Raw genomic sequence first — 115,343 nt, 5'->3', positions numbered from 1 at the left:
GACGGACAGCGAAACGTGACCGGTACCCGCATCACCCTTGACGGTCCAGGAACCGTAGATGTCGCCCTTCAGCGACGGCTGGCCCACCTCGGCATTGTGGCCGTCACGGGCGAAATCGCCCTGCAGGTCGACCGAGGTGACCTGCAGCGGGGCGCCGGTGTTGATCGACGACGTCTGGTTCAGCTCCGGATCGGCCAGGCCGCGCTTCTGCGGCTGTTCCTGCACACCCTTGAACGGCACGCCCACGGCCGGCACGTCCGAGCGACGGTACAGCACGAAGTGCGTATCGATGTTGTGCTCGATCATGTAGTTGTTGGCGGCAGCCGCGTTGGCGCGGAAGTTCCGGATCTCGATGTAGTGCTGTGCGATCCAGGGCGACCCCTTGCACTCATGTTCGCGCAGGGCGACGTACTCAGGCAGGAAATCGCCCAGCAGGGTGCACAGGCCGGCGGCGCGGTGTTCCTTGGTGTAGGCAACCACATCGGGATTGATCAGCCCCGGGTAGTCCACGATCACGTGGCGCGAGTAATAGGAGCTGTAGCCCAGCGGCTCCATGCCGACCTTGTCGGTGGGACGCATCACAGCGCCCAGGTAGCGGCCCATGGCCTCGCGGGCCGGTGCTTCGATGTTGGCCTGGATATCGTGCTCGGCCTTGAAGGTGGTCGGCAGCACCGTGACCATGGCCGCGATGTACGCCACCGCCACCGTGATGGCCGCCTTGCGATTGCGGATCAGGCGGGCCAGGCCGTAGCCGGCGACCAGGCTGGTGGCGGCCGAGACGGGCACCACGTACCAGCCGAACACGCCGTTCACCGCAAACACGTAGTACGCCCAGTAGACCAGCACGAAGGCGACCGGAACGTACAGGGCCTTGGTGCGGTGGCGGACGACGCTGTACGCGCTGAACGCGAACAGCAGGATGACGGCGATGGAAATGGCACCGTGGTCCCACAGGCGCCAGTAGCCGGTGCCGTTACCCGCGAACGACGGGCCCATCGGGACCCAGAAGTCCAGCAGCTTCTGTCCCAGCGAGACCTTCTGCGGCGCGTAGCCGTAAGCCTTGGCCAGGATGGTGTTGGGCAGCGGCGAGCCGTAGTAGAGCGTGGTGAAGATCAGCCAGGGCGCGTAGAGCGCGGCACCGATCAGCACGGACTTCACCGCTTGGCCCTTGCCCACGACGAAGTAGGTGAAGACAACGATGATGATGTTGAGGAAGGCGAAGTCCGGGCGCGCGTACAGCGCCAGCGCCAGGGCCAGGCCGATCAGCTTGGGGTTGCCGGTGGTCGCGGCATAGAACGCGAACAGGATGGTCGCCACGACCATCTGCGTTTCCATGCCGGCCATGCCCCAGAGGATCTGGTGGTGTTCGAAGGCCAGGTAGGCCAGCGTGAATACCATCCACGCGGTCTGGTTCGGCTCCTTGGCGCGGACGATCACCCGGTAGCCGAGCAGCACGGTCAGCGCGCCGGTCAGCGCGGAAATGAACTGGATGAACGGCAGGGCGTAGGTTCCCTTCCAGTCCAGTGCGCCACCAATGATCGGCACCAGCACGCTGATCGGGCTGGTGAAGCCGTGCACGACCTTGTCATCCACCCGGAAGTGGGAAAGCTTGCCGACCTGGAACAGGTTCTCCGCGTGCAGCACCGTGATCAGCGCGTCTTCCCACACACGATCGGTGTAGGCCCAGAACGCCAGACGAATGACGACGGCAGCCACCATGAGCAGCAGGACGGCCAAGGGAAGGTTCTTCCAGGAGGAATCCTGGTTGGGCGGCAGCGAAGAGGTTTTCAGCATGATTGACCGGTGGTTGGCAAGTTGAAGGTTGTCGGCTCAGCGCTGCAGCACGATGTGTGAATACTTGGGGTCGGTGTAGCTTTCGCGGATGGCATCCTCGAACGGCGTCTGCTTCACCCCGAACACCGCTTCGGTGTCGATGCCCTTGAAGTCGTCGCCGGCGCTGAGTGCCTTCAACTGGTCCGCGGTGAACGGCGGCTTGCTGCTGAACAGGCTGTAGACCTTCAGCAGGAACGCAAAGAAGCCGATCGGAATGTGCACGATGACGGTGTGCAGCTTCTTCACCCGCTTGATGGTGCGGATGATGTCCACGTAGTCCACGCGGGTATCGCCGACGATGTCGAAGACCTCGCCATTGGGTTCGGTTTCGATGCACTTGGCGATGCAGCGGCAGAAATCGCGTTCGTACAGCGGCTGGCGCATGAACCTGCCATCGCCCGGAATCGGGAACACCGGGGTGCGCGCCATGAAGCGCGACAGCCAGCCCAGGTGCTTGGGGTCGAACCAGCCGAACATCAGGGTGGGGCGCAGCACGCAGTGGCGCTGGCCGCTGGCCACCACCATTTCTTCCTGCTCGCGCTTGGTGTTGGTGTAGTCATCCTTGGCCACCGAGTTCACCACCGACGAGCTGATGTGCACCATGTACGGCACGGCAGCGTCCTGGGTGGCCTTCAGCACGTGGCCGGTGGCGGTGATGTTGTTGCGCACGAACAGATCGGTCGTCTTGCCGGTGATCTGCGCATGCAGCTGCACCACGCAGGCGGCACCGTTGAACTCGGCCGCCCAGGCGCCCGGCTCGGCCAGGTCGGCGTGCAGGACGCGCACGTCCGGATGCAGGTCCTGCAGGATGCGCAGGTTGTGCGCGTGCTTGTCGATGGCCACCAGCTGGGTGTAGCCCTGCTGCTTCAGCTCGACGATCAGGTTCTGACCGACCAGACCGGCGGCGCCGGTGATGACGATCTTGGCGTGCTTGTCGGTCATGTCAGAGCTTGATCCTGCGGAAGACGAATTCGGGAATGTTCTTGATGATCATCATGATGGCCCACCAGAAACCGGGCAGGTAGGCGACGGCCTTGCGCTTGCCGATGGCCTTGAGAATGCCGGCGGCAACCTTGTCCGGGGTGGCCCACAGGGCGCCCTTCTTGAACGCAGCGGTCATCGGCGTATCGACGAAACCGGGCTTGATGACCAGCACATTGATGCCGGCCGGGCGCAGGCGCTGGCCCAGGCCGCTCAGGTAGGCGGTGACGGCGGCCTTGGCGCTGCCGTACAGGTAGTTGCTGGCGCGGCCACGGTCACCGGCCACCGAAGAGATGACGGCCAGGCTGGCCCCGGACTGCAGGCGCTGCGCCAGCGCGGCAGACAGCGCGATGGTCGAGGTGCCGTTGGTAGCGAATTCCTGCAGCGACAGCGCCACCGAGGCATCGCACGCGGCCTGGTCGGGCAGGGTGCCGTGGGCGATCAGCACGGTGTCCACACCGCCCAGCGCCGTCCACGCGTCATCCAGCAGCGCGCCATGGGCGGCTACATCGTTCACGTCCAGCACGCCGCTATGCACGTGCTGCGCACCGCGCACGCGCAGGTCGGCGGCAATGGCGTCCAGCTTGCCGGCACTGCGGCCCACCAGGTACAGCGCGGCGCCGCGTGCGGCGTACAGGCGGGCAACCGATTCGGCGATGGCCGAGGTCGCGCCGATGATCAGGATCTTCTGCATGCTTACTCCATCACCCGGCGCCAGAAGCCGGATGAGAATCGAGGGTCGATGAAGCGGGAAAATGCTTCCCAGGCCGGATAGGCCTGGCGGAACAGGGTGCCGGACATGCGCGCGTCCTTGGCCGCGTACACGGCACCACCCGCCTCGCTGACGATGCGGTCCAGGCGGTCGAGCATCTTCAGCAGCTCGGGACCGTCGTTGGGGAAATCCAGCGCCAGGGTGGTGCCCGGGCGCGGGAAGGAGAGCAGGCCCGGCGAGGGCCGGTCGCCGAATTCCTTCAGCACCGCCAGGAACGAACCGCGCCCGCTGCGGGCGATTTCACCCAGCAGCGCCGCGGTGGCGTCGCGCGCGGTGGCCGGCGGCAGCACGCACTGGTGCTGCAGGAAGCCGCGCGGGCCATACATGCGGTTCCAGTGGTTGATGCCGTCCAGCGGATAGAAATAGCTCTGGTAGTGCGAGACGTGGCGCGCGCGGCGCGCCGGCTGGCGCCAGTAGTACAGGGTGTTGAACGGGCGCAGGGTCAGCGGGTTGACCAGCGAAACCGGCGGCACCAGCGGCATGCTGCGCTTGGGCGCGGAGCTGGGCGTGGCCGCGTGGGCATCGCCCGGCGCATGGTCGCCGCGCAGGAAGTGCCCGCGACCGAGCGCGCGGCCCTTGGCCAGGCAGTCGATCCAGGCCACGGTGTATTCGAAATCGGCGGCCGACTCGCGCGACAGCGCGAAGAACTCGTCCAGGTTGTCGAAGCGGATCGATTCGGTTTCGATCCAGGGGCCGGGAACGCGGCGCAGCTGCAGTTCGGCCCAGGTGATGAAACCGGTCAGGCCCAGCCCGCCCACGGTGGCGGCGAACATGCCGCTGTCGTCGGCCGGGCTGAGCTGCTGGCGCAGGCCATCGCTGCGCAGCAGTTCCAGGCAGCGCACGTGGTGGCCGAAGGTGCCGGCACGGTGGTGGTTCTTGCCATGCACATCGTTGCCGATCGCACCGCCCACGGTGGCGTAGCGCGTGCCCGGAGTGACCGGCAGGAACCAGCCGCGCGGCAACGCGATATCCAGGATATCGGCCAGGGTCACTCCGGCCTCGCAGCGGACGATGCCGGTGGCCGGATCGAAGTCGATGAAGCGGTCCAGGGCGCGGCTGGTCAGCAGGGTCGCGCCCGGGTTCAGGCAGCTGTCACCGTAACTGCGGCCGTTGCCGTGGGGCAGCACGGTGCCGCCCTCTGCGGGCAGCGGCAGGGCCGCGGCACGGTCGAGCACCGGAAGGATCCGCTGCTGCACCCGCGGGTAGCGCCCCCAGGACTGGCCAACCGCTGCACTCATATGGCGATCAGGACGATCAGCACGCACAGGGCGATGACGATCTGGCTGCCGCGGTCCATCGCCGCGAACACGATCGGGTCGTCATGCATGTCGCCGCGGTGCGAGACGATCCACATGCGGCTGATCCAGTACAGCAGGATCGGGCACAGCAGCCACAGCAGCTTGGGGCTGGTGTACAGCTCCAGGCTTTCCGGGCTGTTGATGTACAGCGCGAACACCAGCACGCCGATGTAACCGGCGGCGGCGCCCAGCGACTGCACCAGCGGCAGGTCGGCCACCGAGTAGCCGCGGCCGATGGCCATTTCCTTGCCGTTGGCCAGTGCCGACGCCAGTTCGGTGTAGCGCTTGAGCATGGCCAGGCTGAGGAACACGAACATCGAGAACGCCAGCAGCCAGAACGACAGTTCCGAATTGATCGCCACCGCGCCGCCGATGATGCGCACGGTGTACAGCGCCGCCAGCATCACCACGTCGATCATCACGATGCGCTTGAGCTTCAGCGAATAGCCCAGGGTCATCACGTAGTAGCACAGCAGCACGCCGGCGAAGGCGGGGCTGCACCACAGCGCCAGCGCGAAACCGGCCAGGGTGATCAGCGGTGCGACCAGCAGGCCATGCAGCAGCGGCAGGGTGCCGGCGGCGAAGGGCCGCTTGCGCTTGCGCGGATGCATGCGGTCCGGGGTCAGGTCCAGCAGATCGTTCAGCAGATAGACGCCGGAGGCGCACAGGCCAAAGGCCAGGAAGGCCACGCCGGCATCGGTGATGGCGACCGGATCCAGGAAGCGGTGCGCGGTCAGCAGCGGCACCAGCACCAGCAGGTTCTTCAGCCACTGGTACACGCGCAGGGCCTTGATCCAGGTCAGCAGGCCGCCGTTGTGCGCAGGCAGGTGCGCCAGCACTTCGGTCTGGCGGGCGGCATCGCGGGCCAGGCCATTGCCGTTGTTCACCACGATGGCACCGCCGGCGCGCGCCCAGACCTTCAGGTCCACGCGGCCGTTGCCCATGTAGTCGAAGCCGCGTTCACCAAAACGCTCGGCCAGGGCCGCGCCCTTGTTGTTGCCCGACAGATTGGTGTGGCCGTCGCTGGCCATCACTTCCTCGAACAGGCCCAGGTGGTCGGCGATCGGTTGCACCAGCAGGCGGTCCGACGCCGTGCACAGCACGCGCGGGCGCTGGGTGGTGGTGCGCAGTATTTCCAGCACCCGCTCGTCATAGGGCAGGGTGTCGGCGGGCAACTGCACGCGCGAGGCCAGCTGGCGCTTCACGTAGGCCTTGCCACGCAGCAGCCAGAACGGCACCAGGAAAATGTACAGGGGGTTGTGGGCCAGCAGGGCCAGCAACGATTCGTACAGGATGTCCGAGCGAAGCAGGGTGCCATCCAGATCGACGCACAGGGCACGTGATGAGGTCACAGCGGACGTGCCTCTTCGCAGAAAATGGCGTGATGCTGCATGTACTTCCTTTTCCACACGGTTGAATTCATCCTGAATGATAAGGGAACCGGCTGATACGCGCAGCCATCCACCTTCTGAACGTCACGGCCTTGCTTTCAGCTCCAGAAAGGCCATTGCAAGCATTCCCACGACCACCGCCAGCCACAGGCTGACCAGGCGGATGCCGATGGCCACGGTCAGCGCGGTATCCACCGCAACGCCGCTGGCACCGAGCATGACCACGATCGCCGCTTCGGTGGTGCCCACGCCGCCGGGGACGAACGAGAGTGCGCCCACCAGCATGGCCAGTGGGTAGATGCCCAGCGCCAATGGCCACGGCAGGGCAATGCCCAGGGCCTGGCACAGCAGGGCGAAGGCCGCGGCGGTCAACAGCCACGCAGCAGCGCCGTGCAGGCTGGCGGGCAGCAGCAGGCGCACGCGCAGCAGCGGGCCGAGGGCGCCGGCGCCACTGACCAGGAAATGGCCCAGCCGCCGTACCGGTGCACCCGGCAGGTGCTCGATGATGCGGTGCGCGGTGCGCGCCAGCGGCGGCCAGCAGCCCAGCAGGGCCAGCACCAGCAGCACGCCCAGGATGATTGCCGCCAGCGCGCCGAACGCCGGAATCAGGTGGGCCGCGCCGATCGCCAGCACGGTGATCACCAGCAGGTCCAGCGCCCGTTCGAAGATGAAGGTGGCCAGGGTGGCGCTGGCCGGAACGCCCTGCCAGCCGAAATAGCGGATGCGCAGCAGTTCTCCGGCCTTGCCGGGCGAGGCGGTGAAGGCAAAACCGGCCAGGTAGGCCAGTGCGCCCCGGTCCCAGCTGTGCGGGCGCAGCGCCTGTGCGGCAAGCACCGCGCGCCAGCGCTGGTAGCGGAACACATAGCTGGCCAGCACCAGGGCACTGCACAGCAGCAGCGTGCCGGCCTGTGCGGCCAACTGCGAAAGGATGTTGCGGTCGCGGTCGATGTACCACAGGACCGCCAGGTAGACCGCCGCCGTGGCGGCGACCCACAGGCCTGCGCGGCCCCGGCGAGCCGGCTTCACCGGCGCCGGGGACGTGCAGTCAGACATTACAGTGCAGCTTCCAGCTCCGGCAGGATCGCGAACAGATCCCCCACCAGACCGATATCGGCAATTTCAAAGATCGGCGCATCGCCGTCCTTGTTGATCGCCACGATCGTGCCGGCATCCTTGATGCCGGTCAGATGCTGGATGGCGCCGCTGATACCCACGGCCACGTACAGTTCCGGCGCGATGATCTTGCCGGTCTGGCCGACCTGCAGGTCGCTGGGCACGTAGCCGGCGTCGACGGCGGCGCGCGAGGCACCCACGGCGGCACCGAGCTTGTCGGCCAGCTGGAAGATGACCTTGAAGTTCTCTTCCGAACCGACGCCACGGCCACCGGAGACCACGCGCTTGGCGGCCTGCAGGTCCGGGCGGTCGCTGGCACCGGCGGCCAGGCCGACGAAGCGGGTATGGGTCGGCAGGGCCGCGTCCACGCTGGCCGCTTCAACGGTGGCATTGCCACCCTGGGCCGCTTCCGGCCAGGAGGCCGCGCGCACGGTGGCGACCACGATCTGGTCGGCCGGGGCTTCCACGGTGATGATCGCGTTGCCGGCGTAGATCGGGCGCTTGAAGGTGTGGCTGCCTTCCACGGCCATCAGGTCGGACACCTGGTTGACGCCCAGCAGGGCGGCCACGCAGGGCATCAGGTCCTTGCCGAAGGTGGTGGACGGGCCGAACACGTGGCTGTAGCCCTTGGCCAGCTGCGCGATCTGCGGGGCCAGCACCTGGGCGATGGCCTGCGCGTTGGCGGCGTTGGCGACGGTGAGGACATTGGCCACGCCGGCGATCTTCGCGGCTTCAGCAGCCACGGCGGTCGGGTCGGCGGCCAGCACCAGCACGTCGATGCTGGCACCGCTGATGGCGGCGGCGGCGCTGACGGTCTTGGCGGTGGCGGCGTTGAGCTTGCCGTCGTGGTGCTCGGCGATGACGAGAATCTTGCTCATTACAGCAGCCCCTTCTGCTTGAGTGCGGCAACCAGTTCGGCCGCGTCCTTGACCATCACACCCTTGCTGCGCTTGGACGGCGCGGCGTACTGGGTGGTCTTGAAGGTGTCGGCGGCTTCAACGCCCAGATCGGCCAGCTGCAGGGTTTCCAACGGCTTGGCTTTGGCCTTCATGATGTCCGGCAGCTTGATGAAGCGCGGCTCGTTCAGGCGCAGGTCGGTGGTGACCACGGCCGGCAGATCCACTTCCAGCGTTTCCAGGCCGGCGTCGACTTCGCGGGTGACCGTGGCCTTGCCGTCGGCAATGTCCAGCTTGCTGGCGAACGTCGCCTGCGGGCGGCCCCACAGCGTGGCCAGCATCTGGCCGGTCTGGTTGGCATCGTCGTCGATGGCCTGCTTGCCCAGGATCACCAGGTCCGGCTGTTCCTTCTCCACCAGCTTCAGCAGCGTGCGGGCGGCGGTGAGCGGCTGGATCGCCTGGTCGGTGACCACGTGGATGGCGCGGTTGGCGCCCATGGCCAGGCCGTTGCGCAGGTGCGCCTGGGCATCGGCCGGGGCGATGGTGGCCACGATCACTTCGGTGGCGATGCCCTTGTCGCGCAGGCGCAGGGCTTCTTCCAGTGCGATTTCATCGAAGGGGTTGGGGGACAGCTTGACGCCGTCGGTGACCACGCCGGAACCGTCCGGCTTGACCTGAATGCGGACGTTGTAGTCCACCACGCGCTTGTACGCGACGAGGATTTTCATCTGGTACTCGATCCTTGTAGTGCCGGCCGTTGGCCGGCTCACAGTAACGGGAAACGTCCGGTCCTCGCACAGCAACCGGTTCGGGGGTGGGATCTGGATTCTAACTGGCCTTGACCGACCGTGCGAATGCGTATGGTTTTGTTGCGTCGCGTCAAAAAACGCTGAATCCGCCTGCGTCATTCACGTCTGGCAGGCAGTCGTGAAGATCGTCGCGCTGTATGCTGCTGCGCTGTGCCGGAGTGCCCGATGGCGCTCCCAGGACGAAATTCAGAACAGGAGAACAGGTAGTGCCCACTTGGCTTGTCACCGGCGGCGCCGGATTCATTGGCGGTAACTTCGTTCTCGAAGCCGTCGCCCGCGGCATCAAGGTCGTGAACCTGGATGTGCTTACCTACGCCGGCAACCTGAAGACCCTGTCCAGCCTGGACGGCAACCCGAACCACGTCTTCGTGCAGGGCGACATCGGCGACCGTGCCCTGGTGGCGCGCCTGCTGGCCGAACACCAGCCCGATGCGGTGCTGAACTTCGCCGCCGAAAGCCACGTGGACCGTTCCATCGATGGCCCGGGCGCGTTCATCCAGACCAATGTGGTGGGCACCCTGGGCCTGCTGGAAGCGGTGCGCGACCACTGGAAGGGCCTGCCGGCCGAGCAGGGTGCGGCGTTCCGCTTCCTGCACGTGTCCACCGACGAGGTGTACGGCACCCTGGGCGAGACCGGCAAGTTCAGCGAAACCACCCCGTACGCGCCCAATTCGCCGTACTCGGCGTCCAAGGCGGCGTCGGACCACCTGGTGCGCGCGTTCCACCACACCTACGGGCTGCCGGTGCTGACCACCAACTGCTCGAACAACTACGGCCCGTACCACTTCCCGGAAAAGCTCATTCCGCTGGTGATCGCCAAGGCACTGGCCGGTGAGCCGCTGCCGGTCTACGGCGACGGCAAGCAGGTGCGTGACTGGCTGTTCGTGAGCGATCACTGCGAAGCGATCCGCACCGTGCTGGCCAAGGGCCAGGTGGGCGAGACCTACAACGTGGGCGGCAACTCGGAAAAGCAGAACATCGAAGTGGTGCACGCCATCTGTGCCCTGCTCGATGCGCGCCGTCCGCGCGAGGATGGCCAGCCGCGCAGCAGCCAGATCACCTACGTGACCGACCGCCCCGGCCATGACCGCCGCTACGCGATCGATGCGTCCAAGCTGAAGAACGACCTGGGCTGGGAGCCGGCCTACACCTTCGAACAGGGCATCGCCTTCACCGTTGACTGGTACCTGGACAACCAGCACTGGGTGAACGGCGTGCTCGATGGCAGCTACCGCCTGCAGCGCATCGGCACTTCGGCCTGAACCCGGGAGACGACATGACCCAACGCAAAGGCATCATCCTGGCTGGCGGTTCCGGTACGCGGCTGTACCCGATCACCAAGGGCGTCAGCAAGCAGCTGCTGCCGGTGTACGACAAGCCGATGATCTATTACCCGCTGAGCGTGCTGATGCTGGCGGGCATCCGTGAAGTGCTGATCATCAACACGCCGCACGAACAGGTGCTGTTCCAGCAGTTGCTGGGCGACGGTTCGCAGTGGGGCATGGATATCCAGTACGCCGTGCAGCCCAGCCCCGATGGGCTGGCCCAGGCGTACCTGATCGGCCGCGACTTCCTGGACGGCAAGCCGAGCTGCCTGGTGCTGGGCGACAACATCTTCCACGGCCATGGCCTGCGCGAGGTGCTCAAGCGCGCCGATGAGCGCGTGGACGGCGCCACCGTGTTCGGTTACTGGGTGAACGACCCGGAACGCTACGGCGTGGCCGAGTTCGACAAGAGCGGCAAGGTGATCGATCTGGTGGAAAAGCCGGAGCACCCGCGTTCCAACTACGCGGTGACCGGCCTGTACTTCTACGACGGCCGTGCCAGTGACTACGCGGCCGAACTGAAGCCTTCGCCGCGTGGCGAGCTGGAGATCACCGATCTCAACAAGCGTTACCTGGCCGAGGGCAACCTGCACCTGGAAGCGCTGGGCCGCGGCTATGCCTGGCTCGATACCGGCACCCACCAGTCGCTGCTGGAAGCGTCCAACTTCATCGAGACCATCCAGACCCGGCAGGGCCTGCAGGTCTGCTGCCCCGAGGAAATCGCCTTCGGCAAGGGTTGGATCAGCGCCGAGCAGCTGGAAGCGCTGGCCGCACCGCTGATCAAGAATGGCTACGGCCAGTACCTGCACAAGCTCGCATTGCGTGGAGTTGTTCCGTGAAAGTGATTGAAACCAAGTTGCCCGGCTGCGTGGTGATCGAGCCGGCGGTGTTCGGCGATGCCCGCGGCTATTTCTTCGAAACCTGGAATGCCGAGCGCTTCGCCGCGCAGGGTCTGCCCGACCGCTTCGTGCAGAGCAACGTGTCCACCTCGGCCAAGGGCGTGCTGCGTGGCCTGCATTACCAGTGGCCGCGCCCGCAGGGCAAGCTGGTCAGCGTGCTGGAAGGCGAGGTGTATGACGTGGCCGTGGATATCCGCCGCGGCTCGCCGACCTTCGGCCAGTGGGAAGCGGTGGTGCTGAGTGCGGAAAACAAGAAGCAGTTCTGGATTCCCGAAGGCTTCGCGCACGGCTTTGCGGTGCTGTCCGAGCGTGCGGTGTTCAGCTATCTGTGCACCGAGGTCTACCTGAAGGACTTCGATGCCGGCGTGCGCTGGAACGATGCCGATATCGCCGTGGACTGGCCGATCAGTGCGCCGACGCTGTCGGCCAAGGACGAAAACGCGCCGTTCCTGAAGGACATCGCCGAAGACCGCCTGCCGGTCTACACCCCATGACGGTGCTGGTGTTCGGCGGCAACGGCCAGGTCGGCCAGGAGCTGCTGCGCGCGCTGGCGCCGCTGGGCACGGTGGTGGCGACCACGCGCAGTGGCCAGCTGCCCGATGGCAGCGCCTGCGAAGTGGCCGACTTCGGCCAGCCCGACAGCCTGCCGGCGCTGCTGGACCGGCTGCAGCCGTCGCGGGTGGTGAATGCCGCGGCGTATACGGCGGTGGATCGTGCCGAGCAGGACGCAGACGCGGCCTTCGCCGCCAATGCGCAGGCACCGGGCGTGATCGCGCGCTGGTGCGCGGCCCATGGCGTGCCCTTCGTGCATTACTCCACCGATTACGTGTTTGACGGGCAGGGCACGGCGCCCTACCGGGAAGACGAACCGACCGCACCGCTGGGCGTGTATGGCACCAGCAAGCGCGACGGCGAAGACGCCGTGCGTGCCGCGGGCGGTCGCCACCTGATCTTCCGCACGGCATGGGTGTATGCCTCGCATGGTGCGAACTTCCTGCGCACCATGCTGCGGGTGGGCGCCGAGCGCGATCAGTTGCGGGTGGTGGCCGACCAGATCGGCACGCCGACCCCGGCCGCGCTGATTGCCGATGTGACCGCGCAGGCGCTGCAGCATCCGGGCCAGCTGTCCGGCACCTGGCATCTGACCGCCAGCGGCCAGACCAGCTGGCACGGCTTTGCCGAGGCGATTTTTGCCGAAGCACTGGCGCGTGGCGTGCTGGCGAAGGTGCCGACGGTCGAGGCGATCACCAGTGCCGAATACCCGACACCGGCCCAGCGCCCGGCCTGGTCGGTGCTGGACAACCGCAAGCTGCAGCAGGATTTCGGCATCGTGCTGCCGGCGTGGCAGGACGGATTGCAGCGGGTGATGGCCGCGCTCTGAGCGGCGCGGTTGCGTGACTCGTGTTGGGACAGACGCCCGGCTTCGGCCGGGCGTCTGCGTTGTGGCGCGGCGCGGCGGCCGGTGCGCGTTGGTCGCGACAGGTAGCAGCCGCATCTGACCCGTTCCCGGCGCCGGCGTACACGGGCCACGGTGTTCTGCACTACCATGCCCGGCTGGATCTACGTCAGTTGCGGACCGCGCGTGCCGCATGCCCTCGTAAGGACACGACCATGTATCAAGCCGATTCTCTGCCCCGCGCCGTGCGCGGACCCTCGCCCGTACTGCTGGCGGTGGCTGTCGCCGTGCTGGCCCTGCTGGCCCGCCTGTTGTACGTGCAGTACTTCAGCACCCCGATGCCCTACTGGGACCAGTGGGATGGCGAATGGGCGACGGCGCTGAAGCCATGGATGGAGGGCACCCTGCAGTGGCAGACGCTGCTGGCGCCCCACAACGAGCACCGCATCCTGCCCACCCGGCTGCTGGCCCTGCTGTCCTACGCGGTTACAGGCCAGTGGAACAACCTGTACGAGGCGCGGATCGGCGCGCTGCTGTTCTGCCTGGTTCCCGGTCTGCTGGTGTGGCACGCGCTGCGCGATGCGGGGGCAGCGGCGGGACGTGCGTGGCTGTTGCCGTTGGCGGTGTTGCTGTCGGTCCTGCCGTTCGCCTGGGAGAACTTCCTGGTCGGCTTCCAGACGCAGTTCTATGTGCTGGTGCTGTCCAGCATCGTGTCCATCGCACTGGTGGCCAGGCACCACCAGCGTATTCCGGCGCTGCTGGCGGCCATTGCCTTGAGCGCGTTCGCTACCACCATCATGGCGTCCGGCATGTTGACCGCCGTCGCTACGGCCGCCGCGTGTGTGCTGGCCTGCGTGTGCCTTCCCGGCCGGCGCGGCCCTGCGTTGGCGGCCGCAGCGGTGCTGGCGGTCATGGCGGTGGCGGCTTATGCCTGGATTCCGGTGATCGAGGCCAACGCGGGCCTGCGCGCGCAGGGCGCTGGCGAATTCCTGTATGCCGCCTCGCGCACGCTGGCCTGGCCCATGCGCTCGGGCGGCTTTGCACTGGTCATCTGGCTGCCGGCGGCGGTGATGATTACCCGCATGCTGATCCGCCGGCAGGCCTCGCCCGCCGATCTGGTGATGGCCGGCCTGTGCATCTGGTCGGCCCTGCAGGCGCTGGCCATCGCCTACGGGCGCGGGCATGGCCTGCGCTCGCCCATGCCGCGCTACATGGACCTGTTCGTGCCTGGGTTGTTCGCCAATGCATGGTTCGCGATCCAGCTGTGGGGCCTGCGGCCCGCCGCGTCGCGGCTGCGTACCGCCGGCCGTGCGCTGGCGGTGCTGTTCGCGGTGCTGGTCGCCTACCCCCTGCTGGGGCGGATCGGCAAGGATGTGGAGAACATGCGTGAGTTCGCTGCGGCCACGCGGGTGCAGCAGCACAACGTGCAGCGCTACCTGGCCACGGGTGAGCCCGGCATGCTGCAGGTCGGGGAGTTCGAACTGCCGTATCCCGACCCGGCCCGCCTGAAGGTGTATCTGGATGATCCGGCCCTGCGCCGGGCGCTGCCGCTGCTGCGGGAGATGGATCCGGCGGCCCCGCAGGGCGCCGGATCGCGCCAGGGCCCTGCCGAAGCAGGGCCCTGACCGGGTCAGCTGCGCCCGTAGGTGTCTTCGAAGCGGACGATATCGTCTTCGCCGAGGTAGCTGCCCGACTGCACTTCGATCAGTTCCAGCGGCAGCTTGCCCGGGTTGCGCAGGCGGTGGGTCACGCCCAGCGGGATGTAGGTGCTCTGGTTCTCGCTGAGCAGGATCACCTCATCACCGCGGGTCACCTCGGCGGTGCCGCTGACCACGATCCAGTGCTCGGCACGGTGGTGGTGCATCTGCAGGCTGAGGGTGCCACCGGGCTTGACGGTGATGCGCTTGACCTGGAAACGGTCGCCGTTGTCGATCGAATCGTAGGCGCCCCACGGGCGGTAGACCTTGCGGTGCCAGGTGGCTTCGCTGCGGCCGCCGGCCTTCAGCTGGGCCACCACGGTCTTGACCTCCTGCATGCGGTCGCCCTTGCCGACCAGCACCGCATCGTCGGTCTCGACCACGATCACGTCATCCAGGCCGACCATGGCCACCAGGCGCTGGCCGTAGGCATAGGTGTTGCGGCAGTCGATGGCGATCACATCGCCCTGGTGGGCGTTGCCGTCACCGTCCTGATGGGACACATCGCGCAGCGCGGTCCATGAACCCACGTCGTTCCAGCCGGCATCCAGCGGCACCACCACGGCATCGGCGGTCTTTTCCATCACCGCGTAGTCGATCGAATCCGACGGCACGGCGGCGAAGGCATCCTTGTCCAGGCGGGTGAAGTCGGCATCGCGGCGCGCCTGCTGCCAGGCCGTGCGGCTGCCGGCCAGCATCTGCGGCTGGAAGCGTTCCAGTTCCTGCAGGTAGCGCGAGGCCTTGAACAGGAACATGCCGCTGTTCCAGTAGTACTGGCCGCTGGCCACGTAGCCGGTGGCGGTGTCCAGGTCGGGCTTTTCAACGAAGCGTTCGACGGCGCGCACGCCCTGGCCCTCGGCGGCCTTGATGTAGCCATAGCCGGTTTCCGGGCCGGTGGGCACGATGCCGAAGGTGACCAGCTTGCCGGCTTCGGCAGCGCCGGCGGCGGCCTGCACGGCTGCGCGGAAGGCCGCCTCGTCGGTGATCACGTGGTCCGACGGCAGCACCAGCAGCAGCGCGTCGGCACCGTCACGGGTGGCTTCCAGCGCGGCCACGGCAATGGCCGGGGCGGTGTTGCGGCCCATCGGTTCGAGGATGATCGCGGCCGGCTCGGCACCGACCTGCTGCAGCTGTTCGGCCGCCACGAAGCGGTGTTCTTCGTTGGCGATCACCAGCGGCCCGCGTGCGGCGATCGGTGCCACGCGCTGCCAGGTGGCCTGCAGCATGGTGTTGTCGCCGGCCAGGGGCAGGAACTGCTTCGGATAGGCTTCGCGCGACAACGGCCACAGGCGCGTGCCGGAACCACCGGACAGGATGACGGGCTGGATGATGCTCATGACCTTCCTTTGATTATTTCTGCAGCAGGGAGGAAATCTCGTCGGTGCGCGCCTGCATCAGCGCAGCGTCGCCGCGGGATTCCACGTTCAGTCGAAGCAGCGGCTCGGTATTGGAGCTGCGCAGGTTGAAGCGCCACGTGCCGAAATCGGCGCTGATGCCATCGGTGTGGTCCAGCGCCGGGTTCTGGTCAGCGTAGTGCGCCATCACCCGGGCCACGGCGGCCTTGGCATCGGCAACCTTGAAGTTGATCTCGCCGCTGCACGGGAAGGCCGCCATGCGGTCTTCCACCCAGTCGGCCAGCGAACGGCCGCTTTCGGACACCAGCTGCGCGATCAGCAGCCACGGAATCATGCCCGAGTCGGCATAGGCGAATTCGCGGAAATAATGGTGGGCGCTCATCTCGCCGCCGTACACGGCGTCTTCGGCGCGCATCTTTTCCTTGATGAAGGCATGGCCGCTCTTGCACAGCACCGGCACGCCACCGGCGGCGGTCACCATTTCCTCGGTGTTCCAGACCAGGCGCGGGTCGTGCACGATCTTGCCGCCGGGGTTGCGTGCCAGGATCGCCTTGGCCAGCAGGCCCACCAGGTAGTAGCCCTCGATGAAGCGGCCGCTGTGGTCGAAGAAGAAGCAGCGGTCGAAATCACCGTCCCAGGCGATACCGAAATCGGCGCCGTGTTCGCGTACCGCTTCGGCCGTGGCCGCGCGGTTTTCCGGCAGCAGCGGGTTGGGAATGCCGTTGGGGAAATTGCCGTCCGGCTCATGGCAGATGCGGATGAATTCGAGCGGCAGGTGCGGCGCCAGCAGGTCGACGATGGCACCGGCGCCGCCGTTGCCGGCGTTGACCACCAGCTTCAGCGGCTTCAGTCGGGAAACGTCCACATAGCTCAGCAGGTGCTGGATGTAGGCGCTCTTGTCATGGTCGGTGTGCTGCGCGGCCTGCGCCGGCACGGGCGCGCTGGTATCGGCGGCCACCGCATCGGAAATCGCGAACAGGCCGGTATCGGAACTGATCGGCCGCGCGTTTTCCTTCACCAGCTTCATGCCGTTGTAATCCATCGGATTATGGCTGGCGGTCACCATCACCCCGCCGGCGGCGCCGCGATGGTCGGTCTGGAAGTAGACCTCTTCGGTACCGCACAGGCCGATGTCGATGATCTCGCGGCCCGCCCCGCGCAGGCCGGCGGCCAGCGCATCCTGCAGGCCGGCGCTGGTCAGCCGCACGTCATGGCCCAGCACCACCGGGCCGGGGGCCAGCTGCGCAGCCAGGGCCGTGCCGATACGGCGGGCCAGGTCTTCGTTCAGCTCTTCCGGTACGCGGCCGCGGATGTCATAAGCCTTGAAGGCGGGCAGGGGCATCGATCGAATCCTTGGTGAGATCAGTCCGCTAGTGTAATCCGAGGCGGGTTTGGGAAATGTTCCCGTGCCGCAACGGCACCTGACCGGGCGATACCGTTACTCCGGGGCCGTGCGGCGGCGGCCGCGGCTACGCTTCTTCGGGGTCACCCCCGGCAGCGGCGCCAGCAGCGCCTCCAGGTCCTCATCGTTGAAGCGCGGTGCGGCCGAATCGGCGCCTTCCAGCAGGGTGTCGGCCAGCGCGGCCTTGCGCTGCTGCAGCTCGGCGATGCGCTCTTCGATGCTGCCGGCGGCAATCAGCCGGTACACGAACACCGGCTGCTGCTGGCCGATGCGGTGCGCCCGGTCGGTGGCCTGGCTCTCCGCGGCGGGGTTCCACCACGGGTCGAAGTGGATGACCGTGTCGGCGGCGGTCAGGTTCAGGCCCACGCCACCGGCCTTCAGGCTGATCAGGAAGATCGGCACCTCGCCCTGCATGAAGCGCTGCACCGGAGTGGCCCGGTCCTGGGTATCGCCGGTCAGTTGCACGTAGCCCAGGCCCAGTTCGTCCAGGGTCTGGCCGATCAGGGCCAGCATGCTGGTGAACTGCGAGAACAGCAGGATGCGCCGGCCCTCTTCGACCATGTCCGGCAGCATGTCGCGCAGCAGCTCCAGCTTGGCCGAAGGGGCCTGCCGGGCCGGGGTTTCACCGGGCAGCAGGCGCGGGTCGCAGCAGACCTGGCGCAGCTTCAGCAGCGCGTCCAGCACCACGATGTGGCTGCGGCCCAGGCCCTGGCTGGCCACCGCCTCGCGCACCTTGGCTTCCATCGATGCACGCACGGTTTCGTACAGATCACGCTGCGCACCTTCCAGCGCCACGCTGCGGGTGATCAGGGTCTTGGCCGGCAGTTCGGTGGCCACCTGGTCCTTGCGACGGCGCAGCATGAACGGGCGCAGGCGCTGCGCCAGCAGGTGCGCGCGCTGCGGGTCGGTGCCGCGCTCGATCGGGTGCCGCCAGTGCTGGTTGAACAGCTTTTCGCTGCCCAGCAGGCCGGGCAGCAGGAAATCGAACTGGGTCCAGAGTTCGCCCAGGTGGTTTTCCAGTGGCGTGCCGGTCAGGCACAGGCGGTGCCGCGCGCGCAGCGTGCGCAGGGTGACCGCGGCGCGCGACTTCGGGTTCTTCACCTGCTGCGCCTCGTCCAGGATCAGCAGGTGGTAATCGTGGGCCTGCAGCGCGGCTTCATCGCGCCACAGCAGCGGGTAGGTGGTCAGCACCAGGTCGTGTTCGCCGATGCGGGCAAAGTCATCGGTGCGGTCGTTGCCGTGCAGCACCAGCACCCGCAGGTCGGGGGTGAAGCGCGCCGCTTCGGTCTGCCAGTTGTGCAGCAGCGAGGTGGGCACCACCACCAGCGCCGGCTGCTGCAGCCGCCCGGCCTCTTTTTCCAGCAGGATGTGGGCCAGCGTCTGCAGGGTCTTGCCCAGGCCCATGTCGTCGGCCAGCACGCCGCCCAGGTCCTGCTGGCGCAGGTACTGCAGCCAGGCCAGGCCTTCGCGCTGGTAGGGGCGCAAGGTCGCGGCCAGGCCGGCCGGCGGCGTTACCTCGCCCAGCGCCGGGGCCTGCATCAGGCGCTGCACCAGCGCACGGGTGTCCTTGCGGCTCTTGAACTGCAGGCGTGCATCGTCCTGCAGCGCACGCAGGCGGCCACGATCGCGCGCGGACAGGCGCAGGGCGCCACCGCGCTGGGTGAACAGGTCGGCCAGCAGCGCGATGACCGGCTTCAACCGGCCGGCGCGCAGCGCAATGCGGGTGTTGTCACCGGCCGACAGCAGGATGTTCTCGTCATCGCCGATGCTGTCGATCTGCCCGCGCAGCCAGCGCGGATCGGTCTGCAGCACCTGCTGCAGCAGCGGGGCCAGCGGCACCCTGCGGTCATCGACCTCGATGTCCAGCGCCAGGTTGAACCAGCCCTCGTCCTTCGGGTCGGCCTGGATATCGAGCTGGATATCGTCCACCCGGGTGATGCGATGGCGGAAATCGTCGGCCGGTTCGATCTTCCAGCCCAGGGCCTCCAGGCGTGGCACTTCGTCCAGCAGGAAATGGGTCCAGTCATGCGTGCGCAGGTCGAACTGCGGGCCGGCGCCGTCCAGCACCGCACGCGGATTCTGGTCGCGGTACAGCTGCACGCTGCGCAGTTCGGTCTCGCGCCGGGCCTCTTCGGCCAGGTCGCGCGGCAGCAGCGCCAGGCGACCGTCGGCATCGTGCGCGAACAGGGTGGGGTCATCGAGGAAGCGCACGTGCTCGTCGTACTCGAACGCCACCGTGGCCACGTCGGCCCATTGCGAGGGCGCGCGGTAGCCCAGCCAGGCGGGCCGGAATTCGACCGTATGCAGGCGCAGCACGGGGGTCATGGCCTGCACCTGCAGCGTCGCCAGCGCAGCGTCACCGCCCGGTCGCGGCAGCGCGGGGTCGATCTGCATCAGCAGTTGGGCCACGATGGGTTCTTCGTTGGGCAGCAGCGGCGGCAGCTCCAGGAATTCGTCGGCGTCGGCCACGGCCACGTCCAGCAGCAGCGGCCCGACCTCGCCGGTGGCCGGGTCCAGGTAGCAGGCCGAATGGCCCAGCACCATGCCCTGCGCACCGCCTTCCACCTCCAGCCACGGCGTGGGCAGGATGGTGCCCTGCTGCGGCAGGGCGCGCCAACCCAGCGTGCCGCGGCGCGGTGCACCGCTGCGTGCGGGCACGCGCTGGCCCGGGCCGTCGCCATGGATCCAGCCATGGCCGCTGGCCACGATCAGCTGCAGGGTCGCGTTGATATCGAACTGACGGCCCTTCATGCGGCCCTGGCGCAGCGCCCACAGCTGCGCCAGCACGGCCACGTCGTCCTGGCTGAGATAGCCGGGCGGCTCCAGCAGCAGTTCGGGGGTGACGTCCAGCAGCTTTTCGAAGGTGAGTGGACCGCCGGCGGCCTGGTGGGTGCGGCGCGGCAGGATCGCGGGCCGGTTCTGGAAGGTGCCCACGTCGAAGGCGATGCCGCGCGGCTGCACGCGCGCCGGCGTGCTGCGCGCCGCCTGCCAGCGCGACAGTTCGTCCAGCAGTTCGGCACGGGGCGGCATGGCCAGGTCCTGCGCGCTCAGCGGTGCCGGGTCCTGCGCCAGCTCGGGTTCCAGCAGCTGGATCACCAGCACCGTGGCCACGTGCTTGCAGTTCTGCCCCACCGGGCAGGTGCACTGGCTGTGCAGGCGGCTGCGCGCGGTGCGCGTGCTGGCCGCCAGGTCGATTTCCACGTGGTAGGGCTGGCGCGCGCTGCCCTGGACCTCGGCCGTCAGCATGTCGCCCTGCAACTGCAGGTCGCGCACGCTGGACAGGTAGTGCGCGGTCTTCTGCAGCGTGCGTTCGTCGATCCAGCGCAGCAGGTCTTCGTCGGTATAGGTCAGGGCCATCGCTACCTGGGGGGCGGCGGCGTGGCGGGGCCACGCTGCGTGGAGGGTGCGGCATTCTACCCAAAGCCCCTGCAACGCCCCGACAATGCTGCGGCGCATCCAGGGCCCGGGCGGGGCTGCGGCTAGAATGCCTTCATTCTTACCGTGCAGGGCAGTACAGCAATGCAGCAATCGACTTCCAGCAGCAAGCGCAGCAAGCGCTTCGCCTCGGCGGCGCAGGCGCTGCAGGGCGTGGTCGCCGATGGCCAGATCCTGGCCGTGGGTGGCTTCGGCCTGTGTGGCATTCCCGAAGCGCTGATCGCGGCGCTGCGCGACAGCGGTGCCAAGGGCCTGACGGTCATTTCCAACAATGCAGGCGTGGATGGCTTCGGCCTGGGCCAGCTGCTGGAAACGCGGCAGATCAAGAAGATGATCTCGTCCTACGTGGGCGAGAACAAGGAATTCGAACGCCAGTTCCTGGCCGGCGAGCTGGAACTGGAATTCAACCCGCAGGGCACCCTGGCCGAGCGCCTGCGTGCCGGCGGTGCGGGCATCCCGGCGTTCTTCACGGCCACCGGCTACGGCACCGTGGTGGCCGAGGGCAAGGAAACCCGTGAATTCGACGGCAAGCACTACGTGATGGAAACCGCGCTGCGCGCCGACGTGGCCCTGGTGAAGGCGTGGAAGGCCGACGAGGCCGGCAACCTGGTGTTCCGCAAGACCGCGCGCAATTTCAACCCGGCCTGCGCGATGGCCGGCAGGGTGTGCATCGTGGAAGTGGAAGAGGTGGTGCCGGTGGGCGCGATCGATCCGGACCAGGTGCACCTGCCGGGCATCTACGTGCACCGCATCGTGCACAACCCGCATCCCGAAAAACGCATTGAACAGCGCACGATCCGCGCGGAGGGCAACTGACATGGCGTGGACCCGTGACGAGATGGCGGCGCGTGCCGCCCGCGAGCTGACCGATGGCGCCTATGTGAACCTGGGCATCGGCCTGCCGACCCTGGTGGCCAACCACATTCCCGAGGGCGTGGACGTGTGGCTGCAGTCGGAAAACGGTCTGCTCGGCATCGGCCCGTTCCCGACCGACAGCGAAGTGGACGCCGACCTGATCAATGCCGGCAAGCAGACCGTGACCGCACGCGCGGGCGCCAGCTACTTCGGCAGCCACGACAGCTTCGCGATGATCCGCGGCGGCCACGTGAACCTGGCCATCCTGGGCGCCATGCAGGTGACCGACAAGGGCGACCTGGCCAACTGGATGGTGCCGGGCAAGATGGTCAAGGGCATGGGCGGGGCGATGGACCTGGTGGCCGGCGTGCAGCGCGTGGTGGTGCTGATGGAGCACACCGCCAAGAACGGCGAGCACAAGATCCTGGCCGAGTGTTCGCTGCCGCTGACCGGGGTGGGCGTGGTCGACCGCATCATCACCGACCTGGCTGTGTTCGACGTGACCGACCGCGGCCTGGTGCTGGTGGAAGCCGCGCCCGGCGTTGGCGATGACGAACTGGAAGAGAAGACCGGCGTGGCGTTCGCCCGCGCCTGATCCATCACCGGGCACCGGCAGCGGTGCCCGGTACCTGCCGGACAACCATGGACCTGCACCTGACCGATGCCCGTGTGCACTGGCACCGCCGCTGGCTTGAGCGCAGCGCGGCCGATGCGCTGTTGCGCACCCTGCGCGCCGAGGTTGCCTGGGAAGTGCACCGCATCCGCATGTTCGGCCGACAGGTCGATTCCCCGCGGTTGAGCTGCTGGATGGGCGATGCCGATGCGCGCTACCGCTATTCCGGGGCCGATTTCGTACCGGCGCCGTGGCATCCGGCGTTGCTGCCGCTGCGCGAGCGCCTGGCGGACTTCTGCGGGGCATCGTTCAACAGTGTGCTGCTGAACCGCTACCGCGATGGCGAAGACGGCATGGGCTGGCACCGTGACAACGAACCCGAACTGGGACCGGCGCCGATGATCGCCTCACTCAGCCTGGGCGCCGAACGCCGTTTCCTGCTGCGCCGCCGTGACGACCACGGCCGCAAGGCGGAAGTTGCGCTGGGGCATGGCGATCTGCTGCTGATGGGCGGCGCCACCCAGACCCATTACCAGCACGCCCTGCCACGTACCACGCGGCCCGTAAGCGAACGCATCAACCTGACCTTCCGCTGGGTGCAGCCGCGCTGAGCGCGTGCCGCCCTGCGCACCGGGTAGCGCCGGGCCATGCCCGGCGAGCGCAGCGGTTACCGTGGGGTCAGGCGCGTACCAGATCGATGCCGGCAGAGAGAACACCACGCCCGAACTGCCGGTAGTTGCCGTTCATCAGCTCGCGCAGGACGGTGGGAATCCGCCGCAGGCGCAACGCCGGCAGCGTGGCCCGCGCGCTGACATGGCGGTGCTTGCGTTCGATCAGCGCGATCATCGGCGGTGGCAGGTGCAGCAGGCGCGCGCGCTGCAGCAGCACCTCGCATTGGCTCTGCTCGGTCTGCAACTGGCGCTGGCGGCGCACCGACCGCGGCGCAGTATCGTTGCCGCCGAGCCCCAGCTGGTTGTTGCCGTGCAGGCGGTAGCCGATGAGCGCGTCGGGCAGGCTGTCGATCTGGCCGCGCATGGCCGCCAGCGTGCCGATCCAGGCGTCATGCACCCAACCGGTAGCGGGCAGCGGCAGCGCATCGGCCAGCACCTGGCGGCGGAAGGCCATGGCCGCACCGGTCATCAGATTGCGCTTCAGCATCAGGCGGAATCCGTCGCCGGCATGCATGCGTGCGCGTTCGGCGGCGGTGTAGTGCAGCGCGTCGAACAACGCGCCCGGCAGCGGTTGTCCGGCGGCGTCGATCAGCTGCGCGTCGCAGTGCAGGGCCAGCAGCGCCGGGCGCGCGGCGAATTCGGCGCAGAAGCGCTGCAGTTTGTCGGCGTGCCAGACGTCGTCGTGGTCGCACAGGAAGATCAGGTCGCCGCTGCAGGCGCGCAACGCGCCGTCGAAGTTGCGGCGGTAGCCCACGTTCTGCGGGTTCACCTGCAGGTCCACCGCGATGCCGGCCGCTTCGGCGCGCGGCACGAAGGCGCGCAGCAGCGCCAGCGTGGCATCGCTGGAGACATCGTCGCGGATCACGATCTGGTCCGGCCGTCGCGTCTGCGCCAGCAGGCTGTCGAGCTGCTCCTGCAGGAATTGTTCGCCGTTGTAGGTACACACGGCGATGGAGACGGTTGGGGACATCGGCGTTGCAGAGGACAGTGTGCGCGGATTATCGCACGCAGCTGCGGGGACTCGGGGTCAGAGCCCTTTCCCTGCGGGAAAGGGATCCGACCCCGGCAACCTCAGCGCTGCAGCGCTTGGCGGTCGTTCTGCCCGCTGGCCAGGGTCCAGCCCACCACGTCCTGCGCCAGCTGCTGCAGGCCGCGTTCGAAGGCGGCGGCCACGGCCGGTACGTCGGTGCTGCCCACCGGCTGCTGCTGGCGGAAGGTGCGGTCGGCCACCACGCGCTGGTCGGCCACGTGGATCAGTTTGGCGTTCAGTTCAATCACCACCGTCGGCGTGGCCTGGCCCTGATAGTCCGATTCGAAGCGGCGCACGTCGGTGGTCAGCTTGTAGTCGGCGCGGATGCCGGCGGCCACGCGGGCCACGCCGGGCAGGCGGCCGGAATCCTCGAAGCCGCGCAGCAGGGTGTCTTCGATCATGTCGGTGGCCGGCTGTGCCCAGCTGGCGCCGCGGTAGATCTCCAGTTCCGACGGCGTGGGGCGCACGTTGATGCGCGGGCTGTCGACCATGCGCGCGGCGCTGGGCTTGGCCAGCACCAGCTGCCAGTCGCCCTGCGGCCAGGCCGGATCGACCTTCACCTGCACCGCAGGCGAGTACAGCGTGACCGGATTCTTGTCGCCGCTGCCGAGGATCGAGCAGCCACCCAGCAGGGCAACCGCCGACGCGGCCAGCAGCAGGCGCGGAAGGGGAATCAGGCTCATTTGGGTTCGAACTCCTTCGGTGCGTCGCGGCCCAGCAGGTAGCGCGCGGGATTGTTTTCCAGGCGGTCGCTGACCCGGCGCAGATCGCGGATCAGCCCGCGCAGTTCGGTCAGGGTCGGGCCCAGCTGGCCCAGCCCATCGTTGGCGAAGCTGTTGATGGCCGCGCGGTTCTCACCCAGGATCGAATCGGCGTTGCCGGCGGCCGAATCCAGCTTGCCCAGGGTGGCATCGAGCTTGTCGATGATGCCCGGCAACTGCTGCACCAGGTTCTTGTCCAGGCGTTCGATGGTGCCGTTGGTGGTCTTCAGCGTGGTGTCCAGGCTGCGTGCGGCATCGCGCGCGCTCAGCAGCAGGGCCTGGGTGCCCTGGTCACGGTCGGCCAGGCCACCGCTGATGGTTTCCAGATTGGCCAGGGTGGCGTTGATCGAGGCCACGTTGCGGTCGCTCAGGATCTGGTCCATGCGTTCGACGATACGGTTGGCCACGTCGGTGATGTTCTGCAGGGCCGAGGGCGTGGTCGGAATGATCGGCGCCGGGTCCTTGTTCACCGTGGTCAGGGTGGGGGCCTGCGGCGTGCCGCCGCTGAGCTGGATGATCGACGGGCCGGTCAGGCTGGTGATGGCCAGCTTGGCGCGGGTATCGGTCTTGACCGGCGTGTTGGAGTTCAGGCGGATGCGGGCGACCACCTGGCGCGGGTCATCGGGCACCAGGTTCAGTTCGGTGATCGACCCCACCGCGATGCCGTTGTACTGCACCGGGCTGCCCACCGACAGGCCGGTGACCGCTTCGCGGAACACCACGCGGTATTCCTGCCAGGTGCGGTCGGAGGAGTACTTGGCGGCCCACAGGCCGAAGGCCAGCAGGGCCAGGCCGGTGATCAGGGTGAACGCGCCGATCAGCACGTAGTTGGCTTTGGTTTCCATGGCTCAGGCACTCTCGATCTGTTCGCCACGCGCGGCGCGCGCGCGGGGTCCGTGGAAGTATTCCTGGATCCACGGATGATCCAGTTTCTCGATGTCAGGCAGCGGCGCGTTGGCGACCACCTTGTGGTCGGCGATCACGGCCACGCGGTCGCAGATGGCGTACAGCGTGTCCAGGTCGTGGGTGATCAGGAACACGGTCAGGCCCAGCGCTTCCTGCAGGGTCTTGATCAGGCGGTCGAACGCGGCCGCACCGATCGGGTCCAGGCCCGCGGTGGGCTCGTCCAGGAACAGCAGCGGCGGGTCCAGCGCCAGCGCCCGCGCCAGGCCGGCGCGCTTGCGCATACCACCGGACAGCTGCGAGGGCAGTTTGTTGATGGCGTCGGCGGGCAGGCCGGCCAGCTTCACTTTCAGCAGCGCGAGTTCGTAATGCCAGCGCTCGGGCAGCTCGCGGTGGTGTTCCTTCAGTGGCACCTGCACGTTCTCGCCCACGCTGAGCGAGGAGAACAGGGCGCCATCCTGGAACAGCACGCCGGTGTTGCGTTCGATGTGCAGGCGGCTTTCCGCATCGTCGGCGCGTGCATCGCGGCCCAGCACCTCGATCTGCCCGGCGTCGGGCACGCGCAGGCCGAGGATCGACCGCATCAGCACCGATTTACCGGTGCCCGAACCGCCCACCACGCCGAGGATCTCGCCGCGGCGCACGTCCAGGTCCAGCCCTTCGTGCACGGTCTGGCTGCCGAAGCGGTTGGTCAGCCCGCGCACGCGGATGGCCAGGTCGTGGCCCTGGTCGTCGTGCATGGGGGTGTCATCGTGGTGATCGTGTGTGCTCATCTCACCAGTCCATATGCATGAACCACAACGCCGCGAAGGCGTCGATGATGATCACCAGCGAGATGGTCTGCACCACGCTGGAGGTGGTGCGCTCGCCCACCGACTGCGCCGTGCCTTCCACCTTCAGGCCTTCCAGGCAGCCGATCAGGCCTATCACCAGGGCAAACACCGGCGCCTTGGAAAGACCGACCAGCATGTGCCGCACTTCCATGGTTTCGTGCATGCGCGCGATGTACATCTGCGGCGGAATATCCAGATCGAACGCACCCACCGTGATGCCACCGGCCAGGCCGGCGGCCATGGCGATGAAGGTCAGCAGCGGCAGCGTCACCAGCAGCGCCAGCAGCCGCGGCAGCACCAGCAGATCGATCGGGTCCAGGCCGAGGGTGCGCATTGCATCGATCTCTTCGCGCGCCTTCATCGCACCGATCTGCGCGGTGAACGCGCTGGCGGTGCGGCCGGCCAGCACGATGGCGGTCAGCAGCACGGCGAACTCGCGCAGGAAGGCGATGTTCACCAGTTCCACCACGTAGATCTCCGCGCCGAAGTCGCGCAGGATGGTGGAGCCGAGGAAGGCGATCACCGCGCCCACCAGGTAGGACAGCAGGGCCACCAGCGGCACCGCATCCAGCCCCACCTGTTCCATCTGGTGCACGGTGGCGGTCAGGCGGAAGCGGCGCGGTTCCTTGAACAGGCGCGCGGCCTTGACCAGGTTTTCGCCCAGGAAGCTGCACAGCGCCTTGATGTTGTGGCCGGTGGTGTGGACGCTGACGCCCAGCCGCTCCAGCGCGGCCAGCACGCCGAAGTCGCGCTTGGGCTTGGGCCGGTCGTCGGCCACTTCCTCGATCGTGCACACCAGCGCCTGGTGGTCGGGGCGGAAGTGCAGGGCGTGTTCGCCCAGGTCGGCACGATGGGCCACCCGCAGCACCTGCAGCACGCCGGCCGAATCCAGCTGCTCGATGGCGGTGGCGTCGATGCCGGTCAGCTTCTCGGGAACGTCGCGCAGCACCTCGGCCGCCGCCAGTGCGGTCTTCAAGGTCCAGTGGCCGGACAGATGGATCAGCCCGGGATCGTGGGCATCCTGTTCCAGCCGGGGGCTGTGGTTCGGGGTCATGGGGGCCATTCGGGTCGCAGCATAACCGTTCTGAATTGCACGTCGCGTCGAACCGGGATGAATTTCTCCTGCCGGGCCCTCCGTAGGTAATACTACGGCGCATGTCCGCCGATGCTCACGCCATCCCCACGCCCCAGGCCACCTATGCACAGCGCGTGGCCTTTGTTTCCGAGATCGCCGGTCGCCTGCACAGCTATGGCACCACCGCCCAGCGCCTGGAAGCGGCCGTGGTGGCGCTGGCACGGCAACTGGACCTGGATTGTGAGCCGTGGTCGAACCCGACCGGCATCATCCTCAGCTTCAGCGACCCGGCACGCGCCATCGGTTCCAGCGACATCACCCGCGTGATCCGCCTGGCGCCGGGCGAAAACGATCTGCACAAGCTGAGCGTGGCCGACCGCATCGCCGAGGAAGTGGCCAACGGGCGCATGAGCCTGGCCCAGGGCCATACCGCGCTGCGCCAGTTGGACAAGGATCCGGGCCGTCGCGGCAAGCTGCGCACCATCCTGTCGTTCAGTCTGGGCGCGGCCGGCGTGGCCGGCATGTGGAAGCTGCCGTGGCTGGATATCGCCACCGCTGGCGTGATCGGCCTGATGATCGGCCTGCTCGGCATGCTCACCGATCGTCGCCCGGCCACCCGCGAAGCCGGCGAAGCGCTGGCCGCGCTGCTGGCCGGCCTGGTCGCCACCCTGGTGGCTGCCTTCGTCGGCGCGCTGAACCTCAACACCGTCATCATCGCCTCGCTGGTGGTGCTGCTGCCCGGCATGTCACTGACCAATGCGGTGAACGAGTTGGCCAGCCAGCACTGGGTCTCGGGCACGGCGCGGTTTGCCGGCGCGCTGACCACCATCATGAAACTGAGCGTGGGCGCGATGATCGCGGTCACTCTGGCCGATGTGCTGGGTCTGGACCCGGTCATCCGTGCCTCGCGTCCGCAGGGGCCGTGGGTGGAGTGGGGTTCGCTGCTGACCGCGGCATTCGCGTTCGCGATGCTGTTCAAGGCCAATCGCCGCGACTACCCGTGGGTGATCGCCGCATCGGTGGCCGGTTATGCCATTTCCAAGTTCGGTGGCCACGCCTGGGGCGCACCGGCAGGCATCTTCCTGTCGGCCATGCTGCTGACGGCCGGCGGCAACCTGTTCGGGCGACTGGTCGGTCGCCCCGGCGCGATCATCCGCCTGCCGGGCATCATCATGATGGTGCCCGGCAGCACCAGCCTGCGCGGCGTGCTGACCCTGGTCCAGCAGCAGGACGTGGGCGCCGGCCAGAGCGTGTTCCTGACCGTGCTGAACGTGGTGATGGCGCTGGTGGCCGGCCTGTTGTTCGGCAACCTGCTGATGCCGGCGCGCAAGACACTGTGATGATGGCGGTGGGTGTGGACCGTTGGTCCGCACGCCGGGCCACAAAAAAACGCCGGCGTTCGCCGGCGTTTTTTCATTCCAGCCTGGGCAGGGCTCAGGCCTTCTTGATCAGGAAATCTTCCGGCTTCTTGTTGCCCTTGGCGGTCAGTTCCGCCATCCAGCGCGGCTGCTTGCCACGGCCGGTCCAGGTTTCCTTCGGGTTGGCCGGGTTGCGGTACTTCGGTGCCACCTTGCCCAGCTTGCGGCCGGCGGTCTTGGCCGGGGCCTTGGCGGCCTTGCGTGCACGCGGTGCCGGGGCAGCAGCGCCACCGAACAGCTCTTCGATGGTGTAACCCTCGGTCTTGGCCAGCTTGCTCAGCTGCGCGCGCACCTTGGTGATCGGGCGGCGCTTGGCGACGATGGTCTGCTGCTTCTTGGCGGTACGGATCAGGGCGCCCAGCTCACGTGCCGACAGGCCGCTCAGGTCGATGCTCATTCAAATACTCCGGGAAATACATTGATGGACAGGGACGAGCCGGTCCATGGCGGTCGCTGGACAGGGTAATGTCGATTTACTGCCAGCACAAACATTTATTGGTTTCTGATATTACGAATTGCGACTGCCGACATATTCAGACGTCGATGCCACCGGTGGACGCAAAAAAAAAGACCGGGGCGGACCCCGGTCTCTTCGTCAGCCCTGCAGTCGCTGCAGCAGGGTGGCCTTGTCCAGGCTCTCGGCCTCGCTGGCCGTGCGTGCGCGGTACTCGTACGTACCGGCGGCCAGGCCGCGTTCGCTTACCACCACGCGGTGCGGCACACCGATCAGTTCCATGTCGGCGAACATCGCGCCCGGGCGCAGGCCGCGGTCGTCCAGCGCGGCGTCCAGGCCGGCCTCGCGCAGCTCCTGCAGCAGCCCGGCGGCCGCTTCGGCCACGCTGGCGTCACCCTTCGGGTTGATCACGCAGACCACCACCTGCCAGGGCGCCATCGCCTCGGGCCAGATGATGCCGGCCTCGTCGTGGTTCTGTTCGATGGCGGCAGCCACCACGCGCGAGATACCAATGCCATAGCAGCCCATGGTCATCACGGCAGCCTTGCCGTTCTCGTCCAGCACGGTGGCCTGCAGCGCTTCGGCGTACTTGCGGCCGAGCTGGAACACGTGGCCGACCTCGATGCCGCGGGCGATCTTCAGCTCGCCGCCGTCGCGGGCACGATCACCGGCACGCACGTTGCGGATATCCACCACTTCCGGTTCCGCCAGGTCGCGGCCCCAGTTCACCCCGGCCAGGTGGAAACCGGCCTCGTTGGCACCGACGACGAAGTCGGCCATGGCCGCCACTTCGCGGTCGGCCAGCACGCGGATCGCCTTGGCCGGGCCAACCGGGCCCAGGAAGCCGGGAACGCTGCCCAGGTGCTCGGCGATTTCTGCTTCGCTGGCAAACCGCTGGTCTTCCAGGCCGGCCACCTTGGCCAGCTTGATCTCATTTACTTCGTGGTCGCCGCGCACCAGCGCCAGCACGAAGCCGGCTTCGGTCATCAGCGCCACCGACTTCACCGTGCGCTGCAGGTCGATGCCCAGCAGCGCGGCCACGTCTTCGCAGGTCTTCTGGGTGGGGGTTTCCACCTTGCGCAGGGTTTCGGTGGCGGCCGCGCGCGGCGCCGGATCGGCGGCAACGGCCGCTTCCATGTTGGCGGCATAATCCGAGCCGGTGGAAAACACCAGCGCGTCCTCGCCGGAATCGGCGATCACGTGGAATTCCTGCGACGCATCGCCGCCGATGGCGCCGGAGTCGGCCTGCACCATGCGGAAATCCAGGCCCAGGCGGGTGAAGATGCGGCTGTAGGCCGTCTTCATGTTTTCGTATTCGCGCACCAGATCTTCATCGTGCAGGTGGAACGAATACGCATCCTTCATCAGGAACTCGCGCGCGCGCATCACGCCGAAACGCGGGCGGATCTCGTCGCGGAACTTGGTCTGGATCTGGTAGAAATTGACCGGCAGCTGCTTGTAGCTGGACAGCTCGCTGCGGGCGAAATCACACGCTGCTTCTTCGGCGGTGGGGCTGTAGCAGAAGGTCTGTTCCTTGCGGTCCTTGATCTTCAGCAGCTGCGGGCCGAACTTTTCCCAGCGCCCGGTCTGTTCCCACAGTTCCTTGGGCTGGATGGTGGGAATCTGGAATTCCACTGCGCCGGCGCGGTCCATTTCCTCGCGCACGATGCGTTCCACCTTGCGCAGCACGCGCAGGCCCAGCGGCGACCAGGTGTACAGGCCCGAGGCGAGCTTGCGGATCATGCCGGCGCGCAGCATCAGCCGGTGGCTGGTCAGCTCGGCGTCGCTGGGGGTTTCCTTGGTGGTATGCAGGTGGAACTGGGAAAGGCGCATCGTCGGCTTCGGGATAACGGCAGAGACGCCTATTCTGCCAGCCCGGCCGGGGGGTGGGGTACTGGCAGGGCTTGCAGCCCTGCACCCGCTGTAGAGTCGAGCCATGCTCGACTGAAGCAACGTCAAAAGCGGGCTATCTGTGGGATGGCGGGGTGGGTCCGGTTGCGGGGGACGGCGCAAGTACGTCCTTGTAGCCTCGGTCGCGCCATCCATGGCGCTCACGCCCCCGCAACCGGACCCACCCCGCCTTCGACAGTTTCCCGCGATCTGCCGGAACGGCATCCCGCTCTGGTAGGTGTCGACCTTGGTCGACACGGCTGAATTCATTCGATTTCTGACAGATGTGTCGACCAAGGTCGACACCTACCAACAGCCGCGTGAACCTGTCAGAGGCGGGGCGGTGTCGGACTGCGGGGTGTCAGCCGCATGGATGCGGCTGCCAAGCCTACAGGGACGTACTTGCGGCGTCCCCGCGGTCCGACACCGCCCCGCCATCCCACGGAAAGCGCGCTGTGGCTGTTGCTTCAGTCGAGCATGGCTCGACTCTACAGCAGGTGCAGGGCTGCAAGCCCTGCAGCCCCCCCTTAACTTTGCGGGGGGCAGTACGCCTTGATGGCCGCTTCGGCCAGGCCCTTCTGCGCGGTGCGCTGTTCCGGGGTCAGCGCGGTGTCGGCCTTGCCATCGCCGTCGGTGTCCTGCATCACCGGGCCGCTGCCTTCCAGCAGGGTCACGTTGGCGCGCGCGGTGCTGCACTGTTCCGGTACCGGGGCGGCTTCGGCGGCCGCGGCCGCCGGGGCCTGCGGGCTGCGTGCCTGCTCGCGGGTTTCGTATTTCGCCCCGGCCGGCGGCGTTTCCGAATACTGGGTCACGCCCTTGGCGTCCTTCCACTTGTAGACCGGGCCAGCCTGCACCGTGGCCGTGGCCAACAGCAGCAGGAAACCAAGGCAGGGCAGGGCACGCATGGCAAACTCCACAGAATGGGCGTAGAACGCCGATTGCAGCATTGCCGCCGACCGCTGGCAAGTCGATTAAACTGGATTCCATGGACCCGATCACACCGCCGCCGCGTTCGCGCACGATTTACCTGCTGCCCAACCTGTTCACCACTGCGGGTCTGTTCTCCGGCTTCTACGCGATCATCGCCGCGGCCAACGACCAGTTCGTCAATGCGGCCATTGCCGTGTTCGTGGCGGCGGTGATGGATGGCCTGGACGGGCGCGTGGCGCGCCTGACCGGTACCAGCAGCGAATTCGGCGTGCAGTACGACTCGCTGGCCGACCTGGTCAGCTTCGGCATGGCCCCGGCGCTGGTCATGTACCACTGGTCGCTGTCCGAACTGAAGCTGGATGGCGAACTGGCCGGCCGCCTCGGCTGGGCCGTGGCCTTCCTGTACGCGGCCTGCGCGGCGCTGCGCCTGGCCCGCTTCAATACCCAGGTGGCCGTGGTCGACAAGCGCTGGTTCGTCGGCCTGGCCAGCCCGGCCGCTGCGGGATTGATGATGTCCTTCGTCTGGGCCTTCGCCGATGGCACCCTGGGCTGGAGCGGCGACCAGCTGCGCTACGTGGCGCTGGCGGTCACCGTGGTGGCGGCCCTGCTGATGGTCAGCCGGGTGCGCTTCTGGAGCTTCAAGGGCGGCGCGGCCAAGGGCACCCGCTCTGACCGCGTGCCGTTCCTGGTGCTGGCGCTGGTGCCCATCGCCATTGCCATTGCTGTGATCGACCTGCCGCGCGTGCTGTTGGCGGTAGGCCTGTTGTACGCGCTGTCCGGCCCGGTGATGTGGGCGGTGCAGCGCCTGCGCAAGAAGCCCGAGGCCGCGTGAGCCAGGACCTGCCCGTGTTGTGGTCACCGGCCCAGCAGGCCTGGCTGCAGGCCATGGGCTACACCGTTTTCCACGACGGCCAGTTGGCCGCCGAGCTGGATGCCGCGCTGCAGTTGAGTGTGGCCGAGGCTGACGCAGCGGCCGCGCCCGCTGCCGAGCCGGCGCGGGCGGCGCCGCGCATGGCGCCTGCCGACAGCGCCGATGTTCCCTTCGAGCCGCGCGAAGCGCGCCCGGCGGCGCCGCGTCGGCCGCCACCGGTGGCAGCACCTGACACGGTGCCGGCCGCGGCGCGGTCCTTGCCGTCCGGCAATGCGCGGCAGCCGGCGGTGCGACTGCCCGACCGTCTGCAGATCGCGCTGCTGCGCGCCTCCGGCTGCAATCCGAATGACCCGGCCACCCAGGCACTGATGGACAGCTGGCCGCTGGATACCCTGCGCCGCGATCCGGCCGCCAAGCGCGCGTTGTGGCCGCAGCTGCGCGCACTGCGCAAGCGGGGCACGCCATGAGTGCGGTCGCCCAGCCAGGGCCGGTCAGCCTGCGCGCACTGCGCGAGAACGACCTGAATGCCGTCATGGCGATCGAACTGCGCGGGTACCCGTATCCGTGGACGCGCGGCATTTTCCTGGATTGCCTGCGTGCCGGGTATCCCGGCCTGGCGATGGAACAGGACGGTCTGCTGATCGGTTACGGCGTGCTCAGCCTGGCCGCCGATGAGGCGCACGTGCTCAACATCTGCATCGATCCGCTGGTGCAGTCGCGCGGTCTGGGCCGGCAGCTGCTGCGTGCCCTGGTCGAGATGGCGCGCAACCGCGGCGCGCAGCGCGTGTTCCTGGAAGTGCGGCCGTCCAATACGCCGGCATTGCGGCTGTACCACAGCGAAGGTTTCAACGAGATTGGCCGGCGCCCGCGCTATTACCCTGCCGCGCAGGGCCGCGAGGATGCGCTGGTGATGGCCATCGAACTGGTCAACGACGACCTGCAGACGATGCCGCCGCTGTAACCGGCATCGCTTGGCCGCTGCGCTCGCCGGGCATGGCCCGGCGCTACCGATACCGATGCGTTGCCGTCACGCCAACCGCAGCGCCAGCACCCCGCCCACGATCAACCCGGCCGCCAGCCAGCGTGCGCGCGGCACGCGTTCGCGCAGCAGGAACACCGAAATCAGCAACGCGAAGACGATGGACGATTCGCGCAGCGCCGACACCATCGCCACCGGCACCTGGGTCATCGCCCACAGCGCCATCGCATAGGACGCGGTGGTGCCCAGGCCCCCGGCCACGCCCAAGGGCCACTGCTGGCGCGCATAGGCCAGTACCGCGCGGCGGCGCGTGTACAGCGCCCACGCCGGCAGGGGGATGCCCGACAGCAGGAACAGCCACAGCGTGTAGGCCAGCGCGCTGCCGGACTGGCGCGCGCCGTGTGCATCGACCAGCGTGTAGGTGGCGATCATCAGCGCCGTCAGCAGGGGCAGCCCGAGCTGGCCGCCGCGCGCACCCAGCGCCATGCACAGGATGCCGGTACTGACCAGCACCACGCCCAGCCACGCCGCCGGCGGCAGGGACTGGCCGAACAGGCTGCCGACCAGCGCGACCAGGATCGGCGCGCAGCCACGCATCAGCGGGTAGGCCAGGCTCATGTCCACCTGCTGGTAGCAGCGTGCCACCAGCGCGTAGTAGATCACCTGCAACACCACCGAGGCGGCCAGCCACGGCCAGCTGTCGGCCGCAGGCAGGGGCAGCCAGGGCAGGGCGGCGGCCGACAGCAGCGCGGCGCTGCCAGTGACCAGCACGGTGCCGAGGAATTTGTCCGGCCCGCGTTTGACGATCGCGTTCCAGCTGGCATGCAGCGCAGCAGCGGCCAGGACCAGCAGGAAGATGGAAAGCGGCATCGCCCGATGATGCCATGCGGTGGCGGGTGCCAACCTTGGTTGGCACATGAGCGGTGGTAGGTGCCAACCTTGGTTGGCACATTGCTCAGTGCGGACCAAGGTCCGCACCTACCAGCACATCGCACCCGTACAGCGTTACAGCTTCGCGCGCTGTTCCTGCAGGCCCGCCAGCTGGGTGTTCCAGTCGACCAGGCGCACGCGTTCCTGCTCGACCACGGCCGGCGGCACCTTGTCGGTGAACTTGGCCAGCTTGGTCTCGCTCTTTTCCTTCTCGCCTTCCACGCGCTTGATTTCCTTGTCCAGGCGCGCGCGCTCGGCATCCAGGTCGACCAGGCCTTCCAGCGGCACCAGCAGCTTCAGCTCACCGACGATCGCGGCCGCTGCCGGCGGTGCGCTTTCGCCTTCGGCCAGCCACTGGATGCTGTCCAGTTTCAGCAGGAACGACAGCGAGGCGCTGAAGCGTTCAATGCGCACGCGATCCTGCGCCAGGCCGGCCTGCAGGCGCAGCGGCACCAGCTTGGACGGCGCCACGTTCAGTTCGCTGCGCACGCGGCGCACCGCACTGATCACGGCCTTCAGCCATTCCACGTCGGCCTCGGCCTGGGCGAAATCGCCGGCAAATTCGTCGGCGGTCGGATACGGACGCAGCGACAGCGTGGTTTCGGCCAGGCCCAGGCGCGGGGCCAGCTGCTGCCACAGCTGTTCGGTGATGAACGGGGTGAGCGGGTGCAGCAGGCGCAGCAGCGCTTCCAGCACGTACAGCAGGGTGTGGCGGGTGCTGTGCGCATCGGCGGCGTCGGCACCGTTCAGTGCCGGCTTGCTCAGTTCCAGGAACCAGTCGCAGAACTCGTTCCAGGCGAACTCATACAGGCACTGGGCCAGCAGGTCGAAGCGGTAGTTGGCGTAGTGGCCCTTGGCCTCGGCCGACACCGCGGCCAGGCGCGCCAGGATCCAGCGCTCGGCGTCGGTGCGCGGCTGCGGCACGCCGGTGAACGCGGCACCCTCGGTGTTCATCAGGGTGAAGCGGCTGGCGTTCCACAGCTTGTTGCAGAAGTTCTTGTAGCCCTCGGCGCGGTTCATGTCGAACTTGATGTCGCGACCGTGGGTGGCCAGCGCGGCGATGGTGAAGCGCAGCGCGTCGGCACCGTGGGCGGCGATGCCGTCCGGGAACTCCTTGCGGGTGGCCTTTTCGATCTTCTCCACCATCTTCGGCTGCATCAGGCCGCCGGTGCGCTTGGCTACCAGGTCGTCGATGCTGATGCCGTCGATGATGTCCAGCGGATCGAGCACGTTGCCCTTGCTCTTGGACATCTTCTGGCCCTGGCCGTCGCGGATCAGGCCGGTGAAGTAGACGTCCTTGAACGGGATCTTCCCGGTCAGGTTGTCGGTGGCCATGATCATGCGTGCCACCCAGAAGAAGATGATGTCGAAGCCGGTGACCAGCACCGACGACGGCAGGTAGCGGTCGAAGCCACGCTCGGCCATGGCCTGTTCGTTCGGCCAGCCCAGGGTCGAGAACGGCCAGATCTGCGAGGAGAACCAGGTCTCCAGCACGTCGCTTTCCTGGGTCAGCTGTACATCGCTGCCGAGGTTGTGCTTCGCGCGCACTTCGTCTTCGCTGCGGCCCACGTAGCAGCTGCCGGTGGCGGCATCGAACCAGGCCGGAATACGGTGGCCCCACCACAACTGGCGGCTGATGCACCAATCCTGGATGTTGGTCATCCAGTGGCGGTAGGTGTTGATCCAGTTCGGCGGAACGAAAGCAATCGAACCGTTCTCGACCAGCTCCAGGCCACGACGCGCCAGCTCGTCCATCTTCACGAACCACTGGTCGGTCAGGTAGGGCTCGATCACCTGGCCGGTGCGGTCGCCGCGCGGCACCTGCAGCTTGTGGGCCTTGGTTTCCACCAGGATGCCCAGGTCTTCCAGCTCGGCCAGCACGGCCTTGCGGGCTTCGTAACGGTCCAGGCCCTGGAAGCGTTCGGGCGCGTTTTCATTCAGCGCCGCCACCGGGGTGAACAGGTTGATCATCGGCAGGTTGTGGCGCACGCCCACCTGGTAATCGTTGAAGTCGTGCGCCGGGGTGACCTTCACCACGCCGGTACCGAACGCGCGGTCCACGTAGTCATCGGCGATCACCGGCACGCGGCGCCCGGTCAGCGGCAGCACCACCTGCTTGCCGATCAGGTGCGCATAGCGCTCGTCTTCCGGGTGCACCATCACCGCGGTGTCGCCCAGCAGGGTTTCCGGGCGGGTGGTGGCCACCACCAGGTAATCGCGGGTCTCGCGCAGGGTTTCCACGCCGTCGGCATCGCGCTCGACGTGTTCGTAGCTCAGGCCTTCATCCAGCGTGTAGGCGATCGACCACAGGAAGCCGTCTTCCTCGGCGCTTTCCACTTCCAGGTCGGAAATGGCGGTCTTCAGCACCGGGTCCCAGTTCACCAGGCGCTGGCCGCGGTAGATCAGGCCCTGTTCGTGCCAGCGCACGAAGGCCTCGACCACCGCTTCAGACGGCTGCGGGTCCATGGTGAAGGTGCTGCGCGACCAGTCGGCCGAGGTGCCGAGGCGGCGCATCTGCCGTTCGATGGTGTCACCGGACTGCTGCTTCCACTCCCACACCTTGCCGATGAAGCCTTCGCGGCCCAGCGAATCACGGGTCTCGCCCTTGCCTTCCAGCGCCAGGTTGCGGCTGACCACCATTTCGGTGGCGATGCCGGCGTGGTCGGTACCGACCTGCCACAGCGTGTCGTAGCCGCGCATGCGGTGGTAGCGCACCAGCGCATCCATCAGGGTCTGCTGGAAGGCATGGCCCATGTGCAGGGTGCCGGTCACGTTCGGCGGCGGCAGCAGGATGGTGTAGGGCTCACCCTGGCCGGACGGCTTGAAGTGGCCGGCGTCTTCCCAGGCCTTGTAGAGGTCGGTCTCGAAGGACGTCGGGTCGTAGCTGGAGGCGAGTTGGGTCATGCGGGGGAACCAGGAGGTAATCGTTGAAGGATCAGGGCGCGGCTGCGGCCCATCAAGGGGGCCGGCGCGGCCTTACATGTCGTGCTTGTTCAGGTCGTAGCCGGCGGTCTTGTACTGGCGCCAGCGCTCGCGCAGCGGTTCGCGCGCTTCCGGGTCGGCCGGCACCACTTCCAGCACGCGCTCGCACTGGCCCAGCCAGGGTTCGTCGCGCAGGTTGATCACCAGCGGGCGCATCGGCGCTTCGTCGCCGGGGATGGAAATCAGCACCACGGCCTCTTCCTCGTCCACGTCCTCGCCCACGATCTGGTGCGGGATGTAGGCATCTTCGTCGAAGGACCAGAGCAGTTCGTCCAGTTCTTCGGCCTGGGCCTGGTCGCGGGCCAGCACCAGGGCGGGCAGCCCGGCGTCGTTGGCCTTGCGCGCCAGCTCGCAGACCAGGCGCAGGGGCTCGGTCAGGAAGCGGGGCTTGGCGATCAGGTAGAAATCAGCGCGGGGCATGGCAGGGTCCGGGTCGGGCAGGGGCCCGGCATGCCGGGCGGGGGCAGGCCGGAGGATGCCCCGGCCGGCGGGCGCCGGCCAGGGGCAGGTACGGCATCAGGCGCGGGCGACCTGGTCCAGCAGCCACTGGCTGAGCAGGCCCACCGGGCGACCGGTGGCCATGCCACGCTTGCCTTCGTCGCTGGCCACGCCGGCGATGTCCAGGTGCGCCCAGCGCTGCCCTTCGGCGAAGCGCGACAGGAAGCAGCCGGCGGTGATGGCGCCGGCCCAGCGGCCGCCGATGTTGTAGACGTCGGCGAAGGTCGAATCCAGCATCGGCTGGTACTCGTCCCACAGCGGCAGGCGCCAGGCGCGGTCGAACACGTGCTCGCCGGCGGCCAGCAGTTCGTTGGCCAGGTCGTCGTGCTTGCTCATCAGGCCGGCGGTCTGGTGGCCCAGGGCAACCATGCAGGCGCCGGTCAGGGTGGCCACGTCGACCAGGGCCTGCGGCTCGAAGCGCTGGGCGTAGGTCAGCGCATCGCACAGGATCAGGCGGCCTTCGGCGTCGGTGTTGCCCACTTCGATGGTCTTGCCCGACATCGAGGTGATCACGTCGGACGGGCGGTAGGCGTTGCCGTCGATGGCGTTTTCCACGGCCGGCACGACCACCACCAGGTTCAGCGGCAGCTTGGCCTTCACGGCCGCAACGAAGGTGCCGATGACGTTGGCGCCACCGCACATGTCGTACTTCATTTCCTCGATGCCGCCCTGGGTCTTCAGGTTCACGCCACCGGTATCGAAGGTGATGCCCTTGCCGACCAGCACGTAGGGCTTGGCGTCGCCTGCGCCGCTCCACTTCAGCACCACCAGGCGCGGGCGGTTGGCCGAACCGCGGGCCACGGCCAGCAGCGAGCCCATGCCCAGCGCTTCCATCTGGGTCTCGTCGAGGATCTCGGCTTCGGCGCCGTCGTGCTCACCGGCAAATTTCACGCCCACTTCAGCCAGGTAGGCCGGGGTGCAGTAGTTCGGCGGCAGGTTGCCCAGCTCGCGGGCGAACTCCACGCCGGCAGCGATGGCCTGGCCCTGGGCCAGGGCCTGGGCGTCGTCACCGGCAATGGCCAGCTGGGCCAGACCGGCATCGTCGGTCTTCTTCTTGCCCAGGGTGGCGGTGTAGCGGTAGGCGGCGTGGTCGGCGGCGATCACCGCCTGGCGGATCGCCCAGGCCGCGTCGCGGTCCTTGATGGCCACTTCGGACAGGGTGAACAGCGCGCTGCGGGCGGCGCCGGCCTTCAGCGCGCGCACGGCGTCGCCAACGGCCTTCAGGTACTGCGGCACGCCGAAACGGGCGGCATCGCCCAGGCCGACCACCAGCACGCGCGGGGCGGTCACGCCCGGCAGGTCGTGCAGCAGGGTGGTGGCGCCGGTCTTGCCGGACAGGTCGCCGCGCTGGGCCAGGGCCGCCAGGCGGCCGCCACTGGCGGCGTCCAGGGCCTGTGCGGCCGGGGTCAGGCTGTGGTCGGCATAGGCGCCGACCACCAGGCAGTCAACGGTGGCGGCAGCCGGAGCGAGGTGGTTCAGGGTGAATTCGAGGGCCATTGAGCAGATTCCATTGGCGAGTCCGTACAATCGCAGGCCGTTTACGCCCAGACAGTAGACTGGGCGGCACCGCGAACGAACCCCAGAGTTTAAACCACCGCCCCATGCTGAAGCTCGACCGATACCTGCTGGGCGATTTCGTCCAGAGTTTCCTGGCTACCCTGATCGTCCTGCTGGTGGTCAGCGTGGGCGGCGTGCTGGTGGACATCCTCGGCAACATCGCCGACGGACGCCTGCCGGCCAAGCTGCTGTTCTCGCAGCTGGGCCTGCAGTTCATCGCCTACATGCCGCTGATCCTGCCGCTGGCGCTGATGCTGGGGCTGCTGCTGGCCATTGCCCGGCTCTACCGCGATTCGGAAATGGCGGTGATCACCGCCATTGGCGTGGGGCCCAAGCGCCTGCTGCGGCCGCTGCTGATGCTGGTGGTGCCGGTGGTGCTGCTGGTGGGCGCCTGCTCACTGTGGCTGGGCCCCTGGGCCGGCCGCACGGCCGAACAGATGATCCAGGACGCCAACCGCAGCGTGCTGATGGCCGGGCTGGAGCCGGGCCGCTTCACCCCGCTGTCCAATGGCGGGGTGGTCTACCTGTCCTCGATCTCGCCCGACGGCACCCAGCTGGGCAAGGTGTTCCTGCAGCGGCAGAAGGACGACCGGCTGGAGGTGGTGTCGGCCGCCAGCGGGCGCATGTACTTCGAAGGCGACCGCCAGCGCTTCCTGGAACTGGACGATGGCCACCAGCTGGAGGGCCCGCTGGCCGGTGCCCTGGATTACCGGCTGGCGACCTTTGCCCGCAATGATGTGGCCCTGCCCGACGGCAGCGAGGCGCGCAAGGACGACGATCCGGAGCTGATGTCGACCCTGAAGCTGATCGGGGATGACCGCCCCGAGGCCCAGGCCCAGCTGCACCGCCGCCTGGCGCCGCCGCTGATCGCGCTGGCCTTCGCCCTGCTGACCGTTCCGCTGGGCCGCAGTTCGCCGCGCCAGCAGCGCTATGGGCGCATGATGCTGGCCCTGCTGGCCTACATGGTGGGCACCAACCTGACCTTCATCGGCGCCGGCTGGATTGCCGACGGCAAGATTCCCGGCGCGCTGGGGCTGTGGTGGCTGACCCTGCCGCTGCTGGCGTTCGCCATCTGGATGTACGTGCGCGATGGCCGCCTGGCCCGCCCGAAGGGAGGCCGCGCATGAAGCTGCGCCCGATGCGTTTCGATTTCTACCTGGGCCGGGCGGTGTTCACCACCGTGCTGCTCACCTGGGCCGTGCTGACCGGCCTGGACGTGGTGATGGCGTTCTCCGGTGAGTTCAAGGACATCGGCAAGAACGGCTATTCGCTGGGCCATGCCGCCGCGTGGGTGCTGTACACCGTGCCCCGCCGCGCCTACACCTTCTTCCCCACCGCCGCGGTGATCGGCGCGCTGATGGGGCTGGGCCAGCTGGCCGCCACCTCGGAGCTGACCGCACTGCGGGCGCTGGGCCTGTCGCGCAAGCGCCTGAGCGTGTCGGTGGCCATCGCCCTGTCGCTGCTGACCGGGCTGATGGTGATCAGCGCCGAGACCCTGGGCCCGTGGGGCCAGAACCGCGCCGATACCCTGAAGATGAGTGCCAAGTGGGGCACCGACATCGCCGTGGCCCGCTATTCGGGCATGTGGGCGCGCGAGGGCGATACCTTCCTCAATGCCGCCAGTGGTGAAGAGCAGCTGGTGGGCGAGAAGGGCACGCGGCTGATCCTGCGTGACGTTCGCCTGTACCAGATCGCCGAAGACGGCCGCATTGCCACGCTCACCCACGCCGCCACCGCCGAGCACGACAAGGACGGCTGGGTGCTGACCGGGGTGCGCCGCGATACCTTCGGCGAACGCTCGGCCACCCGCCAGGAAGTGGCCCGTGAGCCGTGGAATTCAAAGCTGGATGCCGGCGCGCTGGCCACCGGCATCGCCAAGCCGCGCAACCTCAGCGTGTCCGAGCTGAGCACCAGCATTGCCTACCGCGAACGCAACGGCCTGGATGCGCGTGATTTCGAAGATGTGTACTGGAGCCGCTGGTTCTACCCGGTGAACGTGCTGGCGCTGTGCCTGGCCGCCGTGCCGTTCGCCTTCGGTTCGCTGCGCAGCGGTGGCATGGGCAAGCGCCTGTTCCTGGGCATCCTGTTCGCGCTGGGCTTCTGGCTGCTGCAGTTGTTCTTCGGCCGCATGGCCGGTGCGCTGAAATTCGATTACCGCATTGCCTACGCGCTCCCGCCCATCGTCATGCTGGCGGTATCCGGCTGGCTGTTCCGGCGCCGGTAGCGTCGAGCTTGCTCGACGAATCCAGCACGTAGCTTCGGGCTCCCGCATTCCGGCGCCCGAAATTTGATTCAAAGGACCCGGCAGGTCCGCGCGTTTCTGCGCGGGCCCTGCCTTCACTGCGAGCGCGCGCGTTGCGCACCTCGCTCAACATCAAGGATGAACATGTTCCGCGCACGTCTGTTTCCCTCGCTTGCCGCCCTGCTGTTGCTGGTCGGCTGCTCACGCCCGGTCGATTTCGAGATCGACAACCCCACCGACAAGCCGGTCACCCTGACCATCGACGCGCAGCAGCACGTCATTCCGGCGCACACCGCGGTGCCGATCACCCTGGAGCCCGGCCAGTACCGGCTGCAGAGCGAGAAGATCGGCACGGTGCGCATGGTGGTCTATGCCGATGGCATCGGTGGCCTGATCAATCCGACGCTGGGCGAGTACGTGGTCGTCACCGAGCAGTACGTGACCGCCAAGACCAACTCCGGCGGCCTGGCATCGAAGGTGGAACTGAATGACGTGGTGATCGACGGTCCGTACGAGAAGGTGACCGGTCTGTTCATTCCGCGCCGCTGGGATGCGGGCCTGCTGGGCGAACTGCCGGATACGGTGGTCTCCAACGGCCCGGAAACCTCTTCCGACTACCGCACCAAGCTGTACAACGTGCCGGGGTTCTTTGCCTACCTGGACGCCGAGGACGATCTGCGGGCGGCCTTCGGCCCCGACGGCTACCAGCCGCCGCAGGCGACGGTCGCGTTCACCGCCACCAGCCTGCCGGAGCTGCCGGCCGTGTTCGAAGCAGAGGGCAAGCCGATGCGCGACCTGTACGCGCAGTATCTTGCCGCGTCCGATGCCGGTGAGCAGAAGCGCCTGAAGAAGGCCAGCCTGAAGCTGTGGCAGGATTTCGCCAAGGCGCAGGGGAAGCTCAATGGCAAGATCCCGGTGCCCGACGACGTCAAGGCCAGCGCGTTCTCGTCGCAGTTCTTCGAGCTGTGGGCGCAGCCGGCGGTGATCCTGCCCGACGCCTGACCCGCGTGCGGTGGTAGCGCCCGGCCATGCCCGGCGGATTCTTTCAGCGCTTCGGCACCCGCACCATGCGGGTGCCACTGGCGCGGTCATGCCAGGTCAGGCGCTCGCGGTCGATCCACGCCCACCAGAAGCCGAGCCCGCCCAGCAGCAGCGACAGCGTGCCGACCGTGAAGCGCCGCCACAGCTGGCCGCGCCGCAGCGGCGTGCCATCGCGCGTTTCCAGTTTGAGCCGCCACGGCCGCATGCCCAGCGTCTGCCCGCCACGCCGCCAGCTGGCCGTGGCATAGGCGCCGGTGATGCACCAGCACACCGCCCACAGCAGCCACTGCCAGGCGCTGAACGGCGCGATGTTCTCGCGCTGCGCATGACCGCTGACCGTGTAGGCCACGGTGAACACCGTGCCGGCCAGCATCCACAGCGCCAGCACCGGCCACAGATCGTAGAACAGGGCCAGCAGGCGCCACAGCAGCAGCGTGCGTGGGCGATCGGAAGCGGGCGCGGCCACGGGGGCCGTTTCACTGGCGGGGCTGGACATGCGCCGAGCATACGCAAAGCTGGCCCTGCCCGCAGGGGCCCACGTATCCTGCGCGCATGGCCGTTGTTTCCACCCCCGCCGAGCGTCGCCAACTGGTCCAGCAACTGCCCGAGCCGCGTGGCGAGGACAGCGTGCGCATCCAGCGTTTCCTGGATGCGGCCTGGGCTGAGAATGGGCTGGCGCGCGCCACCCTGGACAGCTACCGGCGAGATCTGGAAGGCCTGGCGCGCTGGCTGGATGGCCGCGATGGCGGGCTGGCCGGGGTGGAGCGCCCGGGCCTGTTCGATTACCTGGCCTGGCGCACGCGCCACGGCTGGTCGCCGCGCAGCAACGCGCGTCTGTTGTCCGCGCTGCGCGCCTTCTTCGCCGATGGCGTGCGTCGTGGCGAGCGCAGCGAAGACCCCAGCGCGCTGCTGGACCCGCCCAAGCTGCCGCGGCTGCTGCCCAAGGCGCTGGCCGAAAGCCAGATCGATGCGCTGCTGGCTGCACCGGATATCGACAGCCCGCTGGGCCTGCGTGACCGCGCCATGCTGGAACTGATGTACGCCGCGGGCCTGCGCGTGAGCGAGCTGGTGCTGTTGCCGGCCACCGCGGTCAACCTGCGCCAGGGCGTGCTGCGGGTGACCGGCAAGGGCAGCAAGGAGCGCCTGGTGCCGCTGGGGGAGGAATCGCAGCACTGGCTGGAACGTTACCTGCACGATGCCCGCCCGCAGATGGTCGGCAAGGGCCGGGTGCACGCGCTGGACGACGGGCAGACGCCGCTGTTCATCGAGCCCAGCCTGCACGCGCTGACCCGGCAGGCGTTCTGGCATCTGGTCAAGCGGCATGCGCAGGTCGCCGGTATCGACCCGGCGCGGATCAGCCCGCACGGCCTGCGCCACAGCTTCGCCACCCACCTGCTGAACCGGGGGGCGGACCTGCGCGCGCTGCAGATGCTGCTGGGCCACAGCTCGCTGTCCACCACCCAGATCTACACGCTGGTGGCGCGCGAGCACCTGCAGCAGCTGCACGCCCGCCACCACCCGCGCGGCTGAACCTGCGTGCGGGTGTGTGCACGCCATCGCGGTGCCGCTGCTGGGCCTGTGTCAGAATCGGAAGTCATCTTTCCAGCAGGTTGCTCCATGCTCCGATTCGCCATCGCCGCCGTGTTCGGCGCGCTCAGCCTGACGGCCTGTGCACAGCCCGCGCCGCCTGCCAACAAGGCGCCCGTGGCCGCGCCTGCGCGCCCGGCCGCGGCCAACCCGGCTGCCGAACAGGCGGTGCGCGCGGCGCTGTCCGCGCTCAACCCGGGGTTCACCATCGACTACATCGGTGCCGCACCGTTCCCCGGCTTCCGCGAGGTGCTGGTGTCGGGCCAGTTGCTGTACGTGTCCGACGATGGCCGCTACCTGTTCCAGTCGCAGCCCTATGACACCCAGGCGCGCGGCCCGGCCAACAGCGCGGGGCTGCTCGATCACCGGCGGGGCCTGCTGGCCAAGGCCAACCACGGCGATCGCATCGTGTTCGCCGCACCGAACGCCAAGTACACCATCAGCGTGTTCACGGATATCGAATGCGGTTACTGCCGCAAGCTGCACCAGGACATTGCCGAGCTCAACCGCAACGGCATCACCGTCGAATACCTGGCGTTCCCGCGCATGGGGCTGGGCAGCAAGGATTACACCGACATGATCTCGGTCTGGTGTGCGGCCGATCGCCGCCAGGCGCTGACCAATGCCAAGCGCGGCGGCAGCGTGCCGGCCAAGAACTGCACCAACCCGGTCGCCATGCAGTACGCACTGGGCCAGCAGCTGGGTGTGAACGGTACCCCGGCGATCTTCGCGCCCGATGGCACCCAGCTGGGCGGGTACCTGCCGCCGGCACAGCTGCGCGCCGCACTGGAAAAGCTGTCGGCCAAGCGCTGATTGCAATGCCGCCGGGCTTGACCCGGCGCTACCGTGGATCGCGTTGGTAGCGCCGGGCCATGCCCGGCGGATGTCGCACGTTTTCCTTATTTCAGGCCATCACTGACCGCCTTGGTCAGCGTGCCCTGCGCATCGTCGCCACTGAATTCCCAGACGAACGCGCCGCCCAGGCCCTGGGTCTTCACATAGCCCATCTTGCGGGTGATGTTGGCCGGGGTGTCGAAGCTCCACAGCGTGCTGCCGTTGTAGATCCAGGTGGCACCGGCAGTGTTGTCGGTGTAGCTGGACCAGGCCAGGTTCTTCAGCACCTTCCAGTCTTCAATGCCGGCTTCGTAGGTGCCCGGTGCCGCGCCGCTGGCGGTCTGGTACAGACCGTTGTTGGCGTTGGCCACGCCGGTCCAGCCGCGCCCGTAGTAGCCGATGCCCAGGTTCAGCTTGGCCGCCGGTACGCCGCGGCTGATGAACGCCTCGATCGCATCGTTGCTGTTGTACAGCGCGGTATCGCCGGTGGACGGATCGTTCGGCGAATCGAACAGCGCCGAGTGGTGATTGGTCTTCGCATCCCACGCGCCGTGGAAGTCGTAGGTCATCACGTTGATGTAGTCCAGGTACGGGTGGTACGCGGCCGGGTCGGTCACCCGCACCTTGTCGATGCCGGCACCCACGGCCACGGTCAGCAGCAGCCCGGGGCGCACCGCATCAAGCTGGCGGCGGAACTCGGCCAGCAGCGCGGTGAAGTTGGCGTTGTCCTCCGGCGTGCCGCAGGCCAGCCCACACGCCACGGGGTATTCCCAGTCGATGTCGATGCCGTCGAACACGCCCAGTGCTGCCCCGGTACCGCCGGCGCCGTCGGTGACCGGCAGGTTGCCCTTGATGTAGGCATCGATGCACGAGGCCACGAAGGCCTGCCGGTTGGCCGGCTGTGCGGCGCTGGAGAAGCCGCGCGACCAGGTCCAGCCGCCCAGCGAGATCAGCACCTTCACGTTGGGATACTTCGCCTTCAACTGCTTCAACTGGTTCCAGTTGCCACGCAGCGGCTGGTCCCAGGTATCGGCGCTGCCGCTCACGCTTTCGCCGGCACCGAAGGCCTTGGTGTAGTCGGCGAAGGCATCGCCGCCCACGCCCGTGTTCGGGTCGGAGGCCTGGGTGACGCCCACTTCGCAGCGGTTGTTGCGCACGTTGCCGAAGGCGTAGTTGATGTGGGTGAGGCGGGCGGCCGAGCCGCTGCTGTCGATGTTCTTCACCCGGTAGTTGCGGCCATAGATGCCCCACTGGGTGAAGTAGCCGATGACCCGTTTGCCGGTGCCGCCGCCGCTGTCGGCCAGGGTGCTGGCGCTGATCGCCGTGCCCTGGGCCGAGGCATTGCCGGCGTTGTCGCGGGCGCGCACGCGGTAGCTGTAGGTGGTGGAGGCCGTCAGGCCGCCGTCGACATAGCTGGCGCTGGACGGCGAGCCGACCAGGTTGCCGTTGCGGTACACGTCGTAGCCGGCCACGCCGCTGCCGCCGGTGTTGTCGGTGGACGGGCTCCAGCTGAGCGCGATGCTGCTGGCCGTGCGCGTTCCCACCGCCAGGCCGCCGGGCACGCTGGGGGCGGTGGTATCGCCGCTGGCGGCGTTCACCGTGATGGTGATCGTGGCGGTGCTGGTGGTGGCGTTGTTGTTGTCGGTGGCGACCGCACGCAGGGTGTGGCTGCCGGCGCTGGCGTTGGTCCAGCTGGCGCTGTAGGGCGCACTGCTGTCCACCCCGATCGAACTGCCGTTGCGGAAGAATTCGACCTGGCTGACGCTGCCGTCCGGGTCGCTGGCCGTGGCGCTGACGGTCACCGTGCTTCCCGCGCTGAAGCTGGCACCGTTGGCCGGGGAGGTCAGGCTGACCACCGGCGGCTGGTTGGCGCCGCTGCCATCACAGGCGCCCAGGTTGGTGTAGTAGGGCGCTCCGGCCGGATGGTCCGGCGGTGCGTTCCAGATGTCCTGGTTGGCCCGGTAGAGCACGCCGGCCTTCTGCAAGGTATCGCCGGCCCGATAGATCTTGGCCTGGTCCCATTCGGCCACGCCGGCACAGCTGGCGGCCTGGGCCAGGCCGGGCAGGGCGGCGGCCCCGGCGGCCAGGGCCAGCAGCCAGGCCAGGCGGCGCGGGCGACAGCGGCGGGGGGAGGGTTCGGCACTGCGTACATCGGCACTCTGCACAAACGTGTCGTACATGGTGTGTCTCCGATCGACCAAGAGGCGCGCGGGCCCCGATGGCACCGCGCGTAACGCAGGTCCGGGCGTCGCCGGGGAGGGCGACGGTGGGAGCGGACGGGGTACCAGGCCGGGCCGGGGAGAGAGTCCGGCTGGCCGGGTAGGGACAACGTTGTCATCAATTGCCCGGGCAATCCGTGAGCGAGCGCATGGTTCCGGGATTTCGGGGTTCCGGGATTCCCGCGAAGAGCGGCGCTGGCGCGCGGTTGCCGGCCAACGGCGGAGCCCCCTCGTGGCTGGGGATTGCCGCGAACAGCGGATTTCCGTGGGTTGGCCGGGCGGGTGGGGTCAGGCGGGGACGCCGTAAACCCGTCCATGGGGGCTTAGCCGCGGCATCCATGCCGCGGATACCCCGCCTGACCCCACCCGCCCGGCCCTGGACAGGTTCCTGCGCGCGCCAGCCACGAAAGACAAAAGAAAAATTCAAAAGCAGAAGCAGAGGCAGAAGCCGGTCGCTTCGCTCTCATCCACGCCATGCGTGGATGGATCCATCAGATATCGCAGCAGATCAGGGGTCAGAGCCCGTTGCAAAGCAACGGGATCCGACCCCGTGCAGTTCCGGCAGATCGCAGGAACCTGTCAGGGGTGGGGCGGTGTGGGCTTGCAGGACCGCAGGCGCCATGGATGGCGCCTACGAGCCTCCATGGATGGATTTACGGCGTGTCCTGCAAGCCCACACCGCCCCACCCAACCCTCGGATAACCGGCTGTTGCTCTGGCTCTTGCTTCGGCTCTGGCCGTCGCCCCGGCCTCGGCGGGTGCCGGGCGCCGCCCGGCCGAAGCCCACCCCCCGGTTCCGGTACAATGTCGGGCCCGTTTCCCAACTACGGTTCCCCGGACATGATGGTCCTCGAGGGCGCGCCCGCCCTGTCGCCGTTCCGCCGCGAACGTCTTGAATCCCGCCTGCAGTCCATCGCTCCCTCCCTGCGCATCAGCGGTGCCTGGCACGTCTACTTCGTGCAGCCCGAAGGTTCGGCCGCGCCCGACGTGGACACCCTGTGCCGCATCCTGGAAGCCCAGCCGCAGGCGCAGGCCGTGGCCGACGGTGCGGTCAGCCGCGTCGTGGTGCCCCGCCTGGGCACGCTGTCGCCGTGGTCCAGCAAGGCCACCGAACTGGTGCGCGGTGCCGGCCAGCCGGTCAGCCGGGTCGAGCGTGGCCTGCGCATCGACGTGCAGGGCTGGCCGGCCGATGCCGCCGCGCAGCAGGCGCTGGTGAAGGCGCTGCATGATCCGATGACGCAGTCGGTGCTGGAGGCGGTCGAACAGGGCCAGGCGCTGTTCAGCAGCCCGGCGCGCGGCGAACTGGAGCGCGTGCCGGTGGACCAGCTGGAGGCCGCCAACCAGCGCCTCGGCCTGGCCATGGCCCAGGATGAGATCGACTACCTGCGCGAACGCTTCACCGCGCTGGGCCGCTCGCCCTCGGACGTGGAACTGATGATGTTCGCGCAGGCCAATTCCGAGCACTGCCGGCACAAGATCTTCAACGCCAGCTGGACCATCGACGGCCAGGAACAGGACCGTTCGCTGTTCCGGATGATCAAGAACACCCACCAGCAGACCCCGCAGCACACGCTCAGCGCGTACAGCGACAATGCGGCGGTGATCGAAGGCCATCCGGCCTCGCGCTACCGTCCGGACCCGGCCAGCGGCGAGTACCGCCGCGAGCCGCAGGTGCCCAGCGCGTTCCAGATCAAGGTGGAAACGCATAACCATCCGACCGCTATCGCGCCGTTCCCGGGTGCCTCGACCGGCAACGGTGGCGAAATCCGCGATGAAGGCGCCACCGGCCGCGGTGGCAAGCCGAAGGCAGGCCTGTCCGGCTTCTCGGTCTCGCACCTGCGCATTCCCGAGCTGCCGCAGCCGTGGGAAGCGCCGCGCGCGCTGAACCCGCGCATGGCACCGGCGCTGGAAATCATGACCGATGGCCCGCTCGGCGGCGCCGCGTTCAACAACGAGTTCGGTCGCCCGAACCTGCTCGGCTACTTCCGCAGCTTCGAACTGCCCGAAGGCGCCGATCTGGTCCGCGCCTACGACAAGCCGATCATGCTGGCCGGCGGCCTGGGCGCGATCGATCGCATCCAGGTCGACAAGATCAAGCTGCAGGCCGGTGATGCGGTCATCGTGCTCGGTGGCCCGGCCATGCTGATCGGCCTGGGCGGCGGTGCCGCCAGTTCGGTGGCATCCGGCGAAAGCGCCGAGGACCTGGACTTCGCCAGCGTGCAGCGCGACAACCCGGAAATGGAACGCCGTTGCCAGGAGGTCATCGACCGCTGCGTGGCGATGGGGGCCAACAACCCGATCAAGTTCTTCCACGACGTCGGTGCCGGTGGCCTGTCCAATGCCATCCCCGAACTGCTGCACGATTCGAGCGTGGGCGGCGTGATCGACCTGGGCAAGGTGCCCACCGATGATCCGTCGCTGTCGCCGATGCAGCTGTGGTGCAACGAATCGCAGGAACGCTACGTGCTGGGCGTGGCCCAGGAACGCCTGGCCGAGTTCGCCGCGCTGTGCGCGCGCGAGCGCTGCCCGTTCGCCGCGGTGGGCGTGGCCACGGCCGAAGAACACCTGGTGGTGGCCTACGGCGCCGTGCCCGGCCACACCCCGGCCGATGCGCCGATCGACCTGCCGATGGACGTGCTGTTCGGCAAGCCGCCGAAGATGCACCGCGACACCGCGCACCCGTCGGCCCCGCGCTGGCCGGCGCTGAAGACCGGTGGCCTGGACCTGCAGGAAGCCGGCCTGCGCGTGCTGGCGCACCCGACGGTGGCCGCGAAGAACTTCCTGGTCACCATCGGTGACCGCAGCGTCGGCGGCCTGACCGCGCGCGAACAGATGGTCGGCCCGTGGCAGCTGCCGGTGGCCGACGTGGCCATCACCCTGGCCGACTTCGACGGCGTGGCCGGCGAGGCCATGTCGCTGGGCGAGCGCACCCCGCTTGCGCTGCTCGATGCCGCCGCCTCGGCGCGCATGGCCGTGGGTGAAGCGCTGACCAACCTGTGCGCGGCCCCGGTCGATGCGCTGGATGAAATCAAGCTGTCGGCGAACTGGATGGCCGCCGCCGGCCACCCGGGCGAAGACGCATTGCTGTACGACGCCGTGAAGGCGGTGGGCATGGAACTGTGCCCGCAGCTGGACATCAGCATTCCGGTGGGCAAGGACTCGCTGTCGATGCAGGCGCAGTGGCACGACCAGGGCGAAGCGCACAAGAGCGTGTCGCCGGTGTCGCTGGTCATTTCGGCGTTCGCGCCGGTGGCCGACGTGCGCCAGCAGCTGACCCCGCTGCTCGACCGCGAGGTGGACAGCGAGCTGTGGCTGATCGGCCTCGGTGCCGGCAAGCAGCGCCTGGGCGGTTCGATCCTGGCCCAGGTGCATGCCGACCACGGCGATCTGCCGGCCTTCGCCGGTGCCGCCCCGGACCTGGACGACCCGCAGCGCCTGCGTGGTTTCTTCGAACTGATCCGCGACGCACGCCAGGCCGGCCTGCTGCGTGCTTACCACGACCGCAGCGATGGCGGTGCCTTCGCCGCGCTGTGCGAAATGGCCTTCACCTCGCGCCTGGGCTTGGACATCACCCTCGATGCCTGGGGCGATGATCCGTTCCGCAGCCTGTTCAACGAAGAACTGGGCGCAGTGGTGCAGATTGCCCGCGAAGACCGCGCCGCGTTCGCCGATCTGGTCGAGCGCCATGCCTTGATCGAATGTGCGCAGCGCATCGCCAAGCCGACCACCGCACCGGTGGTGCGCGTGTCGCTGGGCGGCGAAAACCTGGCCGAGTGGCGCTGGGAAGCGCTGTTCGACGCCTGGTGGTCGGTCACCCACGCCATGCAGAAGCGCCGCGACAACCCGGAAAACGCCGACGCCGAGCGCGAGGTCGCCCGTGCCTTCAACGCACCGGGCCTGAAGCCGAAGCTCAGCTTCGACCTGGCCGAGGACGTGGCCGCTCCCTTCATCAACACCGGTGCGCGCCCGCGCGTGGCGGTGCTGCGCGAGCAGGGCGTGAACGGCCAGATTGAAATGGCCAACGCCTTCGAACGTGCCGGCTTCCGCGCGTTCGACGTGCACATGAGCGATCTGATCGAAGGTCGCGTGGCCCTGCAGGACTTCACCGGCCTGGTCGCCTGCGGCGGCTTCAGCTACGGCGACGTATTGGGTGCCGGCCGTGGCTGGGCCACCTCGGTGCTGGAGCGCAGCGCGCTGCGGGATGCCTTCGCCGCGTTCTTCGCCCGCGAAGACAGCTTCGCCCTGGGCGTGTGCAACGGCTGCCAGATGATGAGCCAGCTGAAGGACATCATCCCCGGTGCCGAGCACTGGCCGCAGTTCCGCCGCAACGCCAGCGAGCAGTTCGAAGCCCGTACCGCGCTGCTGGAGGTGGTGGAATCGCCGTCGATCCTGCTGCGCGGCATGGCCGGTTCGCGCCTGCCGGTGGCGGTGGCCCACGGCGAAGGCCGTGCGGTGTTCGCCAACGCGGTGGACCAGGCAGCCGCACGCGTGTCGCTGCGCTACATCGATGGCAACGGCAACGTGGCCAGCCAGTACCCGCTGAACCCGAACGGTTCGCCGGACGGCATCACCGGCCTGACCAGCAGCGACGGACGGGTGACCATCATGATGCCGCACCCGGAACGCACCCCGCGCGCGCTCAACCTGAGCTGGGCCCCGGCCGAGTGGCAGGGCGATTCGCCGTGGATGCGCATGTTCCGCAACGCCCGCGTCTGGTGCGGCTGATCGTTCGCACGCGCGTGCGATCCGCGCACGCGCCAATTCGCTGACGTATGCAAACCCGCCGGTAACCCCGGCGGGTTTTTGTTTATATGGCGTGAATATCGTGTGCTGACCACGAGTTACAGCGCGTTACATGATGTGTGCCACGTTCACGTGGTTATAACGAAATAACGGCATAACCGCATGAAACGGTGAACTGGTTCACGACAGTAGGTTTTGTTCCGTCAAACTCTTGACGGAAGATAATCTTCACGTTAACACTGCCAGTCCGTTTTGAATTCATTCATTTCGTAGTAACGCATTGCGCAAAGGAAGGCGCTTTCGCCTCTCTGCGCGTTCTGCGCGAACACCGCCGTAAATCACGCGAATAGACGCCCCCAGGGGACGTTGGGCCGGATGGCCCAGCGATGGCGTTGCTTTGCCTAAAAACCAGTCCACTCAGGAGCCGTATCGATGAATCGGATTTATCGCAAGGTCTGGAACAAAGCATTGGGTCAGTTGGTCGTTGCCTCGGAACTGGCAACCTCGGACCAGGCCGGATCGGTTGTCGACAAGCGGCAGAAGCACGGCGGCAGCGCGCCGACGGTGCTTGCCGCCGGCCTGCTGATGGCACTGGGCTGGACAAGCCTGGCGCAGGCACAGTCGGTGGAAGTGGGCGGCAACGCCAACTGCGTGACCCTCAGCAGCAGCGTGATCGATCAGTGCGTGGTCGATGGCAGCGCCAACGCCAGCGGCCGCAACGCGGTTGCCGTCGGCACCGGCAGCACCGCCAGCGCGGCCAACAGCGTGGCGCTCGGCGCCGGCTCGACCGCCAACCGCGCCAACACGGTATCGGTGGGTGCAAGTGGCAACGAACGACAGATCACCAACGTCGCGGCGGGTACGGCCGCCACCGACGCGGTGAACCGCGCGCAGCTCGATGCCCAGGCGCAGGCACAGGCGCAGGCTACCCAGGCCGCGCTGGCCGCCGCCGCCGCCGAAGGCAGCCGTTACTTCAAGGCCGATGGCGCTGGCGACGACAGCGATGCGGCCACGATCGATGGCGAAGGCGCATTGGCCGCCGGCGCCGATGCCACGGCCGTCGGCGATGACACCACCGCGCTGGGCAGCGGCGCGCAGGCCAGCGCCGACAGCGCGACGGCGGTCGGCGCGCAGGCGCAGGCCAGCGGCAGCGGCAGCACCAGCGTCGGTGCCGGCAGCGTCGCCAGCGGCACCGCATCGGCCAGCTTCGGCGTTGGCGCCGAAGCCACAGGTGGTTACAGCACCGCGCTGGGCGGCCTGTCCAACGCCTCGGCGTTCAATGCCACCGCGGTCGGCAATGCCGCCAATGCCACCGGCTCCAGCAGCGTGGCGGTGGGCGGTGATGCGCAGGCCAGCGGCGCCAACAGCACCGCCACCGGCCAGGCCAGCATTGCCAGCGGCACCAACAGCGTGGCCGTGGGTGGCGCCCTGTTCGGCCTGCTGGCCACCGAAGCATCGGGTGATTACTCCACCGCTGTCGGCGGCGGCGCATGGGCGCCGGGCACCAACAGCACCGCGCTGGGCAATGCCGCCGAATCGCAGGGCGCCAACAGCGTGGCCCTGGGTGCCGACTCCATTGCCGACCGTGACAACACGGTGTCGGTGGGCGGCGCCGGCAACACCCGCCAGATCACCAACGTGGCCGCCGGTACGGAAGGCACCGACGCGGTGAACAAGGACCAGCTGGACGCAGTGGCCGCCGCGGCCGAAGCCACCAGCAAGTACTTCCAGGCCAGCGGCAGCGAAGACAGCGACGCCGGCGCACTGGCCGAGGGCGACAGCGCACTGGCCGCCGGTGAAGCGGCCAACGCCATCGGCGATGGCACCACCGCACTGGGCGGCGGCGCACTGGCCATTGCCGCCAACGCCACGGCCGTGGGCTACAACAGCTCGGCTACCGGCGAGAACGCCGCAGCGGTAGGCAGTAACGCGCAGGCCAGCGGCAGCGACAGCGCCGCACTGGGCAGCGGGGCGGTGGCCAGCGAAGTGAGCACCACTGCGACCGGTACCGGCGCGCAGGCCACGGGCGTGTACAGCACCGCCAACGGCGCCGAAGCCATCGCCAGTGGCGCGCAGTCGCTGGCCAGCGGCTTCCGTTCCTCGGCCTCGGCCGATGGCACCACCGCAGTGGGCGGCTACAGCGAAGCCAGCGGTCGCCTCGGTTCGGCGCTGGGTTACGGCACCCTGGCCAGTGGCGCCAACAGCACCGCCGCCGGCGTGTTCGCCACCGCCACCGGCGCCGGTTCGGTCGCCGTGGGTGAGGCCAGCGAAGCCACCGGCGATGAGAGCGTGGCCATCGGCGGCAGCACCTACTTCGGTCTGATTCCGGCGCGCGCCAGCGGCTACGGTGCGGCGGCCTACGGTGCCGGCGCCTGGGCCACCGAAGACTACGCGACGGCCATCGGCTGGAACGCCTGGGCCGACGGTGCGCAATCGACCGCGCTCGGCGCCAGCGCCACCGCCAACGGCAGCAACAGTGTGGCCATCGGCGCCGCCTCGCAGGCTGACCGTGACAACACGGTGGCGGTCGGTGCGGACGGCAATGAACGCCAGATCACCCATGTGGCCGACGGTACCGAAGCCACCGATGCGGTGAACAAGGGCCAGCTGGATGCAGTGGCCAGCGTGGCCGAAAACACCAGCACCTACTTCAAGGCCACCGGCAGCGATGACAGCAGTGCCGGTGCGTTCGCCGATGGCAGCAATGCCACCGCCGCCGGTGAGGCCGCCAATGCCCTGGGCAATGGCACCACCGCACTCGGCAGCGGCGCCACCGCGGTCAACAGCAACGCCACCGCCGTGGGCTTCAACGCACTGGCCAGCGGCCAGAACAGCGCCGCCTTCGGCAACAACGCGCAGGCCGTCGGCCCGGGCAGCGTGGCCGTCGGTGGTGCCGCCGTGGATGAGCAGGGCAACCCGCTGATCACCAACGGTGGCGTGCCGGTCGATACCGGTGCCACCAGCGCGGGCGTGGGCGGCACGGCGGTCGGCGCCAGCGCCGAAGCCGGTGGCTTCGCCTCCAGCGCCTACGGCGTGGGCGCGTATGCCGGCGGTGCGCAGTCGGCTGCCTTCGGTGCGGTGTCCAATGCCATTGGCGACTACTCCACTGCACTGGGTACCAGCAGCGTGGCCACCGGCACCAGCAGCGTGGCCATTGGTGGCCCGGCCGATCTGATTCCGGGGCTGGGCTTCTTCGTGCAGACCCAGGCCAGCGGTGAAGCCGCCACGGCGGTCGGCGCCGGTGCGATCGCCAGCGGCGATTACGCCACCGCCAATGGCACGCTCACCGAAGCGTCGGGTGCCGAAGCCACGGCCGTAGGCTACTTCGCCTATGCACCGGGCGAGCAGTCCAGTGCACTGGGTGCACAGACCTGGGCCAGCGGCGCACAGAGCACCGCGGTCGGCTTCTACGCCACCGCGCGTGGCGCCAACAGCGTGGCGCTGGGTGCGAACTCCGAGGCTGTGCGTGACAACAGCGTCGCCGTAGGCAGCAGTGGCAACGAACGGCAGATCACCAGCGTGGCCGCCGGTACCGAAGCCACCGATGCGGTGAACAAGGCGCAGCTCGATGCCGTGGCCGACACCGCTGACACCACCGCGCACTTCTTCCAGGCGCAGGCCGAAGAGGGCACCGACGCCGGTGCGTACGCCGAAGGTGCAGGCGCGGTCGCAGCCGGTTCGGCCAGCAATGCCATCGGTGCCGGTGCACTGGCGCAGGGTGCCGGCGCCGGTGCGCTGGGTGCTGATGCCGTGGCACTGGGCCGCAACACCTTCGCCGACGGCGAGGGTGCCGTCGCGGTGGGTGGCCTCGGCCAGGCCTATGACGAATACAACCAGCCGCTGTTGGACGACGAAGGCAACCCGGTGCAGGTGGGGACCACCGCATCGGCCGGTTCCACCGCCGTGGGCAATGCGGCGCAGGCCACCGGGGTCACCAGCAACGCCTTCGGCAGTGGTGCGCAGGCCACCGGTGACAACAGCTTCGCAGCGGGCAGCAAGTCGCGCGCCACTGGCAGCTATGCCGTCGCCATCGGTGACAGTGCCTTCGCCAAGGCTGACGACAGCACCGCGGTGGGTGGCTACAGCACTGCCAGCGAAGCCGGCGCCACCGCCTTCGGTTCCGGTGCCTGGGCAACCGGCAGCAATGCGTCGGCGTTCGGTCCGGCGGCGTGGGCCAGTGCCAACGGTGCCACCGCCATCGGCTACAACAGCTGGGCCAACGGCACCAGTTCCACCGCCGTCGGCCGTGGTGCCTTCAGCTACGGTGCCAACAGCGTGGCGTTGGGCTTCCAGGCGCTGGGCAACAGCATCAACAGCATCGCCATCGGCACCAACACGGTGGCCGGCGGTGAAAGCGCCATTGCACTCGGCGCGGGCAGCACCGCCAGCGGCAGCAATGCCGTCGCGCTGGGCGCAGGCTCGGTGGCCGACCGCGACCGCAGCGTGTCGGTGGGCAGTGCCGGTAACGAGCGCCAGGTGACCAACGTGGCCGCCGGTACCCAGGCCACCGATGCGGTGAACAAGTCGCAGCTTGATGCCGTGGCCGCCACCGCTGAAACCACCAGCAAGTACTTCCAGGCCAGCGGCAGCGACGACAGCGATGCCGGCGCCTATGTGGAAGGTGACAACGCGCTGGCGGCCGGTGAAGCGGCCAATGCTATCGGTGACGGTGCCACTGCACTGGGCGCGGGCGCCAATGCCATCGGCAGCAATGCGCAGGCCATTGGCCTCAACGCCCTGGCCACGGCCGCCAACGCCAGCGCGATCGGCGCCAACGCACAGGCCACCGGCGAGTACGCCACGGCCCACGGTGCCGAAAGCGAAGCCAGTGGTGAGCAGAGTGCGGCCTTCGGTGCGGCCAGCGTAGCCAGCGGCGCGGGCAGCACTGCCAGCGGCGTGCTGTCCGAAGCCAGTGGCGAGGAAGCCGTGGCGGTGGGTTACTTCAGCACCGCCAGCGGTGAAGCCTCCACCGCCGTGGGCAGCGAGAGCGTGGCCAGCGGCACCGCCTCGGCGGCCTTCGGCATCGGCGCCGAAGCCACCGGCGGTTACAGCACCGCCATCGGCGGCTATTCCAGCGCCTCGGCGTTCAATGCCACCGCGCTGGGCAACTTCGCCAACGCCTCCGGTTCCAACAGCGTCGCCCTGGGTGGCGATGCCGAGGCATCGGGCGCCTACAGCACCGCCACCGGCCAGGGCAGCCTGGCCACCGGCACCAATGCGGTGGCCGTGGGTGGTTCGCTGTTCGGCCTGCTGGCCACCGAAGCATCGGGTGACTACTCCACCGCTGTCGGCGGCGGCGCCTGGGCACCGGGCACCAACAGCACCGCGCTGGGCAATGCGGCCGAATCGCAGGGCGCCAACAGCGTGGCCCTGGGTGCCGACTCCATTGCCGACCGTGACAACACGGTATCGGTGGGTGGCGCCGGCAACACGCGTCAGATCACCAACGTGGCGGCCGGTACCGAGGGCACCGATGCGGTGAACAAGAACCAGCTGGACGCGGTTGCCGCCGCGGCCGAAGCCACCAGCAAGTACTTCCAGGCCAGCGGCAGCGACGACAGCGATGCCGGCGCCTACGTGGAAGGCGAGAACGCGCTGGCGGCGGGTGAAGCGGCCAATGCCATCGGCGATGGCAGCACCGCCCTGGGCAGTGGCGCCACCGCCATTGCGGCCAATGCCACCGCGGTCGGCTTCAACAGCCTGGCCACCGGCGGCAACGCAGCGGCCATCGGCAACAACGCGCAGGCCAGCGGCGAAGACAGTGCCGCGCTGGGCAGCGGTGCGGTCGCCAGTGCAGTGAGCAGCACCGCCATCGGTGCCGGCGCGCAGGCCACGGGCGTGTACAGCACCGCCAACGGCGCAGAAGCCATCGCCAGCGGCGCGCAATCGCTGTCCAGCGGCTTCCGCTCCTCGGCTTCGGCCGACGGCACCACCGCGGTGGGCGGCTATAGCGAAGCCAGCGGTCGCCTGGGTTCGGCACTGGGTTACGGCACCCTGGCCAGCGGTGCCAACAGCACCGCGGCCGGTGTGTTCGCCACCGCCAGCGGCGCCGGTTCGGTGGCCGTGGGTAATGCCAGCGAGGCCACCGGCGATGAAAGCGTGGCCATCGGTGGCAGCACCTACTTCGGCCTGATCCCGGCCCGTGCCAGTGGAACCGGCTCGGCCGCGTTCGGCGCCGGTGCCTGGGCCACCGACGACTACGCCACCGCCATCGGCTGGAACGCCTGGGCCGATGCGGCCGACGCCACCGCACTGGGTGCCAACGCCAGCGCCAGCGCAGCCAACAGCGTGGCGCTGGGCAGCGGTTCGCAGGCCACCCGTGCCAACACGGTGTCGGTCGGCACGGCCACCGCGCAGCGGCAGATCACCAACGTGGCTGCCGGTACCGAGACCACCGATGCGGTGAACAAGGGCCAGCTGGATGCCGTCGCCGCCACCGCCGATGCGGTGGGCCAGCGCTTCCAGGCCAGCGGCACCGGCACCGCCAGCGCCACCGGCACCGACGCGGTAGCGGTGGGCGCCAACGCCACCGCCAGCGGCAGCCGCAGCAATGCGGTCGGCAGCGGCGCCACGGCCATTGGCAACGCGGCACTGGCACTGGGTGCCAACAGTGGCGTCACCGGCAACAACTCGGTGGCCCTGGGTGCCGGTTCGCGCGCCGTCGAAGCCAACGTGGTCTCGGTCGGCGGCGGCAACGGCACCGCCGGTCCGGCCACCCGCCGCATCGTCAACGTGGCCGACGGCCGCATCGCCGCCGGCAGCACCGATGCCGTCACCGGTTCGCAGTTGAACGTCACCAACCAGCGCGTGGGTGCCGTGGAAACCCGCGTGGGTGATTTCGATTCGCGCATCGCCACGGTGGAAACCAGCAGCGCCAATGCCGTGGGCTACGACGATGCCAGCCGTGATCGCCTGACCCTGTCCGGCATGGACGGCACCACGATCGACAACGTGGGGGCCGGCAGCATCGCCGCCGGCAGCCGCCAGGCGGTCACCGGTGGCCAGCTGTTCCAGTCGCTCAGCGATGCCGCCAGCTTCCTCGGCGGTGGTGCCAGCGTTGGCCTGCAGGGCGTGTTCGTGGCACCGAACTACGTGATCCAGGGCAGCACCTACAGCAATGTGGGCGACGCACTGGGCGCGCTGGATCGCAAGGTGACCGAACTGGACCAGCGCACCGCCGGTGGCTCCAGCCGCGCCAGCACCGCCACGGCCAGCCTGCGTAGCGCCAGCAGCACCGCGCAGGCGTCGGTGGCGGAACTGTCCACGGCCGCCGAGCCGGACCCGGTGGCAACGCGCAGCGACATCCCGGCCAAGCCCAGCGTGGGCGGCGCCAGCGCGGCACAGCCGGCCGCCATCGGCGCGGTCAGCGTCGGCGAAGGTGCCGTGGCCAGCGCGGCCTCGTCCACCGCCATCGGCCAGGGTGCCAGTGCCACCGCCGCCAACGCGGTGGCGCTGGGCCAGGGCTCGATTGCCGATCGGGCCAACACGGTCTCGGTGGGCAGCGAGGGCAGCGAACGCCAGGTCACCAACGTCGCCGCCGGTACCGCGGCCACCGATGCGGTGAACAAGAGCCAGCTGGACCGCGGCATCACCACCGCCAACAGCTACACCGACAGCCGCGTGCAGGCCGTTGCCGACAGCTTTGATGTGTTCAAGGGCGAAGTCGATGGACGCCTGCGCCACATGGATCGCCGCATCGACCGCCAGGGCGCGATGAGTGCCGCCATGCTGAACATGGCCACCAGTGCCGCCGGTATCCGCACCCAGAACCGGGTCGGCGTCGGCATCGGCTTCCAGGGCGGCGAATCGGCCATGTCGCTGGGGTACCAGCGTGCGATCAGTGATCGCGCCACGGTCACCCTGGGCGGTGCGTTCAGCAGCGATGACGCCTCGGTCGGCGTCGGCGCCGGTTTCGGCTGGTAAGTGCAAAGCGCGTGCCGGTGGCCTGCGCCACCGGCATGCCATGCAGTACAGGCCCGAGGGGGCGAGGCACGGCAATCCTGGTGGGCCAGCCAGGGCGGTCGCAGGGAAGGATGGCCGTAGTGCGCTCCGCCGGCTCAATCGGCGGAGAAGGAAAGCTCAACCATGACCTTGAAGAGGATTTCGAACGTGACCAAGAAGCAGAACCTTCGCATCAACGTACTGGCTGCCGCCGTGCTGTCGCTGACGGTCGGCGTCGGTGCCGCCCATGCGATCAATCCGGGCACGCCGAGCGCACCGGCCCGTGTGGCCAGCGCCGACCAGCAGGCGGTGGATGGCATCATCGTCAAGTACCGCACCGGTACCGCGGCCGCCAGTGACCGTTCGAGCAAGCTCACCGTGGTGCAGTCGGCACTGTCGCGCGCCATCGTCAGCAGCGGCACCACCAGCCGCGCACTCTCGCTGTCGCCGCAGGTCGAGCGCAAGCTGGGCACCGGCGGTGACCTGATCCGCCTGAAGTCGCGCCTGGCCGGCGCGGAAATGAAGAAGGTGCTGGCCGAACTGAACGCCGACCCGTCGGTGCAGTACGCCGTGGCCAACGTGCGCCTGCAGCGCTCGGACCTGCGCGCCAGCAACGCGCAGCCGGCGCTGGTGCCGAACGATCCCAACTACACCCAGTACCAGTGGAACTTCTACAACGCCACCAGCGGCGTGAACGCGCCGGCGGCGTGGGATGTCTCGCAGGGCGAGGGCGTGGTGGTGGCCGTGCTCGATACCGGCATCCTGCCGGGCGTGCCTGACTTCGGCGACAACCTGCTGCCGGGCTACGACTTCATCAGCGACAAGGAATCCTCGCGCCGTCCGACCGATGGCCGCGCCCCGGGTGCCACCGACTACGGTGACTGGGTGGAAACGGCCAACGAGTGCTACAACGGCTCGCAGCCGGAAGGCAGCTCCTGGCACGGCACCCACGTGGCCGGCACCATCGCCGAAGTGACCAACAACGGCAGCGCGCTGGCCGGTCTGGCCTACAAGGCCAAGGTGCTGCCGGTGCGCGTGCTCGGCAAGTGCGGCGGCACCCTGGCTGACATCAGCGATGCCATCACCTGGGCGTCCGGTGGCACCGTGGCCGGCATTCCGGCCAACACCACCCCGGCCGAAATCATCAACATGAGCCTGGGCGGCGGCGGCGCGTGCGACGCGGCCTACCAGGATGCGATCAACGGCGCCGTCTCGCGCGGCACCCTGGTGGTAGTGGCAGCCGGCAATGACACCGACAACGCTGCCAACTACCGTCCGTCCAGCTGCGCCAACGTGGTCTCGGTCGGCGCCACCCGCGTCACCGGTGGCATCACCTACTACTCCAACTACGGTGCCGTGGTCGATCTGGCCGCACCGGGTGGTGGTGGCAGCGTGGACGGCAACCCGAACGGCTACATCTGGCAGGTCGGCTCCAGCTCCGACACCACCCCGGACGCCGGTGAGTGGGTGCTGATGGGCAAGGGCGGCACCTCGATGTCGTCGCCGCACGTGGCTGCGGTGGCCGCACTGGTGCAGAGCGCACTGGCCGCCAACGGCAAGGATCCGCTCAGCCCCGCCGCGCTGGAAACGCTGCTGAAGCAGTCCGCGCGTCGCTTCCCGGTCACCATTCCGGCCGCCACCCCGATCGGCACCGGCATCGTCGATGCCAAGGCCGCGCTGGATGCCGCGCTGAAGGAACCGTGCACCGAGAACTGCGAGCCGGAAGGCATTCCGCTGACCAACAAGGTGGCCATCAGTGGCGTGGCTGGCGCTGCCGGCAGCGAAACCGTCTACACCTTCCAGGCTGAAGCGGGCAAGCAGCTGAGCGTGCTGACCTACGGCGGCACCGGCAATGTGTCGGTGTACCTGGCGCAGGGCCGCGTGCCGACCGCAACCGACAACGATGCCAAGTCGTCCCGCCCGGGCAACACCGAAACCGTGCGCGTAGCCAAGCCGGTTGCCGGCACCTACTACGTGAAGGTGGTGGGTGAGGCCGCATTCGGTGGCGTGACCATCCTGGCCACCCAGTAACGGCCCAGCGGTTGTCGATGACGTCGTAAGTGAATTGGCGGCGCCCGTTACCGGAAGGTGACGGGCGTCGTCTTTTGTTGTCCTGCGCGCGCAGGACGGCGGAAACCCCGGCCAAACTGCTAAAGTCAGGGCGATCGACAGGAGAGTCATGTGAACGCGCTCGCTGCTACCGCCCACGACGACGCCGAAGGCCGCATCCTCGATGCCCTGCTGTCGCGTGGCCGGTTGAAGGACGCTGACCTGGCGCGCGCGCGGCCGCTGCATGCCGAAGCCGGCGGCAGCCTGCTGGGGCTGCTGGTGCGGTTGGGCCTGGTGTCGGAACGTGACCAGGCGCAGGCCAGTGCCGACGTGCTGGGCCTGCCACTGCTGGAAGGCAGGCAGGTGCCCGAGGCACCGCCACAGTCGCTGGCCGAAGGCCTGCCGCTCTCGCAGCGTTTCCTCAAGCAGTTCCATGTCTGCCCGCTGGCGCTGGACGAACACGGCGTGCAGTTGTGGCTGGCCGATGCGCACGATCCTTATCCGCAGCAGGCGGTGCAGCTGGCCCTGGGCGTACCGGTCATTCCGGTGCTGGGCATGCGCGCGGAAATCGATGATCTGGTCGAACGCTGGTTCGGCCAGGGCCGCAGCGCCATGGGCGCCATCGTCGAGACCGCCGACGGCGAAGGTGGCGCGGTGGACGACATCGAACACCTGCGCGACCTCGCATCGGAAGCCCCGGTCATCCGCCTGGTCAACCTGGTCATCCAGCGTGCGGTGGAACTGCGCGCCTCGGACATCCACGTCGAGCCGTTCGAAAGCCGGTTGAAGGTGCGTTACCGCGTGGACGGCGTGCTGGTGGAAGGCGAAAGCCCACCGGCCAACCTGACCGCCGCGGTGATCAGCCGCATCAAGATCATGGCGCGGCTGAACATCGCCGAGCGCCGCCTGCCGCAGGACGGCCGCATCATGCTGCGCGTGCAGGGCAAGGAACTGGACCTGCGCGTCAGCACCGTGCCCACCGCGCACGGCGAAAGCGTGGTCATGCGTCTGCTTGATCGCGAAACCGTGGTGTTCGATTTCCATCGTCTCGGCTTTACCGATGCCTTCCTGCCGCAGTTCCGCAAGGTGCTGGAACAGCCGCATGGCATCCTGCTGGTCACCGGCCCCACCGGCTCGGGCAAGACCACCACGCTGTACACCGCGCTCAGCCAGCTCAACACCGCCGACGTCAAGATCATCACGGTCGAAGACCCGGTGGAATACCAGATCGAAGGCATCAACCAGATCCAGGCCAAGCCGCAGATAGGCCTGGATTTCGCCAATGCGCTGCGCAGCATCGTGCGCCAGGATCCGGACATCATCATGATCGGCGAAATGCGCGATCTGGAAACCGCGCGCATCGCGATCCAGTCGGCGCTGACCGGGCACCTGGTGTTGTCCACCCTGCATACCAACAACGCTGCCGGCGGCATCACCCGCCTGCTCGACATGGGCGTGGAGGATTACCTGCTGACGTCCACCATCAACGGCATCCTGGCCCAGCGCCTGGTGCGCCGCCTCGAGCCGACCCACGCCGAGCGCTACGAAGCCTCGCCGGAGGAAATCGAACGCTTCGAACTGCGCCGCCTGCAGCCGCTGGGCACCATCCATCTGTTCCGGCCGAAGCCCTCTGCGCTGGCACCGACCGGGTACCTGGGCCGCACCACCATCATGGAATTCCTGGTGATGAACGACGCGCTGCGCCGCGCGGTCATGCGCCGCGACGGCATGGGCGAGATCGAACGCATCGCGCGCGAGGCCGGCATGCGCACCATGTACGAGGATGGCATTGCCAAGGCACTGAGCGGGCAGACCACCATCGAAGAAGTGCTGCGCGTGACCGAGGAGGGTTGATGCGCGCTGGAGCCTGCTGCTGACATGCCGAACTACCGCTACAAGGCGCTGAACCCGCACGGCGAAGTCTTCGATGGCCAGATGGAAGCGGCCAGCGAAGCCGAGCTGATCGCGCGCCTGCAGGACCAGGGCCACCTGCCGATGGAAACACGGCTGGCCGATGGCGGCGCCGTGGGTGGCAGCAGCCTGCGCGGCCTGTTCCGGCCGCGGCCGCTGCAGGGCGCGGCCCTGCTGCAGTTCACCCAGCAGCTGGCCACGCTGCTGGCGGCCGGGCAGCCGTTGGATCGCGCGCTGTCGATCCTGCTGGGCCTGCCCGAAGACGAGCGCTCGCGCCGGGCGATCACCGACATCCGCGACGTGGTGCGCGGCGGTGCGCCGCTGTCCACCGCGCTGGAACGCCAGCACGGCCTGTTCTCGCGCCTGTACGTGAACATGGTGCGCGCCGGCGAAGCCGGTGGCAGCCTGCACGACACGCTGCAGCGCCTGGCCGACTACCTGGAACGCAGCCGCGCACTGCAGGGCAAGGTCATCAATGCACTGGTCTACCCGGCCATCCTGCTGCTGGTGGTTGGCGGTGCGCTGTTGTTCCTGCTGGGCTACGTGGTGCCGCAGTTCGCGCAGATGTACGAAAGCCTGGACGTGGCGTTGCCGTGGTTCACCAACATCGTGCTGCAGGTGGGCCTGTTCGTGCGCGACTGGTGGATCCTGCTGCTGGTGGTGCCGGCGGTGCTGGTGCTGCTGCTGGAACGCAGGCTGCGCCAGCCCGCGTCCCGCCTGGCGCTGGATGGCTGGCTGCTGCAGCGGCGCGGCATCGGGCGCCTGCTGGGTGAACTGGAAACCGCGCGCCTGGCCCGCACCTTGGGCACGTTGCTGCGCAACGGCGTGCCGCTGCTGGGCGCGCTGGGCATCGCCCGCAACGTGCTGGGCAACCGCGCGCTGGCCGCCGATGTGGACAGCGCGGCCGAAGAAGTGAAAAACGGTGCCGGTCTTTCGCTGGCGCTGTCGCGCGGCAAGCGCTTCCCGCGCCTGGCCCTGCAGATGATCCAGGTGGGCGAAGAATCCGGTGCGCTGGACACCATGCTGCTGAAGGCGGCCGACACCTTCGAACAGGACAGTGCCCGTCGCATCGATCGCCTGCTGGCGGCCATGGTGCCGGCCATCACCCTGGTGCTGGCCTCGGTGGTCGGCGCGGTGATCGTGGCCGTGCTGGTGCCGCTGTACGACCTGACCAACGCCATCGGTTGATGATGGCGCCTCCTACACTCCCGCTGTTCCGTACCTGAGAGGACCGACCATGATTGCTTCCCGTCGACCGATCCGCCTTTCCTTCACTGCCGCCCGCCACCAATCGGGCATGAGCCTGCTGGAAATCATCATCGTCATCGTGCTGATCGGCGCGGTGCTGACCCTGGTCGCCAGCCGCGTGCTGGGCGGCGCCGACCGCGGCAAGGCCAACATCGCCAAGGCGCAGGTGCAGACCGTGGCATCGAAGATCGACAACTACCAGCTCGATACCGGCAAGCTGCCGGGCACCCTGCAGGACCTGATCGAGGCCCCGGCCGCTACCGGCGGCTGGCTGGGCCCGTATGCCAAGGCGGCCGATCTGAACGATCCGTGGGGCCACGCGCTGGAATACCGCGCGCCGGGTGAGGGCCAGCCCTACGATCTGATCAGCCTGGGCAAGGATGGCAAGCAGGGTGGCAGCAGCGTCGATGCCGATATCCGCTACGAGCCGTAAGCCTGCATGACCCGTATCCTGCCGCGCCGGTTGCATCGCCCGCGCCTGCACGGCAGGCGCGCAGCGGGGCTGTCGCTGCTGGAAATGCTGCTGGTGATCGCGTTGATCGCGGCCATCGGCCTGATCACCGCGGCTGGTCTGTCGCGCGGCTTCGCCGGCATGCAGCTGCGCAGCGCCGGCAAGGACATTGCCAACCAGTTGCGCATGGTGCGCGCGCAGGCCATCGCCCGTGGCGAGCCGCAACGCTTCGTGATCGAACCGGCGCAGCACCGCTGGACCGGTGCCAACCAGCGCCAGGGCACCGTGCCGGAGGCGCTGCAGGTGCAGTTCGAGGGCGCCGCGCAGTTGTCCACCGGGCCAGGGCAGGGCGTGATCGAGTTCCATCCCGATGGCGGGGCCAGCGGGGGCCGCATCCGCCTGCAGCGCGACAGCGCCGAGTGGCGCATCGATGTCGGCTGGCTGACCGGCGAAGTACGTTCCGGCCCGTGGCAGGCGCCATGAAGCGGCGCGCGCGTGGCTTCACCCTGCTGGAAGTGATCGTCGCCTTCGCGCTGCTGGGCCTGGCGCTGACCTTGCTGCTGGGCAGTCTTTCGGGCGGCGCGCGGCAGGTGAAGGACGCCGAGCTGCGTACCCGCGCGGTGCTGCATGCGCAGTCGCTGCTGGCCGCCGCCGGGGTGGAGGAACCGCTGCAGGCCGGGCGTCAGCAGGGCGAATGGGAACAGGGCCGCTACCGCTGGGAACTGCAGGTGCAGCCGTACACGGAGCCGCGCGCGGGCAACGCGCCGGTGGCCGATTCGCCGGGCGCCCCGTGGCTGGCCGAACTGCAGTTGCAGGTGCGCTGGGGCGAGGGTGAGCGCGAGCAGCTGCGCTGGCGCAGCCTGCGTCTGTTGCCACCGGATCTGGAGCGTGCACGGTGAAACGGCAGGCACGTGGCTTCACCCTGGTGGAAGTGATGCTGGCCACCGTCCTGCTGGCCGGTGGCCTGGCGCTGGCGTTCGCCAGCGTGCGCTCGGCGATGGCGGTCAGCCAGCGCGGCGAGCAGATTGCCGCCGACAGCGAGCGCATGCGCGCGGTACAGGGGCTGCTGCGGCGGCAGCTGAGCGCCGCCATGCGTAGTCCGATCGAAGCGCCTGATCCGACCCGCGAGCCGGTGTTCTTCAGCGGCGACGAGCGCGGCCTGCAGTTCGTTGCCGATCTGCCCGGCTACCTGGGCCGTGGCGGTCCTTACCTGCACGCACTGCAGGTGGACGGTCAGGCTGGCGAGCGCCGCCTGCTGCTGGGCCTGGTGCTGCTGCAGGAGGGCGAACAACTGCCGGAAACACCGCCGCGTCCGCCGGAAGTGCTGGCCGAGCACCTGCGCGATGTGCAGCTGCGCTACCGCGGCGTGGATGCGACCAGCGGCCAGTTGACCGAGTGGTTGCCGCGCTGGGACGACACCCGTCGCCTGCCGCTGCTGGTGGAAGTGCAGGTGCGGCCTGCACGCGGGCCGGCCTGGCCGCCGCTGGTGGTCGCGCTGCGCGCTGGCGGTGCCGCGGGGGCTTCCCGATGAGGGCCATGCGTGGCGCCGCGCTGGTGCTGGTGCTGTGGCTGATCGCGCTGATGACCGCGCTGGTCGGCGCGTTCGCGCTCACCGCGCGGGTGGAGCACCTGCAGCAGCGTGTGCTGGATGACGATGGACGCGGCCAGGAACGCGCGCGTGCAGGGCTGGAGTATGCCCTGCTGCGCCTGCGTGCCGATCCGCAGCGTCCGGCCTGGCAGGCCGATGGCCGGACCTACCGCTGGCAGTTCGACGACGCCCGGGTGGATATCCGCGTGGTGGACGAGAACGGCAAGATCAACCTCAACCTGGCCGACGCCGCGCTGCTCACCGCCTTCCTGCAGGCGCTGGGTGAAAGCCCGGAGGATGCCGCGCGGCTGGCGGGGGCGATCATCGACTGGCGCGACGAAGACAGCCTGCAGCAGCCCGGCGGCGGCGCCGAGGCGCCCGATTATGCGGCGGCCGGCCTGCCGTATGGCCCCCGCAACAAGCGGTTCGAGACCCTGGGCGAGCTGCAGCGGGTGCTGGGCATGCGGGCGGCGCTGTACCAAGCCATGCTGCCGCACATCACGCTCTACAGCCGCCAGGCACGGCCCGATCCGCGCTTCGCCGCCGGCCCCGTGCTGCTGGCCCTGGGCCTGGATGCAGAACAGGTCCTGGCGCAACGCGCCCAGCAGGAGCGTGACGAAGATTCAGGTGCGGGCACGTCAACCCTTGCCAGCGGCAGCGGCACCTATAGTATCGAGTGCCGCGCCATCGACGGCAGTGGACGCCAGTCGGTATTGAAGGCGGTGGTACGCAACGGCTCGGGCGGTGTGCCCGGCCAGACCTACACAGTGCTTCGCTGGGAGCAGGGAATGGCAGCAAGATGACGGCATGGCAGGACAGCGTGCGGCAGGTGCAGGGCCGGATCGGCCCGGGCGTCGGCCATTTCCTGCGCTGGTGGCGGCAATCGTTGCTGGCCTGGGTGCCGGTGCGCTGGCAGTGGGCGCTGGGCTGGTCGCAGGCCCGCCTGCTGCTGCAGCGCGAAGGCCAGCACGTGCAGGTGTGGCGTGATGGCAGCGAGGGCCCCGAACGCGTGGTGCAGCTGCCGTGGCCGCTGGCCCCGGCCGATCTGGACCGTGTACTGGAACCGCGTCTGCGGCGCCTGCCGCGCTTCTGGCTGCTGCCGGTGGCCCAGGTGCTGCGCCGCCGCCTGCGCCTGCCGGGTGCGGCCGGTGACCGCCTGCGCGCGGTAGTGGGCTATGAGATTGACCGGCAGACGCCATTTGAAGCCAGCCAGGTCAGCTATGACGTGCGCAGCCTCGGCCCGGCCGAAGATGGCCTGCTGCAGGTGGAACTGGTCGCCTGGCCGCTGCGCCAGCTTGATGCGTGGCGCGGCCAGGCCGGTGACTGGGCCGACGCGCTGGCTGGCGTGGATGCGATCGACGAACACGGCCACACGCTGCAGGTGAACCTGCTGCCGCCGGCGCAGCGCCAGCGCCGCGTTGATCCCAGCCGGCGCTGGAACCTGGTGTTGGCGGCTGCGGCGCTGCTGATGCTGGTACTGGCCGCACTGCAGCTGCTGGACAACCGGCGCGACGCTGCCGACGCCCTGCGCGAACAGGTCGAACGCAGCGCCCGCAGTGCGCGCGGGGTGGCCAATGAACGCAGCCAGCTGCAGGCGCTGATCGACGGTGCCGCCTTCCTGGAAAAGCAGCGCAGCCAGCGTGCCACCACGGTGGAACTGTGGACCGAGCTGACCCGGCGCCTGCCCGATGGCACCTATCTGGAAAAACTGGCGATCGAGAACAACAGCCTGCAGTTGATCGGGCTCAGTGGGCAGGCTTCGCAACTGGTCGCGCTGCTGCAGGACGCGCCGCAGTGGCGCAAGGTGAACCTGACCGGCGTGCTGCAGGCCGACGGCGCCAGCAGCGGCCGCGACCGCTTCACCCTGACCGCCGAACTGCAGCCGTTGCCGGCCGCCGTCGTACCCGCCGCCCCTGCACGCAAGGAGGCGGCCGATGCCGATGCCCAACCCGCGCCGTGACCGCTGGCTGGCACTGGCCCTGCTGGTGGCCGTGCTGGGCCTGGCCTACCTGCTGCTGGTGCACCCCTGGTTCACCCAGCCGCTGCTGGCCATCAACGAAGACGTGGCCGCGCTGCGCGAGCGCCAGCAGCGCGTGCAGGCGCAGTTGCAGCAGCAGCCGCAGATCGAACAACGCTTGAAGGAAACCCGCCAGGTGCTGGAACAGCGCCCCGGCTTCCTGCGCGAAGCCACCGCCGAGGCGGCTGCCGCCGCGCTGGGCGCACGGCTGCAGGATGCGGTGGCCATGGCCAGCCCCGGCAACCGCAGCTGCACGATCAGCAACCGCACCCCGCTGACCGACAACCGTCGCGATGCCGAGTTCGTGCGCGTGGCCATGCAGGTGCGGCTGCGCTGTGGCGTGGCCGAACTGGCCACCGTGCTGCACAGCCTGGAAACCGGCAGTCCGCGCCTGTTCGTGGACAACCTGAACCTGATCGCGCAGCGCTTCCAGCAATCGGCCAATGAATCCGGCCTTGGGCTGGACGTGTCCTTCGAACTGGCCGGCTACCTGTTGCCCGGCGCGGCGGCCGATGGCGCTGCAGCGGGGGCACCCGGTACTGCGGTACCCCCGTCTGAAGCGGCTCCGGCCGCGCCGGCTGTCGATGCGGCGGCCGAGGCCGATGCGGATACCGATGCAGGGGAGGGCGCCGAATGAAGCTGGATGCGCTACCCCTGCGCACGGGGCTGTTGCTGGCCGTGGCCGGTTGGGCCGGAGCGCTGTGGCTGGCTACCGCGTTCGGTCTGGGCAGCCAGCTGCCGGCGGGCCCGGCCGATGGCGACCGTGTTGCGGCATTGCCTGGGTTGCCGCCGCTGGCGCCCGAACGCATGGGCGCGGCCGACAGCTACAGCGCCATCAGCGAACGCCCGCTGTTCGCCGAAGACCGGCGGCCGCGCCCGTATCTGCTGGGTGGCAGCGAACCGGCCGCCAGCGCGGCCCTACGCCTGACCGGCGTGCTGCTGACCGACAGTTTCAGCATGGCCACCTTCACCACCGAACAGAACCGCTCGCTGCGCCTGCGCCTGAACGGCGAGGCCGTGGACGGCTGGCAGCTGGTCGCGCTGGAACCGCGCCAGGCCACCGTGATCGGCCCGTCGGGCAACCAGGTGCTGGAACTGGCCACCTTCAACGGTCAGGGCGGCGAACCGCCGACCGTGCTGCGTGGGGCCAATGGCGCGGTGCCGCCGGCAGGCGTGGTGGTGCCGCCTCCGCCACCGAGCCCGGCCAGCAGCAACAGCAGCCCCCAGCGCCCGGTCGATCTGGGCGCCTCCGCGGCTGCCGGTCCGGCGGCGCAGAACACGCCGGCCGCCAACACCAATGCCAACGGTCCCAGTGAAGCGCAGATGCAGGCCATCCGCGAACGCATCCAGGCCCGTCGCCGTCAGCTGCAGCAGCAACAACAGCAGCAACAATCGTCGCCGCCCACGGGCGATGGCACCAACCGATAGAGTGAATGCATGAACCTGCGTTTCCTTTCTTCCTCGTTCCTCCTTGCGCTGCTGGTCGGCTGCAGCACGGTGTCCGGCCCGCACGTGCAGCGCAATGGCAACCCGCAACCCACGCCGCCGGCCGGCCAGGCCGCCGCCGATGCGCAGGTGGCCGAAGGCGATGGCCAGAGCGGCGCGCCGCAGGCGGTCATCCGGCGTGGCAGCGGCACCATGATCAACCGCGAGGCGGCGCGCGCACCGTCGCCGGCACTGAACACCGCCAGCAGTGGCAGTGCCACCTTCAATTTCGAAGGGGAATCGGTGCACGCGGTGGTCAAGGCGATCCTCGGCGACATGCTTGGGCAGAACTACGTGATCGCACCGGGCGTGCAGGGCACGGTCACCCTGGCCACGCCCAAGCCGGTGTCACCGGCGCAGGCGCTGAACCTGCTGGAAATGGTGCTGGGCTGGAACAACGCGCGCATGGTCTACAGCGGCGGCCGCTACAACATCGTTGCCGCCGACCAGGCCCTGGCCGGTACCGTCGCGCCCAGTACCGCACCGGCTTCCAGTGCCCGGGGTTTTGAAGTCCGCGTGGTGCCGCTGCAGTTCATCTCGGCCAGCGAAATGAAGAAGGTGCTGGAGCCGTACGCGCGGCCCAACGCCATCGTCAACGTGGATACCGGGCGCAACGTGATCACCCTGGGCGGCACCCGCGCCGAACTGGAAAACTACCTGCACACCGTCGAGATCTTCGACGTGGACTGGCTGTCGGGCATGTCGGTGGGCGTGTTCCCGATCCAGTCGGGCAAGGCCGAACAGGTCGCCGCCGACCTGGAAAAGGTCTTCGGCGAAGACAGCAAGACCCCCAGCGCCGGCATGTTCCGTTTCCTGCCGCTGGAAAACGCCAACGCCGTGCTGGTCATCACCCCGCAGGCGCGCTATCTCGACCAGATCCAGCAGTGGCTGGACCGCATCGACACCGCCGGTGGCAGCGCCCGGCTGTTCTCCTACGAACTGCGTTACATCAAGGCGCGTGACCTGGCCCAGCGCCTGTCCGAGGCGTTCGCCAGCAGCAACAACCGCAACAACCGCGGCAGCGCCACCACCCTGGCACCGGGCGCGCAGCCGATGCAGCTGGACAGCAGCGGCCAGACCGACAGCCGCAATGACAGCAGCACCCTGGGCAGCACCGGTTCCAGCAGCAGCGGCATGGCCAGCACCATGAACCTGCCGCAGCGCCAGGAAGGCAACATCAGCGTCAGCCTGGATGTGGAAGGCGACACCGTCGGTGTTTCGGCGGTGGAAGAAACCAATGCGCTGCTGGTGCGCGCCACCCCGCAGGCCTGGCGTTCGATCCGCGAAGTGATCGAGAAGCTGGACGTCATGCCGCTGCAGGTGCATATCGAAGCGCAGGTGGCCGAAGTCGCGCTGCAGGGCGAACTGAGCTACGGCGTGAACTGGTACTTCGAGAACGCCGTGCAGGGCCAGACCTTCCCCGGCGCCACTGGCGATGCCACCCTGCCCAGCGCATTGGGTCGCAACGTGTGGGGCACCTTCGCCGGCGCCATTACCGGCAGCGAAGGGCTGGGCTGGACCTTCCTGGGCAAGAACGCCGCCGCCGTGGTCAGCGCGCTGGACAAGGTAACCGACCTGCGCCTGCTGCAGACCCCGTCCATCTTCGTGCGCAACAACGCCGAAGCCACCTTGAACGTGGGTGACAAGGTGCCGATCAGCACCGTCTCGGTGAACACCGGCGTGGGCACCGACAACACCTACAGCCAGGTGCAGTACATCGACACCGGCGTGATCCTGAAGGTGCGCCCGCGGGTGACCCGCGATGGCACGGTGTTCATGGACATCGTGCAGGAAGTGAGCAGTGCCGGCGAAGTGGCGGCCAACTGCGACCCCACGCGCACCCAGTGCAACCCGCGCATTTCCACCCGCAAGCTGTCCACCGAAGCGGCCATCCAGAGTGGCGACACCATCATGCTGGCGGGCCTGATCACCGATTCGGGCACCGATGGCCACAACGGCATTCCGGGCCTGAGCCGGATTCCGGTGGTGGGTGCGCTGTTTGGCAGCAAGACGCGCAACAGCCGTCGTTCCGAAGTGATCGTGCTGCTGACCCCGACGATCGTGCGCAACGGCCAGGAAGCACGCGCGCTGACCGACGAATACAGCAGCCGTTTCCGCGCAATGGAACCGATCACCCCCGGCGCCCGCAAGAAATAAGGCCGGCAGGGCCTGCGGCCCTGCACCCCTGTAGAGTCGAGCCATGCTCGACTGAAGCAACGGCAACAGCGGCATTCCTTGGGATGGCGGGGCGGTGTGGGTGGGCAGGACACGCCGTAAACCCGTCCATGGGGGCTCGTAGGCGCCATCCATGGCGCCTGCGGTCCTGCCCACCCACACCGCCCCACCTCTGACAGTTCCCCTCTGCTGTTGGTAGGTGTCGACGTTGGTCGACACATCTGTCAGATATCCAGAACCATCAGCGGTTGGTAGGTGTCGACCTTGGTCGACACATCTGTCAGGTGTCCAAAACCATCAGCGGTTGGTAGGTGTCGACCTTGGTCGACACATCTTTCAGGTATCCAGAACCATCAGCGGTTGGTAGGTGTCGACCTTGGTCGACACATCTTTCAGGTATCCAGAACCATCAGCGGTTGGTAGGTGTCGACCTTGGTCGACACATCTTTCAGGTATCCAGAACCAGCAGCTGTTGGTAGGTGTCGACCTTGGTCGACACATCTGTCAGATATCCAGAACCATCAGCTGGTGGTAGGTGTCGACCTTGGCCGACACATCTTTCAGGTATCCAGAACCATCAGCGGTTGGTAGGTGTCGACCTTGGTCGACACATCTTTCAGGTATCCAAAACCATCAGCGGTTGGTAGGTGTCGACCTTGGTCGACACATCTGTCAGATATCCAAAACCATCTGGGGTCAGAGCCCGTTGCGCAGCAACGGGGTCCGCCCCCGAGCTGTTCCAACAGATCGCTGGAAACTGTCGAAGGCGGGGTGGGTCCGGTTGCGGGGGTGTCCGCGGCATGGGCCCGAGGCATGCCTCGGGCGGGTTGGGCAGGACGCCCAACCCCGGTCTTGCCGTGTGCGCAGGAAAGCGCACACGAGCAAGCCGTGGCCAAGCCTACAGGGGTGAGGGCGCTTTGCTTGCGAAGCACTGCTTCGCAAGCGCCCGAACGCACAGCCGCCAGCGGCTGGGCCGGGCCCCGGAAGGGGACTTGCGGCGTCCCCCGCAACCGGACCTACCCCGCCAACCCTCAGGCAGCCCGCCTTTGACGTTGCTTCAGTCGAGCATGGCTCGACTCTACAGGGGTGCCGGGTGCAACCCGGCCAGTGCTACCCTTCGCGCAACGACAACCACGGAGGCGGGATGGGGGCGATCGTGTTGTTGCCGCTGGGCGTGGACGATGCCGTACTGGATCGTTGCCTGGCCGCGCTGGATGCCGGTACCGCACCCGGTACCGCCGTCTGGTTGGCCGACGATGCACAGGCCGGGCCGCGTGCGCAGGCCGTGGTCGAACACTGGTTGGCGCACACGCCGCTGCAGGCCGAATACACCCGTCGCGCGCGGCCGCTGGGCGAGGTCGCCCACCTGGATGAAATGCTGCGTGCCTGCGAAGGGTTGGACGTGGCCGTGCTGGCGCCCGACTGCGTGCCCGCGCCGGGGTGGCTGCAGCAGTTGCAGGCCTGCTTCGCGCGCGATGCCGCCATCGCCACTGCCACCCCGTGGTGCAACGCCGGCGAAACCGCAGCGTGGCCGCGGCTGGGCGAAATCAATCCAGAGCCCACCGATCCGGCCTTGCTGGCCCACACCTGCGGCGCCTTGCCCAACCTGCACCCGGAACTGCCCTCGGCGGTGACCCATGCGGTGCTGGTGCGTGGCAATGCTCGCCGCCGTGCCGGTGGCCTGGACGTGGACAGCTACCTGGGCTGGAACGCCGCGCTGGTGGACCTGAGCCTGCGCATGGCCGGTCTGGGCTGGCGCAACGTGCTGTGCGAAAACGCCTTCGTCAGCCGCGCCGGCGAAGCGCCCAGCCGCGAGGGTGACCTGGAGGCACTGGCGGCACGCTGGCCCGGCTGGATGCCGCGGCTGGCGGATTTCCTGATGCATGATCCGCTGCATGCATTGCGCCAGGACCTGCAACAGCAGCTGCAGCAGGCGATAATGCCGCGCGGGCAGGGTGACCTGTTCGCGCAGCCATCGCCGCCGGAGTCGCCCGCTTGAAGTCCGCCATCGCCGCCATCGTTGTGACCTACCAGAGCGGCAGCACCATCGACGCATGTCTGTCGCGCCTGCGCCAGGCGCAGGACGTGGCCGAGATCCGGGTGATCGACAACGGTTCACAGGACGACACGCTGGACATCATCCAGCGCCACGCCAGCCACGATGCGCGCGTGCGCTTCATCGGCAACCCCGACAACCCGGGCTTTGCCGCGGCCAACAACCAGGGCGTGGCCGATTCACACAGCCCCTGGCTGGCCTTCATCAACCCGGACCTGATGGTCGAGCCCGATACCCTGGCCGCGCTGCGCGAGCATGCCGCTGGTCTGGGTGATGCGTTGCTGGGGGTGGAGCAGGTGGACGAGCACGGCCATGCCGACGAGGCCGTGCGTCGCCGCGATCCCGATTTCCTGGCCATGCTGCGCTCGCCGGGCCGCGGTGGCCGGTTGGCCATTCCGCGTGACCCGCAGCAGACGCTGCAGGTGGTGCCGGCCCTGTCCGGCGCGCTGCTGCTGATGCCGCGCACGCTGTTCGACCGCATCGGCGGCTGGGATGCGGGATACCGCCTGCATGCCGAAGACCTGGACCTGTGCCGGCGCGTGCGCGACGCCGGTGGGGTGGTGGCGATTGCCAACGATCTGCAGGTCACCCATGTGCGCGGCGTGTCCAGCCGCTCGCGGCCGTTCTTCGTGGAATGGCACAAGCACCGTGGCCTGTGGCGCTATTTCAGCAAGTTCGAGGCGAAGCAGCGCTCCTGGCCGGTACGCGGGCTGGTATGGGGCGCGATCTGGGCGCATGCGCTGATGCTGTTGCCGAGGCTGCTGCGCAAGGCGTTGTGATTGCCGGGTTGGGGTGGGGCGTGCGCGCAGGGCGTGGATTCACCTGATCCCGGGAACGCGATTCACCCGATCGGGCGCATAATGGCGGCATGGCCATCATCCAGTCCCTGCTCGACACCGACCTGTACAAGTTCACCATGATGCAGGCGGTGCTGCACCAGTACCCCAGTGCCCAGGTGCAGTACCGGTTCAAGTGCCGCAATCCCGGCATCGACCTGGCACGCTACATCGAGCAGATCGACGAAGAAATCGATCATCTGTGCAGCCTGCGCTTCACCGACGCCGAACTGGACTACATGCGCGGCCTGCGCTTCGTGAAGCCGGACTTCGCCGATTTCCTCGGCCTGTTCCACCTGGACCGCAAGTACATCCGCCTGCGCCCGTCGCAGACCGTGCCCGGTGAAATCGACCTGGACATCACCGGGCCGTGGCTGCACACCATCCTCTTTGAAGTGCCGCTGCTGGCCATCATCAACGAAGTCTGGTTCCGCAACACCACCACCGCCGATTTCGCCGAAGGCGAGCGCCGCCTGCAGGCCAAGGCCGCGCTGCTGCGCGATACCCCGGGCTTCGAGCAGTGCCGCATTGCCGACTATGGCAGCCGCCGCCGCTACTCGCGCGACTGGCATGCACGCCTGCTGCCGCTGCTGCGCGATGCGCTGGGCCCGCAGCTGGTGGGGACCAGCAACGTGCATTTCGCCCGCCTGTACGGCATGACCCCGCACGGCACCATGGCCCATGAGTACCTGCAGGCCTTCCAGGCGCTGGGGCCGCGCCTGCGCGATTCGCAGGTGGCGGCGCTGGAGTCGTGGGCGCGCGAGTACCGCGGCGACCTGGGAATCGCGCTGTCGGACGTGGTCGGGCTGGATGCCTTCCTGCGCGACTTCGACATGTACTTCTGCAAGCTGTTCGACGGCGTGCGCCATGACTCGGGCGACCCGTTCGACTGGGGCGACCGCATGCTGGCCCACTTCCAGCAGCGCCGCGTGGATGCCCGCAGCAAGGTGTTGGTGTTCAGCGATGGCCTGGACATCACCAAGGTCATGCGCCTGTACGACTACTTCCGTGGCCGCTGCCAGGTGGCCTTCGGCGTGGGCACGCACCTGACCAACGACCTGGGCCCGACCCCGCTCAACATCGTCATCAAGATGGTCCGCTGCAATGGCCAGCCGGTGGCCAAGCTCAGCGATTCGCCGGGCAAGAGCATGTGCGATGACCCGGGCTACCTGGCCTACCTGCGCCAGGTCTTCGAGCTTCCGCCGGCAGAACAGGCCTGAGCCACCTGCGCGCGCGGCGGTCCCGCGCGCGTCAGGTCGACGTGTTGACTGTGTGTTGATGCCGCAAGCGTGAAGATCGACGGTATCATGCCGTCCATGCCACGCAATTGTGACGTGCGTCATCAATTGCATCGTTCCCGTTGCAGTTTTCCTCCTGCCCGTTCGCGAATGAACCTACAGATCGTTGTCGAAAGGATTCCGGCGTGACGCCGCCGCGGCTGGCCGTGGCGGGCGTGGCGGCCGAGTTCGTGGAAATGCGTCGTGGCGGCGTGTACTGGGCCGTGGCCGCAGGCAGTGCGCCGGCCGATCTGCTTGGTGCCGGCACGCTGGCCGCCGCAGCCGACGTGGAGGAAGCGCTGCTGGTCACGCTGGGGCGCACGGTGGAACCGCTGTTGGCCCTGTTGCCGCCCGAGCAGGGCCCGGCACGCGTGCGCCTGTACCAGCGCGCCCATCCGGGCATGCAGCAGGCACTGCGCAGTCTGCCGGCCGACCTGCCGCGGGCGTCCTCGTCGTCCACCTCCCTGAGCATCGTGCAGTTCCCGGTGGCGGCGCTGGACGGCTGGGACGATGCGCGACTGGCGCGCTGGTGCCAGGCGCTGCAGGACTGGGCGCAGCGCGCCGGGCAGGTCCTGCTGCTGCTGTGCCACGGCGAAGTGGCCACCCTGGCGCCGCGCCTGCTGCCGTTGAATCGCAGTTGTGCCGGCGTGGCCCAGCTGCACCCGCACCGCGGCGCCCTGCAGCTGCTGCTGCATTACTGGGCCAACAGCCATGGGGTGGTGGCCCAGCGTGCATTCGCGGTGGAGGCCGACGGCACCCAGCTGCAGCGGATCGCCGACAACGAGACCGAAGTGGCGAGCGTGGCCGGTGACGGCGGCAGCGATTGCGACCTGTTCCTGGCCCAGGCCGATGTGCTGGAAGGCGCGCCGCCGTTGTCATCGGCGTGGAAGCTGTACGACGGCTGGGCAGGGCTGATGCCGGCCGCGCTGCGCGCCAATGAAGCCACGGTGGTGCTGGCCATCAATGAAAACGCCCAGGTCGATGCCCTGGCCCGGCTGCTGCATCGCCTGCGCCGCGAGCGCGGCGATGCCCTGAAGCTGGTCGTGCGCGAACTGCAGCCCTGCCTGCGCTATGCCGACGAACGCCTGCTGCTGCAGTGTGGCGGCAGTCTGGTGGTGCCCGCGCACACGCCGCTGCCGCGCCTGCTGACCCTGCTCGATGCCGTGCAGCGCCAGCGCTGGCAGGGGCAGCTGGCCGATGACCCCGAACCGCTGATTCGGTCGCACCGGCCACCGCCGATCAGCGGCCTGGTCAGCGTGGCCCGCTTCCGCCAGATTGCCGGCGAGCGCATCGATCTGGATGGCAGTGCCGTGGAAAGCGCGGTGCTGGCGCTGCAGCCGGTGGCCGGCCTGCGCGCCGAACAGACCCTGCAGCAGCTGCGCATCCGCCGCCAGGGCGACGTGGTCTGCGTCTACCGCGGGCAGGTCCGCCTGTTCCTGTTCGGCTGCCGCCGCGACGCCATCGAGCAGGCCCTGGCCAATCTGTTCCGGCTGCCGTGGCGCGAACTGTTCGACGGCTACCAGCGCCTGGCCGAGTACGACCTGGCGGCGATGAACGCTACCGGCAGCGACCCGGAGACCGAGCCGTTGCCCGCCCCGGAGGCCGTGCCAGAGGCGGCACCGCTGACCGTGGCGCCGTTTGCTGAACCGAAGCCGCTGCGGCTGGGAGAGGATGCATGACCACCGACCAGCAGCTGTGGACGTTGATCGTTGCCTGCGCGGTACTGATGATTCCCTTTGGCGCCATGCTGGGCGCGCTGTGGCGCATGGCGCGGCGGGCCGTGCAGCGGGTCACGCCGCCGCGCCAGCTGCGCCGGGTGGGCGTGCGCCAGCGTGCGCCGCGGAGGCCCGCATGAGCCCGCAGCCGTTGCCTGCCTCGCCCTTTGCCTGGGCCGACCTGCGCGGTTGGAACCTGTACTTCCTGTCCAAGGTCGCGCTGGCCTGGATGGGCGCGTTGAACCTGAAGATCCTGCCCAACCTGCTGTTCCTGGCCGCGCTGCTGGTGCCGCTGCGCTGGCGCTGGGCGCGCATCGTGCGCACGGTGGTGGCGGTGCCGGTGGGCGTGGCCCTGTACTACCAGGACACGTGGTGGCCGCCATTCCAGCGTCTGCTGGCGCAACCGGGTGTGCTGGATTTTTCCGCCGACTACTGGCTGGAACTGGCGCAACGCTTCATCAACTGGCAGATGGTGGCGGTGCTGGCGCTGCTGGTGGTCGGTTATGTGCTGCTGAAGCCCTGGCTGCGGGTCACCACGCTGAGCGTGCTGGGCATGCTGGGCATGGCCGTGGTGGCGCTGCCGCTGCCGGCCGGCTTCGGCTGGGGGCAGGGCCAGGCGGTGGCGGCCACGGGCAGCGGTGGTGCGGCAACGCGCGCGCTGGCACCGGCCAGCAACGATACGCTCAACGCCTGGCTGGCCAGCTTCTACCAGCAGCAGGCCACCCTGAAGACCACGTTCCCGGCCCCGGCCAGCGGCGCACCGTTCGACGTCATCATTCTCAACATCTGCTCGCTGGCCTGGAGCGATCTGGATGAAGTCGGCCTGCGCCAGAACAACCTGCTGGACCACATGGACGTGGTGTTCGACGATTTCAATTCGGCCACCGCCTACAGCGGCCCGGCGGCGATCCGCCTGCTGCGCGCCAGCTGCGGCCAGACCTCGCACACCGCGCTGTTCGACCCGGTGCCGGCCGAATGCCAGTTGTTCTCCAACCTGCAGCGGCTGGGGTTCCAGAGCGAACTGGCAATGAACCATGACGGCCACTTCGATGATTTCATCGGCGAACTGTCGCGCTACGGTGGCCTGCAGGCCAAGCCGATGGATATCAGCGCCTTCCCGCGCGCGCTGGTGGCGTTCGACAAGTCGCCGCTGCGCCGCGATGGCGACGTGCTGATGGGCTGGCTGAAGCAGCGCCAGGCCGAATCCAGCCCGCAGGTGGCCCTGTTCTACAACACCATCTCGCTGCACGACGGCAACCGCATCGTCGGCGCCGATGGCCGTGCCGCCGCGGCCGATTACAAGGCGCGCGCGAACATGGTGCTGGGCGACATGGCCGGCTTCGTCGATGCCGTGGAAAAGAGCGGCCGCCGCGCGATGATCGTGGTCGTGCCCGAGCACGGTGCGGCCCTGCATGGCGACCGCATGCAGATTCCGGGCATGCGCGAGATTCCCAGCCCGTCCATCACCCATGTGCCGGTGGGGGTGAAGCTGGTGGGCATGGGCGCACCGGCTGCCGGTGGTCCGCGCCACGTGCCCGAGCCCAGCAGTTTCCTCGCCATTTCCGAACTGGTGTCGCGCGTGTATGCGTTGAACGCGCAGTCGCCGCCGGCCGACCGGGACTGGAACAGCCTGCTGCAGGGCCTGCCGCAGACGCCGTCGGTGTCGGAAAACGAAGGCGCCAAGGTCATCGATTACGACGGCAAGCCGTGGCTGCAGTTGCAGGGCAGCCAGACCTGGAGCCCCTACCCGGAGGACAAGCGCTGATGGCCGACATCCTGGCGGTGCCTGCCACCCTGTCGGTGGAAGAGGATGACATCGACCTGCTGCGCCGCAGCCTGGCGATGCCGGACATGCCCTACGTGGATTTTTCCGCGAACAACGAACGCGCCCAGGCACTGGCGCGCTGGCCGCTGCTGGCCGAGCTGGAGGCGCTGCCATGACCCTGACCCTGTCACTGCAGGGCGTGCGCGGCGGCGCCGGGGTGACCACGGTGCTGGCGGCGCTGGGCCAGGCCCTGCACGTGCAGGGGCAGCGTGTGCTGCTGGTGGAAATGAGCCCGGACCAGATGCTGGGCCTGCACCTGGGCCTGGCCGCCGGCGAGCGCGCTGGCTGGGCCCGCGCCCAGCTGGACGGTACGGACTGGCGGGCGGCCGCATTCGCCTGCGCCCCTGGACTGGCCGTGCTGCCCTATGGCCGGGTCGATGCCAGCGAAGCCCTGCAGCTGGAACACGCGTTGGCGGCGGCCCCGCAGACCTGGGCCGAGCGCCTGCCCACGCTGTCGGCACAGTTCAATTGCGTGCTGTTCGACCTGCCGCAGCGCCTGCCCGCGCATGTGGCGGCGATCAATAGCCACGGCGGCTGCCGGCTGCCCTTGCGCCTGGCCTGCGTGGACCCGGCCAGCCATGTACAGCTGCACCGCGCACGCGACGATGGCCGTCGCCTGCTGGTGAACCGCTACGACCCGGCCGTGCAGGTGCAGCGTGACCTGATGCAGTTGTGGTTGCACAGCCATGGCAGCCGCCTGCTGCCGCAGCCGCTGCACGAAGATGCACGGGTGCCGGCGGCGCTGGCCAGCAAGCAACCGCTGGGCCACGACGCTGCCGATTCGCTGGCCGCGGCCGACGTGCAGGGGCTGGCGCTGTGGTGCCTGGCCGAGGCCGCGCGCCTGCAGCAGGCGGAGGGCGGCCGGCGATGATGAGCCAGCGGGTCTATTACCTGGACTGGGGGCGGCTGCGCCACCGCGTGCATGCGGCCTGGCCGACGCGCGCGGTGCTGTGGCTGCTGCAGGCACTGGGGTGGGCCCTGCTGCGTCTGGAAGGACCTGCCTGGCAGGCGCTGGCGCCTCGGCTGCGTGCGGCGTTCCCGCAGTTGCAGGGCGACCGCCGCTGGCGTCCGGGTGATCCGATCCGCCTGCTGGTACAGGCGCTGTGGTTGTCGGTGGTTCGCCTGGTGCCGCGCAGATCGCTGCGCCGGCAGCGACTGGCGCGTGCACGCCAGCAGCGCATCGCCGAACTGCGCGGCGCGGCCGGCCGCGGCCACGTGCGCTACCTGCGCACCATGCGCGATGCCCCCAAGGATGTGTGGAACAGCCGGTTCATGGCCTGGGCCGGCGCGCGTGCGCGCGCCCTGTCGCCGCGCGCGCGACGCTGGGCAACCGCGGCCATCGGCGTTGCCACCCTGGGGCTGGCACTGCTGTGCGTCACCCAGCCCTTCAGCTACCTGGCGCAGTTCGTGTTCGTGCTGCTGCTGTGGGCCATCGCGTTGCTGGTGCGGCGCATGCAGGGCCGCTATGCCACGTTGGTGCTGGTGGTGCTGTCGGTCACCGTGTCCTGCCGTTACCTGTGGTGGCGCTATACCGCCACGTTGAACTGGAACAGCACCTTCGACCTGGTCTGTGGCCTGATCCTGCTGGCCGCCGAAACCTATTCCTGGCTGGTGCTGATGCTGGGCTACGTGCAGGTGGCCTGGCCGCTGCGGCGGCGCCCGGCGCCGCTGCCCGCCGACGTGCGGCAGTGGCCCACGGTCGACGTGCTCATTCCCACCTACAACGAAGACCTGGCGCTGGTGCGGCACACGGTCTACGCGGCGATGGGCCTGGACTGGCCGGCCGACAAGCTGCGCATCCATATCCTGGACGATGGCAAGCGCGAGGAATTCCGTGCGTTCGCCGAGCAGACCGGGGTCAACTACATCACCCGCACCGACAACCGCCATGCCAAGGCCGGCAACCTCAACCACGCGCTGACCCAGATCGATGGCGAGCTGGTGGCCATCTTCGACTGCGACCACCTCCCGGTGCGCTCGTTCCTGCAGGTGACCTGTGGCTGGTTCGGCCGCGACCCGAAGCTGGCACTGGTGCAGACCCCGCACCATTTCTTCTCGGCCGACCCGTTCGAACGCAACCTGCAGGTGTTCCGCAGCGATCCCAATGAAGGCGAGCTGTTCTACGGGCTGGTGCAGGACGGCAACGACCTGTGGAATGCCGCTTTCTTCTGCGGTTCGTGCGCGGTCATCCGCCGCGAGGCGATCGACGCCATTGGCGGCTTCGCCACCGAGACGGTCACCGAAGATGCGCACACCGCGCTGCGGTTGCACCGCAATGGCTGGAACTCGGCCTACCTGCGCATTCCGCAGGCGGCGGGGCTGGCCACCGACAGCCTGGGCGCGCACGTGAACCAGCGCATCCGCTGGGCACGCGGCATGGTGCAGATCTTCCGCATCGACAACCCGCTGATCGGCAAGGGCCTGAGCCTGTTCCAGCGGTTCTGCTATGCCAACGCCATGCTGCACTTCCTGGCCGGCATTCCGCGCCTGGTGTTCCTCACCGCGCCGCTGGCGTTCCTGCTGCTGCACGTCTACATCATCTATGCACCGGCACTGGCCATCCTGCTGTTCGTGGTGCCGCACATGGCCCATGCCAGCCTGACCAACGCGCGCATCCAGGGCAAGTACCGCCGCCCGTTCTGGGGCGAGGTGTACGAAACCGTGCTGGCCTGGTACATCGCACGGCCGACCACGGTGGCCTTGTTCAGTCCCGGCCGCGGCAAGTTCAACGTCACCGACAAGGGCGGCACCCAGGATGGCGACCGCTTCGACTGGCGCGTGGCACGCCCGTACCTGGTGCTGGCGCTGTTGAACGTGGCCGGCCTGTGCTTCGCGGTGTGGCGCTTCATGCATGGCCCGGCCGATGAGCGCGGCACGGTGATCGTCAGTTCGCTGTGGGTGCTGTACAACCTGCTGATCATCGGCGGCGCGCTGGCGGTGGCCGCCGAAGTGCAGCAGGTGCGGCGCACGCACCGGGTCACCACGCACCTGCCGATGGCGCTGCAGGTGCCCGATGGGCGCCGCCTGCGCGGCGTGCTGCAGGACTATTCCAACGACGGCGTGGGCGTGGAACTGGGCAGCGACCCCGGCCTGGCCGAAGGCGCGCGGGTGCACGTGCTGCTGGGTCGTGGCCGCCGCGAGTTTGCGTTCCCGGCGCGCGTGCAGCGCACCATGGGCCATCGCCTGGGCCTGCTGCTGCAGTTCGACAGTGAACGCCAGCGCGTGGAATTCGCCCAGTGCACCTTCGCCCGTGCCGACGCCTGGCTTGATTGGCACGCCGGCTACCAGCCCAAGAGCCTGCCACGCAGCCTGTGGAGCGTGCTGGTGCTGGGCTGGCGTGGTTACCGGCGGATGGGCGATTTCGCCCCGTTCGACCTGGACCGGCCCGTGCACTGGAGCCGGCGCCTGCTGCGCTGGATGGCCAGCTTCGCTCCGCAACGTCCGCTTCCCTCCCACCCGGCTGACCCAGCCGCTGACCCAGGGCTTCGTCCATGAGCATCTCCTCTCCTCTGCGCTGGCTGTTGCTGCCGCTGCTCGCCTTGCCGGTGGCGTCGGGCAACAGTGCCCCTGCACCGGCCCGCCTGCCTGCCAGTACCGGCTCCACGCCTGACACGGCACCGGCGCAGGTGGCCGTGCCCACGCCGGTGAATGCCGCGGTGGTGCCGGCCCCGCGGCCGGAACCGGCGCAGGCCGAAACCTGGGCGGGCAGCGCGTGGCCGTGGCAGCGCGAAAGCACGTTCGCCGATCTGGGCCGCCGCCAGGACGTACTGCTGTCCGGCGTGCGCAACACCACCACCCTTGAATTCCAGGTGCGCCGCGATCGCCTGGCGCGCGAAGCCGAGCTGGACCTGAGCTTCACCCCGTCGCCGTCGTTGCTGCCGACGTTGTCGCACCTGCGGGTGTATCTGAACGACGCGATGATGGGCGTGGTGCCGATCAGCAATGATCAGCTGGGGCGCCCGGTGCAGGCCAAGCTGCCGCTGGACGCGCGCCTGATCGCCGACTTCAACCAGGTGCGGCTGGAGTTCGTCGGCCATTACACCGATATCTGCGAAGAACCCACGCACAGTTCGCTGTGGGTGAACGTATCGAGCAACAGCACGCTGCGCCTGGGCGGCCAGCCGCTGGCCATGCAGGACGACCTGGCCAACTTCCCGCTGCCGTTCTTCGACCCGCGCGACACCGCACGGCTGGAACTGCCGGTGGTCTACGGCACGGCGCCGACCCTGGCGCAGCAGCGTGCCGGTGCCATCATGGCCTCGCACTTTGGCAGCCTGGCCGGCTGGTGGCGGCAGGCGCGCTTCCCGGTCAGCTTCGGTGCGCTGCCGGACAAGGGCCATGCCGTGGTGCTGGCGGTGAACGGCAAGTTCCCGCCGGTGATCGCCAACCACGCGCCGGTGCAGGGGCCGGTGGTGGAACTGATGGCGCTGCCGGAAGATCCGCAGCGCAAGCTGCTGCTGGTGCTGGGCCGCAATGACGATGACCTGCAGAAGGCCGTCGCGGCGATGGCCGCGGGCAACGTGTTGTTCCGTGGCAAGCAGGTGGCGATTGACCAGATCAAGCCGCTGGCCCCGCGCAAGCCCTACGACGCACCCAACTGGGTGCGTACCGACCGTGCCGTGCGCCTGGGCGAACTGCTGGATTACCCGCAGCAGCTGCATGCCAACGGCGTGGCGCCGCAGCCGATCACGGTCAACCTCAACCTGCCGCCGGATCTGTTCATCTGGCGCAACCAGGGCATTCCGCTGAACCTGCGCTACCGCTACACGCCGCCGTTCGGCAGCGATGAATCGCGGTTGGGCGTGGCGATCAACGACCAGTTCATTTCCAGCTTCCCGCTGGTGCGCCGCAACGGCAAGCAGGGCCTGGAAGAAATCCGCCTGCCGGTGCTGGCCGGTGATGCCGGTGCCGACGATGGCCGCCTGCTGATTCCGTCGCTGAAGCTGGGCGATCGCAACCAGCTGCGCTTCGATTTCAACTTCGCCAGCGTGATGGGCAGTGCCCAGCGTGACCACTGCCAGACCGTGCTGCCGCCGAACCTGCAGGCGGCGATCGAGGAAGATTCGACCATCGATTTCTCCGGCTTCCACCACTACATGGGCCTGCCGGACCTGTCCGCATTCGCACTCAGCGGCTTCCCGTTCACCCGCATGGCCGACCTCTCGGAAACGGTGGTGCTGGTGCCGGCGCAGACCAGCGAAGCACAGGCCAGCCTGCTGTTGAACCTGGTGGGCGGGCTGGGTGTGCAGACCGGCTACCCGGCCTACGGGCTGCGTCTGTCCAATGACTGGAAGCAGGCCAGCACGCTCGATGCGGATCTGTTGATGCTGGGCGCGCTGCCGGAAGAACTGCGCGGCAGCGACCAGCTCTCGCTGCTGATCGACGCGCAGCGCACGCGCCTGTTGAACGGCCAGTCGCCGTCGCCGCAGCTGGCGATGGAACAGGCCCGTCGTGGCAGTCGCCAGGGTGACCCGGCGGTAACCGAAGTGGCGGTGACCGCCGATGCGCCGTTCGCCGCCATCGTCGGCCTGCAGTCGCCCCATCACGCACAGCGCAGCATCGTTTCGCTGGCCGCCAGTGGTGCGGCCGACTACGGCCTGCTGGACGACGCCCTGAGTGATACCGGCAAGCGCCAGGCCATCGCCGGTTCGGTGGCGATCCTGCGCACGTCGGGCATCCACAGCCAGTTCGTGGGCGAGCACTATTACGTCGGCTCGCTGCCGTGGTGGTTGCTGCTCTGGTACCACCTGGCCGACCACCCCGCATTGCTGGCGGTGCTGGCAACGGTGGTGGTGCTGATGGTGGCCTTCCTGCTGTGGCGCGCACTGCGCTGGGTCGCGGCCAAGCGGTTGGGCCCGGACCACTGATGGCGCGCGCGCGGCATCCGCTGGTCGCCGCCTCCGGCCTGGTCCTGCTGGGCCTGGCCGGCGTGGGCACCTGCCAGGCGCAGGCGCTGCCGGCCACGCCGGGCGGCACGGTGGCCGAGCAGCGGCAATGGCTGCTGGAACAGGTACGCATCGGCGAAGCCAGCGGCCGCCAGGGCCTGATCGAAGATGCGCTGGCGCGGCTGCGCATGCTGGCCCCGGATGACCGCAGCACGCTGCTGGCGATCCTGGAAGTGCAGCTCTCGCAGCAGAAGATGGCCGACGCCGATGCCACCCTGCAGCGCCTGCGCCAGCTGGGTGCGGGCAGCCGCGAACTGGCTGCCGGCGAGCGCCTGTGGCGTGCCTACCGCGGCGACCTGCAGCAGGACCTGCAGCAGGCGCGGCTGTTCGCCGCCGGTGGCCGCAGCGACGAAGCGCTGGTGATCTACCGCCGCCTGTTCAACGATGATCCCCCGGGCCTGCAGTTGGGCCTGGAGTACTGGCGCCTGCGCGGCGCACAGGCTGATGGCCGCGCACTGGCGATCCGCGAACTGAGCGCACTGGACCGCAGCTATCCGGGCAACACCGCCTTGCTGCAGACCCTGTCGCAGCTGCTGTTCGCCGCCGGCCGCGATGCCGAGGCACTGGCCGCGCTGGAGCGCATGGGCCGCAACCCCGAAGCACGCACGCTGGCCGCCGATGCCGAATGGGATTTCCTGCAGGACCAACCGGCCGACGATGCCAACGTGCGCCGCCTGCAGGCCTTCATCACCCGCAACTCGAATTTCAATGACATCGCGCTGGTGCGCGAGCGCTATGCCGATCAGCACAAGCGGGTGAGCGATCCGGCCTGGCGTGCCGGCCTGCGCGGCCAGCAGTTGCTGGATCGCGAGCGCAATGCCGATGCCGAGCGGGCGTTCGTGCAGGCGTTGCGCGGCTATCCGCGCGAGGCCGATTTCCTGGGCGGTCTGGGCATGGCGGTGATGCGGCAGGGGCGCCGCGAACAGGCCATCAGCTATTTCCAGCGTGCAGTGCAGGCCACCCCGGCCGGTGACAGCACCGACAAGTGGACCGATCTGCTGGCCAGCACGCGTTACTGGCTGCTGCTGGACCAGGCCGAAGCCGCACTGGCCAGCGGCAACGTGGACCAGGCGCAGGCGCTGTACGAGCGCGCGCGCCGCCAGCAGCCCGGTGAGATCAATGCACAGCTGGGGCTGGTGGATGTGGCAGTGGCGCGCGGCGATGATGCCGGCGCCGAACGCCTGCTGCTGGCCGCGCAGCGCCGCGCACCGCGCGATGCCAACGTGATCCGCAAACTGGTGCAGCTGTATGGGCGCACCGATCCGCAGCGCCTGGAAACCTTCATTCATTCCCTGCCCGCCGCGCAGCAGAAGCTGTACGCCGAGGATCTGCGCCAACTGCAGATCAGCCGGCTGCGCGAGCGCCGCGAACAGGCGCTGGCCGCCGGTGACGCCGCGACCGCGATCAGCCTGGGCCAGCAGTTGCGCCAGGAACTGCCTGGCGATGCCTGGCTGGCCTATGCGCTGGGCAATGAGCTGCGCAGCGCTGGCCGCGACGACGACGACGACGCCGATGCGGTGGTGGCCGACATGGCCGCGCGCAATGACAGCAGTGAAGCGCGCTATGCGCAGGCCTTGTACCTGTCCGGCAGCGAGCGCCTGCCGCAGGCGCTGGCGGTGCTGGACAGCGTGCCGCGCGAGCGCTGGGACGACGACATGCGCGCGCTTGCCGAGCGCCTGCAGCGCCAGCAGCTGGTGGAACATCTGTGGGACCTGCGCGCGCAGGGCCGTGAACCCGAAGCCATCGCGCTGCTGCAGCAGCAACCGCCCAGCGCCGACAACGACCTGCTGCTGGCCGAATGGGCGCGCCTGCGCGGCGATGCAGCGCAGGCACTGCACTACTACCAGCAGGTGCTGGCGGCGCAGCCGGACAACGTCGATGCCCAGCTGGGCCAGGTGCAGGCATGGATCGCGCAGGGCGATCTGCAACATGCGCGGCAGCAGATGCACGACGCGCCGCCGCAGGTGGCCGACGATGCGCTGGGCCAGCAGCGGCAGCTGGCCGGCATCTGGACCGACCTGCATGATAATGCACGCGCGCTGCAGATCCTGCGCGGGCTGCTGGCGCGCAAGACCGAAGCCGATGCGCAGTCCTGGCGCGACGCGGCACGGCTGGTGCGCGCCGATGATCCCGAGCAGGCGCTGGACATGTACGCCCAGGCGATGGCCGACAATGGATTGCTGGCGCCCACCCAGGCCGCACCGCGCGACAACCGCGCGCTGACCCTGGCCAGCCGCCAGACCGAGGGCGATGACTGGTTGCGCAGCAGCCTGCGCAGCGATGTTGATACGCTCTACCAGCAGCAGAATCCCACGCTGACGGTGATGCAGGATTCCGGCCGCCGCAGCGATGGCACGCCGGGTCTGTCACGGCTCTCGCGTGACACCCGCATCGCCCACCTGGATGCGCCATTCGCCGGCGGTCTGGGCTGGGCGCGCATCGAGCAGGTGCATTTCGATGCCGGGCGTTTCCAGACCGGCGACGACGGCACCTTCGACGAGGACTTCGGCAGTTGCGACCTGGACCTGCTGCAGGCCGACGGCACGCCGCTGCGCGCGCCTGGCTGCAGCCGCTTCGTGCACCAGCGGCGCAACTCCGGTGCCGGCTTCGCCGTGGGCTGGCGCACGCTGGACGACCGCTGGAACATCGATCTGGGCCACACCCCGTCCAACTACGTGGTGGGCAACTGGCTGGGCGGGGTCACGCTGAACGGTGACCTGGGCCGGCTGGGCTGGGGCGCGACGGTGTCGCGCCGGCCGATGACCAATTCGCTGCTGTCCCAGGCCGGTGCGGTGGATCCGCGCAGTGGCATTGCCTGGGGCGGGGTCACCGCCAACGGCGTGACCCTGAGCCTGGGCTACGACGAAGGCGGTCGCAACGGCATCTGGTCGAACTGGAGCTGGCACCGCCTGACCGGTCGCAACGTGGAAGACAACACGCGCGCGCGGGCGATGGCCGGCTGGTACCACAAGCTGATCCAGCGCCCGGACATGCGCCTGGATGTGGGCACCACGGCCATGTACTGGCGCTACCAGAAAGACCTGGGCGGCTATTCGCTGGGGCAGGGCGGCTACTACAGCCCGCAGCGCTATGCCTCGCTCAGCCTGCCCGCCAGCTTCGCCTGGCGCAGCGACAACTGGTCGCTGCGGGTGGATGCGTCGTTCAGCGTATCCAGTGCACGCACCGCGTCCATCAGCCGCTATCCCGACCAGGCGCTGATCGAGCGGGTGATCGCCCAGCTGGAGCCGCAATATGGCCCGCTCACGCTCGATCCGGATGGCCTGTACACCAGCAGCGGTCGCAGCAGCGGTACCGGCTCGCGCCTGTATGCGGCGGTGGAACGGCGCCTGGGCGACCACTTCGTGCTGGGCGCGGCCGGTACGCTGCAGCGCAGCCGCGATTTTTCGCCGAACACCTTCCAGCTCTATCTGCGCTATACGCTGAAGCCGTGGCAGGGCAACCTGCCGTTGCCGGTGTCCCCGCTGGTGCCCTATGGCGAATTCCGCTGATCCACAACGCCGCCGCCTGCTGCAGGTGGCCGCGACCCTGCCGCTGCTGGCCCATGTCGGTGCGCAGGCACAGACCGCGCCGCGCTGGCCGGCCTGGCAGGTGCTGCAGGCCAGCAGCCTGAGCCGCGACGGGCGCATGATCGACCGCAGCCAGGACGATCAGCGCACCACGTCCGAAGGGCAGTCCTACGCACTGTTCTTCGCCCTGGTGGACAACGACCAGGCGCTGTTTGACCGGGTGCTGGCCTGGACCCAGAACAACCTGGCCGGCGGTGACATGGCCGCACGGCTGCCGGCCTGGCTGTGGGGACGCGATGGCAAGGGCGTCTGGCGCGTGCTGGACGACAATCCCGCCTCCGATTCGGATCTGTGGCTGGCCTACGCGCTGCTGGAAGGCGCGCGGCTGTGGCGTCGGCCGGCGTTGCAGGTGATCGCCACCGGCATGCTGGCGCAGATTCGTGCGCGCGAAATCGTCGCACTGGAGGGCCTGGGGCCGATGCTGCTGCCCGGCCCGCAGGGGTTCATCGAAGACGATGCGACCCGGGTCAATCCCAGCTATCTGCCGTTGCCGTTGCTGCGTCGCTTCGCCGCGGTGGACCGGCAGGGGCCGTGGCAGGCGTTGGCTGGCAACACGGTGGCCTTGCTGCAGCAGACCAGCCCGCACGGCTTCGCGCCGGACTGGGCGGCCTGGCGCAAGGGTGCGTTCGTGGTGGATCCGGTGAAGGGCCCGGTGGGCGGCTACGATGCCATCCGCTGCTATGCGTGGGCCGGCATGACCGCAGCGCGCGACCCGCTGTTCCGGCCGCAGCTGCAGGCCTTGTCCGGCCCGTTGAAGCGGCTGCGCGCCGGTGCGCCGATGTGGGAGAAGGTGGACACGCGCAGCGGACAAGGGCAGGGCGAAGGCAACTACGGGTTCCGCGCCGCGCTGCTGCCGTATCTACAGGCACACGGCGAAACGCAGCAGGCGCAGGCATTGTTGGCCAGCCTGCCAACGGTGGAACAGCAACGCAGCGCCGAACCGGCCTACTACACGCAGATGCTCACCCTGTTCGGCCGCGGCTGGATGGAAGGTCGCTGGCGCTTCGCCGCCGACGGCCGCCTGCAGCCGCGCTGGTAGGGGGCCAGGTGGGGTCAGAGCCCTTTGCGCTGCAAAGGGATCTGACCCCAACCGCAGCCGACGGGGTCGGATCCCGTTGCGCAGCAACGGGCTCTGACCCCAATCTCAGCCAACGGGGTCGGATCCCTTTGCAACGCAAAGGGCTCTGACCCCAGACAACGGTCATTCCAACGCGTAGCGCAGCACGAACAGCACCGCCACCAGCCACACCGCCGGGTGCACCTCGCGCCAGCGCCCGGTACCGGCCTTCAGCGCGGCATAGGCAATGAAACCAAACGCCAGGCCATTGGCGATGGAGTAGGTGAATGGCATGGCCAGCGCACACAACGCCGCCGGCACCGATTCAGTCAGATCGCTCCAGTCCACTTCCACCAGCTCGCGCAGCATCAGCCCGGCCACGAACAGCAGGGCAGGGGCCGTGGCGTAGCCGGGCACCATCGCGGCCAGCGGCGAGAACAGCAGTGCGGCCAGGAACAGGCCCGACACCACCAGCGCGGTCAGCCCGGTGCGGCCGCCGACCTGCACGCCCGAGGCGCTCTCAGCGAAGGCGGTGGTGCTGCTGGTGCCCAGCAGCGAACCGGCCACGATCGCCGTGCTGTCGGCCAGCAGGGCACGACCGAAGCGCTTCGGCGCGCCCGGCAGCTTCAGCAGGCCGGCACGGCCGACAACGCCGTACAGCGTGCCGGTGGCATCGAATACTTCCACCAGCACGAATACCAGCACCACCTGCAGCAGCACCGCGATCGGCGCGCCGCCGTCGTGGTGCAGCAGGCCGGGCAGGTCCAGCTGCAGGAAGGTAGGGGCCAGGCTGGGCGGTAGGGACACCAGCCCCTTGAACTGCACGTCGCCCAGCGCCCATGCCGCGGCGGTCACCGCCAGGATGCCGATCAGGATCGCGCCGCGCACGCGGCGTGCTTCCAGGATCGCGATCAGCAGGAAACCCACCAGCGCCAGCAGCGGCGGTGCGGTGTTCAACGGCCCCAGCGCCACCAGGGTGTCTTCGTTGGCAATGATCACGCCCGATTTCTGCAGCGCGATGATCGCCAGGAACAGACCAATGCCGGCCACGATGGCCGAGCGCAGCGACGACGGAATGCCCGCCACCAGCCAGGCACGCACGCCGGTCAGCGACAACACCAGGAACACCAGCCCGGAAATGAACACCGCTGCCAGCGCCTGCTGCCACGGCAGGCCCGCGGCACCGACCACGGTGAACGCAAAGAACGCGTTCAGGCCCATGCCCGGCGCCATGCCCACCGGGAAGTTGGCCGCCAGCGCCATCACCGCCGAACCCAGCGCCGCCGCCAGGCAGGTGGCAACGAACACCGCGCCGGCATCCATGCCCGTGGTCCCCAGGATTTCCGGGTTGACGAAGACGATGTAGGACATCGTCAGGAAGGTGGTGACACCGGCCAGCAGCTCGGTGCGCACGGTGGTGCCATGCTGCTGCAGCTGGAACAGGCGTTCGAACAGGGACATGGGGGTTCTCACAACAATTGGGTGTCACCACCAACGGTGGTGACCTACCAGAATGCAGAAAGGCCGCGCGAGCGCGGCCTTTCCGGTTGCCTTACTTCAGCGCCTTGAAGCGCAGGCGCTTGGGCGCGGCGTCGTCGCCCATGCGGCGGCGCTTGTCTTCTTCGTACTCGCGGTAGTTGCCCTGGAAGAACTCCACGTGCGAGTCGCCTTCGAACGCCAGGATGTGCGTGGCGATGCGATCCAGGAACCAACGGTCATGCGAAATGACGAAGGTGTTGCCCGGGAACTCCAGCAGCGCATCTTCCAGCGCACGCAGGGTTTCGATGTCCAGGTCGTTGGACGGTTCGTCGAGCAGCAGCACGTTGCCACCCTGCAGCAGGGTCTTGGCCATGTGCAGGCGGCCACGCTCACCACCGGACAGCGAACCGACCATCTTCTGCTGGTCCTGGCCCTTGAAGTTGAAGCGGCCGATGTAGGCGCGCGACTGGATTTCGATGCCGTTGATGTTGAGGATGTCCAGGCCGCCAGCAATTTCCTGGAAGACATTGTGGTTGCCTTCCAGGGCGTCGCGGCTCTGGTCCACGTAGGACAGCTTCACGGTCGGGCCGACCACGATCTCGCCCGAATCCGGCTTTTCCTGGCCGGTGATCATCTTGAACAGGGTCGACTTACCGGCACCGTTGGGGCCGATGATGCCGACGATGGCGCCGGCCGGCACCAGGAAGCTCAGGTCGTCGAACAGCAGGCGGTCGCCGAACTTCTTGGAGACGTTCTTGAACTCCATCACCGCATTGCCCAGGCGCTCGCCCGGCGGGATGAAGATTTCATTGGTCTCGTTGCGCTTCTGGTAATCGACCGACTGCAGCTCTTCCAGGCGGGCCAGACGGGCCTTGCCCTTGGTGCGGCCGCCCTTGGCGTTCTGGCGCGACCACTCCAGTTCCTTCTGGATCGCCTTCTGGCGGGCCTTTTCCTGGTTGTCTTCCTGCTTCAGGCGCTCATCCTTCTGGGTCAGCCAGTCGGTGTAGTTGCCCTTCCACGGAATGCCGCGGCCGCGGTCCAGTTCCAGGATCCACTCGGCGGCGTTGTCCAGGAAGTAGCGATCATGGGTGACCGCCACGACGGTGCCGGTGTAGCGCGCCAGGAACTGTTCCAGCCATTCCACCGACTCGGCGTCGAGGTGGTTGGTCGGTTCGTCGAGCAGCAGCATGTCCGGCTTCTGCAGCAGCAGGCGGCACAGTGCCACGCGGCGCTTTTCACCACCGGACAGCTTGCCCACGATGGCATCCCACGGCGGCAGGCGCAGCGCATCGGCGGCCACGTCCAGCTGGTTTTCCAGGGTGTGCGCATCACCGGCGGCGAGGATCGCCTCCAGGCGCTCCTGTTCCTTGGCCAGTGCGTCGAAGTCGGCGCCTTCCTCGGCGTAGGCGGCGTACACCGCTTCCAGCGCGGCCTGGGCCTGCAGCACTTCGCCCACGCCTTCCTCCACCGCTTCACGCACGGTCTTGGTCGGGTCCAGTTCCGGTTCCTGCGCCAGGTAGCCGACCTTGATGCCCGGCTGCGGGCGGGCTTCGCCCTCGAAATCGGTGTCCACGCCGGCCATGATCTTCAGCACGGTGGACTTGCCGGCGCCGTTCAGGCCCAGCAGGCCGATCTTCGCGCCCGGGAAGAAGGACAGCGAGATGTCCTTGATGATCTGCCGCTTGGGCGGGACCACCTTGGACACGCGGTTCATGGTGTAGATGTATTGCGAGGACATGAGGTCTCCGTAAGGGCGCGGCCCTGCACCCGTCCGTCAGCGGGAAGATCCCGGACGACAGCGGGCACAGACTGAAATGGAATACCCCCAATTATAGCCGGAACCGCTTACCGCCCGCGCCGCCCCGGGCCCCGGGGCTGGCCGCTGCCTGAATACTGCGTCACATCCCACGGATCGGAAGCGTTTCCAGCCAATATCCGTTCAGACGCAATGCGCAAGATTGGCCTCACCACCCACCCGAGCAGAGGTTTCTCATGCGCATCAACCGAATCATGGCCGGAGCCGTGGCCTCTGTTCTGGCCTTGGGCGCGGTCGCCCCGGCATTTGCCGACAACGACCACCGTGACCGCCGCGAGTGGCGCGAAGACCGCCGTGATGATCGTCGCGAGTACCGCCGCGACGTCCGCGAGGCCCGCCGCGACTACGAGCGTGACCGCCGCGATGCCCGCCGCGACTGGAACCGCGACCACGACCGCCGCTATTACCACCCGGCGCCGCCGCCGCGCGTGGTGTATCGCCCCGGCTATGGCCCGGGCCCGGGCTACGGCTGGCAGCGTGGGCACCGCTACCGCGATTACTACCGTGGCCCCATCTACGTGGTGAACGACTACCCGCGTTACCACCTGCGCCGCCCGCCGTATGGCCACCACTGGATCCGCGACGACCGCGGCAACATGCTGCTGGTGGCCGTGGCCACCGGCATCATCGCCGACTACATCATCAACAACCGCTGATGCAGAGGCGGGGTCGGATCCCTTCCGCAAGGAAGGGCTCTGACCCCAACAGCACGGGGTCGGACCCTTTTCCAGCGGAAAAGGCTCCGACCCCTTTCAGCACTTAGAACGCCACCGACAGATCCAGCTGTGCGCCCACATCGCGCTCGCCATCACCGCGCTGCCCCTGCATCTGCAGCGACAGACGGCTGTTGTCGGTCGGGCTGACCGCCACGCCCAGCTGGGCCAGCGCACTGCGGCGGGCCAGCGGTGCGGCGGCAATGCCAAAGTCCTGCGTACCGTCCACGAAGCGCGCCGCGACCTGCGGCAGGCGATCACCGCCGGCCACCTGCCAGCCCACGCGCGCGGTCAGCGCCGCACGGTCACGCTGGCCACCGCTGATGTCCCAGTCCGCGCGCAGCGCGGCCAGGCCGGTGCGGTAGCGGGCGGTTTCACCCTCCAGCTGCAGCGCGCTGTGGCCGCCGCGTTCCTGGGCGCCGTCGCTGCGCAGGCGCACCTGTGCCAGCTCCACTTCCGGGGTCAGCTGCAGGCGCGGCCCACCGAAGGTCCAGCCGGCACGCAGGAAGGCCGTGGTGCCGGTGGCGTCCTCGCGTGCGGCCAGGCCTTCGGACAGGGTGCTGCCGACCTGCGCGGTGCGGGTGCTGTCGGTGCGGTAGTCGGCGCGGCTGACGCCCGCACGCAGGCTCAGGCCCTGCCAGCGGTACTGGCCGTACACGCCGCACTCGGTGCTGTCGGTCTCGGCGCGTGCATCGCGCTGGGCCAGGCGGCTGACCAGCTGCTGCTGGCCGGCGGCCACCCCCAGTTCCAGGGCGTCGCCGAACATCCAGCCGGCGCCGGCCATCAGCCCGTGCTGCGAGGTGCGCAGCCCGGCGTTCTGTGCGCTGGCGTCGCTGCGGCGCTGGCTGCTGCTGCCCGCCACCCAGGCGTGCACGCCCGGCGCGATCTGCCCGGCCATTGCCGCGCCATCCAGGTGGCGGTCAATGCCGTCGTGCAGGAAGCGGTTCTGCAGCAGGGCGCCGCGGGTGGCGGCATGGATCTCGCCGGAAAGACTGTCGAATGCCGGCACGACATCGGCCACATCCAGGCGCACCACCGCGTCATACACCTGGTTGCCCGTGCCCAGCGCTTCCACCGCACCGGCCACGGCCTTCTGGTTGCTGTTCACCACCACATCCGGGAACGCCAGGTCGATGTCCGGCATCGCGATGTCGTTGCGGGCCAGGGTCAGGTAGACGTTGCTGGCGTCGTAGTCCAGCGTCGGGCTCAGGAAGGCGAGGGTGGTGGAGACACCCGAGAACGTGCCCTGCACGCCCTGTGCGGCGCTCAGGATCGTATAGCGGGTGCGCGGCGCCCAGTCGCCGTTGCTGGCCAGGGCCAGCGTGTTGCCGCCCTGCAGGGTGGCGGTGCCGCCGACCAGCACGCGGTCACTGCCGCCGTCGGCGCCGACATCCACCAGATAGCGCGAGCCGTTTTCCATCAGCAGGTTGCCGCGCATCGACAGCACGTCGTGGCTGCCAGAGGCGCCGGTCAGGCCCGGGGCCAGGCTGGCCGAGCTGCGGATGATCACGTTGCCCAGTTCGCCGGTACCGGTCAGTTCGGTACCGGCGGTCATGTCGACCAGGCCGCCGATGCTGCCGCGCACTTCCAGGGTGCCGGCCTGGATCCGGGTGGTGCCGGTGAAGCCGCTGCTGTCGCCCAGCAGGGTCAGCAGGCCGGCATCCAGCTTGACCACATCACCGGCGCCGGACAGCACATTGGCGAACACGGTGTGGCCGTTGCGCTGCAGCTTCAGCGTCGCGCCGGAAGCCACGTCCACCGAACCGCGGATCGCGCCGTTGCCGGCCAGCACCAGCGTGCCCTGTTCGACCAGGGTGCCGCCGTTGTAGCGGTTGTCGGCGTAGCTGGTCAGGGTGCCGCTGCCGATCTTGCGCAGGGTGCCGGCGCCGGTCAGGGTGCCGCTGAACAGCGCATCGACCTGGTCGGTGTCCAGGGTGGCAACGCCATTCAACTGCATGTCCACGTTGCTGCTGAAGGCCTTGCTGGTGAAGTGCAGGGTGCCGTCGTCAATCAACACGCTGGCGCTGCCGCCGCCGCGGTAGATCTGCCCGCCGGCAAGATTCAGCGTGCCCTGCGGACCCACGGTCAGGGTGCCGCTGCTGCCGCCGGCGCCGCCCAGGCCCAGCACGTCGGCCACGTTCAGTACCGCACCGCCACTGACCTGCACGTTGCCGGTGCCGAAGTTGCCGATGGTCAGGCGGCCCACGCTGGCCGAACTGCCGGCGTCGGCCAGGCGGAAGCTGCCATCGCCCAGGGTGTTCTCGCCCACGCCCACATCGCCAGCGGTCAGCTGCGCGCCGTCCAGTACGTTCAGTTCGGCCACGCCGTTCTGGCCCACGGCGATGAAGCCGGTGGTGGCCTGCGTGCCTGCGCCGCGCAGTTCCAGCACGCCGTCGGCCACGCCGGAATTGCCGCGCTGCTGTGCCAGTTGGGTGCTGCCCAGCACGGTCAGCGTCGCGCCGTCTTCAACCACCATGCGGCCGGTGCCGGAGACGCCGATCAGCAGGTCGCTGTTGTTCAGCCAGCTGGCGCCACTGCCGGTCACCAGGGCTTCGCCGTGGGCCGCGGTGCTGTAGCTGCCCAGGCGGGCCACGCCGACCTCGAAACTGCCACCGGCGCGCACGTTCACCGTGCCGTCGCCCTGCGCGCCCACGTGGATCAGATTGGTCGCAAAGCTCGAACCGGTATCGGCCACGTTCAGAACGCCGGTGCTGCCCAGCTCCGAGGCCACCCACGTGCCCTGCGCGTTGTCTACTTCGCCGCCGTCCAGCACGTCCAGCGTGCCGTTGCCGAGGTGGCCGACGCCGATGCTGTTGTTGCCGATCCACTTCGAGCCCACGCCGGTCACCGTCGCATGGCCGGTCGAACCGGCCTCGGCGGCGATGAAGATCGCGGTGCTTTCGAGGATGCCGCCATTGCGGATCAGCAGTTCGCCGCTGCCCGCGTGGCCCACATCGATCCGCCAGGACACCGCATTGGGCACCTCCACCACGACCGGGATCGGGCTGTCGATGTAGGCGTAGTTCTCGACGGTCAGTTCCGGGTCGCCATTGGTCCAGCCACCGGGCGCGAACCAGGCACCGTCCAGTACGGCCGGGTCGCGTTCGGTGATGACGGTTGCCTGGGCGGCCGCGTGGCCGCTCATGGCCAGGCCGATGGCCAGTGCCAGCAAGGAGGTGCAGCCGGCACGGCGGCCGGTGGAAGCAGTGGTGCGACGAACGGCCAGCGTCATTGCCGGCGAAGCCTGGTACGAATGGATCACGCGCGATTTCCCCTGTTTGGACAGGGCGTATCGGCCGCAGATCGGCAGGCTTTAGCTTGCTGAACGAAGAAATATGAATTTGCAAGGAAACGGATCACGTTTCCCGAAATCCGGCGGGCGTTTCGTAAACGGCCCGCACGGCCGCCGACACGCAGCAGGGCCAGCACATCATGCCATGCGCGGCGCGCCAAGCCCCGTTGGCTGCGGTCGCCGCCGCCCCCCGGCGCGCTTACAATTGCAGGCCCGCTGTCCCCCTACTGCCTGGAGTGACCGATGTTCCCGCGTGACGTCCGCATCGAAACCTACGATCCCGAACTGGCCAAGGCCATCGCCGCCGAAACCCAGCGCCAGGAAGACCACGTCGAGCTGATCGCCAGCGAGAACTACACCAGCCCGGCCGTGATGGAAGCCCAGGGCAGCCAGCTGACCAACAAATACGCTGAAGGCTACCCGGGCAAGCGCTACTACGGTGGCTGCGAATACGTGGACATCGCCGAGCAGCTGGCGATCGACCGCCTGAAGCAGCTGTTCGGGGCCGACTACGCCAACGTGCAGCCGCACAGCGGTTCGCAGGCCAACCAGGCCGTGTACTTCGCCCTGCTGCAGCCGGGCGACACCATCCTCGGCATGAGCCTGGCCCACGGCGGCCACCTCACCCATGGTGCCAAGGTCAATGCCTCGGGCAAGCTGTTCAACGCCGTGCAGTACGGCGTGAACGACCAAGGCCTGATCGACTACGACGAAGTCGAGCGCCTGGCCCTGGAGCACAAGCCGAAGATGGTCGTGGCCGGTTTCTCGGCCTATTCGCAGGTGATCGACTGGGCGCGCTTCCGCGCCATCGCCGACAAGGTCGGTGCCTACCTGTTCGTGGACATGGCCCACGTGGCCGGTCTGGTTGCCGCCGGCGTGTACCCCAGCCCGCTGGAACACGCGCACGTGGTCACCTCCACCACCCACAAGACCCTGCGCGGCCCGCGCGGTGGCATCATCGTGGCCAAGGGCGCTGACGAAGACCTGGTCAAGAAGCTGCAGTCGATCGTGTTCCCGGGCATCCAGGGCGGCCCGCTGATGCACGTCATCGCCGGCAAGGCCGTGGCCTTCAAGGAAGCACTGGAGCCGGGCTTCAAGGCCTACCAGCAGCAGGTGGTGAAGAACGCCCAGGCGATGGCCACCACGCTCATCGCGCGCGGCTACAAGATCGTGTCCGGCGGCACCCAGAACCACCTGATGCTGGTGGACATGATCGGCAAGGACGTGTCCGGCAAGGACGCGGAAGCCGCGCTGGGCAAAGCCCACATCACCGTCAACAAGAACTCGGTGCCCAACGACCCGCGTTCGCCGTTCGTGACCTCGGGCCTGCGCCTGGGCACCCCGGCCGTCACCACCCGCGGTTATGTCGAACAGGACTGCGTGGACCTGGCCAACTGGATCGCCGACGTGCTCGACGCCCCGAGCGATGACGCCGTCATCGCCCGCGTGCGCGATGCGGTCAGCGCGCAGTGCCGCAAGTACCCGGTCTACGGCTGATTGAAGCAGGGCAGGGGTCGGATCCCTTTCCAACGGAAAGGGCTCTGACCCCGCCAGCAGGAACCCGGGGGTCGGATCCCTTTCCAACGGAAAGGGCTCTGACCCCGCCAGCAGGAACCCCGCGCATGGACGAGCGCCGTCTCAAACGCATCTACATCGCCCTGGCGGTGCTCTTCGGCCTGCCCAGCCTGCTGCTGGGCGCGGTCGGCGCCTTCATCGCCGCCATGATGGGCGTGTTCGCCTTCATCCGCGTCGACGCAGACAGTCTGCGCTTCGGCAGCGGCCTGCTGCTGTGGGGGCTGGCCGGGCTGTCGGGCCTGTTGGCCTGGGTGATGCTCAGTGCGTTCTGGCTGCGCAAGGGCTTCGCGGGCCTGCGCGCGGCCTGGTCGGGCTGGTGGTGGCAGCTGGCCCTGGGCATGCTGGCCACGCTGCCGATGCTGGTGCTGGCACTCACCTATTTCTCCGAACTGGGCCTGACCGTGTTGAACAGCCTGTTCGCCGGGCCCTCGTTGCTGGTGCCCGCCACCGTGCTGTTCTGGCTGCGCTGGCTGGGCCCGGCATCGTCCGCCAAGCAGGACGGCGACCATGGATGAGCGCACGCATCGGCGCCTCTACATTGCCCATGGCCTGCTGCTCGGCCTGCCCGCGCTGCTGGCCGGTGGCCTGGTGGCGGGCTTCGGGGTCTATACCTTCCTCACCCGCAGTGCCTTCATGCGCGGCGACGAGGGCACCGTGCTGTTCCTGTGGTCGGCGGCCGGGTTGGCGGGCCTGGTTGGCTGGCTGTGGCTGAGCGTGTGCTACCTGCGGCAGGGCCGCGGCGCACTGCCGCACACCCGCGCGCTGCCGTGGATCGGGTTGGCGCTGGGCGGGCTGGCCGCGTTGGGCGTGGTGGGCTACATCGGCTTCGCCTGGACCACCGGTAGCCCGTGGCAGGTGCTGGGCTATCTGGTGCTGGGGCCGCCGTTGCTGGTGCCCGCAGCGCATCTGCTGTGGCTGCGCCATGCCGCAGGCAAGGCGTGACGTGGACAACTATTTGCCGCCCAAGGCCTTCTCAGGTACCGTTGCGACGCTGCCATGACCATGGCCGTGAGTTTGTCCCCTGAGCCAGGCGTTCCATGCATTGCCCTTTCTGCCAACATGCCGATACCCGCGTCATCGATTCGCGCGTCTCTGAAGACGGCGCGACGATCCGCCGTCGGCGTGAGTGCGAGGCGTGCAACGAGCGCTTCAGCACGCTGGAAACCGTCGAACTGAAGCTGCCGGCCATCGTCAAGAGCGATGGCACGCGCGAGGCGTTCGACCAGCGCAAGGTGCGTGCCGGCTTCGACCGCGCGCTGCAGAAGCGTGCGGTGCCGGAAGAAAAGATCGAAGCGGCGGTACGCGCGGTCGTCCATCAGCTGCGCATCAGCGGCGAACGCGAAGTGCCCTCGATCAAGGTGGGCGAGTTCGTGATGAACGAACTGCGCAAGCTCGACCATGTCGGCTACGTGCGCTTCGCTTCGGTGTACCGCAGTTTCGAAGACGTGGCCGATTTCCGCGAGGAGATCGAGAAGCTGGAACGCGACCTGCCGTCCAGCACCGAACAGCTGCAGCTGCTGGGCGATGTGATCGCCCTGACCAAGAAGAAAAAGGGCTGACGCCCTGCTGCCTGGTAGGTGCCAACCTTGGTTGGCACGGAGGCGAGCATTGCCGGTAGCGCCGGGCCATGCCCGACTGGATCGACAGCGCTACCATGGCGCCATGACGACTCCGTTCTCCGCCCTCGACCACCTGCACATGGCCAACGCACTGCGTCTGGCCGAGCGTGCCGCCTACACCACCCGTCCCAACCCGATGGTCGGCTGCGTGATCGCCCACGGCGAGCGCGTGGTCGGGCGGGGCTGGCACCAGCGTGCCGGCGGCCCGCATGCCGAAGTGTTCGCCCTGCGCGAAGCGGGCGGCGATGCGCGCGGGGCCACCGCCTACGTCACCCTGGAACCCTGCGCGCACTATGGGCGCACGCCACCGTGCGCGCTGGCCCTGATCGAGGCGGGTGTCTCGCGTGTGGTCGCCGCGATGCGCGATCCGTTCCCGCAGGTCGATGGCGGTGGCTTCGATCTGCTGCGAGCGGCGGGCATCGACGTCGCCGAAGGTCTGATGGCCACGCAGGCGCGCGAGTTGAACAAGGGCTTCCTGTCGCGGGTGGAGCGCAACCGGCCGTGGCTACGCGTGAAGCTGGCCGCCAGCCTGGATGGCCGCACGGCGATGGCCGATGGAACGTCGAAATGGATCACCGGCGCGGCCGCGCGCGAAGACGTGCAGCATTGGCGCGCACGCGCGGGCGCGATCCTGACCGGTGCCGACACCGTGCTGGCCGACGACCCGATGCTGACCGTGCGATTGGCTGGCACCGAGGTGTCGCCACCGCTGCGCGTGGTGCTCGATTCACGCCTGCGCTCGCTGGAATGCAGCCGCGTGCGCGAGGGTGGGGCGCCCACGCTGTACCTGCATGATGCAGCGGTGAGTGCACCGGACGCAGCCGATGCCGAATTCGCCAGTGTGGCCAGCGTGGACGGGCGGTTGGACCTGGCTGCGGTGCTGGCGCTGCTGGCCGAGCGCGGCATCAACGAGGTGCACACTGAAGCCGGTGCCACCCTGGCCGGTGCGCTGCTGCGCGGCGGCTGGGTGGATGAGCTGCTGCTGTACCAGGCGCCTACCTTGCTGGGCGACACCGGCCGCCCGCTGCTGGCGGGTCTCGGCATCGAAGCGATGGACCAGCAGCGTCGCCTGCGCGTGGTCGATCAGCGCCAGGTGGGCGAAGACATCAGGTTGCTGCTGCGGGCGTGACAGGCTTCGGGGGTGCGCGGTCGATTCGCTCATCCCATGCCTGCATCGGCAGCAACAGCCTGCGGATGTCGGCGTCGAAATGCAGCATCTCAACGCTGTCCCACGGTTCGTCGCCGGTGCTGATGAGGCGCATGCTTCCTTCGTGCAGCCCATCGGGCGCGTTGCGCAGCGCCGTCGCGTAGGCCATGCGGAAAGCCGCGTCCTGCATCGGGTCGCTCTGTCCTTCCTTCATCCGCAATCGGCTGCGGCGGTAGGATTCGAAGAACCCCGACATGTCGGGAAGCACGCACCGATAGGTTACGGTGCCAACGCCGAGTGTTCCGGCTTGCTCAACATCGCTGCCGGTTGCGCGGCAGTGGATGGTCTGCCGGCGTGCCTGCAGCGCGTCGGCAATCGGCGTGCCCATTACCTCATCCAGATCCTGGAAGGCGCGGCCTTTGACTTTCAGTTCGACGTCGGCCGGCACGGCCGTGGTCGCGGTCAGCAGGCTGTTGCGTAGCTGCATGCTGGCCTGCGCATCGTCGTGCAACACGGCCCGTGCATGGGCGTCGAAGGTCGCTTCCAGCGAGAGCGCCACGGCAGGCGCGGCGGCAGTGGTGAGCGGCGCCGCCAGCAGCAGGAGGGCGATGGGTTTCAGCATGCGCATTCGCCGCTCCAGATCGTCGACGTCATGACCCGCGGAATCGAACCGAGGCGGCCATCACCCCGACCGCATCTTCCACTTCGCTGGAACTGTCTGCAGGCAGAATGGCGACCAGACGCACGAACCGTTCACCCGGCCACAGGGCGAGATAGTGGCGAAAGTGGCGTCCGTCGGGTGTGACCCCGTCAACCCGGTGTCCGGTGATGCCGCCAAATGGCACGTTCTCTCTCGAGGTGATCGTTCCACCCTGAATCCTGACAGCGCCTGCAATCAACTGATCGGATACTTCGGCCAGATCATCCGAATCGAACGGAAGCGAGAGCTGGGACGCGATGATCACCAAGGGCTGGCGACCTTCGGGATCGGTGTCCAGTTCGCCGACCGTAAGCAGCATGGCGGAGCCGGAGAGCGTATCGACCCGTCGAAAGGGAAGCGCTGGCTCGACGCTGAAGGGCAGCGCGGCAACCTTCTGCTCCAGGGTGGCGGGTGGTGCCAGCGTGACCGAGGCCAGGGCCTGCATCGCTTGCTTGTGTGTCAGTGCGTGATCGTCAGGGGCCTGGATCGTGATCAGCACGGTGGGAGACCCGCTGAACAGCGCCATCCACTTTTCAAAGGTGTGACCATGCGCGACCTGGCTGCCGATGACCACCGGGATCGTGCGCCCCGCGATCCTGAGCGACTCCAGGCGATCAACCTGCACCCCCTGACTGGCGAAGCGGCTGCGCGCGGTGGGTTCATCCGCGAACAGTTCACTGACTGCGCTGCTGGCTTCGACCGGCAGCTCGGCGACGAGGATGCTCGCCCGTCCATCGTCACTGACGAAGCCGGAGAAGTTGGGGGCCGGTGCGAACCCGGGTGGTGGCGCCAGGCTGACCACTGAGCCGGGGACGGCCATTGCAGGCGGGGACGGCGGTGAGCAAGCTGCGAGCAGCAACGCCTGCAGCAGGGCGAAGAAGCGTTTGAACATGGCGGGGGGGAAAGCAGGAGAAGTGCCCTAGGATCAGCCGACTGCGCGCCCAGATCCATGCAACTTGTCCGAAATTTCAGCGGCCTGAAAGCCTCCACCGGCGACGAACCGGCGCTGCCGAAGGCAGGCGCTGCAGTTACTTTGGCAGCGGCAGCAGCAGCTCGATCCACTGGTGCAGCGGCGGCATGTCCTGCAGCACCCAGACCGCATGTTCGTCCTCGCGCGCCAGGAATACGTTGCCCGTGTGGTCGCGCTTGGGAGCGCGTTGCAGCAGGTCGATCATTTCTTTGACACCTGCCAGTTCATCCTCTTCGCCGGATTCGCGAACCCCGTCGTCCGGCGTCCCTTCCGGCACCGCCGCGTAGTCGGGTACCCGGCAGGTGTACGCAACGATGGCGATCTGCAGATCGTCACTGTCCTTGCGTTCGCTGCCGGTGCTGTGGCAATGGGTCTGCCGCAGTGCCAGCGCTATCTGGCGCGAAAGCTCACGCCCCACCCGTGTGCGCGCATCGTCCACCGTTGCATCGCCCACCACAATGCGGTCGACCGCATCGTCCCAGCGTTCGCTGCGCAGGGGCATGCCGGTCAATGCGGCCAGCTGTGCCTCGGCGTCGGTGTTCCCTTCCAGCATGAACCTGCCGAACAGGTCAAAACTCTGCTCCGGTGTAGGCAGCGGTGTCTGTGCAGATGCGGTGGAAGCGAAGAGCAGGAAGGCAAGCAACAGGCGCGGCATCAGGGTGTCTCGTCGGTCAGGTGTTCGTTCCACTCAAAGAACGGCAGGAATGCATCGGCCACCGTCGCGATCAACGGTGTCGGGTTGCCGATGCGCCAGACCGCGTCCTCACGGTCGCGGTTGAACGTCATCCTGACATGTTGTTCGTGCTCGGGCGCCAGCGCCATCGCCCGCGTGTAGGCGCTGGCCAGGGCGGGGGCCATCTGTGGCGGATGCGGTCCGCCGAACGGTACCGGGTGTTGCCGGTACACCGGCAGCAACGCGGATAGATCGGGCAGGCGGCAGCGGTAGCTGACCTCAGCGGTGTTGGCCTGCGGGTAGCGCACGCTGTCGGTGCTGCAGCCGGCCGAACGCTGCCGCTTGCGCACGGCTGCGGCGGCCCGCGGCCAATCGGCCAGTTCGGGCGCCTGCTCCAGGTGGCTCATCGCGGCCAGCGCGGCCGCGATGGCCGAGCCTGTGTCGCTGTGCAGATAGCGGGCCAACGTCGCCTGCGCCTCGTCGTCGCCGTGCACGATCACCTGCGCATACAGGTCGAATGCCTGTATGGAGGGATCGGCATCGGCCGCAGCGGGGGCCAGCAGCGCGGCCGCCAGCCCCCATTGCTTCACTGCACGCACGTCAGGCGCACGCGTCGGTCCACATCATTTCCGCCACCGGGCGCAGTGCCTTGCATTCCTGCGTCATCGCTTCGGCCGACTGCACCTGCGCCTTGGCTTTCAGCTCTTCGGCCATCGCGTCCACGCCGCTGATCTGGTCCGGGGCGATCTTGGCCACGCAGCTGCGGTGCTGCTGCAGCAGCAGGTCGCAGCCCGGTACGCCGGTCACCTTGGGCGCCTCGGCGGCAGCGGCATCCTGCATCCACTCGTCGAAGGGGGCCAGTGCGCCCACCACCGGGCCGATCAGATCGTCGAAGTTGGCGCTGTACCAGAACGCACCGTCCTTGGCCGTGTACAGCTTCAGGCTGCCGGTGATCGGCTGGCGCGGGCCGCTCTGCAGGGCCTGGGTGTAGGCCTCGGTGAAGCGGATGCGCGTGGCCGGGGTGCCTTCGGCCAGGCTTTCGGCGAACAGCGGGCGCACGGCGGTCAGATCCACCGCCTGGCAGCGGAACTGCACCGTGGCGATCTTCTGGTCGTCCACGTATTCGTTGTCTTCCACCTGGCTGCCGGTGGCGCGGCACTGCGAACCGTGCAGGGCCTTGGCATACAGCGCTTCGGCCGCGGCCGGGTCGGCCTTGGCGCCGGCGCCGGCCAGCACCACCTGCCACGGCTCGGCCAGTGCCTTGGCCAGCGCACCGGCCGGCGGGCTCAGTGCGTCTTCGCCGTTGAAGGCCGGCTTCAGCGCCTCGTTCAGGCGGGCGGTGGCGGCGCTGTCATCTTCCAGCAGGGCGCGTGCGTACAGATCGAAGGTCTGTTCCGGGGTCAGTGCGGCCGGGGCAGCGCCGGCCAGCAACGGGGCGCCGATCAGCGCGGTGGCCAGCAGGGTGCGAAGGGGGGTCTTCATGACGGATTTCCTGTTCCAGAGGCGCGCAAGCCTAGCCGATCCGCACGAAAAAAAACGGGCCCCTTGCGGGGCCCGTTCGATTACACGACGAGGATCGGGCAATCAGAAGCTGGCGCGCACGCCGGCGGAGAACTGGGTCGCGCCGTCGTAGGCCTGGACCTCACCCACCAGACCCCAGGTCTTGGTGAAGTTGATCTGGCCGCCCAGCGTGCCCACCCACTCGCCGTCGATGTCGCTGCCGTCGATGTAGCCGGCCTTCAGCCAGGCTTCGGTCCGGCGCGAGGGCTTGCCACGCACACCCAGGGTGACGCGGCCGGCGTTGACGTGGCCCTTGTCGCGGCTCACTTCGGTGCCGTCGAAGGACATCTTCAGCTCTTCGTTCAGACGCACCCAGGCGATGTCGCTGGTGAAGTCGATGCGGTCGGTCATCGGCATGTGGTAACCAATACCCAGCTCCGGCTGCTCCAGCTTCTGCTTGGCGCGCACGTTGATGTCGTAGTAGTCCCAGTTGTAGGTCTTGCTGACGGTCGAGTAGCCGCCGAAGACGTTCACCTGCTCGGCGATGGCGAACGAGCCGCGCACGTAGCCGCCGTCCAGCTTCGGCTTGGAGCCGCCGCCATTGTCCAGCTGCAGCTGGGTCCAGCCACCTTCAACGTAGGTGTAGCTCAGGGCTTCGGCCTGTGCCGACAGCGGGGCAGCGGCCAGCAGGGCGGCCACGATCAGGATCTTGCGCATGAAGGTTCCTAGGGATTTCAGTCCATTGGCGGGATACCAGCTTGGCAACCCGTGGCGACGTCATGTCGACCGAGGGCTGAGTTTAATGAAATCTTCACAGAATGCGAGGGACCTTCGTCACAGCTGGAAAGGGAAACAGGGTCGGATCCGTTTCCCGGCGGGAAACGGCTCTGACCCCTCGTGGTCCGGCGGACGGGGTCAGAGCCCGTTGCTGCGCAACGGGATCCGACCCCGGGGCACCCCGTTCAGCCCGGGCTGGTACACTAGCCGCGCCGGTTCGCCGGTACACAAACGTCTTCAGGGCGGGGTGCGATTCCCCACCGGCGGTAGGTGCGCAAGCACGAGCCCGCGAGCGCCCCGGCCCACGGCTGGGGGTCAGCAGATCCGGTCCAATGCCGGAGCCGACGGTATAGTCCGGATGAAAGAAGACGGTGCCACAGGGCCTTCGCGGCCCTGCGCCCGCCTGTTTGCCTTGCGGCGTTTTTCGCTCACTTTCCGCGGAGAACGTTTCTTGTTTACTGGAATCATCGAAGGCGTCGGCCGTCTGGCCGCACGCGAAGCCATCGGCGGCGATGTCCGCTTCACCTTCAACGTCGGCAGCCTGCCGTTCGACCACGTGCAGATGGGCGAGAGCATCGCCATCAACGGCGTGTGCCTTACCGTCATCGCGTTCGACGCCACCAGCTTCCAGGCCGATGCCTCCACCGAGACCCTGGGCCTGACCACGCTGGGCCAGCTGGCCGAAGGCGCCGTCATCAACCTTGAACGCGCCATGCGCCCGACCGACCGCCTCGGCGGCCATCTGGTCAGCGGCCACGTCGATGGGCTCGGCCAGGTGCTGTCCATCCACGAAGATGCCCGTGCCCAGCGCTGGCGCTTCGCCGCGCCCGCTGCGCTGCGCCGCTACATCGCCAAGAAGGGCTCGATCTGCGTGGACGGGGTCAGCCTCACCGTCAACGAAGTGGATGACGAAGGCTTTGAAGTCGCCCTGATTCCGCACACTGTGGCCAACACTGCGTTTTCCGCCACGAGCGTCGGCAGCGCGGTGAACCTGGAAATCGATCTGGTCGCTCGGTATGTCGAGCGGCTGTTGGGTGAAGGAGCCCGCGCATGAACTTCGCCCCCATCCCCGAGATCCTGGAAGACATCCGCCAGGGCCGCATGGTCGTCATCGTCGATGACGAGGACCGCGAGAACGAAGGCGACCTGATCATGGCCGCCGAGCTGGTCAAGCCGTCGGACATCAATTTCATGGTCACCCACGGTCGCGGCCTGGTGTGCCTGCCGCTGACCCGCACCCGCGCGGCCGATCTGGGCCTGGCGCCGATGGTGCAGTCCAATACCGCGCAGTTCCAGACCAACTTCACCGTCAGCATCGAAGCGGCTGAAGGCGTGACCACCGGCATCTCCGCCCATGATCGCGCCCATACCATCCGCACCGCGGTGAAGCCCAATGCCAAGCCGGCCGACCTGCACCAGCCCGGCCACATCTTCCCGCTGATCGCCCAGCCCGGCGGCGTGCTGACCCGCGCCGGCCACACCGAAGCGGGCGTCGACCTGGCCATGCTGGCCGGGCTGGAGCCGGCCGGCGTGCTGGTGGAAATCCTGAACCCCGACGGCAGCATGGCGCGCCGCCCGGAACTGGAAGTGTTCGCCCGCGAGCACGGCCTGAAGATGGGCTCCATCGCCGATCTGATTGCCTACCGCCTGGCCACCGAAAAGACCGTCGAGCGCGTGGACGAGCGCGACATCGACACCGAATTCGGCCCGTTCAAGCTGGTCACCTACCGCGACCGGATCGCCCACGACCTGCATTTCGCCCTGGTGCGCGGCACGCCCGCGGCCGATACCCCCACCCTGGTGCGGGTGCAGGTGGAAAACCCGCTGGCCGACCTGCTGCATTGGCGCCGCGATGATTTCGGCGTGGCCGCCACCGATGCCCTGCGCGCGATCGCCGCTGAAGGCGCGGGGGTGATGGTGGTGCTGTCGGCCCCGCGCGACGGCGAGGCCCTGCTGGCCCGCCTGCGCCAGCAGCCGGCGCCGGTGGTTCCGGGCAAGGACAAGGACGTGGGCCAGTGGCGCCGCAACGGTGCCGGCGCGCAGATCCTGTCCGACCTGGGCCTGGGCAAGCTGCGCGTGCTGGGTACCCCCCGCCGCCAGGTCGGCCTGGCCGGGTACGGCCTGGAAGTGGTGGAAACGGTGACCCTGTAGCGGTCGCCCAATGGGGTCGGAGCCCGCGGCGCGGGATCCGACCCGGGTAGCGCCGGGCCATGCCCGGCGGATGCCAGGCCTCAGCCAGCCACGGCCGGGGCCCATCCACGCTAGAATTACCCCCTTATCGAACCCCCAAGCCGCTTATGAGCCACTACGAAGGCGATCTTCGCACCCCTGAAACGGCGCGCTTTGCCATCCTGGCCAGCCGCTGGAACGCCCGCATCACCGATGCGCTGGTCGCTGGCGCCCGCCAGAGCCTGGCCGGCAACGGCATTGCCGAAGCCAACGTCGACGTGATCCGTGTGCCGGGTGCCTGGGAGCTGCCGCTGGTCGCCGCGCGCCTGGCCGCCGCCCACGAGCACGCCGCCATCCTTACCCTGGGCTGCGTGATCCGTGGCGATACCCGCCACTACGAACACGTGGCCGACCGCTGCGCCGAAGGCCTGATGCGCGTGCAGCTGGATTTCGGCGTGCCGGTGCTGAACGGCGTGCTGGCGGTGGAACGCGTTGAAGACGCCGAGGCCCGCGCAGGCGGCAGCCACGGCAACAAGGGCGAGGAAGTCGCACTCGCCGCACTGGAAATGGTCAATCTGCTGGAGCAACTGCCATGAACAAGAACACCCAGGGCAAGCCCTCCGGTAAACCCGTCCGCCGCGATGGCATCGACCCGGTGCTGCGCTCGCGCGCCCGCCGTCGTGCCGTGCAGGCGCTCTACGCGTGGCAGATCTCCGGTGGCAATGGCCAGTCGCTGATTGCCCAGTTCGCCCACGAACAGGCGCGCGAAATCGCCGACCTGGCGTATTTCGAAGCGCTGGTACATGGCGTGCTGGACAACCGTCGTGACATCGACGAAGCCCTGGCGCCGTACCTGGACCGCGGCATCGAAGAAGTGGACGCCATCGAACGCGCCGTGCTGCGCCTGGCCGGCTACGAGCTGCGCTACCGCCTGGACGTGCCGTACCGCGTGGTCATCAACGAAGCCATCGAATCGGCCAAGCGCTTCGGTTCCGAGCACGGCCACACCTACGTCAACGGCGTGCTGGATCGTGCCGCCGTGGAATGGCGCAAGGTCGAATCGGGTCACTGATCCGGTTCTGCTTCTGGCGGATGCCCTGACTCTGCCTTCGGTAGGTGCCAACCTTGGTTGGCACGGGTGAAAACCCGCCCAGACACCGCTTCTGGTAGGTGCCAACCTTGGTTGGCACTGATGCCTGACATCGCCATTACCCCTCGGGAGCGCACCATGTCCCTGGCCGAATTCGCCCTCATTGACCGCATCCGCGCCCGCACCGTCGAGCGCGACGACATCGTGCTGGGCATTGGCGATGACGCTGCGCTGCTGCAGCCGCGCCCTAACGAGCAACTGGTGGTCACCGCCGATACGTTGAACAGCGGCGTGCATTTCCCGGCCGAAACCCCGGCCTTCGACATCGGCTGGAAAACGCTGGCGGTCAATCTTTCCGATCTGGCCGCGATGGGCGCGCGCCCGGCGTGGTGCACGCTGGCGCTGTCGTTGCCGGAGGCCAGCGAAGACTGGATCGAAGCCTTCGCCGATGGTTTCTTCGCTCTGGCCGACCAGCATGACATCGCGCTGATTGGTGGCGACACCACGCGCGGTCCGCTGTCGCTGACGGTGACCGCCATGGGCCAGGTCGGCCGTGGCCAGGCGCTGCGTCGCGACCGCGCGCAGGTGGGCGACGACATCTGGGTCAGTGGTACGCTGGGCGATGCCGCTGGCGCGCTGCGCCTGTGGCAGCAGGGCGCGTTGAACGTGGCCACGGCCACGCTGCTGGCCGACTACGAAAGCCTGCGCCTGCGTCTGCTGCGGCCGACGCCGCGCGTCACCCTGGGCCTGCGTCTGCGCGCGTTCGCGCATGCAGCCGTGGATGTGTCCGATGGCCTGCTGGCCGACCTGGGCCACATCGCCACGCGCAGTTCGGTGGCCGCGCATGTCGATGCCGATCTGTTGCCGGTTTCAAATGCGCTGCGTGAGTTGCTGGGCCGCGAAACCGCCCGCGAATGCGCACTGCGCGGCGGCGACGATTACGAACTGTGCTTCACCGCCGCCGCCAGCCAGCGCGACGCGCTGCACTACCTGGCCGAATCGCTGGACCTGCCGCTGACCCGCATCGGCCGTATTGCCGAAGGGCAGGGCGTGCACGTGGATGGCGAAGCCGCCGACGGCGGCTACCAGCACTTCGCCTGAAGCGCCGCACCGTAGAGTCGAGCCATGCTCGACTGCCTCTCGCGCCGCACCGTAGCGTCGAGCTTGCTCGACTGCCCCTCGCGCCGCGCCGTAGCGTCGAGCTTGCTCGACTGCCTCTCGCGCCGCACCGTAGAGTCGAGCTTGCTCGACTGCGTTCAGCAACAGTCGAGCAAGCTCGACTCTACAACGCGGCGTGCAACTGCACATCCACGTACTCCGCCAACCCACGGCACGCCAGCAGCAGCCCCTCGCGCGGGCCATCGCCCATGTCCCGGCTCACCTCGCCATCCACCCGCACGCGCTCGGTGGCATGCAGCAGTTCCAGCAGGAATGTCAGCCCGGCGTTGGCGCGATCAATGCGCGCCAAGGCCAACCGCTGCCCCGGCGTGCAGCCTCTTCCCGGCCACGGCTGACCGTCGGCGGCATCGCCCTGGCGGATGTGCTGCAGGCAGTCCAGCAGCGTGACGGTACCTCGTGATGTTCCTTTCTGAAGGGAAACGAACGTCGTTTCCAGCGTGCGCGCCACATCGTCAGGAAGACGCAGGGCGGCTTCGCCGAGCGTGGCGAACAGATGGGGATAGGTCGATGCGGTCATGGCGGCGTCCTTGAGTGCGAAGCAGGGGCCGCCCCTGCGAAAGCGCAAGGGCGGCGGACGGTGCGTGGCTCCAATACCGGGGACAGCTCGTTCCGGTGGGCACAAGGCCCTCCACGCACCGCCCGCCAAAGACGCGCGGACGGATTGCCAGCCGACGCCGCTGAACAAGAAAAGCGACGCCGACTGGCAAGCGTAAACAACAAGCTGTCCTACAGGATTGGAGTCCCGTGCCACCCGTTGTCGGTGGCGATCCATCATGCGCATGGAAACGCCACTGCACCCATCAGAAAAGCTTGAAATTCGAAAGCGTTGAACACGAAGCCCGATGCTGTAAGTGACGGAATAGTCCGGTCAAATGCGTCAGGTGGCGCGACAACTCACGATGTCGCCATTGCCGCTTGTCTGCGACGGCGCTGCTTTCGATGATGCGCGGCATGACGTTCCATCGCGATACCCACAACAACACCATCGACGGCCTGCGCGCATTCGCCGTAGTGGCCGTCATCGTCTTCCACATCGACGCTGCATGGTTGCCCGGTGGCTTCACCGGCGTGGACATGTTCTTCGTCATTTCCGGCTTCGTCATCAGCCAGGCGCTGGCGTCGCGTTCAACGCAGCCGCTGGGCGTTCTTCTGTTGGATTTCTATCGGCGCCGCGTGCTGCGCTTGCTGCCGGCACTGCTGGTCATGCTGCTGGCCACGTTCGTGCTGTCGGCATTGTTCATTCCACGCGCGTGGCGCAATGAGCAGTTCGACCAGACCGGCTGGGCCGCGCTGGTCGGACTCAGCAATATCGTGTTGGCCGGCCAGCACGATGACTACTTCTCGCCCGGTGCGGAACTGAACCCGTTCCTGCATACCTGGACGCTGGGTGTGGAGGAGCAGTTCTATCTGATCTTCCCGCTGCTGTTCCTGGTGTGGCTGCGCGGCCGCGAGCGCTGGTGGTGGGCACGGCTGTTGCTGCCGGTGCTCACCGTGCTGTCGCTGCTGTGGGCAGGTTGGCAGGCGCAGACGGCACCGACAGCGGCGTTCTACCTGCTACCGTCGCGGTTCTGGGAACTGGCGGGCGGTGCGCTGCTGTACCAATGGATGCAAACGCGCGAGCGTGGCCGGAACGCGAACGTCCTCGCGCCTGCAGGTCTGGCCTTGCTGGTGGCCGGCGCATGGATGGCCCCGCATCTGCCCATGCCGGTGCCGGGCGTAATGATCACCATGGTCGGCACGCTGCTGCTGTTGGCAGGCGTTTCCCGGCAGGCAGGTGGTGGTATCGCCCGGGTCCTGGGCTGGGCATCGCTGGTGTACCTGGGGCGCCTGTCGTATTCGCTGTACCTGTGGCACTGGCCGCTGCTGGTGCTGCTGCGTTGGACCTATGGCCTGCAAGGCGCGGCATTGTGGCTATACCCCGTGTTGTTGCTGGCGGTATCGGCTGCGTCCTATCACCTGGTCGAGCAACCGCTGCGGCACGCCGGTCCCTTGCTGCGTTGGGCACCGATCAAGACGCTGGCATCGGCGTTGCTGCTGGTGGCGCTGTGTGGCGTGGGCGCGTGGGCCAGTGTTGAACATCACGAGCGTATCTCGCTCAGCGTGACCCGCGACAGCCATGCCTGGCAGGCGCGCCGCTATCCGCCGTGGCGGCCGCTGGAGTCGGTTGCGGCGCCGAACCTGGACGGGCGACGCTTGTTCGTGGCCGGCGATTCGCATGCCGCCGCCTACCGCACCATGACCAGCATGGTGGCGCGGCAGACCGGCATGAGCGTGCAGCAGAGCGATCAGGGCGGCTGCAGTTTCGTGAACCTGCTGCGCGCCAGCCCGGCCGGCTGCCAAGGCTTCATCGAGCAGACGCTTTCGCAGATCGAGCGCGAGGCGCGACCCGGTGACATCGTGCTGCTGGCCGCATTGCGCATGCCGGAACTACGTGGGTTCGACTGGGCCCGCCAGGACGAGCAGACCGTCTACCGGCGTCTGATGGCGCAGCGCACGGATGCGGACGCCCAGGCTGCACGCGAAGAGGCCGAACGCGTGCTGCAGCGGTTGCAGACGCTGGGCGTGCAGGTGGTGATTGACGCTCCGTTGCCGCTGTTCAAGGCCGGCGCCTATCGCTGCTCGGATTGGTTCAACCGCATGAACCCTGCCTGCGCTGGTGGCCTGCAGATGGCCCGCACCGATCTGGAAATGCTGCGCGCACCGCAGATGGCACTGCTGAGCGATCTTGCCGCGCGCTATCCCGTGTTGACCGTGTGGGACCCACTGCCACTGCTATGCGGGCCCGAGGTCTGCAAGGCAGTGGACGATGGCCAACCGCTGTTCTTCGACAACGACCACCTGAGCGGGCACGGCAACCGCGTGCTGCTGCCGCACTTCCGCCAGCTGCTGATCGACACCGCCGACAACGCGCCCCCGTAGAGTCGAGCTTGCTCGACTGATCTTCCTGTAGCGCCGAGCCATGCT

Annotated in this window: 90 protein-coding genes and 1 riboswitch (1 of these 91 running past the window's edge); of the genes, 55 read left to right on the top strand and 35 right to left on the bottom strand. The window is 68.3% G+C overall.

The genetic code is table 11. The annotated features are described in order from the left end of the window. The 8 genes from AC06FA_RS13240 to AC06FA_RS13205 form a co-directional block, all read right to left on the bottom strand. Positions 1-1,794: the 5' portion of a hypothetical protein gene (locus AC06FA_RS13240; RefSeq protein ID WP_478068709.1), read on the bottom strand. It extends 282 nt beyond the left edge of the window; 1,794 of the gene's 2,076 nt are visible here — the first part of the coding sequence; it begins with the start codon at positions 1,792-1,794; its stop codon lies beyond the left edge, outside the window. 36 nt (positions 1,795-1,830) lie between these two features. After that, positions 1,831-2,775, bottom strand: a complete 945-nt coding sequence (locus AC06FA_RS13235) for an NAD-dependent epimerase/dehydratase family protein (RefSeq protein WP_478068708.1) — start codon at positions 2,773-2,775, stop codon at positions 1,831-1,833. 1 nt (position 2,776) lies between these two features. Beyond that, positions 2,777-3,508 (bottom strand): SDR family oxidoreductase, encoded by a 732-nt coding sequence (locus tag AC06FA_RS13230; RefSeq protein WP_478068707.1) that lies wholly within the window; start codon positions 3,506-3,508, stop codon positions 2,777-2,779. A gap of 2 nt (positions 3,509-3,510) precedes the next feature. Continuing rightward, complete coding sequence (locus AC06FA_RS13225) at positions 3,511-4,824, bottom strand: FAD-binding oxidoreductase (RefSeq protein WP_478068706.1); 1,314 nt, start codon at positions 4,822-4,824, stop codon at positions 3,511-3,513. Beyond that, complete coding sequence (locus tag AC06FA_RS13220) at positions 4,821-6,218, bottom strand: UbiA family prenyltransferase (RefSeq protein ID WP_478068724.1); 1,398 nt, start codon at positions 6,216-6,218, stop codon at positions 4,821-4,823. Before AC06FA_RS13220 ends, AC06FA_RS13225 begins: the two co-directional genes overlap by 4 nt. A 141-nt stretch (positions 6,219-6,359) precedes the next feature. Beyond that, positions 6,360-7,328 carry a lysylphosphatidylglycerol synthase transmembrane domain-containing protein gene (locus AC06FA_RS13215; RefSeq protein ID WP_478068705.1) on the bottom strand — a complete coding sequence of 323 codons (969 nt, stop codon included), beginning with the start codon at positions 7,326-7,328 and terminating at the stop codon, positions 6,360-6,362. Then, a complete protein-coding gene (locus AC06FA_RS13210; protein WP_478068704.1) occupies positions 7,328-8,266 on the bottom strand; it encodes an electron transfer flavoprotein subunit alpha/FixB family protein in 939 nt (312 codons plus the stop codon). The genes AC06FA_RS13215 and AC06FA_RS13210 overlap by 1 nt, the downstream gene beginning before the upstream one ends. Further along, a complete protein-coding gene (locus tag AC06FA_RS13205) occupies positions 8,266-9,012 on the bottom strand; it encodes an electron transfer flavoprotein subunit beta/FixA family protein (RefSeq protein WP_282245401.1) in 747 nt (248 codons plus the stop codon). Before AC06FA_RS13205 ends, AC06FA_RS13210 begins: the two co-directional genes overlap by 1 nt. 287 nt (positions 9,013-9,299) lie before the next feature. On the opposite strand from AC06FA_RS13205, the gene rfbB reads away from it, so the two are divergent. From rfbB to AC06FA_RS13180, 5 genes are all read left to right on the top strand, one after another. Beyond that, positions 9,300-10,355 (top strand): dTDP-glucose 4,6-dehydratase, encoded by a 1,056-nt coding sequence (gene rfbB, locus AC06FA_RS13200; RefSeq protein ID WP_478068703.1) that lies wholly within the window; start codon positions 9,300-9,302, stop codon positions 10,353-10,355. Positions 10,356-10,369: 14 nt separating this feature from the next. Beyond that, complete coding sequence (gene rfbA, locus AC06FA_RS13195; RefSeq protein ID WP_478068702.1) at positions 10,370-11,257, top strand: glucose-1-phosphate thymidylyltransferase RfbA; 888 nt, start codon at positions 10,370-10,372, stop codon at positions 11,255-11,257. Next, positions 11,254-11,811 (top strand): dTDP-4-dehydrorhamnose 3,5-epimerase, encoded by a 558-nt coding sequence (rfbC, locus tag AC06FA_RS13190; RefSeq protein WP_478068701.1) that lies wholly within the window; start codon positions 11,254-11,256, stop codon positions 11,809-11,811. The genes rfbA and rfbC overlap by 4 nt, the downstream gene beginning before the upstream one ends. Beyond that, the gene (gene rfbD, locus AC06FA_RS13185) at positions 11,808-12,698 is read left to right on the top strand and encodes a dTDP-4-dehydrorhamnose reductase (RefSeq protein ID WP_478068700.1); all 891 of its coding nucleotides are present in this window, start codon (positions 11,808-11,810) and stop codon (positions 12,696-12,698) included. Before rfbC ends, rfbD begins: the two co-directional genes overlap by 4 nt. A gap of 230 nt (positions 12,699-12,928) precedes the next feature. Next, on the top strand, positions 12,929-14,338 hold the full coding sequence (locus AC06FA_RS13180; RefSeq protein WP_478068699.1) for a hypothetical protein: 1,410 nt from the start codon (positions 12,929-12,931) through the stop codon (positions 14,336-14,338). A gap of 5 nt (positions 14,339-14,343) precedes the next feature. On the opposite strand, the gene AC06FA_RS13175 is transcribed toward AC06FA_RS13180, so the two are convergent. From AC06FA_RS13175 to AC06FA_RS13165, 3 genes are all read right to left on the bottom strand, one after another. Next, positions 14,344-15,747 (bottom strand): mannose-1-phosphate guanylyltransferase/mannose-6-phosphate isomerase, encoded by a 1,404-nt coding sequence (locus AC06FA_RS13175; RefSeq protein ID WP_478068698.1) that lies wholly within the window; start codon positions 15,745-15,747, stop codon positions 14,344-14,346. Between the two features lie 13 nt (positions 15,748-15,760). Continuing rightward, entirely contained in the window at positions 15,761-17,107 is a 1,347-nt protein-coding gene (locus AC06FA_RS13170) for a phosphohexomutase domain-containing protein (RefSeq protein WP_478068697.1), read from the bottom strand. Positions 17,108-17,203: 96 nt separating this feature from the next. Continuing rightward, positions 17,204-20,524: a DEAD/DEAH box helicase gene (locus AC06FA_RS13165; RefSeq protein ID WP_478068696.1), complete on the bottom strand. Its 3,321-nt coding sequence runs from the start codon at positions 20,522-20,524 to the stop codon at positions 17,204-17,206. A 162-nt stretch (positions 20,525-20,686) separates the two neighbouring features. Between AC06FA_RS13165 and AC06FA_RS13160 the strand changes: the two genes are divergently transcribed. From AC06FA_RS13160 to AC06FA_RS13150, 3 genes are read left to right on the top strand one after another with little or no spacing between them, the layout of a single operon-like run. Continuing rightward, a complete protein-coding gene (locus AC06FA_RS13160; protein ID WP_478068695.1) occupies positions 20,687-21,418 on the top strand; it encodes a CoA transferase subunit A in 732 nt (243 codons plus the stop codon). Between the two features lies 1 nt (position 21,419). After that, a complete protein-coding gene (locus tag AC06FA_RS13155) occupies positions 21,420-22,052 on the top strand; it encodes a CoA transferase subunit B (protein WP_478068694.1) in 633 nt (210 codons plus the stop codon). 47 nt (positions 22,053-22,099) lie between these two features. Further along, positions 22,100-22,681: an alpha-ketoglutarate-dependent dioxygenase AlkB family protein gene (locus AC06FA_RS13150; RefSeq protein ID WP_478068693.1), complete on the top strand. Its 582-nt coding sequence runs from the start codon at positions 22,100-22,102 to the stop codon at positions 22,679-22,681. Positions 22,682-22,748: 67 nt separating this feature from the next. Here AC06FA_RS13150 and AC06FA_RS13145 read toward each other — a convergent pair whose 3' ends face one another. The 5 genes from AC06FA_RS13145 to AC06FA_RS13125 form a co-directional block, all read right to left on the bottom strand. Continuing rightward, on the bottom strand, positions 22,749-23,711 hold the full coding sequence (locus AC06FA_RS13145; protein ID WP_478068692.1) for a glycosyltransferase family 2 protein: 963 nt from the start codon (positions 23,709-23,711) through the stop codon (positions 22,749-22,751). A 101-nt stretch (positions 23,712-23,812) separates the two neighbouring features. Beyond that, positions 23,813-24,454: an ABC-type transport auxiliary lipoprotein family protein gene (locus AC06FA_RS13140; RefSeq protein ID WP_478068691.1), complete on the bottom strand. Its 642-nt coding sequence runs from the start codon at positions 24,452-24,454 to the stop codon at positions 23,813-23,815. Next, positions 24,451-25,377 (bottom strand): MlaD family protein, encoded by a 927-nt coding sequence (locus AC06FA_RS13135; protein WP_108752114.1) that lies wholly within the window; start codon positions 25,375-25,377, stop codon positions 24,451-24,453. Before AC06FA_RS13135 ends, AC06FA_RS13140 begins: the two co-directional genes overlap by 4 nt. 3 nt (positions 25,378-25,380) lie before the next feature. After that, positions 25,381-26,208: an ABC transporter ATP-binding protein gene (locus AC06FA_RS13130; RefSeq protein ID WP_478068690.1), complete on the bottom strand. Its 828-nt coding sequence runs from the start codon at positions 26,206-26,208 to the stop codon at positions 25,381-25,383. Between the two features lies 1 nt (position 26,209). Continuing rightward, positions 26,210-27,331, bottom strand: a complete 1,122-nt coding sequence (locus AC06FA_RS13125; protein ID WP_199912402.1) for an MlaE family ABC transporter permease — start codon at positions 27,329-27,331, stop codon at positions 26,210-26,212. Between the two features lie 92 nt (positions 27,332-27,423). On the opposite strand from AC06FA_RS13125, the gene AC06FA_RS13120 reads away from it, so the two are divergent. Continuing rightward, positions 27,424-28,683, top strand: coding sequence for a threonine/serine exporter family protein (locus AC06FA_RS13120; protein WP_478068689.1), 1,260 nt, complete (start codon positions 27,424-27,426; stop codon positions 28,681-28,683). A gap of 94 nt (positions 28,684-28,777) precedes the next feature. Here AC06FA_RS13120 and AC06FA_RS13115 read toward each other — a convergent pair whose 3' ends face one another. The 3 genes from AC06FA_RS13115 to AC06FA_RS13105 all read right to left on the bottom strand — a co-directional run bounded on the left by AC06FA_RS13115 (position 28,778) and on the right by AC06FA_RS13105 (position 32,010). Beyond that, positions 28,778-29,158 carry an H-NS histone family protein gene (locus AC06FA_RS13115; protein ID WP_312707789.1) on the bottom strand — a complete coding sequence of 127 codons (381 nt, stop codon included), beginning with the start codon at positions 29,156-29,158 and terminating at the stop codon, positions 28,778-28,780. A gap of 198 nt (positions 29,159-29,356) precedes the next feature. Continuing rightward, positions 29,357-31,048: a proline--tRNA ligase gene (locus AC06FA_RS13110; protein ID WP_478068688.1), complete on the bottom strand. Its 1,692-nt coding sequence runs from the start codon at positions 31,046-31,048 to the stop codon at positions 29,357-29,359. A gap of 584 nt (positions 31,049-31,632) precedes the next feature. Further along, entirely contained in the window at positions 31,633-32,010 is a 378-nt protein-coding gene (locus AC06FA_RS13105) for a DUF4124 domain-containing protein (protein ID WP_478068687.1), read from the bottom strand. Between the two features lie 80 nt (positions 32,011-32,090). Between AC06FA_RS13105 and pssA the strand changes: the two genes are divergently transcribed. Genes pssA through rimI form a run of 3 tightly spaced genes read left to right on the top strand, consistent with a single transcriptional unit; the run spans position 32,091 to position 33,867 of the window. Continuing rightward, complete coding sequence (pssA, locus tag AC06FA_RS13100; protein WP_312709911.1) at positions 32,091-32,867, top strand: CDP-diacylglycerol--serine O-phosphatidyltransferase; 777 nt, start codon at positions 32,091-32,093, stop codon at positions 32,865-32,867. Next, entirely contained in the window at positions 32,864-33,373 is a 510-nt protein-coding gene (locus tag AC06FA_RS13095; RefSeq protein ID WP_478068686.1) for a hypothetical protein, read from the top strand. The genes pssA and AC06FA_RS13095 overlap by 4 nt, the downstream gene beginning before the upstream one ends. Beyond that, positions 33,370-33,867: a ribosomal protein S18-alanine N-acetyltransferase gene (gene rimI, locus AC06FA_RS13090; protein ID WP_478068685.1), complete on the top strand. Its 498-nt coding sequence runs from the start codon at positions 33,370-33,372 to the stop codon at positions 33,865-33,867. The genes AC06FA_RS13095 and rimI overlap by 4 nt, the downstream gene beginning before the upstream one ends. Positions 33,868-33,933: 66 nt before the next feature. On the opposite strand, the gene AC06FA_RS13085 is transcribed toward rimI, so the two are convergent. The 4 genes from AC06FA_RS13085 to AC06FA_RS13070 all read right to left on the bottom strand — a co-directional run bounded on the left by AC06FA_RS13085 (position 33,934) and on the right by AC06FA_RS13070 (position 39,792). After that, positions 33,934-34,755, bottom strand: a complete 822-nt coding sequence (locus tag AC06FA_RS13085; RefSeq protein ID WP_478068684.1) for an EamA family transporter — start codon at positions 34,753-34,755, stop codon at positions 33,934-33,936. Between the two features lie 135 nt (positions 34,756-34,890). Next, positions 34,891-37,719 carry a valine--tRNA ligase gene (locus AC06FA_RS13080; RefSeq protein ID WP_478068683.1) on the bottom strand — a complete coding sequence of 943 codons (2,829 nt, stop codon included), beginning with the start codon at positions 37,717-37,719 and terminating at the stop codon, positions 34,891-34,893. 72 nt (positions 37,720-37,791) lie between these two features. Then, a complete protein-coding gene (locus tag AC06FA_RS13075; RefSeq protein ID WP_108745936.1) occupies positions 37,792-38,217 on the bottom strand; it encodes a DNA polymerase III subunit chi in 426 nt (141 codons plus the stop codon). Between the two features lie 96 nt (positions 38,218-38,313). Then, the gene (locus AC06FA_RS13070; RefSeq protein ID WP_478068682.1) at positions 38,314-39,792 is read right to left on the bottom strand and encodes a leucyl aminopeptidase; all 1,479 of its coding nucleotides are present in this window, start codon (positions 39,790-39,792) and stop codon (positions 38,314-38,316) included. Positions 39,793-39,896: 104 nt separating this feature from the next. Between AC06FA_RS13070 and lptF the strand changes: the two genes are divergently transcribed. From lptF to AC06FA_RS13055, 3 genes are all read left to right on the top strand, one after another. Beyond that, a complete protein-coding gene (gene lptF / locus AC06FA_RS13065; protein WP_478068681.1) occupies positions 39,897-40,979 on the top strand; it encodes an LPS export ABC transporter permease LptF in 1,083 nt (360 codons plus the stop codon). After that, positions 40,976-42,076: an LPS export ABC transporter permease LptG gene (lptG, locus tag AC06FA_RS13060; protein WP_478068680.1), complete on the top strand. Its 1,101-nt coding sequence runs from the start codon at positions 40,976-40,978 to the stop codon at positions 42,074-42,076. Before lptF ends, lptG begins: the two co-directional genes overlap by 4 nt. A 162-nt stretch (positions 42,077-42,238) precedes the next feature. Then, positions 42,239-43,096 carry a hypothetical protein gene (locus tag AC06FA_RS13055; RefSeq protein WP_478068679.1) on the top strand — a complete coding sequence of 286 codons (858 nt, stop codon included), beginning with the start codon at positions 42,239-42,241 and terminating at the stop codon, positions 43,094-43,096. A 43-nt stretch (positions 43,097-43,139) separates the two neighbouring features. On the opposite strand, the gene AC06FA_RS13050 is transcribed toward AC06FA_RS13055, so the two are convergent. Further along, on the bottom strand, positions 43,140-43,631 hold the full coding sequence (locus AC06FA_RS13050) for an RDD family protein (RefSeq protein ID WP_478068678.1): 492 nt from the start codon (positions 43,629-43,631) through the stop codon (positions 43,140-43,142). 56 nt (positions 43,632-43,687) lie between these two features. Between AC06FA_RS13050 and xerD the strand changes: the two genes are divergently transcribed. Further along, entirely contained in the window at positions 43,688-44,665 is a 978-nt protein-coding gene (gene xerD / locus AC06FA_RS13045) for a site-specific tyrosine recombinase XerD (protein WP_478068677.1), read from the top strand. Positions 44,666-44,752: 87 nt separating this feature from the next. After that, positions 44,753-45,535: a DsbC family protein gene (locus AC06FA_RS13040; protein ID WP_478068676.1), complete on the top strand. Its 783-nt coding sequence runs from the start codon at positions 44,753-44,755 to the stop codon at positions 45,533-45,535. A gap of 86 nt (positions 45,536-45,621) precedes the next feature. Here AC06FA_RS13040 and AC06FA_RS13035 read toward each other — a convergent pair whose 3' ends face one another. Continuing rightward, entirely contained in the window at positions 45,622-47,736 is a 2,115-nt protein-coding gene (locus AC06FA_RS13035) for a glycosyl hydrolase family 18 protein (protein WP_478068675.1), read from the bottom strand. An 878-nt stretch (positions 47,737-48,614) separates the two neighbouring features. On the opposite strand from AC06FA_RS13035, the gene purL reads away from it, so the two are divergent. The 26 genes from purL to bcsZ all read left to right on the top strand — a co-directional run bounded on the left by purL (position 48,615) and on the right by bcsZ (position 91,662). Then, complete coding sequence (gene purL, locus AC06FA_RS13030; protein WP_478068674.1) at positions 48,615-52,499, top strand: phosphoribosylformylglycinamidine synthase; 3,885 nt, start codon at positions 48,615-48,617, stop codon at positions 52,497-52,499. A 450-nt stretch (positions 52,500-52,949) separates the two neighbouring features. Beyond that, positions 52,950-60,440: an ESPR-type extended signal peptide-containing protein gene (locus tag AC06FA_RS13025; RefSeq protein WP_478068673.1), complete on the top strand. Its 7,491-nt coding sequence runs from the start codon at positions 52,950-52,952 to the stop codon at positions 60,438-60,440. 186 nt (positions 60,441-60,626) lie between these two features. Beyond that, the gene (locus AC06FA_RS13020; RefSeq protein ID WP_478068723.1) at positions 60,627-62,489 is read left to right on the top strand and encodes a S8 family peptidase; all 1,863 of its coding nucleotides are present in this window, start codon (positions 60,627-60,629) and stop codon (positions 62,487-62,489) included. A 150-nt stretch (positions 62,490-62,639) separates the two neighbouring features. Beyond that, positions 62,640-64,361, top strand: coding sequence for a type II secretion system ATPase GspE (gene gspE / locus AC06FA_RS13015; RefSeq protein ID WP_478068672.1), 1,722 nt, complete (start codon positions 62,640-62,642; stop codon positions 64,359-64,361). 24 nt (positions 64,362-64,385) lie between these two features. Then, positions 64,386-65,606 carry a type II secretion system protein XpsF gene (xpsF, locus tag AC06FA_RS13010; RefSeq protein WP_478068671.1) on the top strand — a complete coding sequence of 407 codons (1,221 nt, stop codon included), beginning with the start codon at positions 64,386-64,388 and terminating at the stop codon, positions 65,604-65,606. Positions 65,607-65,655: 49 nt separating this feature from the next. Then, entirely contained in the window at positions 65,656-66,099 is a 444-nt protein-coding gene (gspG, locus tag AC06FA_RS13005; RefSeq protein WP_312709934.1) for a type II secretion system major pseudopilin GspG, read from the top strand. 6 nt (positions 66,100-66,105) lie between these two features. Continuing rightward, positions 66,106-66,600 carry a type II secretion system protein XpsH gene (xpsH, locus tag AC06FA_RS13000; protein ID WP_478068670.1) on the top strand — a complete coding sequence of 165 codons (495 nt, stop codon included), beginning with the start codon at positions 66,106-66,108 and terminating at the stop codon, positions 66,598-66,600. Then, complete coding sequence (gene xpsI / locus AC06FA_RS12995) at positions 66,597-67,016, top strand: type II secretion system protein XpsI (RefSeq protein ID WP_478068669.1); 420 nt, start codon at positions 66,597-66,599, stop codon at positions 67,014-67,016. The genes xpsH and xpsI overlap by 4 nt, the downstream gene beginning before the upstream one ends. Then, positions 67,013-67,648, top strand: a complete 636-nt coding sequence (locus AC06FA_RS12990; protein WP_478068668.1) for a type II secretion system protein J — start codon at positions 67,013-67,015, stop codon at positions 67,646-67,648. The genes xpsI and AC06FA_RS12990 overlap by 4 nt, the downstream gene beginning before the upstream one ends. Continuing rightward, on the top strand, positions 67,645-68,508 hold the full coding sequence (locus AC06FA_RS12985; protein ID WP_478068667.1) for a type II secretion system minor pseudopilin: 864 nt from the start codon (positions 67,645-67,647) through the stop codon (positions 68,506-68,508). The genes AC06FA_RS12990 and AC06FA_RS12985 overlap by 4 nt, the downstream gene beginning before the upstream one ends. Then, positions 68,505-69,665: a PilN domain-containing protein gene (locus AC06FA_RS12980; protein WP_478068666.1), complete on the top strand. Its 1,161-nt coding sequence runs from the start codon at positions 68,505-68,507 to the stop codon at positions 69,663-69,665. Before AC06FA_RS12985 ends, AC06FA_RS12980 begins: the two co-directional genes overlap by 4 nt. Beyond that, the gene (gene gspM, locus AC06FA_RS12975) at positions 69,646-70,359 is read left to right on the top strand and encodes a type II secretion system protein GspM (protein WP_478068722.1); all 714 of its coding nucleotides are present in this window, start codon (positions 69,646-69,648) and stop codon (positions 70,357-70,359) included. The genes AC06FA_RS12980 and gspM overlap by 20 nt, the downstream gene beginning before the upstream one ends. Further along, a complete protein-coding gene (locus tag AC06FA_RS12970) occupies positions 70,356-71,150 on the top strand; it encodes a hypothetical protein (RefSeq protein WP_478068665.1) in 795 nt (264 codons plus the stop codon). Before gspM ends, AC06FA_RS12970 begins: the two co-directional genes overlap by 4 nt. Positions 71,151-71,159: 9 nt before the next feature. Then, a complete protein-coding gene (gspD, locus tag AC06FA_RS12965) occupies positions 71,160-73,364 on the top strand; it encodes a type II secretion system secretin GspD (protein ID WP_478068664.1) in 2,205 nt (734 codons plus the stop codon). 1,162 nt (positions 73,365-74,526) lie between these two features. Then, the gene (locus tag AC06FA_RS12960; protein ID WP_478068663.1) at positions 74,527-75,381 is read left to right on the top strand and encodes a glycosyltransferase family 2 protein; all 855 of its coding nucleotides are present in this window, start codon (positions 74,527-74,529) and stop codon (positions 75,379-75,381) included. After that, on the top strand, positions 75,378-76,217 hold the full coding sequence (locus AC06FA_RS12955) for a glycosyltransferase family 2 protein (RefSeq protein ID WP_478068662.1): 840 nt from the start codon (positions 75,378-75,380) through the stop codon (positions 76,215-76,217). The genes AC06FA_RS12960 and AC06FA_RS12955 overlap by 4 nt, the downstream gene beginning before the upstream one ends. Positions 76,218-76,306: 89 nt before the next feature. Further along, positions 76,307-77,494 (top strand): nicotinate phosphoribosyltransferase, encoded by a 1,188-nt coding sequence (gene pncB / locus AC06FA_RS12950; protein ID WP_478068661.1) that lies wholly within the window; start codon positions 76,307-76,309, stop codon positions 77,492-77,494. 203 nt (positions 77,495-77,697) lie between these two features. Next, positions 77,698-79,230 carry a BcsE family c-di-GMP-binding protein gene (locus AC06FA_RS12945; protein WP_478068660.1) on the top strand — a complete coding sequence of 511 codons (1,533 nt, stop codon included), beginning with the start codon at positions 77,698-77,700 and terminating at the stop codon, positions 79,228-79,230. After that, positions 79,227-79,406: a hypothetical protein gene (locus tag AC06FA_RS12940; protein WP_478068659.1), complete on the top strand. Its 180-nt coding sequence runs from the start codon at positions 79,227-79,229 to the stop codon at positions 79,404-79,406. The genes AC06FA_RS12945 and AC06FA_RS12940 overlap by 4 nt, the downstream gene beginning before the upstream one ends. Then, on the top strand, positions 79,403-81,031 hold the full coding sequence (bcsG, locus tag AC06FA_RS12935; protein ID WP_478068658.1) for a cellulose biosynthesis protein BcsG: 1,629 nt from the start codon (positions 79,403-79,405) through the stop codon (positions 81,029-81,031). The genes AC06FA_RS12940 and bcsG overlap by 4 nt, the downstream gene beginning before the upstream one ends. Next, the gene (bcsR, locus tag AC06FA_RS12930; protein ID WP_478068657.1) at positions 81,031-81,207 is read left to right on the top strand and encodes a cellulose biosynthesis protein BcsR; all 177 of its coding nucleotides are present in this window, start codon (positions 81,031-81,033) and stop codon (positions 81,205-81,207) included. Before bcsG ends, bcsR begins: the two co-directional genes overlap by 1 nt. After that, positions 81,204-81,962 carry a cellulose biosynthesis protein BcsQ gene (gene bcsQ / locus AC06FA_RS12925; protein ID WP_478068656.1) on the top strand — a complete coding sequence of 253 codons (759 nt, stop codon included), beginning with the start codon at positions 81,204-81,206 and terminating at the stop codon, positions 81,960-81,962. Before bcsR ends, bcsQ begins: the two co-directional genes overlap by 4 nt. Continuing rightward, a complete protein-coding gene (bcsA, locus tag AC06FA_RS12920) occupies positions 81,962-84,586 on the top strand; it encodes a UDP-forming cellulose synthase catalytic subunit (protein WP_478068655.1) in 2,625 nt (874 codons plus the stop codon). Before bcsQ ends, bcsA begins: the two co-directional genes overlap by 1 nt. Then, on the top strand, positions 84,583-86,958 hold the full coding sequence (gene bcsB, locus AC06FA_RS12915; protein WP_478068654.1) for a cellulose biosynthesis cyclic di-GMP-binding regulatory protein BcsB: 2,376 nt from the start codon (positions 84,583-84,585) through the stop codon (positions 86,956-86,958). The genes bcsA and bcsB overlap by 4 nt, the downstream gene beginning before the upstream one ends. Next, positions 86,958-90,545 carry a cellulose synthase complex outer membrane protein BcsC gene (gene bcsC, locus AC06FA_RS12910; RefSeq protein WP_478068653.1) on the top strand — a complete coding sequence of 1,196 codons (3,588 nt, stop codon included), beginning with the start codon at positions 86,958-86,960 and terminating at the stop codon, positions 90,543-90,545. The genes bcsB and bcsC overlap by 1 nt, the downstream gene beginning before the upstream one ends. Further along, positions 90,529-91,662, top strand: a complete 1,134-nt coding sequence (bcsZ, locus tag AC06FA_RS12905) for a cellulose synthase complex periplasmic endoglucanase BcsZ (RefSeq protein ID WP_478068652.1) — start codon at positions 90,529-90,531, stop codon at positions 91,660-91,662. The genes bcsC and bcsZ overlap by 17 nt, the downstream gene beginning before the upstream one ends. Positions 91,663-91,824: 162 nt before the next feature. Here the strand turns inward: bcsZ and AC06FA_RS12900 are convergent, their stop codons facing one another. Together AC06FA_RS12900 and ettA are read right to left on the bottom strand one after the other, a co-directional pair. Then, positions 91,825-93,141: an NCS2 family permease gene (locus tag AC06FA_RS12900; RefSeq protein ID WP_478068651.1), complete on the bottom strand. Its 1,317-nt coding sequence runs from the start codon at positions 93,139-93,141 to the stop codon at positions 91,825-91,827. Positions 93,142-93,232: 91 nt separating this feature from the next. Next, positions 93,233-94,897 (bottom strand): energy-dependent translational throttle protein EttA, encoded by a 1,665-nt coding sequence (gene ettA, locus AC06FA_RS12895; protein ID WP_108748493.1) that lies wholly within the window; start codon positions 94,895-94,897, stop codon positions 93,233-93,235. Positions 94,898-95,151: 254 nt separating this feature from the next. Between ettA and AC06FA_RS12890 the strand changes: the two genes are divergently transcribed. Further along, positions 95,152-95,631 (top strand): RcnB family protein, encoded by a 480-nt coding sequence (locus tag AC06FA_RS12890; protein WP_108761215.1) that lies wholly within the window; start codon positions 95,152-95,154, stop codon positions 95,629-95,631. 103 nt (positions 95,632-95,734) lie between these two features. Here AC06FA_RS12890 and AC06FA_RS12885 read toward each other — a convergent pair whose 3' ends face one another. Beyond that, positions 95,735-98,920 carry an autotransporter outer membrane beta-barrel domain-containing protein gene (locus tag AC06FA_RS12885; protein WP_478068650.1) on the bottom strand — a complete coding sequence of 1,062 codons (3,186 nt, stop codon included), beginning with the start codon at positions 98,918-98,920 and terminating at the stop codon, positions 95,735-95,737. 303 nt (positions 98,921-99,223) lie between these two features. On the opposite strand from AC06FA_RS12885, the gene glyA reads away from it, so the two are divergent. From glyA to ribD, 5 genes are all read left to right on the top strand, one after another. Further along, positions 99,224-100,477: a serine hydroxymethyltransferase gene (gene glyA / locus AC06FA_RS12880; protein ID WP_478068649.1), complete on the top strand. Its 1,254-nt coding sequence runs from the start codon at positions 99,224-99,226 to the stop codon at positions 100,475-100,477. A 125-nt stretch (positions 100,478-100,602) separates the two neighbouring features. Further along, entirely contained in the window at positions 100,603-101,070 is a 468-nt protein-coding gene (locus tag AC06FA_RS12875) for a hypothetical protein (protein WP_478068648.1), read from the top strand. After that, positions 101,063-101,497, top strand: a complete 435-nt coding sequence (locus AC06FA_RS12870; RefSeq protein ID WP_478068647.1) for a hypothetical protein — start codon at positions 101,063-101,065, stop codon at positions 101,495-101,497. Before AC06FA_RS12875 ends, AC06FA_RS12870 begins: the two co-directional genes overlap by 8 nt. 95 nt (positions 101,498-101,592) lie before the next feature. Beyond that, positions 101,593-102,114, top strand: coding sequence for a transcriptional regulator NrdR (gene nrdR / locus AC06FA_RS12865; protein WP_108748499.1), 522 nt, complete (start codon positions 101,593-101,595; stop codon positions 102,112-102,114). Positions 102,115-102,217: 103 nt separating this feature from the next. Further along, a complete protein-coding gene (ribD, locus tag AC06FA_RS12860) occupies positions 102,218-103,303 on the top strand; it encodes a bifunctional diaminohydroxyphosphoribosylaminopyrimidine deaminase/5-amino-6-(5-phosphoribosylamino)uracil reductase RibD (RefSeq protein WP_478068646.1) in 1,086 nt (361 codons plus the stop codon). On the opposite strand, the gene AC06FA_RS12855 is transcribed toward ribD, so the two are convergent. The 6 genes from AC06FA_RS12855 to AC06FA_RS12830 form a co-directional block, all read right to left on the bottom strand. Next, on the bottom strand, positions 103,281-103,949 hold the full coding sequence (locus AC06FA_RS12855) for a hypothetical protein (protein ID WP_478068645.1): 669 nt from the start codon (positions 103,947-103,949) through the stop codon (positions 103,281-103,283). The genes ribD and AC06FA_RS12855 overlap by 23 nt on opposite strands. Positions 103,950-103,971: 22 nt before the next feature. Then, positions 103,972-104,913, bottom strand: a complete 942-nt coding sequence (locus AC06FA_RS12850) for a hypothetical protein (protein ID WP_478068644.1) — start codon at positions 104,911-104,913, stop codon at positions 103,972-103,974. A 136-nt stretch (positions 104,914-105,049) separates the two neighbouring features. Next, the gene (locus AC06FA_RS12845) at positions 105,050-105,646 is read right to left on the bottom strand and encodes a hypothetical protein (RefSeq protein ID WP_478068643.1); all 597 of its coding nucleotides are present in this window, start codon (positions 105,644-105,646) and stop codon (positions 105,050-105,052) included. After that, positions 105,646-106,263, bottom strand: a complete 618-nt coding sequence (locus AC06FA_RS12840) for a hypothetical protein (protein WP_478068642.1) — start codon at positions 106,261-106,263, stop codon at positions 105,646-105,648. The genes AC06FA_RS12845 and AC06FA_RS12840 overlap by 1 nt, the downstream gene beginning before the upstream one ends. Position 106,264: 1 nt before the next feature. Beyond that, positions 106,265-107,146 carry a hypothetical protein gene (locus AC06FA_RS12835; RefSeq protein WP_478068641.1) on the bottom strand — a complete coding sequence of 294 codons (882 nt, stop codon included), beginning with the start codon at positions 107,144-107,146 and terminating at the stop codon, positions 106,265-106,267. 102 nt (positions 107,147-107,248) lie between these two features. Continuing rightward, positions 107,249-107,881: an outer membrane beta-barrel protein gene (locus tag AC06FA_RS12830; RefSeq protein ID WP_478068640.1), complete on the bottom strand. Its 633-nt coding sequence runs from the start codon at positions 107,879-107,881 to the stop codon at positions 107,249-107,251. A 289-nt stretch (positions 107,882-108,170) separates the two neighbouring features. After that, a riboswitch (FMN riboswitch) is annotated at positions 108,171-108,315 on the top strand. 77 nt (positions 108,316-108,392) lie between these two features. Here AC06FA_RS12830 and AC06FA_RS12825 point away from each other — a divergent pair. The 5 genes from AC06FA_RS12825 (at position 108,393) to thiL (ending at position 112,301) form a co-directional block, all read left to right on the top strand. After that, entirely contained in the window at positions 108,393-108,995 is a 603-nt protein-coding gene (locus tag AC06FA_RS12825) for a riboflavin synthase (protein ID WP_478068639.1), read from the top strand. After that, complete coding sequence (gene ribB, locus AC06FA_RS12820; RefSeq protein WP_478068638.1) at positions 108,992-110,092, top strand: 3,4-dihydroxy-2-butanone-4-phosphate synthase; 1,101 nt, start codon at positions 108,992-108,994, stop codon at positions 110,090-110,092. Before AC06FA_RS12825 ends, ribB begins: the two co-directional genes overlap by 4 nt. Before the next feature lie 146 nt (positions 110,093-110,238). Continuing rightward, entirely contained in the window at positions 110,239-110,706 is a 468-nt protein-coding gene (gene ribH / locus AC06FA_RS12815; protein WP_478068637.1) for a 6,7-dimethyl-8-ribityllumazine synthase, read from the top strand. Next, entirely contained in the window at positions 110,703-111,182 is a 480-nt protein-coding gene (gene nusB, locus AC06FA_RS12810) for a transcription antitermination factor NusB (RefSeq protein WP_108748505.1), read from the top strand. The genes ribH and nusB overlap by 4 nt, the downstream gene beginning before the upstream one ends. 156 nt (positions 111,183-111,338) lie before the next feature. Continuing rightward, positions 111,339-112,301 carry a thiamine-phosphate kinase gene (gene thiL / locus AC06FA_RS12805; protein WP_478068636.1) on the top strand — a complete coding sequence of 321 codons (963 nt, stop codon included), beginning with the start codon at positions 111,339-111,341 and terminating at the stop codon, positions 112,299-112,301. Between the two features lie 181 nt (positions 112,302-112,482). On the opposite strand, the gene AC06FA_RS12800 is transcribed toward thiL, so the two are convergent. Beyond that, positions 112,483-112,896 carry a hypothetical protein gene (locus AC06FA_RS12800; RefSeq protein ID WP_478068635.1) on the bottom strand — a complete coding sequence of 138 codons (414 nt, stop codon included), beginning with the start codon at positions 112,894-112,896 and terminating at the stop codon, positions 112,483-112,485. Between the two features lie 434 nt (positions 112,897-113,330). Here AC06FA_RS12800 and AC06FA_RS12795 point away from each other — a divergent pair, with 434 nt between their 5' ends. Then, positions 113,331-115,298, top strand: coding sequence for an acyltransferase family protein (locus AC06FA_RS12795; RefSeq protein ID WP_478068634.1), 1,968 nt, complete (start codon positions 113,331-113,333; stop codon positions 115,296-115,298). Positions 115,299-115,343: the final 45 nt, after the last annotated feature.

The sequence above is a fragment of the Stenotrophomonas sp. Steno-C17 genome (assembly GCF_056393165.1).
The sequence above is the reverse complement of the archived record's forward strand: the minus strand, read 5'-3'. Positions and strand labels throughout refer to the sequence as shown.

Excerpts from the sequence above, each read along its gene's own strand:
- AC06FA_RS13235 (WP_478068708.1), bottom strand. The coding sequence starts at position 2,775 with ATGACCGACAAGCACGCCAAGATCGTCATCACCGGCGCCGCCGGTCTG.
- AC06FA_RS13230 (WP_478068707.1), bottom strand. The coding sequence starts at position 3,508 with ATGCAGAAGATCCTGATCATCGGCGCGACCTCGGCCATCGCCGAATCG.
- AC06FA_RS13225 (WP_478068706.1), bottom strand. The coding sequence starts at position 4,824 with ATGAGTGCAGCGGTTGGCCAGTCCTGGGGGCGCTACCCGCGGGTGCAG.
- AC06FA_RS13215 (WP_478068705.1), bottom strand. The coding sequence starts at position 7,328 with ATGTCTGACTGCACGTCCCCGGCGCCGGTGAAGCCGGCTCGCCGGGGC.
- AC06FA_RS13210 (WP_478068704.1), bottom strand. The coding sequence starts at position 8,266 with ATGAGCAAGATTCTCGTCATCGCCGAGCACCACGACGGCAAGCTCAAC.
- AC06FA_RS13205 (WP_282245401.1), bottom strand. The coding sequence starts at position 9,012 with ATGAAAATCCTCGTCGCGTACAAGCGCGTGGTGGACTACAACGTCCGC.
- rfbA (WP_478068702.1), top strand. The coding sequence starts at position 10,370 with ATGACCCAACGCAAAGGCATCATCCTGGCTGGCGGTTCCGGTACGCGG.
- rfbD (WP_478068700.1), top strand. The coding sequence starts at position 11,808 with ATGACGGTGCTGGTGTTCGGCGGCAACGGCCAGGTCGGCCAGGAGCTG.
- AC06FA_RS13180 (WP_478068699.1), top strand. The coding sequence starts at position 12,929 with ATGTATCAAGCCGATTCTCTGCCCCGCGCCGTGCGCGGACCCTCGCCC.
- AC06FA_RS13175 (WP_478068698.1), bottom strand. The coding sequence starts at position 15,747 with ATGAGCATCATCCAGCCCGTCATCCTGTCCGGTGGTTCCGGCACGCGC.
- AC06FA_RS13170 (WP_478068697.1), bottom strand. The coding sequence starts at position 17,107 with ATGCCCCTGCCCGCCTTCAAGGCTTATGACATCCGCGGCCGCGTACCG.
- AC06FA_RS13165 (WP_478068696.1), bottom strand. The coding sequence starts at position 20,524 with ATGGCCCTGACCTATACCGACGAAGACCTGCTGCGCTGGATCGACGAA.
- AC06FA_RS13160 (WP_478068695.1), top strand. The coding sequence starts at position 20,687 with ATGCAGCAATCGACTTCCAGCAGCAAGCGCAGCAAGCGCTTCGCCTCG.
- AC06FA_RS13155 (WP_478068694.1), top strand. The coding sequence starts at position 21,420 with ATGGCGTGGACCCGTGACGAGATGGCGGCGCGTGCCGCCCGCGAGCTG.
- AC06FA_RS13150 (WP_478068693.1), top strand. The coding sequence starts at position 22,100 with ATGGACCTGCACCTGACCGATGCCCGTGTGCACTGGCACCGCCGCTGG.
- AC06FA_RS13145 (WP_478068692.1), bottom strand. The coding sequence starts at position 23,711 with ATGTCCCCAACCGTCTCCATCGCCGTGTGTACCTACAACGGCGAACAA.
- AC06FA_RS13140 (WP_478068691.1), bottom strand. The coding sequence starts at position 24,454 with ATGAGCCTGATTCCCCTTCCGCGCCTGCTGCTGGCCGCGTCGGCGGTT.
- AC06FA_RS13135 (WP_108752114.1), bottom strand. The coding sequence starts at position 25,377 with ATGGAAACCAAAGCCAACTACGTGCTGATCGGCGCGTTCACCCTGATC.
- AC06FA_RS13130 (WP_478068690.1), bottom strand. The coding sequence starts at position 26,208 with ATGAGCACACACGATCACCACGATGACACCCCCATGCACGACGACCAG.
- AC06FA_RS13125 (WP_199912402.1), bottom strand. The coding sequence starts at position 27,331 with ATGGCCCCCATGACCCCGAACCACAGCCCCCGGCTGGAACAGGATGCC.
- AC06FA_RS13120 (WP_478068689.1), top strand. The coding sequence starts at position 27,424 with ATGTCCGCCGATGCTCACGCCATCCCCACGCCCCAGGCCACCTATGCA.
- AC06FA_RS13115 (WP_312707789.1), bottom strand. The coding sequence starts at position 29,158 with ATGAGCATCGACCTGAGCGGCCTGTCGGCACGTGAGCTGGGCGCCCTG.
- AC06FA_RS13110 (WP_478068688.1), bottom strand. The coding sequence starts at position 31,048 with ATGCGCCTTTCCCAGTTCCACCTGCATACCACCAAGGAAACCCCCAGC.
- AC06FA_RS13105 (WP_478068687.1), bottom strand. The coding sequence starts at position 32,010 with ATGCGTGCCCTGCCCTGCCTTGGTTTCCTGCTGCTGTTGGCCACGGCC.
- pssA (WP_312709911.1), top strand. The coding sequence starts at position 32,091 with ATGGACCCGATCACACCGCCGCCGCGTTCGCGCACGATTTACCTGCTG.
- rimI (WP_478068685.1), top strand. The coding sequence starts at position 33,370 with ATGAGTGCGGTCGCCCAGCCAGGGCCGGTCAGCCTGCGCGCACTGCGC.
- AC06FA_RS13085 (WP_478068684.1), bottom strand. The coding sequence starts at position 34,755 with ATGCCGCTTTCCATCTTCCTGCTGGTCCTGGCCGCTGCTGCGCTGCAT.
- AC06FA_RS13080 (WP_478068683.1), bottom strand. The coding sequence starts at position 37,719 with ATGACCCAACTCGCCTCCAGCTACGACCCGACGTCCTTCGAGACCGAC.
- AC06FA_RS13075 (WP_108745936.1), bottom strand. The coding sequence starts at position 38,217 with ATGCCCCGCGCTGATTTCTACCTGATCGCCAAGCCCCGCTTCCTGACC.
- AC06FA_RS13070 (WP_478068682.1), bottom strand. The coding sequence starts at position 39,792 with ATGGCCCTCGAATTCACCCTGAACCACCTCGCTCCGGCTGCCGCCACC.
- lptF (WP_478068681.1), top strand. The coding sequence starts at position 39,897 with ATGCTGAAGCTCGACCGATACCTGCTGGGCGATTTCGTCCAGAGTTTC.
- lptG (WP_478068680.1), top strand. The coding sequence starts at position 40,976 with ATGAAGCTGCGCCCGATGCGTTTCGATTTCTACCTGGGCCGGGCGGTG.
- AC06FA_RS13055 (WP_478068679.1), top strand. The coding sequence starts at position 42,239 with ATGTTCCGCGCACGTCTGTTTCCCTCGCTTGCCGCCCTGCTGTTGCTG.
- AC06FA_RS13050 (WP_478068678.1), bottom strand. The coding sequence starts at position 43,631 with ATGTCCAGCCCCGCCAGTGAAACGGCCCCCGTGGCCGCGCCCGCTTCC.
- xerD (WP_478068677.1), top strand. The coding sequence starts at position 43,688 with ATGGCCGTTGTTTCCACCCCCGCCGAGCGTCGCCAACTGGTCCAGCAA.
- AC06FA_RS13040 (WP_478068676.1), top strand. The coding sequence starts at position 44,753 with ATGCTCCGATTCGCCATCGCCGCCGTGTTCGGCGCGCTCAGCCTGACG.
- AC06FA_RS13035 (WP_478068675.1), bottom strand. The coding sequence starts at position 47,736 with ATGTACGACACGTTTGTGCAGAGTGCCGATGTACGCAGTGCCGAACCC.
- purL (WP_478068674.1), top strand. The coding sequence starts at position 48,615 with ATGATGGTCCTCGAGGGCGCGCCCGCCCTGTCGCCGTTCCGCCGCGAA.
- AC06FA_RS13025 (WP_478068673.1), top strand. The coding sequence starts at position 52,950 with ATGAATCGGATTTATCGCAAGGTCTGGAACAAAGCATTGGGTCAGTTG.
- xpsF (WP_478068671.1), top strand. The coding sequence starts at position 64,386 with ATGCCGAACTACCGCTACAAGGCGCTGAACCCGCACGGCGAAGTCTTC.
- gspG (WP_312709934.1), top strand. The coding sequence starts at position 65,656 with ATGATTGCTTCCCGTCGACCGATCCGCCTTTCCTTCACTGCCGCCCGC.
- xpsH (WP_478068670.1), top strand. The coding sequence starts at position 66,106 with ATGACCCGTATCCTGCCGCGCCGGTTGCATCGCCCGCGCCTGCACGGC.
- xpsI (WP_478068669.1), top strand. The coding sequence starts at position 66,597 with ATGAAGCGGCGCGCGCGTGGCTTCACCCTGCTGGAAGTGATCGTCGCC.
- AC06FA_RS12985 (WP_478068667.1), top strand. The coding sequence starts at position 67,645 with ATGAGGGCCATGCGTGGCGCCGCGCTGGTGCTGGTGCTGTGGCTGATC.
- AC06FA_RS12980 (WP_478068666.1), top strand. The coding sequence starts at position 68,505 with ATGACGGCATGGCAGGACAGCGTGCGGCAGGTGCAGGGCCGGATCGGC.
- gspM (WP_478068722.1), top strand. The coding sequence starts at position 69,646 with ATGCCCAACCCGCGCCGTGACCGCTGGCTGGCACTGGCCCTGCTGGTG.
- AC06FA_RS12970 (WP_478068665.1), top strand. The coding sequence starts at position 70,356 with ATGAAGCTGGATGCGCTACCCCTGCGCACGGGGCTGTTGCTGGCCGTG.
- gspD (WP_478068664.1), top strand. The coding sequence starts at position 71,160 with ATGAACCTGCGTTTCCTTTCTTCCTCGTTCCTCCTTGCGCTGCTGGTC.
- AC06FA_RS12960 (WP_478068663.1), top strand. The coding sequence starts at position 74,527 with ATGGGGGCGATCGTGTTGTTGCCGCTGGGCGTGGACGATGCCGTACTG.
- pncB (WP_478068661.1), top strand. The coding sequence starts at position 76,307 with ATGGCCATCATCCAGTCCCTGCTCGACACCGACCTGTACAAGTTCACC.
- AC06FA_RS12940 (WP_478068659.1), top strand. The coding sequence starts at position 79,227 with ATGACCACCGACCAGCAGCTGTGGACGTTGATCGTTGCCTGCGCGGTA.
- bcsG (WP_478068658.1), top strand. The coding sequence starts at position 79,403 with ATGAGCCCGCAGCCGTTGCCTGCCTCGCCCTTTGCCTGGGCCGACCTG.
- bcsR (WP_478068657.1), top strand. The coding sequence starts at position 81,031 with ATGGCCGACATCCTGGCGGTGCCTGCCACCCTGTCGGTGGAAGAGGAT.
- bcsQ (WP_478068656.1), top strand. The coding sequence starts at position 81,204 with ATGACCCTGACCCTGTCACTGCAGGGCGTGCGCGGCGGCGCCGGGGTG.
- bcsA (WP_478068655.1), top strand. The coding sequence starts at position 81,962 with ATGAGCCAGCGGGTCTATTACCTGGACTGGGGGCGGCTGCGCCACCGC.
- bcsB (WP_478068654.1), top strand. The coding sequence starts at position 84,583 with ATGAGCATCTCCTCTCCTCTGCGCTGGCTGTTGCTGCCGCTGCTCGCC.
- bcsC (WP_478068653.1), top strand. The coding sequence starts at position 86,958 with ATGGCGCGCGCGCGGCATCCGCTGGTCGCCGCCTCCGGCCTGGTCCTG.
- bcsZ (WP_478068652.1), top strand. The coding sequence starts at position 90,529 with ATGGCGAATTCCGCTGATCCACAACGCCGCCGCCTGCTGCAGGTGGCC.
- AC06FA_RS12900 (WP_478068651.1), bottom strand. The coding sequence starts at position 93,141 with ATGTCCCTGTTCGAACGCCTGTTCCAGCTGCAGCAGCATGGCACCACC.
- ettA (WP_108748493.1), bottom strand. The coding sequence starts at position 94,897 with ATGTCCTCGCAATACATCTACACCATGAACCGCGTGTCCAAGGTGGTC.
- AC06FA_RS12890 (WP_108761215.1), top strand. The coding sequence starts at position 95,152 with ATGCGCATCAACCGAATCATGGCCGGAGCCGTGGCCTCTGTTCTGGCC.
- AC06FA_RS12885 (WP_478068650.1), bottom strand. The coding sequence starts at position 98,920 with ATGACGCTGGCCGTTCGTCGCACCACTGCTTCCACCGGCCGCCGTGCC.
- glyA (WP_478068649.1), top strand. The coding sequence starts at position 99,224 with ATGTTCCCGCGTGACGTCCGCATCGAAACCTACGATCCCGAACTGGCC.
- AC06FA_RS12875 (WP_478068648.1), top strand. The coding sequence starts at position 100,603 with ATGGACGAGCGCCGTCTCAAACGCATCTACATCGCCCTGGCGGTGCTC.
- AC06FA_RS12870 (WP_478068647.1), top strand. The coding sequence starts at position 101,063 with ATGGATGAGCGCACGCATCGGCGCCTCTACATTGCCCATGGCCTGCTG.
- nrdR (WP_108748499.1), top strand. The coding sequence starts at position 101,593 with ATGCATTGCCCTTTCTGCCAACATGCCGATACCCGCGTCATCGATTCG.
- ribD (WP_478068646.1), top strand. The coding sequence starts at position 102,218 with ATGACGACTCCGTTCTCCGCCCTCGACCACCTGCACATGGCCAACGCA.
- AC06FA_RS12855 (WP_478068645.1), bottom strand. The coding sequence starts at position 103,949 with ATGCGCATGCTGAAACCCATCGCCCTCCTGCTGCTGGCGGCGCCGCTC.
- AC06FA_RS12850 (WP_478068644.1), bottom strand. The coding sequence starts at position 104,913 with ATGTTCAAACGCTTCTTCGCCCTGCTGCAGGCGTTGCTGCTCGCAGCT.
- AC06FA_RS12845 (WP_478068643.1), bottom strand. The coding sequence starts at position 105,646 with ATGCCGCGCCTGTTGCTTGCCTTCCTGCTCTTCGCTTCCACCGCATCT.
- AC06FA_RS12835 (WP_478068641.1), bottom strand. The coding sequence starts at position 107,146 with ATGAAGACCCCCCTTCGCACCCTGCTGGCCACCGCGCTGATCGGCGCC.
- AC06FA_RS12830 (WP_478068640.1), bottom strand. The coding sequence starts at position 107,881 with ATGCGCAAGATCCTGATCGTGGCCGCCCTGCTGGCCGCTGCCCCGCTG.
- ribB (WP_478068638.1), top strand. The coding sequence starts at position 108,992 with ATGAACTTCGCCCCCATCCCCGAGATCCTGGAAGACATCCGCCAGGGC.
- ribH (WP_478068637.1), top strand. The coding sequence starts at position 110,239 with ATGAGCCACTACGAAGGCGATCTTCGCACCCCTGAAACGGCGCGCTTT.
- nusB (WP_108748505.1), top strand. The coding sequence starts at position 110,703 with ATGAACAAGAACACCCAGGGCAAGCCCTCCGGTAAACCCGTCCGCCGC.
- thiL (WP_478068636.1), top strand. The coding sequence starts at position 111,339 with ATGTCCCTGGCCGAATTCGCCCTCATTGACCGCATCCGCGCCCGCACC.
- AC06FA_RS12800 (WP_478068635.1), bottom strand. The coding sequence starts at position 112,896 with ATGACCGCATCGACCTATCCCCATCTGTTCGCCACGCTCGGCGAAGCC.
- AC06FA_RS12795 (WP_478068634.1), top strand. The coding sequence starts at position 113,331 with ATGACGTTCCATCGCGATACCCACAACAACACCATCGACGGCCTGCGC.